Below are 115343 nucleotides of genomic sequence, written 5' to 3' on the forward strand. Positions count from 1 at the left end.
TAATCCCCGAATTACGTGCCTGGCAACAGAGGCCGCTTGATGCCGTATATCCCTTTGTGTGGCTCGATGCCATCCATTACAAGATCAAGGATGAAGGCCGTTATGTCAACAAAGCCGTTTATACCGTACTGGGATTAAATACCGAAGGCCATAAAGAACTGCTGGGTCTTTACCTATCAGAAAGTGAAGGTGCTAATTATTGGCTCAGCGTACTCACAGATTTGCAGAACCGTGGCATACAAGACATTCTGATCGCCTGCGTTGATGGGCTTAAAGGCTTCCCTGAAGCAATTGCTGCGATATTTCCGCAGACAGAAGTGCAGTTATGTATTATTCGCCAAATCCGCAATAGCTTGCGTTATGTGGCCAGTAAGGATCAAAAAGCCTTTATGGCTGATCTGAAGCCTGTTTACCGAGCAGATACCAAGCAGGCAGCTGAAATGGCGCTAGATGAGCTGGAAGCCAAATGGGGGGATAAATACGAGAAAGTCATTCGTTCATGGCGTGAAAAATGGCATTTACTCAGTGCCTATTTCAAATATCCGAAAGCGGTTAGGAAGCCAATTTATACCACCAATGCGGTTGAAGCAGTACATCGCCAATTCAGAAAACTGACCAAAACCAAGGGGGCTTTCCCGAATGAAAATAGCCTGCTGAAATTGCTGTATATTGGCATTCAACAGGCTTCTGAAAAATGGACAATGCCGGTGACAAACTGGGGGCAAACCATCACACAGTTATCGATTTACTTTGAAGGCAGGCTCGATGATATAATTAAACTCTAGCCAATTCGGCTGACACAGAATTTTGAACGCTCTCAGAAAATATGATCAGAGTCAATGGAGTAATGGCCAATGTTGCACCAAATTTCGAAAAACTATCTCTACGCTCTTTTAGTTCTTCTTTTTTTTGCTCATAAAGCTCTTTAAAGCCTTTGTTGAGTAAAATGAAATCATATGTTTCCTTGCTTTTTTTAAGCCTATTTTCTAAATCTAATACAGCTTGTTTTTTTTCATCAAAACTTTCTTCCCATTTTTTGATCATTTCAAAAGTTGTTGTATTGGTTTCTACAAAACTATTGAAATCTGAAAAATCTTTTTCCTCTAAGAAATTTCTTATTTCACTAAGCTTTGAATCACTATAAATTTCCCCACAGATAACGAACGGTAATTCATCTACGAAATCATAATGTGTTTTGAACTCTAAATATCTTTGATTTTTTTCAGTATAAATGAAGTCATAAAAACTTCTTACAATAGGATTGTGTTGTTCATTTTCTTTAATTCCACGTCTAAATTCCCATTCTTTTAAATAAACATAAAAACTCAGAGCACCATATTTTAAATGCAATAAATCATTAGCAATAATTGAGTCAGCTAATTGACTTACATCAAATAAGTTCCACTTCTTTGTCTCATGTAGATTTATGTCAAGATATTCAAGTGTCCTATTAGTAAAGAACTCTTTTAAAGATCTAACTTTATTTGCCCAGTTCTTAGTTTCATCATCTTTAGAATTTAAGTTTTTTTGAGCAGTTTCAAAAAGTCGATCCAATGCATTCTGAAAACTTTCAGAAACAAAAGAAAATCCCATCCCACCCTCTTATTTTTATTTAAATATATAATTTTATTATAAATAAAAAGCCCCTGTTATGGAGCTTTTTTTAATCAAAACAAGAAATACCTTTGCGCCATTGGCAACACTTCCGCAGGCTCACAGGTCAGCAACTGACCATCTGCACGAACTTCATAAATTTCAGGGTCAACTTCCATCACAGGACAGTAAGTATTCAACTTCATATCTTTCTTCTGAATATCCCGTGTGCCTTTACATGGGCTAATCAACTTTTTCAGCCCTAGCTTTTCATGCACACTCGCATCAATCGCCACTTGCGACAAAAACGTAATACAGGTGTTATGCACACCACGGGCATTGGCACCAAACATCGGACGATAATGCACTGGCTGCGGTGTTGGAATTGACGCATTAATATCGCCCATTGGCGCTGCCGCAATCATCCCGCCTTTAATAATCATCGATGGTTTTACACCAAAAAATGCGGGCTTCCACAACACTAAATCGGCCAGTTTACCGACTTCCACCGAGCCAATTTCATGACTTAAACCATGGGTAATCGCAGGGTTAATCGTATATTTGGCGATATAACGCTTCACACGATGATTGTCATGCGTGGCATTGTCACCCTCTAAAGGTCCACGCTGCACTTTCATTTTATGTGCGGTTTGCCATGTGCGTATCACCACTTCTCCAACACGCCCCATCGCTTGCGAATCCGATGACATCATGGCAATTGCGCCTAAGTCTTGCAAAATATCTTCCGCTGCAATGGTTTCACGGCGAATACGACTTTCCGCAAACGCCACATCTTCCGAAATTGCAGGATCTAAATGGTGACAGACCATCAACATATCCAGATGTTCATCAATGGTGTTGATGGTATAAGGACGGGTTGGATTGGTCGACGATGGCAATACATTCGGCTGACCAATGGCTTTTAAAATATCAGGCGCATGTCCACCACCGGCACCTTCGGTATGATAAGTGTGAATGGTACGGTTTTTAAATGCCGCCAACGTTTCTTCCAAGAAACCACTTTCATTTAAAGTGTCGGTATGAATTGCGACTTGCACGTCAAATTCATCTGCCACAGTCAAACAGTTATCAATCGCTGCAGGTGTCGAGCCCCAATCTTCATGCAGTTTTAAACCCACTACACCTGCACGAATTTGCTCGGCAATTGGGTCAGGTTGGCTGAGGTTACCTTTACCCAATAAACCAATATTCATGGGTAAATCGTCAATGGCTTGCAGCATGGTGGAAATATGCCAAGGACCCGGAGTCACCGTCGTTGCCGATGTGCCTGCTGCAGGACCTGTACCACCACCAATCATGGTGGTTACACCAGACATTAGTGCTGTTTCCACTTGTTGCGGGCAAATCCAATGAATGTGGGTATCCACACCACCCGCGGTGAGAATCTGCCCTTCACCCGCAATCACTTCCGTTGCCGCACCCAGGGGAATAGTAATATCAGGTTGAATATCAGGATTACCGGCTTTACCTATCTTCCAAATACGTCCGTTCTTTAAACCTACATCGGCTTTAACAATGCCCCACCAATCTACAATTAAAGCATTGGTAATGACGGTATCGGCAACGTCATCAGCCAAAAGTTGTGACTGCCCCATTCCATCACGAATGACTTTACCACCACCAAATTTAACTTCTTCACCATAAGTGGTGAGGTCTTGTTCCACTTCAATAAACAGTTCGGTATCGGCCAAACGAACCCGATCGCCTACCGTTGGACCAAACATTTCCGCATAGGCACGGCGTGACATTTTCATTTTAATTTTTCCTTAATCCAATGGACCCATGACACGACCGGCAAAGCCATAGACTTCGCGTTTACCGGCTAAAGCCACCAGTTCAATATCCCGGCTTTGACCCGGCTCAAAACGTACCGCTGTGCCTGCGGCAATATTTAAACGAAAACCTCGTGCCGCTTCACGGTCAAACTGCAAGGCATCATTGGCCTCATAAAAATGAAAATGTGAACCGACTTGAATCGGACGATCTCCGATATTACTGACGGTCATTTTTAAGGTCTGACGCCCCACATTCATTTCAATGTCTGAGTCTGGGGTAATCACTTCTCCAGGTATCATGTTTGACTCCTAGACAATCGGTTGATGCACAGTGACGAGTTTTGAGCCATCTGGAAAAGTCGCTTCAACCTGAACTTCGGCAATCATTTCCGGTATACCTTCCATCACATCTTCACGTTTTAATAACGTGGTACCGTAATGCATCAGCTCACTGACGCTCATGCCATCACGCGCGCCTTCTAACAACGCGGCAGAAATATAGGCAATCGCCTCGGGATAGTTCAGTTTTAGCCCACGTGCTTTACGGCGTTCGGCCACCAAGCCCGCAGTAAAAATTAGCATTTTGTCTTTTTCAGTGGGATTGAGTTCCATATCTCGTTCCTAAATTTGTTCTAAAGGGTGTAATGCAAAATGTGTGCTAAAAAATGATGTTCCCTCTCCTTTCAGGAGAGGGTTAGGGAGAGGTAATAAACCCAATGTATTTACCCTCCCTCTAGCTCCCTCCCATTGGGAGGGAGAACTTCATTTTATGTCCGCCAAATCCTCGGAAATTCTTCATCTAAATCAAACCAGTCACGGCGCAGCTTGGCACGTATTGCGGCAAAGGCATCATGACACTGGCGTACGTCATCCCCCAGATAACGTGCTGTCACCACATCATCCAGCAGGGTTAACGTCACCTTAATATCCATGCGCATAATCAGCTCACGGATTTGATCAATCTGCTGATCTAAATAGAATTTTGAGCGGAATTTTTCTGGCGGCACTGCCCAGAAGCTGGCCATGACTGCATGACCGTTCATTCCCAAACAGGAGCTGAGCCAGCGGTCATTGCCACTAAAACTCAAACGGTCAGTGACCAGTAATTTATTGTTCCGGTACAGCTGAAATCGATTTTGATAACTGCCCTCGATAAATGTTTCATGGCGCGCCTGACGGCCCAGTACCAACATATCCCAACCAATAAAACTGGCGGCATCCTCCAAAATAACTCTGGTTTCAGAATTGGCATGTGCACCATTAAAGAGCATGGTTTCTTGTGGTAGCCATTCAAAAATAGAGGCATCTTTAACTGTAATATCAATATGTTGGAAAGCCTGTTTTTGATTGGTCTTGTACCATTTTCCTGCACCCGGCGTGGTCACCAAGGCATGTGCGGCCTGCTCTGCCGACATCTGAAAGGTTAAATGATCACCCCCGGCAATGCCTGCCGGTGGATGCACAATAATGGCGTGGCACACCCCGGTTTTTTCCGGCCACAGCATTTTTTGCACCCGAACAGGACCATGATGCTTACGATGTTCCAATACGGTGCGATTTTCTGCGCCTTTAAAGCCAAGTTCGAGCTGTGCAAACCAATATTGCACCGCAGGCTTCACTTCTGTTGCCACCAGCTGATTCATTTTGCTCAATTTGTATCTTTGTTAAGTCTATGCCCTGGCATTAAGCAATAACTGCACCAATTTCTATCGGCGCAGATTTCGCTTTGGCTGGCTGCCATTTCTTGCTATGGTGCATCTGCATAGGGAATGAGGATGTGAGCAATATGCAAATTCGTGATCAAATTGTTTTAGTGACTGGCGGCGCACGCGGTTTAGGCCTGGCCATTACCCGGACCTTATTGGCGGAAGGGGCGCGTGTAGTGGTAAATTATTTAAACAGTGCCGCTGCTGCCGAGCAGCTGGTGCAACAGTATCCAGAGCAGGTCTTTGCCTATCAGGCCGATGTCACTGACAAAGCCCAGGTGCAGGCTCTCTTTGCCGCAGCCAAGGCGCGTTTTGGTCAGGCCATTCATAGTGTCATCAACAATGCCTTAATCAACTTTGAGTTTAATGGTGATGCCCGTCCCAAAGTTGAAGACCTGACGCCGGCCATCATGCAGCAACAGTTTGATGGTGCAGTTGTGGCTGCCCTCAATACCACCCAAGCAGCGCTTGAGGATATGAAAACTGCGGGATTTGGCCGTATTGTGAATATTGGTACCAACCTCGTGCAGAATCCGGTGGTGCCTTATCATGACTACACCACCGCCAAAGCCGCACTGTTGGCCTTTACCCGTACTGCAGCGCATGATCTGGGCCAATATGGTATTAACGTGAATATGTTGTCTGGCGGTCTGCTCCAAACCACCGATGCCAGCAAAGCCACGCCAGATGCGGTATTTGATTTAATTGCTGCCTCGACGCCACTACGCCGCGTTACCACCCCAGAAGAATTTGCCGCAGCTATTATGATGTTCCTGTCACCGTATTCGCGTGCAGTCACCGGGCAAAACCTGATTGTTGATGGCGGTCTGGTCAAAGGTTAATTGCAGTTTTGTGTGACTTTTATCACAATAAACTAATTTTTAAGCAGTTAAACCGGTTTGTCATGCTAGAGGTGGGCTGAATTCGCTAGACTATGGTCCATCCTCTCTTCACTATTTTGCTAACATGAAACCCCTGTTTGCTTTGGCCTGCTGTACCCTGCTGAGCGCCTGTATGTTCGGTAACTCCCAAGAATTAAAACGCGCTGAACAATTGCTGGCGCAATTTGAATGCCACAATATTGAAACAACGCTGATGACCCATAGTGCTATTAACAGCTATCACGAACATGCACTGGTTGCCGCCCGGCAAAAAGCCAGTCGTTATGTCGAGCAATATCGGGAAGGTGAACAGCAATCCAGCCTGGCGGTGGATGAAATTGTGCAGCAGCAATATCAGCTTTATACCGCAGCCTGCCAATCGTTGGGCGGGATTTTCCCCAAAGCAGAACAGCCTTAAATCAAAATTAGATATTTAGAAGTTTGATCACACAAAACAGCGGATCAATCAGAGAGAAGCTTCAACCTCTCGCATCTTGATGTACTGCTAATTTCGATATTGAAAGCATATAAATAAAAAGACAGGGTCGATGCCCTGTCTTCTGTTTTTTTAACAATGAGTGACTATTCAGCCGGTTCTGCATAGTAACGAGTATCGACACTAAACTGTTCCGGGAATTTGGCGGCAATGCTGGCATAAAACGCCATGATTTCGGCCATGTCTTTTTCCATATCTCCCGATGGATAGACAATTTTACCCACGCCACATTTTTTCTGGGCGTAGTCCATATAGGCCAGTGCAATTGGCACGCCAGCCGTTACCGCCACATGGTAAAAACCGGTTTTCCACTGTTCCTGTTTGGCGCGTGTACCTTCTGGCGTGACCAGCATCACCAGCTTAGGATGCTGCTTGAACAAATCACTCATCAGCTGCACCATGCTCGGACGCTGCTCACCGGCTGCCTTCGGACGACGGTCAATGCCAATTCCGCCCATTGCACGGACAAAAGGCCCAAACGGAAACTTCATATAACTGTCTTTAATGGTCAGGCGAACATTCACGCCCAAGGCTTTAAGCGCCAAACGTGCATATAGTGCATCCCAGTTACTGGTATGCGGCGCGGCAATCATCACACACTGGTCCAAATCCAGCGGCCAGTGATTGTCAATTTCCCAGCCCATCAACCCCAAGCTCTGTTCTGCCAACTTCTCAAACACAAGCACAATCCACACAATAAAAATTGCGCGAAGTTTAACAACTCAACAGATTTAAAAAAGAGCAGATTGCCGAATATTTAATCAATTAATATATAAATGTATACAATTAGCCAAACCGTCAATCGCCATTCCTGCCAATCTTTCGGGTTTTTCTTAAATAAACCGGATGCCGGAAACTGAAAATAAATACTCACAGAAACCCAACAGGGCAATTTTTACAATCAGGCTATGCTGACCCTATCTGTCCTGTCAGGAGATTGATCGGTGAAAATAAAAATTCTGAGCCTTGCCCTCACGGCGCTGTTACTGGCCGCCTGTGATAACAATAAAACCCCTGAAACCGCCCGCGATGCAGAAACCACCTCGCCTGCCGCAGCCACTGACATGAGCGCCAATGATACAGCCGCCACCGCACTGGACTGGCCGGGAGAATATAAAGGGGTCTTGCCGTGTAGCGACTGTCAAGGCATTGAAACCGAGCTTGAGCTAAAAATGGATAAAACTTATGAGCTGAGTGAAGAATTCCTGGGCCGCGCCAATGGTCAGGAGTCCAAAATTACCGGTACATTTGAATTTGACCCGAATGATCCTGCCGTTATTATTCTGGATCAGGCTGCCAATAACCGTAAATTCTTTGTCGGTGAAAACTTTATTGAAGCGCGCGATGTCAACAATGGCGACAATATTGATGCCAGCCAGAATTATCGTCTGCAAAAAGACCTGCAATAAAGCACAAGATCTAGCATCGCTAAAAGTCACCACTTTGGTGGCTTTTCTTGTTTCAAAACGGTTTTTTGCCCGCGATAAAATTTGCTACAAAACAGCGGCTCAATTTAGCCCTCTGCTCTAGGCGAATATGCCCGAAAAGTTTATGTTTAATACCTTATCCAAAGATTGATCTGTTGCCATGTTATCTCGTCCTCTTCTTGCAATTAGCACCTTGTCTTTGTGTTTAAGTGGTTGCGGTGGGCAAGCTGAAAAAAGCAGTACCATGAGCAATGCCCAGGCCCAAACTGAAACCCAACCGCAAGACAGCTTGATGCCTGCTGCTGAAACAGCAGCACCACAGCCGGAGCCGCTGGCCGGTCACTACAAAACCATCCTTGACTGTGATGATTGCCAGCAGCGTATTCTTGAGTTAAAGATTCATCCGGATCAGAGCTACAGCCTGCAAGATACCCGTATCTATGCTCGCCGTCAGCGTAGCCAGAATACACAAGGTCAGGTCAGCTATACCAATGAACAGACTGCCCAATTAATCAGTACCGATCAGCAGATTCAACAATTGCAGCCCACAGCAAACGGGCTGGAACTTGTAGATGCCTCATCCAAACAGCCAGCACTAAAACTGGAACGTGTTGCGACCATTGAAGTCAGCAATGCGCTGAAACATGCCGACATTCAGGCCGAACATATTGATAGCTTAAGCTTTCGCGATATTACCGATACCGTCAAAGCGCATGACTACTATATGCGTATTCATAACCAGTCAGATCAGCCGCTAAAACTGAAAGTCAGCGATATTATTTTGGTCGATCAAAACTATCAGGAATATAACGCGCTGGTTGATGAAAGCTTTTTAGAACCTATTCCGGCCCAGCAAACCCGCTACAATAAAATCAGCTTTAATTATCCGGACAATGCGGTGGCGGACTATATTAAGGTGAAATAGCTTTTCTTTTTTTCTTTCATTTTCCATTCTGCCGTTTCTTTTTATCTTGCTGTACTGATCTTCTTTTTTCTTATTTATTCTTTTCATCCAGGCATAAAAAAACCCTGCATCAGCAGGGTTTTCTTTTAAACCATCAAGCGATTACGCGTTGAATTGGTTCATTGTGTTTTTAGCTTCGTCCGCTGCTTTAAGCGCGTTGTCACCAGAGAAAATTTCTTTGTGATCGTCACCGATGTCAGAACCAGCCATTGCTTGGTGTTTAACACAAGCGATACCACCGCGGATTTCTTTACGTTGTACGCCAGCAACATAAGCCAACATACCTTCAGAACCGAAGTAACCTTGAGCAAGCTCGTGAGTAGAAAGAGCAGCTGTGTGGTAAGTAGGCAGAGTGATCAAGTGGTGGAACACGCCTGCTTCACGAGAAGCGTCTGCTTGGAATGTACGTACTTTTTCGTCAGCTTCAGCAGCCAATTCAGAATCGTCGTACTCAGCGCTCATTAATTTAGCGCGGTCGTATGCAGATACGTCTTTACCTTCAGCAACCCAACGGTCGTACGCTTGTTGACGGAAGTTCAGTGTCCAGTTGAATGATGGAGAGTTGTTGTAAACAAGTTTCGCATTTGGCACAACTTCACGTACACGGTTAACCATGTGAGCGATTTCTTCTACGTTTGGAGTCGCAGTTTCGATCCAAAGAAGGTCAGCACCGTTTTGTAAGCTAGTTACACAGTCAAGTACAACACGGTCAATTTGAGTGCCTTCACGGAACTGGTACAAGCCAGAAGCTAAACGCTTAGGACGGTGTAATTTACCATCACGCTTGATTAGGATTTCGTCTTCTTTCGCTTCAGAGATGTCAATTTCTTGAGTGTCTAAGTAGCTGATGTATTGAGAAGCGATGTCGCCTGGCTCTTTAACTACTGGGATTTTTTGAGTTAAGTCAGCGCCTTCAGAGTCAGTACGTGCAACGATGATACCGTCGTCAAGACCCATTTCTAAGAACGCATAACGTAACGCGTGGATTTTAGCGATGAAGTCTTCGTGTGGAACAGTTACTTTACCAGCTTGGTGACCACATTGTTTCGCGTCAGAAACTTGGTTTTCGATTTGAAGTGCACATGCACCCGCTTCGATCATTTTCTTCGCAAGTAAGTAAGTTGCTTCTTCGTTACCGAAACCAGCGTCGATGTCGGCAATAATTGGCACAACGTGAGTTTCAAAGTTGTCGATTTGAGCAGTGATTTCAGCTGCTTTAGCAGTATCACCTGCGTCTTGTGCTTTTTTCAGTGCACGGAACAAATCGTTTAATTCTTTTGCGTCAGCTTGACGTAAGAAAGTGTAGATTTCTTCGATCAATGCAGGAACAGAAGTTTTTTCGTGCATAGATTGGTCAGGAAGTGGACCGAATTCTGAACGAAGTGCAGCAACCATCCAACCAGACAGGTAGATATAACGCTTAGAGGTTGTACCGAAGTATTTTTTGTTCGCAATCATTTTTTGTTGCGCAACGAAACCGTGCCAGCAACCTAATGATTGAGTATACTTGCTGCTGTCTGCATCGTATTCAGCCATATCACGACGCATAATCGCAGCTGTATATTTAGCAATGTCTAAACCAGTTTTGAAACGGTTTTGCATCTGCATACGCGCAGCATCTTCAGGACTGATGTCTGCCCAAGTGTTACCGAATTTCGCTTTCAATTCGCGGATTGCATCAATCGCTGTTTGGTATGTAGTCATGATATTTTCCTGTATTAATTTTAGGATTTTCTCCAACGAAATGACTAAAATCATACCTCTGGATGTGTTCAGATTTAGAGCACTTCGTCGTGTTGAGTACAGATTAGAGTGAGTTAGAAAATTAATCCAATATCCTCAAAGAATCTTCACTATTTATTTAAAAAATATGTAGATCAAAGTCGTATCCGAAAATTTATATTACAAAACAAATATTTGATTTTTATTAAATAAATTTTATTTTACAATTCAAATAACCGATTAAAAAACACACCTTTTGCTTTTTTTATATTCATTATACTTAAGTCGGGTACGGCTTTTTCCGTACAAAATCAAGGCAATATCCGGCTTATTTTTAGCCTGGTAGAGCCAACCTGACAGTGAATAGAAGAAGACCATGCTTGTGTTGAGTCGCTCAACTCAAGCATTTCTGCAGGTGGATGCGATGAGGTTTGAATCAACCCGACACGCGCTGATTTAAGCCGCTTAACCCCCGCGCGAATTGGGCCGAAAAACCCGGTAAATATGCAGGAATTGATCCGATCAGGGAACAGGCTTTTTCGGTAATTGTTCTACCCAAGCCTTCAGGCTTATGGCATAATCCAAATAATTTCTTGGGTTTATTTTCGGTATTTTTTTTATGAATCTGGAGCGGGTCGATCTCAACCTACTAATTTACCTGGACGTATTACTTCGCGAAAAAAATGTCACTCGAGCAGCTGAACAATTGGGCGTTACCCAACCCGCCATGAGTAACATTTTACGTCGTCTACGTAACTTATTTAATGATCCCCTGCTCATCCGTTCATCTGAAGGGATGACCCCGACCGAACGCGCACTTGAATTACAACCGCGTATTCGTGATGCCCTGTCCGATTTATCCATGATTCTGGAACCCCGTACCGAGTTCCGCCCGTATACCTCTAATCGCGTATTCCGGATTATGACTTCAGACTATGCCGAAGCCACTCTGGTGCCGCGTCTGGTCAAAGCCTTGCGTTCTGAAGCGCCAAATGTGGTGCTCGACTTTCTGACTCCAAGTGATGTCTCCTATCGTGACATGGAACAAGGCAAGGTAGACCTAGCCATCAACCGCTTTAATGAAATTCCGCAAAGTTTCCACCAGGTACTGGTCTGGCGTGACAGTTTTTCCTGTCTACTCAATCAGAAACACCCGGCGGCCGGCAACCTGAACCTAAAAAGCTATTTAGATGCACAGCATATCTGGGTCTCTAAAACCGGTATGGGCGTTGGCTTTGGCGTTAATCCTGAAAAACAGGCCGGATTAGGCTGGATTGATCAGGCACTGGAGCGGATTGGTCAAAAACGCAAGATTTCAGTCTTTACCCGTCATTATCAGATGCCGGCCTTATTGGCATCCAATGTGGATCTGGTGGCCACCTTACCGACCCGAATTGCTCGTTTACAGGCCAAAAGCCAGAATCTGCTGATTAAAGACCCGCCGTTTTATATTCCGGAATTTGAATTGAAGATGGCCTGGTGTCCGTTACTGCATCATCATCCGGCGCATCGCTGGTTACGTCAGCTGATTCTGTATGTGGCCCGTCAAATGATTGAAGAAGAAAACCGTGAGTTTTTAATGAATAACTCACAATTTTCTCAATTTTGACAAAAAACGCTCATAAATCTCTCTTTTTAAAGCTTATACTAAGATGAACATGAGTAGTGCCCGGTGCACTACTCGATGTTTTTGACGTTAAAAATATTCAGAATAAAAATCCGCAGGTGGATTCGTGAGCCTCTTCCAGAACATTGTTATTATTTTCATACTGATTGCAGGAGCAGGTTTTTTATCACTGACCGAGATCGCTCTGGCCGGTGCGCGTAAGGTCAAATTAAAAATTCTGGCTGAAGCCGGAGATGAACGTGCGCAAAAAGTACTGGATTTACAGGAAAACTCGGCAGACTTTTTTGCCGCCTCGCAAATTGGCTTGAATGCGATTGCCATTTTAGGCGGTATTTTAGGTGAAGGTGCTTTTCGCCCGTATTTCTACGATTTTGTCACCCGCTTCTATACCGGACCGTGGGCCGAAACCCTCAGCTTCACGCTGTCTTTTACCTTAGTCACCTCTTTATTTATTCTGTTCGCCGACCTGATGCCGAAACGCCTGGCCATGATTGCACCAGAGAAAATTTCTATTTCCGTGATCAATCCAGTACAGGTATTTATTACCGTCTGCAAACCGCTGGCCTGGTTTATTAATGCCATCGCCAATATGCTGTTCCGGCTGTTTAAGGTCAATACCATCCGCGATGACAATATTACCTTTGATGATATTTCCGCAGTGATGGATGCCGGCGCCCAAGCGGGTGTGTTGCAAAAACAGGAACATCACTTTATTGAAAACGTGTTTGAACTGGAAGAACGTAATGTCCCGTCCAGCATGACCACGCGTGAAAATGTGGTGTACTTTACCCTGAATGAAGCCGAAGACAGCATTCGCCAGAAACTGGCCGAGTTCCCCTATTCCAAATTTCTGGTCTGTAATGAGAATATTGATCAAGTGATTGGCTATGTTGATGCCAAAGATATTCTGGTACGGATTCTAAATAACCAGAAAATTAACCAGCTGAATGAATCAACCATTCGTAATGTACTCACCATTCCCGATACTCTGACCCTATCTGAAGTACTGGACCGCTTCCGTTCGACCAAAGAAAAATTTGCAGTGGTAATTAATGAGTACGCACTGGTGGTCGGCGTCATTACCCTGTCCGATATTATGATTACCGTAATGGGCGACTGGGTAACCCCTATTGAAGAAGAACAGCAGATTATTAAACGTGATAATAATTCATGGCTGATTGATGGCAGTACTCCAATTGAAGACATGAAACATGCGCTTGAAATTGAAGAGATGCCCGATGAAGAAAACTATGAAACTCTGGCCGGTTTTATGATGTATCAACTGCGCAAGATTCCGCGTCCAGCCGATACCGTGTTATATGGCGGTTATAAATTTGAAGTGGTCGATGTCGATCATTTTAAAATTGACCAGCTGTTGGTGACACGTTTACTGGAAAATAACCAGCCGCCGGAACAGGAATAATCCATCTTCCTCCAATTAACAGCCATAAAAAACCTTCTAGACTCTAGAAGGTTTTTTTATGCAGCAGTTCAATTAAAACTGACGCAGCAATTCATCCAGCACCGCCTGATAGTGAATGGCAATATCATCTTCCAGAATTTTATAGGCGCTGTCGAACTGCACCATTGGCCAACCTTCTTTCCAGAACGGGAAAATATTGTGCAGGTCATGGGTCACAATCGCATCTTCACGGACAATGGCTTGTGCAATTTGTGCCAGCACCTGGGCGGTTTCTGCGCCATCAATGGCCAGATAATCAATCTGACGGGCTTTTAAAATACGAATCCGGTCTTTTTTATAGCGGATTTTTTTGGCCTGGGCTTCATTCAGGCTCAATGCCAGCGTCACCGCTTCAACAAATTTTTCTTCAAAAGATTGATGTAATGCCACCAAGGCCTGTTTATGCGCTTCCTGACGTCCCACTTTTCCGCCTTTGCGGATAATCTCTTTGGCTTCGCTATTGAGCACATCATTCTTCATACTCTGAAGGATGTCTATAATTTCAATATCGCTTAAAGATTCAGGAGACTGGTCAATCATGAAATAGCCTTGGGCAAAAAGTAAAACGCTATTTTCGCATAATTTCACTTAAAGCTCGACAGATTCCGTAGCAATTATGGCAGGAATAAGAGGCCAGTCTTAATGGTCATCAAAACTCAAATGCATACCCACAATACGAATTAATGCAGATAATGGCTAAGGCTCTGCTCCAGCTCGGTTTGTAAATGCAGCGGCGCTACAATTTTGACATAGGGAATCCAGTAGCGCACCAGCGGATAAAGCTGAATATGATGGCGAATCTGGCAGGAAATCAGCAGGCTGCCACACGGCTTTTCTTCCAGGATCTGCTGCTTTGGAAACAGCCGGCGCTGTTTAAAATACAGCGCGGCATCTGCCGCAACCGATAAATGTACTTCCTGCTGTTCATGACCAAACCAGATACCTTCTTCATCTTCCAGCTGTTGCAGAATAGCCGGATCATGCTCAAACGGGTCCAGTTCATAGCTGAGTTCAATCTGCTCAATCAGGCTCAGGCGATACACTTTTAAGGTATCCGAATGCACCGCAGCCAGATACCAGTTACCATGATGATGAATCAGGCGATAAGGCTGCACCCGACGGGACTTGTTTTTATAGATAAAGCCAATGTACTGACGCTGCTGAATGGCCTGGGTCAGGGTTTTAAAATGTTCGGCATATTGGCTGCTGTCTTCATAATCATAGCCCTTGGCGGAAAACACCAGATTGGCACGATGATCCATCAGCTCACGCAGGAACGAAATATCCAGCGAGGGATAAAGATCGCTAATGCCCGACAACTGGGCAAAGTTCTGGATATCCTGAAGTTTAAACCGTCCCAAATAGGAAGCATCAAGATAGTATTTTTTGCTGCGTTTGTCCTGCAATAAAGGTAGATAGGCATTCAGCCGATCAAAGTCACGTTCAATGGTGCGGGTGCTGACTTTAAATTCCTGGGCCAGTTCCGGAATACTCAGCTGATGCCCTACATTGAGTTTGGTTAAAATACTGACCAGCCGTTCAGCCAGTCGTTCATGTGTTGAAGTAACACACTTCATGATACCCTCATGGTGCTGTTTTAAGGCACTGTTTTTTCTATCAATTAAACAACCGTAAATTAAAATTTATTAAATAAAAATCATATAAATAATTAGACCAAAACTTTAAATACATTTACGTTAAAAGTAAATCAAAATACGTATCACAAGGCTGCATTCAGCTTAGACTTAAGGCTTATTCTGATCTAGGCGATCAACATAACGCTCTAAATGCAGCATGGCACTATACACTCGGTGGATATCTGCCAGACCTATTTTTTGACGGATAATGGCCCGATGAATGCGCCTTAAAGCACGTATATTCTGGGTGGTGGTATATGCTGTAGATGAAATTCTCATGATTCTGCCCTCTGTCTCTTCATTGAAATATCCAGTTTATTTTTATGATGTCTGTTTTGGATGTGGGCTAATGTACAACACAGTTTCGACAGGTTGTGTCAAATACATCACATATATTTTAATTTTTAGTAAAACTTGTACAGTTTAAGTAATAAACATCAATTTACTAACTTGAGATGAGCATAAAAAAGACCGGCTATGCCGGTCTTTTTTAGATGCCGAATTAAATAATTTCTACCACAACCTTGCCAATATGATCACCGGTATCCATGGCCGCATGCGCTTCCTGGATCTGATCAAATTTAAAGGTTTTAAAAATCATCGGCAGACATTCACCTTTGCTCAATAATGGCCACACTGTGTCTTGCAAGCCTTGGGCAATTTCAGCTTTTTCTGCAGTATTACGCGCACGCATGGTCGAACCGGTAATGGTCAGGCGCTTCATCATAATCGGGCCAAGTTTCACATCTTTGGCTTTGGCACCGCCCAAGAACGCGATATAAACCAGACGACCATCACGGCGTAACAGGTTCAGGTTACGTTCCAGATAAGGTGCACCAACGATATCTAAAATAACATCGACGCCGCCATTGTCAGTCTGCTCATTAATCACCTGCTCAAAATCTTGTGTCTTGTAGTTAATGGCGGTGGTCAGATGGGAAATAGCCGCAACTTTTTCATCTGAACCGACAGTGGCAAAGGTTTTCATGCCCAGCGCATTACATAACATCAGCGCTGTGGTACCAATACCGCTGCTACCCCCATGGACCAGTACTGTTTCGCCAGCCTTGGCTTGCCCCATCTGGAACACGTTGGCCCATACGGTAAAGAAGGTTTCCGGAATAGCCGCAGCTTGTACAAAACTCAAGCCTTCAGGAATGGTCAGGGTCTGGCTTTCCGGAACCACGCAGTATTCTGCATAGCCACCGCCATTGGTCAGGCCACAAACTTTATCGCCGACTTTAAATTTGCTGACCTCTTCGCCTACCGCTACCACTTCACCTGCCACTTCCAGCCCCGGCACAGGCGTCACCCCTTTCGGCATTGGATAAAGGCCTTGGCGCTGCAAGATATCCGGGCGGTTTAAACCAAAGGCATGAACCTTAACCAGCACATCATTGGCTGCCGGTGTCGGAATAGCCACACTTTCATAGGCCAGTTTTTCCGGGCCGCCTGGTTCTGTAATAATGACCTGCTGCATCGTCGCTTGTGACATGGATTTTCCTTAATTGTTCAGTGCAAGTTTTCTGTGCTCTATTTGAACATAGAAAAATGACGGAATGAAGCCAAGCCGGACTTATGTATAATGAGATGTATATTTCGCAGATTGATAACTCAGGTGAGCCATGGCCCAGGTCATCGACTATAACGAAAATAATTACAGTGAATTTGAATGGTTTGATGGCTTTGCCGTGATCCGCTTTTATGCAGACTGGTGTGCACCCTGCGTACAGAATTTTCCGGTGTTCGCTGAACTGGCCGGCTATTATGCCTACCATCAGCCAGAGATTAAATTTGGCAAGATTAATGTCGATCAATCTCCCATTCTCACCCTGCGTTATCATGTCTATGGATTACCTTCGACCCTGATTTTCAAGCAGGGACAGATCATCCACAGAATTGCAGGGGTCAAAAGTCTGACAGAGATGAAATCTATTCTAGCGCAGCTTTTGGATGATTCTTCTCAGCCTGTAGATTTAAGAGAATAAATGCTATTTTCTATTTCACTGAAGTTTAGATTGCCCACCTTAAAATTTAGTGGGTTAAAACCACGTCTGATCGCCCTTGAGCATACGCTCACCCCTCTCCTCCGGATAGTAAAGTGGTGAATAGTCATCCGCCCGATGATCAGCACTATGCTTAGCGCAGCGACTGCTATTTTTTGCACTATGATAAGCAGATTGAAAATTCTCCTGATCACTCTCGATGGATTTTTCAATTATTCGTCATTTAATCGTAACCACACTTTGATTGCTCTGCCTGAACTCTACTGGCACAGCCAAACATAAGCGCAATATAAATAAAATCTTGTGTATCTTCCCGCTCTACACCAGATTGTATAGAGTAAGAATATTCGCGTAGATCATTAAGTTTGAAATAGACACAGCAGTCCCACCAAGAATCTAAAAGCCATAAAAAAACCCACCTTGCGGTAGGTTTTCTTTAACCAGCCCAGTCTTATAGACGAACCAGCTCCACAATTTTCTCAGCCAGTTCTTCAACGGCTTCGGTGCCATAGCTTACGTCAGTGCCTTCAGCAACATCGGTGACCACCACAACACCAGTTTCACGAAGTAATGCCACTTGAGCAGCATTCAGACCCGCTTTTGCAATTGCAACTACACCTTGCTGAATCAACAGACTTTCCAGCGCTTGTGCATTTTCCAGTGCTTGTGCTGTTACAGTCACCGCAGCAGGTTTTTGACCTAAACGGGCAGCACGGTCTTCCGCAGTCACAGGTTCATCATGCGCAGTCCATTCTACCGCTGCTTCCACCATGCCCGCACCAACGGTCACGTTGCTTAAACGGTCAATGAAAATAAACGAGCCGGTATAACGGCTGTCCTGATAACGGTCAAATACCACTGGCGCATCAAACTCGATCTGAACATCAGCAATCGCGTTCAGTTCCAGCTGCTCTACCTGAGTTTTTTCCAGCGTATTCACGTTTACACGATAGTTAATTTCAGCAATTTTGGCTGGAACAGTTTGCGTACCGAGCTTAATGTTGTACAGCTTGCCTTTGACCAGTGGCTGATCATTCATCCACACCACAGTTGCGCGTGCAGAACGTGAAATTTCCGGTTGATCGCCCGCTTTGACCAGCAGGTTACCGCGTGAAATATCAATTTCGTCATTCAGGGTAAGGGTAACCGCCTGACCGACAAAAGCACGTTCCAAATTGCCATCAAAAGTTACAATGTCTTTGACGGTAGAACGTTTGCCTGATGGTAAAGCGACAATTTCATCACCCACACGGATGTCGCCCGAAGCAATGGTGCCGGCAAAACCACGGAAGTCGAGGTTTGGACGGTTGACATATTGCACCGGGAAGCGGAATTCGTTTTTACCTGAAGTCCGGCTAATTTCCACGTTTTCCAGCGTTTCCATCAAAGTTTCGCCGCTGTACCACGGAGTATTGGCCGACTTGTTCACCACGTTATCGCCATTCAGGGCAGAAATTGGCGTGAAAATGATATTGGCCGGTTTACGGTCACCAAGCTGGTTCACGAACTCGTTATATTGCGCCTGAATTTCATTAAAGCGCGCTTCAGAGAATTCCACCAGGTCCATTTTGTTGATGGCAACAATAATGTTCTTAATACCCAGCAGGCTGGCAATAAAGGTATGACGACGGGTTTGGGTCTGCACGCCATAACGTGCATCAATTAAAATAATCGCCAGATCCGCAGTTGATGCACCAGTGGCCATGTTACGGGTATATTGCTCATGTCCCGGGGTATCGGCAATGATGAACTTACGCTTTTCAGTCGAGAAATAGCGATACGCCACATCAATGGTAATACCCTGCTCACGTTCTGCCTGCAAGCCATCGACCAGTAAAGCTAGGTCAGGTGCATCCCCTGTCGTCCCGACTTTTTTCGAGTCACGGGTTACCGCTTGCAACTGATCTTCATAAATCAGTTTTGAATCATAAAGCAGACGACCAATTAAGGTCGATTTACCATCATCGACGTTACCGCAGGTCAGGAAACGCAATAAGTCTTTATTTTCGTGCTGTTTTAAATAGGCCAAAATATCTTGGCTAATGAGTTCTGATTGATGAGACATTGCTCAAACTCCACAAATTCTTTAGAAACCGGTTTAATCTCCCTGTATCCCCCTTTTACCCAGAGGGAATTTCCTCTCTTGTCTAAAGAGAGGTCGGGAGAAATTAGAAGTAGCCCTCTTGCTTCTTCTTCTCCATCGAGCCGGCTTCATCATGGTCAATCATACGACCCTGACGTTCCGAGCTGGTGGCCAGCAACATTTCCTGAATAATTTCAGGCAAGGTATCTGCGCCTGACTCAACTGCACCGGTCAGCGGGTAACAGCCAAGCGTACGGAAACGTACCGATTTCATTTGTGGTACTTCGCCTTCATGTAAACGCATACGCTCATCATCAACCATAATGAGTGTACCACTACGTTCTACCACTGGACGTTCAGCAGCAAAGTACAATGGAACAATTGGAATCTGCTCGAGATAAATGTATTGCCAGATGTCCAGCTCGGTCCAGTTCGACAATGGGAACACACGAATGCTTTCGCCTTTGTTGACCTTACCGTTGTAAAGATTCCACAGTTCTGGACGCTGGTTTTTCGGGTCCCAACGGTGTTTGGAATCACGGAAAGAATAGACACGTTCTTTGGCACGTGATTTTTCTTCGTCACGGCGCGCACCACCAAATGCAGCATCAAAACCGTATTTATCCAGCGCCTGTTTCAGCCCCTGGGTTTTCATGATGTCGGTGTATTTTGAGCTACCATGATCAAATGGATTGATTCCGGCGTCACGGCCTTCCTGGTTCTGATGCACAATCAGATCAAAACCATGTTTTTTGGCCATGTTGTCGCGGAATTCAATCATATCTTTGAATTTCCAGCCTGTATCGACATGTAACAGAGGGAATGGAAGTTTTGCAGGATAGAAGGCTTTCAAGGCAAGATGCAGCATCACCGCAGAATCTTTACCAATCGAGTACAGCATAACCGGATTTTCAAACTCGGCAGCAACTTCACGGATGATATGAATACTCTCAGCTTCAAGCTGTTTCAGATGAGTAAGTCTTTCCTCATTTAATGACATGGACAACACCAGCTTAAATCAACGTGTACTTATTACACTTTATAAAATTTATATTCATTATAGAGATTTAGTTATCTGTACTATTGCTTGTTTTATTATATTAATATGCAAAAACGTCATATACAGGATTACTGATATTGCTATCAAAGTTTACTCATACCCTGCACAGCATCGCTTATTTTTAGCCTAATCACTATTTTCCAGTCGCCGTTTTTATGCTCACTTCTATCTATTGAGTTATTGTTAAAAGCTCTAATAGATCGCTTCATTTTCCAAGTGAAACACCTAAAATAAAACAAATTTTAATTTTTTCTGATTGCTCCCATGCCTTATAGTCATTACGATTTAGCCACCTTAAAAGCCCAGCTGGAACATGCGCAGCTTGCCGGCTTTCTGTATCAGCATCAGCAGCACATGCTGGTGTTGCAAGAAGCGTTTGATGAAGATGGTTCTGCACTAAATACCTTTGTCCAGCACGAGTTCAGTGCCGATCAGATCGGGCTGCAATTTGGTCTACGACTTTCGGACCATAATATCGAGTTTTTGATTGGTCTGACCCACAGTAATCAGGATCGCGGTTATGAAATTGGTGCCGGCAATTTAAAAGGTGACCAGAAAGCCTTTAACCTGATGTATGCCTTTTATAATTATCCAAAGGCCTTTTATCTGGTCAGCATGCCACTGGCCTCCACCTCAAGCCAGCTGGAACAGGCCATTGAACAGCAACTGTTCCAGCGCCCGGAACTGGCCTTCCTCGACACCGCAGTCAAAACCAATCCAATGGGTGAACAGGTGCAGTGGATGAAATCCTTTATTGTGCAGCAAAGCCTGAACATGAAAGTGCGTATTCAGACCAGTTTAATCTAAGCGATTCTTCTGATCTGTGCTTTACGTATAGCTTGATGATACTCAAACAAAAAAATAACCCGCGAGATTCGCGGGTTATTTGATGTAGCAGATTTTAGTTCTTGTGACGCATATGCGGGAACAAAATCACATCACGGATACTTGGTGCATTGGCGAATAACATCACCAGACGGTCAATCCCGATCCCTTCACCTGCTGTAGGTGGCAAGCCATATTCCAGTGCTTCCACGAAGTCTGCATCGTAGTGCATCGCTTCATCATCACCAGCATCTTTCTCAGCCACCTGTGCCTGGAAACGCTCTGCCTGATCAATTGGATCATTTAACTCTGAGAAGCCGTTTGCCAGCTCACGACCACCAATGAAGAATTCAAAACGGTCAGTGATGTGCGGGTTCTCATCATTACGGCGAGCCAGTGGTGAGGTTTCTGCTGGGTATTCAGTAATGAAGGTTGGCTGACGCAGTTGAGTTTCAACCGTTTCTTCAAACACGATGGTTTGCAGCTTGCCTAAACCAAAGCCCGGTTTTACCTGCTCTTTCAGTTCGTTTTGTACGAAGTTGGCCAGAAATTCACGGTCATTGACGTTTTCAGGCGTGAATTGCGGGTTGTGCTCAAGAATCGCATCAAACATCGAGATTTTCTTGAACGGACCTTTGAAGCTATACACTTCATCGCCATACGGCACATCGGTCGAACCCAAGATGTCGATGGCCAGTTTCTCCAGCATCTGCTCGGTCAGTTCCATCAAATCTTTGTAGTCTGCATAAGCCTGATAGAATTCAATCATGGTGAATTCCGGGTTATGACGGGTCGATACACCTTCGTTACGGAAGTTACGGTTAATTTCGAACACGCGTTCAAAACCGCCCACCACCAAACGTTTTAAATAAAGTTCTGGCGCAATACGCAGGAATAATGGCATATCCAGCGCATTGTGATGGGTTTCAAATGGACGCGCCGATGCACCACCTGGAATCACGTGCATCATTGGGGTTTCGACTTCCATGAAACGTTTTTCAGTTAAAAACGCACGGATGCCCGATACCACTTTGGCACGAATTTCAAAAGTCTTACGGGTTTCTTCGTTTACAATCAGGTCCAGATAACGCTTACGATACTTCACTTCAGTATCGGTCAGGCCATGGAACTTGTCTGGTAACGGACGCAGCGATTTGGTCAGCAATTCAAAGTGCTCGATATGCACATATAAATCGCCTTTGCCTGAACGGCCGATATAACCTTTAACGGCAATAATATCGCCCAGGTCCAAACCTTTAATGGTTTCCAAGGTTTCAGGGCTAAGTTCTTTACGGGCCACATACAGCTGGATACGACCGGTCATGTCCTGAATTACGATAAACGAACCACGGTTGAGCATGACACGGCCAGCCACCGACACATACACCTTATCGCCGCCTTCAATTTCTTCTTTAGATTTGTCGGCAAACTGTTCTTGTAAATCTTGCGCGTAATGTTCACGCTTGAAGGTGTTCGGCCATGGGCTGCTGTTGCTTTCCTGAGCCTTTTCTTGGATTTGCTTTAACTTGGCATGACGCTGTGCAATTAAATCGTTTTCGGAAATAGTGGGTTCAGAAGTCGACTGAGCGTTTGGTTGCGTCATCTCTGCCTCGAAAATTACTAAAAAATGAAGTGCAATAGCATAGCAGATTTATTTGGCTTTTCGTATGCTCTGCTGAATCCTAAGCCATTTTTTTCATTTTCTAAACCTCTGCTAAACAGCACCTCGCCTTTTGCTGAACTGTTAGACCAATAGCTAACTTCTTTCTTGCGCCACCACTCTTACAATAAGCAGGAGAAATTAATTGAAAAGGGAACTTTTCAACTATTCAATAGACGCTTGAGTGTGAATGAAAACAATGAATAGATGCACCTCGAAAATCCTATTTCTGCATGGGCTGGATTCCTCACGTGAATCGAGTAAGTTTCATGCCATCTGCGCAGATAAAAAATACTGTATTACCGTAGATTATCGCAATCTGAACTACCAGACGGTGGCCAGTTTCTATAACGATATTATTGTTAAAATCCAGCCTGAAATTATTGTCGGACATAGCCTCGGCGGCTATTGGGCCTTAAAGATGTCGGCGCTGCATGGTATTCCCTGCGTCATTGCCAACCCGAGTTTACAACCCGACTTCCGACCGGACTATCCGCAGATTTCCGAACAGGAACTGGACCATGATATTCCGCAGCTGGCCTATCTGGAACTCGGCGATGAACAGCTGGACATGCACTGGGTACAAACCCAGCTGGAAAATTACATGCCAATTCATGCTTTTAAAGGCGGTCATCATCGGCTGGTGTGTCCTGAAAATATCAATCCTTTAATCTGGCAACTGGAACAGCAATCACTGCACAAATAAAAAAGCCTTGCACTCGGCAAGGCTTTCTATGTTTTACAGGGTAGTGCTCAGACTTAAGCCACTGCTTCCACCGGCTTAGAGCGTTCATCCAGTACCGACCAGATGTTCAGACCTAAATCTGCGTGTAAATCTGGTAAATCCAGGAAAATGCTCGCACCCAGAATTTCATGCTGACATTTTTCCGCCAGTTGTTTCACTGCTTTTAAGGTACCGCCAGTCGCTAAAACATCATCCACAATAATAACTTTCTGACCGGTGACATCTGCCGCCATTTCCAGACGGTCCAGACCGTATTCCAGGCTATAACCCACACCCACTACCGGTGGTGGTAATTTACCGGCTTTACGCACCAGCAATAAGCCCTTGCCAGTACGCTGTGCCAACAGGCTGGCCAGCACAAAACCACGTGCTTCTACCGCAATAAAGCTATCTACTTCAGCCAGTTTTTCTGCAGGAATACTTTCAATTAAAGCATCTGTCAACGGACCAATATTTTTCATGAATAAAGGGGTCAAGTCATAAAAACAAATACCGGCTTTAGGAAAGTTTTGGACAGTACGAATGTGAGACCACAACGTTGTAGACAGCTTGCTCATAAGGAGATCGGAGAGAGATTAAAAAGAATAGGTGAATTTTACAGCGTCTTGACCGCGAAGACCAGCCAAAATCCGCCCTTCAGGTTTAAATAAAACCCGATTAAAATTAGTAAATCATTGTTTTTATTATTGGTATTTTTATACTAAATAACCAATATAGATTATCCTAATTATAGAATAGCCTATTTAAGCAAAAATAGCTGTCCGACTTTAGTCGAAATTTAGATGATCTCTCATATATTTTGAAAAGATTTGCGCTGGTTTTTAGTGTGCATATTGTCCGACACTATGCAATATTTGAGATTTTAAAGATAAATTTTGTCCTTCTTAGCCATTCAGCTTTAGAAATGAAGCATTAGACTCCGATATTTACTTTACTTTAACCTCATAACTGCGTAAAAATTTAAGCGAATATGAAGTGTTAAAATCATATCAACTGAGTCATGCTGGTTAGGGAATTTTTTGCCGGTCAGGTTTATTGAAGATCGGCTTTTGGAGAGTCAAATGAAAAAGTATCAATGCATCGTTTGTGGATGGATTTATGACGAGGCAGAAGGCTGGCCGCAAGATGGCATCGTCGCGGGCACCAAATGGGAAGATATTCCAGATGACTGGACCTGCCCGGACTGTGGCGTATCTAAAGTCGATTTTGAAATGGTCGAAATCTAAGTACGCCTCGAAGACCATAACTGCATGGTCTTTTTTTATGTCTTGAAACTTATGCTCAACCTTTTATGGAGAAAATAATGCATCCGATTGTCATCATTGGTTCTGGTATGGCTGGCTATACAGTCGCCCGTGAATTTCGCAAACTGAACCCTGAACAGGAACTGGTCATGATTTGCGCAGATGATGCAATCAACTATGCAAAACCCACCCTCTCCAATGCTCTGGCCGGCAAAAAAGCACCCGAACAGATTGCGCTGGGGGATGCCGCGAAAATGGGCTCGCAGCTGAATATGCGTATTGAAGCGCATACCTGGGTCAAAGCCATTGATGCCGAGCAGCATCTGCTGACTTTAGAGAAAGATAGCGTCGAAAGCCAGCAAGCCTATGCCAAACTGGTCCTGGCAGTCGGTGCCAACCCGATTCGTCTGGCCATTTCAGGTGATGGCAGTGATGATATTCACGTGGTCAATAATTTAAATGACTATAAAGCCTTCCGTGAACAGCTGGCAGCGCGTCAGGACAAACGTGTGGTGATTTTAGGCGCGGGCCTGATTGGCTGTGAATTTGCCAATGACCTGCAAAACACCGAGCATCAAGTCACGGTGATTGATCTGGCACCTCAACCGCTGGGCCGTTTATTGCCTGAATTTATTGCCACTGCATTTAAACAGAACCTGGAAGAAACTGGGATTCATTTTGTCTTGGGCACCACGGTCGATAAAGTATCGAAACTGGATAAGGGTGATTATCTGGTGACACTGGCCGATGGCCGCAGCCTGAGTGCCGATGTGGTACTGTCCGCCGTCGGTTTACAGCCGAATATTACTTTAGCCAAAGAAGCTGGCATTCATACCAGTCGCGGCGTGCTCACCAATGGCTTACTGGAAACCAACCTGGCTGATATTTATGCAGTGGGCGACTGCGCTGAAGTCAACGGGACTTTATTGCCGTATGTCATGCCAATCATGCAGCAGGCACGTGCCCTGGCCAAAACCTTAAATGGTGAAACCACACAAGTGCACTACCCGGCTATGCCGGTTGCAGTGAAAACCCCGGCGGCACCATTAACCGTGTTACCTGCTCCGGTAGATGTAGAAGTGACCTGGCAAAATGAAGAACTGGACGATGGCATGATTGCCAAAGCCTTTGACAGCACTGCCACCTTACGCGGCTTTGTACTGCTCGGGCCAACAGCCGGCAAACAGCGCCTGGCTTTAAGTAAACTTGTTCCTGACTTGATTCCAGCGGCAGTTTAGCGCTTTAATCCATCAGGGGTGCGCGCTCACCTTGAAGAAAGGAATATAAGAATGAATAGCTTGCGGTTAAATGTTTCACCTTACAGCAGTTTTATGCACGAAACCAAAGTCGACTTGGGCAATGGCATTGAATTGCATGTCGAAATGGGCGGCGAAATTGGCAATCCGACCATTTTACTGGTCATGGGCTTGGGCGCGCAGCTGCTGTATTGGCCGGACTTTTTCTGCAAGTCACTCATTGACCAAGGCTTTCGGGTCATCCGTTTTGATAACCGCGATATTGGCCTGTCCTCCAAAGTACGCCATCAGGGCGAGCGCCTGAATACCCTAAAACTGATGGGCCGTTTTGCCTTGGGTTTAGAAAATCAGGGGGCGCCTTATAACCTGTATGATATGGCCGATGATGTGGCCCTGCTGATTGATAAACTGGAGCTGGAACAGGTTGATGTGATTGGCGCTTCAATGGGCGGCATGATTGCACAGATTCTGGCGGCCCGCTATCCGGACAAGGTCAGAAAACTGGCACTATTGTTTACCAGCAACAACCAGCCTTTCCTACCGCCTCCTTTCCCGAAACAGCTGTTCAGCCTAGTGGGCAAGCCGGCATCCAATGATGAAGAAGGCATTATTAACCACAGCCTGAAACTGTTTAAAGTGATTGGTTCGCCAGGTTATCTGAATGAAATGGAAGCGGTACAGACCGCCCGTAAATTATATCAGCGAAGTTACCATCCAGCGGGTGTACTTCAGCAGTTTTTAGCAATATTATGTACAGGCTCATTGCGCAGTCTGGACAAGCAGATCCAACAGCCCACGCTGGTTGTTCATGGTTCTCGTGACCGCTTACTTCCACCTGCACATGGTAAGGCTGTTGCGAAAGCAATACCTGACGCTAAATTTGAATTAATTGAAGGAATGGGGCATGATATCCCTCCGCATTTCATTCCATATCTTAGCGAATTATTTGCTCATCACTTTAAATTATAAGCATTAGGACACTATGGCTGCATTACCATCCTTAAGACAGCTGTCATACCTCGTTACACTGTCTGAAACGTTGCATTTTACAGAAGCGGCGCGCCGTTCATTCGTGACTCAATCGACATTGTCGGGCGGAATCATGGAGTTAGAGCGCTTATTGGGTGGCGTATTGGTTGAACGCGATCGCCAGAATGTACGTTTGACTCCTCTCGGTGAACAAGTTGTAGCCCGAGCGCGTGTTCTATTGGCCGATGCACAGGACTTGATGCGTCTAAGCCGTGAAATGAGCGAGCCCTTAACCGGCGACCTGCATTTAGGTGTAATTCCAACCATTGCACCGTTCATTTTGTCGCAGCTGTTAGATGAAGTGCATAAGCAACTGCCAAAAATCCAGTTACACCTGCATGAAGCACAAAGTGAAAAAATTGTAGAAAAACTGGAACACGGTAACCTGGATATGGTGTTACTGGCGCTGCCGTTTGATACCCGCAGTCTGAAAGTTGCCGAAATTGCCAAAGAAAATCTGGTACTGGTCCACCATAAATCCGATGCACACTCGGCTCAGGCCAAGTCTTTAGAAGATCTGGACCTGTCCCGCCTGATGCTGCTGGAAGAAGGCCACTGCTTGCGTGATCATGCCTTAAGTGCCTGCCCGATTGGTGAGCGTAAAAATGATCATCGTTTAAAAGCCAGCTCGCTACCAACCCTGGTGGAAATGGTATCAGCCAACCTCGGCTTTACCCTGCTGCCTGAAATTGCCATTCATACCAATATGATTCAGGCCAATTCAGAACTGGTGGTAAAACAGATTGACGCAGCACCTACCCGCACCCTGGCCTTAGTAACGCGTAAGAGTACTCCGCTGCAAAGCGAATTTGATGTGTTATTGCAGATTCTGCAAAAAATATCGCACAGCTAAGTTCTTCAATACCCATAAAAATAAGGAGCATCAGCTCCTTATTTTTTTAGCGGATAAAAGCCTGACATTCTTTAAATATCAGGCTTGCTTCGCTTACTGAATCATCTCGATCAGGGTGCGCTGCGCATTGGAAGCTGGCTCGCCTTCTGCGGCCTGTGCACGAACCCAGGTGCCATCCCCCTGGAGTAGCCACGCCTGCTGGTTATCTTGCAGATAAATTTGCAGACCTTGCTGATAAATGCGTTTTTTCAGTGCCGGATCTTCAATCGGGAAGCAGGCTTCAACCCGGTTAAACAGGTTACGGTCCATCCAGTCAGCACTTGAACAGTAAATACGCGCATCACCATTATTGCTGAAGTAATACACGCGGGTATGTTCCAGGAATCGGCCGACAATGGAACGTACCCGGATATTTTCCGACAGCCCCGGCAAGCCCGGACGCAGGCAGCAAATCGAACGGATAATCAGGTCAATCTGCACGCCAGCCTGGGAAGCTTCATACAGTTTATTAATCAGCTGCATTTCGGTTAAGGCATTCACCTTCACAATAATTTGCGCTGGTTTACCGGCTTTGGCATTGGCAATTTCATCATCAATAAAGTTGATCAGCTGGGTATGCAGGGTAAACGGCGCATGCAGCAGCTTTTTCAGCTTGGCCATTTTGCCCATGCCGGTCAGTTCCTGGAAAATGCGGTGTACATCTTCACAGAGTTCCTTGTCTGTGGTCAGCAAGCCGTAGTCGGTATAAATCCGCGCATTACCGGCATGATAGTTACCGGTACCCAAATGCACATAACGCACCAGCTTGTTATTTTCACGGCGTACCACCAGAATCATTTTGGCATGGGTTTTATAACCGACAATGCCATAGACCACCACCGCGCCGGCTTCTTGCAGCACGTTGGCCACGGCAATATTGGATTCTTCATCAAAACGCGCACGCAGCTCAATGACCGCGGTCACTTCTTTACCATTACGCGCCGCTTCCGCTAAGACTTGTACGATTTCAGAATCGGCACCACTACGGTACAAAGTCTGTTTAATTGCCAGTACCTGCGGGTCACGCGCCGCTTCACGCAGCAGGTTAATCACCGGGGCAAAGGATTCAAACGGATGATGCAGCAAGATATCCTGCTTTTGCATGGCCGAAAAAATATTCTCGGACTTTTTCAACACTTTCGGAATCACTGGCGTATGTGAGTCATAACGTAAATGTGGACGTTTAAAGTTAGACAATAAACGCGCCAGATTCACCGGACCATCCACTTTATAGAGCTGATCTTCATGCAGATCGAACTCATTCAGCAGATATTCATAAATCGGTTGCGGACAGTTCTGGGTGACTTCCAGACGCACCGCGCGGCCAAAACGACGGGAGTTCAGCTCACCTTTCAGCGCTTTGGCCAGATCTTCGACATCTTCGTTTAAGGCCAAATCGGCATTACGGGTCACACGGAACTGATAACAGCCAGTCGCAGTCATGCCCGGGAACAGGTCCGATACATGCTCATGAATAATTGCAGACAGCATCACGTGATGTTCTTTACCACCAGTCAATTCATCTGGCAAACGCACCACACGTGGCAAGGAACGCGGCGCTGGCACCACGGCCAGGTCAATCTGACGGCCGAAGGCATCTTTCCCTTCCAGCGTTACAATAAAGTTCAGGCTTTTATTGACCAGACGCGGGAATGGATGAGCCGGGTCCAGGCTGATTGGCGTTAAAACCGGTGCCACCTGTTCCTGAAAATATTTTTTCACCCAGGCCGATTGGGCTGGCGTTAGTTCACCACGGCGCAAGAAACAGATATCTTCTTCACGCAGTTTAGGCAGAATTTCCTGGTTTAAAATACGGTATTGGCGCTCAATGGCAGCGTGGGCAGTTTGGGAAATCTGCTCCAGTACCTGTTTTGGAGTCAAGCCATCCGGGCTACGGCTTTCATTACCCAGATCCAGCTGCTCCATGACACCTGCAACACGAATTTCAAAAAACTCATCTAAGTTACGTGAAAAGATGAGTAAAAAGTTCATACGTTCCAGCAACGGATGCAAAGGATCGACTGCCTGCTCCAGCACGCGCAAATGGAAATCGAGGATAGAAAGCTCACGATTGATGTATCGATCATTATAGGTATAGTCTATTTGCGCAGGGGTCGCGCTCGCTGCCGTATTCATATGCACCCTATGACTTTTTCTCAAGTATTCACTATTCATAAGTATGCTTCAATTTTGTGACAATTTCATAAAAAAAGCCCACTGCTGTGGGCTTTTTTTCAATTTTACAACTCAAGGAATCTCGCTGTAACGCATGTATTTACGGATCATACGTTTACGCGGCTCCAAACCACGACCGGAACGGTTGTCCTGATAATATTTCGGATTCGGTAAAATCGCAGCCAGAAAAATCGCTTCTTCACGGCTGAGGCTGCGTGAAGACTTGCCAAAATAATGCTGGGTCGCCGCCTCAATACCGTAAATATTGTCGCCAAACTCTACCGAGTTTAAATACACTTCCAGAATCCGCTGCTTGCTCCACATGCGTTCCATCATCCAGGTCGCAATGGCTTCTTGACCTTTACGCAAAAACGAACGCTGGTTAAATAAAAACAGGTTTTTCGCCAGCTGCTGGGAAATGGTCGAACCGCCAGCCACCACCTGACCCTGATCTTTATTACGTTCCAGCGCATGTTGAATGCCTTCCCAGTCAAAACCATGATGCTGCATAAACTTGCCATCTTCGGCAGCGACCACGGCTTTTTTCAGATATTCACTGATCTGGTCATAGTCACGCCATTCATGCCGGATAGGCTGGGAAGTATCTGACCAGTAGTCCAGGCGCATCATCATGGTACTTTGTACCGGCTGGGTTCGCCACCAGGCCAGACTCGAGAAAATCCACAACTGGATCAATAAAAACAGACTGACAAGAATTAATAAGGTACGGACAATAAAAGCTTTCATGTCAGCTTGGGGCTCCTGAGGCGTGAATTTTTCGTGTTAAGCTTATAACGAAATAAATCATCATTGTATAAAAATAGCATGTCTGAATATTCACCGCCGCTGATTCACCGTAAACCCGAAACGCATTTATGGTGGCTGACGGCCCTGTTGATTGCCCTCAATATTGGTGTATTTGCCTGGCAAATCCTGACCGGTGTCGATGCCAGCCAGCCCAGCACCCGAGATGCGATTCTCTGGGGCGCCGACTATGCTCCCCTGACCTTTCTCGAACAGCCGCAGCGTCTGTTCAGCAGCATGTTTTTCCATTTTGGCATGATTCACCTGATGCTGAATATGTGGGCCCTGTATATTTTTGGCAGCGTGGCCGAACAGCTCTTTGGTCGGCTGTATTTTTTAGGTTTATACATATTGGCCGGACTGATGGGCAGCCTGCTCAGTGGCTATTTGCAGATTCAGGATTCCTTACAAATTCTCGCGCATGGCCTGACCAGCCCGGATTTACTGCCAAGTGTGAGCGCTGGTGCATCCGGTGCAGTGATGGGTCTGGGTGCTTCCCTGACGGTTTTATCATTATTGCCACGTCTGCCAAAACAGCGTTTTCTGCTGGATAAGAAAACCCTGTTACTGGTGATGGGCCTGAACCTGTTTATGGGCTTTATGATTAGCGGAATTAACAATGCCGCACATATTGGCGGCATGGTGATGGGCGCGGCCTTGGCTGCTATCTGGTACATCGGCCAGAAGCTGCACAAGTCAGCGCTGTTTTCGCTGCTGGCGCTGGCCGGCGCCGCCATCATCAGCTGGCTGTTTTATCAGTACTGTCTGCAACAGGTACAGATGCTTGCCCCGCTGTGGCAGGAAATTCTCGCGATGATGCGCCAGCAATTGCAGCTGTAACGCATACCCCACCATTTTAATGCAGAGATGAAACTTATTGATTCATCTCTCGCAGGCTTTGCAAAGGCGGAATATCAGATAAATAACTAAGCCGATAACGGCCAATTAAAGCACACAATAAAGTCATTACAACCGGCAAGATTAGCCAGATTTCCCAATGTGGCTGAATTGCCAGTTCCATCCGGTAACTGGCAATCGCACTAATCACCTCGGCAAACAGACAGGCCACCACTCCGGCAATTCCGCCAATCAGGCCAATTTCCAGACTCATCATCCGTTTTAATTTCTGCTTGGAACTACCAAAAGAACGCAGCAAGGCCACCTCACGTTTCCGCTCATCCATCAGCAGGTTTAAACAGGCAATCAGAACCAGAATCCCAGACACGGCCACCAATACTGCCAGAATGGTAATAATCTGTACCAACACATTCACAATCCGTTTAATCTCTTCCAGAATCAGACTGACATCAATAAATACGGTATTGGAAAACTGCTGGATCAGCTGCACCAGTGCCGGCCGGTCCTGCTCTGGCACATAGAAACTGCCCAGATAGCTGCCGGCATTTTCATCCATGGTTTGCGGTGAAAAAATAAAGAAGAAATTCGGACTAAAGCTTTCCCATTCCACGCTGCGCAGATTAATGACTTTGGCCTGCAACAAGCCTTCTGGCAAACTAAAGGTCAGCGTATCGCCAATCTCAATGCCCAGTTCTTGCGCAGTATTGGCTTCAACCGAAACCTGCCCGACCTGACTAAACTGTTCCTGTCCGGCCACAATCAGGTTATCGGCCGGAAAGCGCTCGGCCTGGGTCAGGTTCAGTTCACGTCGGAGCGAATTATTGTGCTGGATTAGCGCTTCTGCAAAGGGCTGATCGTTTTTGGCCACCAGCCGCCCGCGCACATTTGGGTACAGCGGCGTACTGTGCCAGCCCAGCTGTTCAAGCTGAGTCTGAAACTCCGGCATATCAAACGGTGGTAAACCATAAACAAACTGGTTCGGCGTGCCTTCCGGCAATTGCTGCTGCCAGCGATCCAGCAGATCGGTACGTAATACTGCCAGCACGGTAATCAGGCTAAGGCCCAGCGCCAGTGCGGTGATCTGAAACGCAGTCTGATACGGCGTGCGTACATAGGCCGAGATGCCGCTTTTTAAATTGCGGATCAGTTTCAGGAAACTCCAGACTACGGCATAGAGTACGCTACACAGCAGGATGATGGCGCCCATGACCCATAGCGTTAGCACAAGATTTTCAGTCAGCACCACACTAAATAGCATCAGGCTGAGTGTGCCGGTCAGCAGCATCCATAGCATCGACTGGACAGATTTTTCCTGCTGGCGAATCACCCGGATTGGTGGGGTATTGAGCAGCTGCCACAGACTTGGCAGAATAAAGCCCAGCAGTACCACGGCACTGGTCAGCATGGCAATCGGGAGTGGCCCCAGCAGCATCTCGACAGCCGAAAACTGCAATTGCAAATGCGGAATCAGCTGTAACATCAATTGCAACAGCCCATAGCCTAGCGTAATGCCGACCGCACTACCGAGCAGCATCGCCAGTAACAGCACCACCGCCAACAAGGTCAGATAAGCGCCCAGAATCTGTTTCTTGGTCGCGCCAATGCAACGCATTAAAGCAATATGATCCTGATTCTGCTGCACATAACGCTGGCTGGTCAGGGCAATGGCAATGCCACACAGTAAAATGGTGAGAATATTGGCCAGCTGTAAAAAGGTATCCAGATTGGCAATTGGACGCATCAAGCGGGTATTGCCTTCACTGGCATTGCGCAGGCGCAGCCCATCTGGTTCGCTAATATTCTGCCCGTCAATTTCCTGGGTCTTGGGCAAGCTCTCCTGATACTGTTTAAAATCCTGCTCGAACTGGCGGGTATGCTGGGGTGTGCCGGCCATCAGCAAACGATAGTTAATCCGGCTGCCGACCTGAATGGCATTGGTACGCGCCACATCTTGCTGGGCAATGATCACCGTCGGTGAAAAACCGTTAAAACCCAGTTCCTGATTGGAATCATGCTCGATGCTGGCTGTGACCTGAAAGGCACCATCGGCAATATTTAAGGTATCGCCCACCTGAATTTTCAGCAGCTCCATCGCGCGCTGGCTGACCCAGACCTCGCCCGGTTGAATGGCAGCAGCAGGCTGCGGTGCAACCCGTAGTTCGCCGCGTAACGGAAAGGCCTGATCAATGGCTTTGACATTCACCATCACAAATTCATCGCCGGTGTGCGCCATCGAGCTAAATACCGTAACATGCGACTGCTTTAGCGCTAACTCATCGGCCGCCGCTTCCCAGCGCGGTGCAATCGGTTTATTGTCAGACAGCACCAGATCACCGGCCAGCATTTCTGCCGCCTGCAAAGCCACCGCATTTTGAATCTGCTCATTGCTGAATTTCAGCGCGGTTGTGGCACTAATTGCCAGAATTAGCGCAATCAGTAACAGATAAACACCGGTACTTTTAAAACTCTGGGTCAGTAAAGGACGAAATAACGGGTTCATCTCATCCTCCTGCCGGGTGTTCCAGCAATTGTCCCTGACTGAGTTCAAAATGGCGCTGACATTGCTGCGCCAGTTTCGGATCATGCGTCACCAGCACCAAGGTGGTCCCCAGTTCACGGTTCAGTTGAAATAACAGCTGTTCAATTTCTTTGGCGGTTTCGCTGTCTAAATTCCCGGTCGGTTCATCGGCAAAAATGATTTTAGGCTCACTGATTAAAGCCCGGGCAATCGCCACCCGTTGCTGCTCACCACCCGACAGGACTTTCGGGGTCTGCTCTGCCTGCCGTTCCAGTCCGACTTTTTTCAGTAAATTACGCGCCTTGTGTTCGGCCTCGGCAAATTTAAAATTCGGTTGCAAGCGTAGCGGCAGCATGACATTTTCCAGTGCGGTTAAATGCGGCAATAACTGGAACGACTGGAATACAAAACCAATATATTTCAGCCGCACCAGCGCACGCTGTTCTTCATTCAGCTCCTGAATTGATTCACCACAGACCGTTAACTGCCCGGCACTGGCCTGATCCAAGGTCGCCAGAATCCCCAATAAGGTCGATTTGCCTGAACCGGAACGGCCGGTAATTGCCACCTGTTCCCCCGCCCGGATCTCCAGATTTAAATTTTCAAAAATCGTCAGTGTTTTTTGTGCAAGTTGTATCTTTTGTGTCAATTGTTGGGCAGAAATAATGCTTTGTGGCATGATGGCGGTATCTGTAGTGAATTGAGTCATAGTATCCTTAAATGCACATTCGCAATTTCAAAATGAGTTGTTTTGCTTATTTCGCTGTGGCGGGGCTTGCCTTCATGCCCATGCTGGTGTCTGCCAAAACCATCATGATTCTGGGTGACAGCTTAAGCGCCGGTTACGGTTTGCAACCACAACAAGGCTGGGTCCATCTGTTACAAAAACGTTTAGAGCAACAGTATCCGAAACAGCATAAAGTGGTCAATGCAAGTGTGAGTGGCGAAACCACCAGCGGCGCGCTGGCACGTTTGCCCAAATTACTGCAAACGCATAAGCCGCATGTGGTGGTAATTGAACTGGGCGGTAATGATGGCTTGCGTGGTCAGCCACCGCAGCTGATTCAAAATAATCTGGCGCGGCTGATTCAGCACAGTCAACAGGCCAAAGCCAAGGTGATTGTATTTGGCATGAAAATGCCACCCAATTATGGCAGCGCCTACAGCAAGGCGTTTGAAAATAACTACAAAGTGGTGAGCCAGCGTTATCAGGTCAAATTACTGCCCTTCTTCCTAGACGGTGTCGCCGGTAAAAATACCCTGATGCAAAAAGATCTGATCCATCCGACGGCTGCAGCCCAGCCCATTTTGCTGAAAAATGCCTATCCCTTCATTCAGGCAGCATTAAAATAAAGCCGATTCAACGCTGAGATGGTTTTCAAGATCCGGATTTCAGCCATAAAAAAAGCGGGACATCAATGCCCGCTTTTTAATTATTTTTAGAATCAATTAAAAATCAAAGAAAGTTACTTCACCAGTTTCTAATGAATATTCTGCACCTACGACTTTCAGCTGACCTTGCTCAATCAGGTTTTCTAACACTGCTGAACCATGACGTAGCTGATTCACTGAGGCAAACACATTGGAACGAACCGCATGTTTCGACAGCTTGGCCAAATCATTTTTCAGTTCAGTCTGCATCAGCGTTTCTACGGACGGGCGAACACGGTTCACAATTGACATCAGATTGGCAGATGGTGGACAGTCCGGGCACATCAAGGTATCAATGGTGGCCTGAATCGCGCCACAGTGACTATGGCCCAAAACCACAACCACGGCGCAGTCATAACGCTCTGCCGCAAATTCAACACTGCCGACCTGAGATGGCGCAACAATATTCCCTGCCACACGAATCACAAACAGATCGCCGAGTCCCTGATCAAAAACCATTTCTGCAGGTACACGTGAATCAGAACAACCGAGCACAATCGCAAAAGGATTCTGGTCTTCGGCCATCTCTGCACGTTGATGGTGGGTTAGTTGTTTCGGATGATTGGTATTGCCCGAAACAAAACGTTGGTTTCCTTGTTTAAGACGTTCTAAAGCCTCTTGAGCTGTGAGCATTCTTGTTACCACCAGTTTTTGAATTTTCAGCATTTTAATCCTCTGCCGAGGCAAAGTCACTTGCAAAAAAAATAGCTGATCAATTTTTATAAGATAAATTTTTTCAAATTTCCCTAAAGTAATTGCGATTTACATCACACTTCAAAAGCAGCACACCAACCCGGTCAAAAAACAGCTAGGTGACATTTTCTGCAAAGCCCTTACAATAACCAGAAACAGCATTTTCAATTCGACTTAAGGCGAAAATTTACACAATTCAAACAAGCCGAGCCGACGCCTATTTAAAAAATATTCTTGGGGATATCGTCAATGAAGCAGGATTCTTCGCGATTTTTGTCTTGGCCACGACTGGCAGTCCTGGCACTGGCACTGTCTGCGCCTCTGCTCAGCTCTGCCGCCAAACTCTCGCCTGAACAGCAGGTGGTGCAGCATTATTATCAGACTGAACGCCAGGCGGCGGGTCTGGTCTCGAAAAGCTTGAAAATTGGCAATATTACCTGGCGCTATAATGAAGGCGGCGATGTTAATCGGCCAACCATTTTGCTGTTACATGGCTTTGCCGGACACCGCGACAACTGGAACCGGGTGGCCAAATTTCTCACCCCGTCCTATCATGTGATTATCCCCGATTTACCCAATACCGGTGAAACCCAGAGTTCGGGCAATTTTGACCTGTCTGTACCAAGCATGAGCGCACAATTGCGTCAGCTGGTAGAAACCTTGAATATTGCCGACAAGCTGAATATTGCCGGGCACTCATTGGGTGGCTCTGTGGCAACGGTCTATGCAGCCCAATATCCGTTTGATACCCAAAGCCTGTTCCTGCTGAACAGTGCCGGTATTTATAAACACTCCAATACGCCTTATACCAAAGATCCGCTGTTACTGAAAAATCTGGTGGTCACCGTGCCGGGCGATTTAGACCATATTGCGCATCAGCTGATGCAAAACCCGCCGAAAGTACCAGAGCAGTTTAAATCTGCTCAAGAAAAACTGTTAATTTCACGGGCCAGTCAATCCTTAAAATTTATTGATCAGATGGTGACCCTAAACCGGATTTACACCCCGGACAGCTTTGCCCGCCTCACCCGCAATATTGAAGCACCGACCCTGATTCTCTGGGGCAAGCACGATAAAATTATTAATGTTGAAGTCGCCAAAGAATTACAGGGGCTGTTTAAACGCGCGGAAACCCCGGTCATTTTAAATAATGTCGGTCATGTGCCAATGCTGGAAGCTGAACAGCAAGTGGTACAACATTATTTACCCTTCCTGGCCAAAACACAGAACCTAAAAAACCCGCTAGCTGATAAACTGATTCCTTTAAATTAAGTTCCAGAGATTGTATGCAGCAAAACCCGATGCTTGAGCAGTTGATTGAAGCTCATCTTGACTTTTTAGCACATGAGTTTTCTCAGCCTGAAACCGTACAGCAGGAATTTCTGCATTTTTATCACTGGTTCCGCAAGCAGCATCTGAAAGATCTCTGGAGCTGCGAACAGCTGAATGACCTGCTGCAAAAACAGATTCTGGACACACCGGCCAGTGCCTTTCTGATTGAACAGATTGCAGAACACATCCGCTTTGCCCTGGTGCATCCGGTGAATGACAGCGCCAAAATTGCCGATGTCATTCCGGTACTGACCATTGATAAAATTGCCCAGTATGTGGCCAGCAAAAGTGGTCATCGTCAGCGTCTGATTAAAACCGTGGTCAGCAATCCGGCCTTTTCTGCGATGATTAGCCAGTTAATCCAGCACTCGATTCAGGATTATCTGGACAATTCACTGATTGCCAAAAGTGTGCCTGGCGTGTCGCGTTTTATGAAAATGGGCAAATCGGTACTGGAAACAGTGACCGATTCCAGTTTAGACAGTGCAGTCAGCGCCTATTTGCAAAAGAATATCTTAAAGCTTAGCCAGATGAGTGAGTCGGTCCTGAACCAGCATTTTGATGATGACAAGCTCTATCATCTGCAGGCCAATATCTGGCACAAGATTAAAGACCTGCCTTTGTCGGTCCTAAAAAATTATATTGAAGTACAGGACCTGCCACAGACTGTAGCGCTGGGCCATGAAATCTGGGACTTTATGCGCCAGAGCGATTATTTAAAACAGCAGCTACATGATGGGGTACACGCCTGGTATGTACGTAATCAGGAGCGCACTTTTGACCTGTTATTGCGTGATCTGAATATTGATGAAGCCCTGATTCAGCAAGAATTACAGCAGCTGTTAAACCCCGTGATTCAGCAGATGCTGTCGCAGCAGTATTTACGGGAACGTGCGCGGCTCTATCTAGAAAAGTTTTATTATTCCGAGCCGGCACAGAAAATTCTGGACACCCGTACCTAAGCCTCAAAAAAAGCCGCAATTGCGGCTTTTTCTTGCTTGATCATTGAAACGTAGATGTTTAGCAGTTGATGATTAGAACTTGGCCATCAGGTTAATGCCATAACGGCGGCCATCTAGAAGCTGATCACCATCACGGTCTTCAGCTTTTTCATCCAGCAGGTTATACACGCCAAATTTACCACTGATATTTGGGGTAAATTTATAGTTCAGACCCACATCTAAAAACTCATAACCCGGATTTGGCTGGGCAACAGAAGTCCGGCTTAAATAGGCAGATGTTTCTGAACGATAATGCAGGCGTGACCAGATATTCAAGGCATCATTAATTTCATGATCGACCGTAATATTCAGCATATGCTCCGGCATCTGGTTTACAGGCTGGCCTTTGAACTCACCTGTCTTAAATTCGGAATCGGTAAAGGTATAGTTGGCCATGAGCGTGGTGTAATCACTCAGGCTGGCTTCCAGAGTCGCTTCCACACCTTTTAACTCGGCTTCATCGACATTAATCCGTTCACTGATGAAATAAAACGGTGTATCGCCTTCAAAACATTTCCACTCCTGCCAGTTATCCCGGTTGGTCGAGCTGCCATCGGTATCGGTTTCGCAGGCACGCACTTCGGTAATCCGGTCTTTATACTGAGTGACATAAGCGGTTAAGGACGCCTTGACCCTGTCATTTTGCCAGTTCACGCCCAGCTCTGAAGACAGACTCGATTCCGGGTCTAGGTCCGGATTGGCGCGAATAATGCCGCGTCCGGTGGCTAACGGTGAACCACCACCGCCGGTGACACTATAAAAGCCTTCCGTGGCAGCACGAATATCCGGCTGTTTATAACCGGTTGACACCCCACCTTTCACGGTCCATTGGTCATTCAGGCTATACACGCCATATAAGCGCGGCGAAACATGACCACTGTAGTTTTCGTCATGGTCATAGCGCAGCCCGGCGGTTAAATCGAAACGGTCACTCAAATGCCAGGTATCTTCCAGAAAAGCCGCGGCCGACCAGCGGGTTAATTCACTAAACTCCGGCGCATTCGGATTACGGTTGGTGGCCTTATCGGTGAGTTTCTCATCTTTATAATGCGCACCAAAAGACAGTGTATGATTGCCCAGCAACCAGTTCCACTGGTTATTAAAGGTCCAGGTATCCAGTTCAATGCCTTTGGTGCCCAACTGGGTATTACCACGATCGGGGTTTTTAGAATTTTCATACTGCAGATAGGTGGTACTATCAAGCTGATCGCTATAACGGCCATGATGGGTTAAGGCATAAACATGACGATAATTACGTGAACTGGAATCGGCGGCATTGTTGGCCGGTGCAACCGTTTTACCCACCGTGGTTTCCGATTCCTGCTGGACAAAATTGGCTTCCAGTTGCAGATCATGATTGTCATTGAGTATATAACTCAAGCGGCTATTCAGGCTTTCCCGTTCAGTCCCGCGAAAACCGCCAACATAGGCATCTTCTTCACGTTTTTGCTTATTCAGCGACAGCTGTAAACCAAGCTTGTTCTCTAGTAATGGACCCGCCAGATAGACCGAGCCATTTTGAATATCACCGGCATTGCCCTGATCCTGAATGACACTGCCCAGTTCGACACTGCCCGACCAGCGGTCACTGACTTTCTTGGTAATAATATTCACCACCCCGCCCATCGCATCTGTTCCATACAGTGTTGAGGCCGGCCCACGAATAATTTCAATTCGCTCAATCGCGGAGACCGGCGGCAAAATATTTTTCTCAAAACCGGCATCATCGCCATTTGGATTGACATCACGGCCGTATTGACGTTTGCCATCGACCAGAAACAAGGTGTAATTCGAGCTCATACCGCGAATGCTGATGGTTTGTGCCGAGCCAGAACCGGACACCACCACGCCGGGAGTATGTCTAAGTACATCTGTAATATCATTATATTCACGCTTTTCCAGCTCTTCCCGATCAATCACGGTAATGGACGCCGGCGCCTTGGACAGGTCCTGTTCATAGCCGGTAGCGGTTACCACAATGGTATTTAACTGGGTCGCATCTGCAGTGCTATTGTCTGGATTTGCTTGAGCAAGGCTGCTCATCACGGCAAGGACCGCAAAAGATAATGCTGACTGGTTCAGAGTTTTATTCATCAGGTTATCCCAATTTAATTAAGGAGAAATTCTGTGTATTTCGTTGCGCATTGTAACAATCTTTACTGATAATTCAATTAATACCGATAATTATTATCATTAATATATTTATTTAAGACAGTAAAAAGCCTCCACGATGGGAGGCTCATTTGCTGAAGTGAAACTTATTTATTATTTAAAATAAGCACCTTCGGCCTGGCTGTGGTCAGTCTGGTCTACCACACGCATTAATTCAGGCACATGCTGTTTTAATGTGGTTTCTACACCCTGTTTCAGCGTGACATCAATCGCTGAACAGCCCTGACAACCGCCACCGAATTTCAGGATCGCGGTTAAACCGTGTTCCGGATCTTCAACCACTTCCACCAAGGCACAGTTACCGCCGTGACCGGCAAGGCCCGGGTTAATTTCAGACTGTAACACGTAAGTAATACGCTCTTCGATTGAGGCATCCGGACCCACGCGTGGCACTTTCGAGTTAGGCGCACGGAAGGTCAGCTGACCACCAAAACGGTCTTTGTTGTAATCAATAACCGCATCCAGTAAATATGGAATAGACGGGGTGTCGATATAGGCCGGAAAATCCGGATAATCCTGCTTATAATCTGTTGGTACGACTTCTTCTGGCGCACTATAAGCCATACAACACTCAGCACGCGGCGTTCCAGGATTCTCAACAAAAACACGCACACCAATCCCCGGTGTATTTTGCTTTGCCAATAAATCTTTTAAATACTCTTGAGCATTTGGGGTGATCAATAAGTTTGGAATCTCTTCTGCAACTGCAGTGCTGTGGTTCTCAGTCGACATAACAATATTTCCTCATGCTGAAGTTGCCATTTTAACTGAAGATGCGGGGGAATTAAAAAAATTCAACTAAAATTGTCGGAATTATCCTATGAAAGTTCTGTTTCATTTGTTTTTTAATGGCATTATGATCAGGAAACCCGAAAAGAAGAACATCTGTTTATGTTAGATTTACCGTTTAATCATACTGTTACGCTGATTGTGATTACAGCGATTATCTCCTTTATTGCTTTTTCCAAAGAAAAAGTCATGAACCGGCTGATTTTCTGGCCACCGGCGTTGGAACGTGGTCAATATGACCGCTTCATTACCCACGGTTTTGTCCATGCCGATGGTACCCACTTGCTGTTTAACATGATTACCCTGTTTTTCTTCGGCAGTATTATTGAAAGCTTTTACCGTCAGTATCTGTATGATCTGGGCTTTGTACTGTTTTATTTAGGCGGTCTGATTGCCGCAATTTTACCGAGTTATCTGAAACACAAAAATGATCATCGCTGGGCCAGCCTGGGTGCTTCCGGTGCGGTGTCTGCAGTACTGTTTGCCTATATCCTGTTTGAACCATGGAAACTGATTTTCGTGTTCTTTATTCCGGTTCCGGCTATTATTTTTGCGGTGCTGTATGTGGCCTATAGCATCTGGTCGGGTAAACGTGGCAATTCCAATATTAACCACAGCGCGCATTTGTGGGGAGCAGCCTATGGGGTGATTATCACCATCATGATTGAGCCGCGTTTAATTCCACATTTCCTGAATAAACTTAGCCAGCTTCCGTTCTAAATTTGAGCAATCTGAAGCGCCTGCGGTATATTTTGACAACGCATAACTACAAATTAACACAGTATGCCGCAGCGGTTGGCGTCTAAAATTACTCGAATAATAACGAAGATGGAAGATGAGAGATGAAAAAGTTATTTCTGATTGCCGGCTGTTTACTGAGCTTGAGTGCCTGTGCCGTCCATACCCCAGAAGGCCGTTTGGTGATTGATCCTGACTCACGTATTTATGGCCATCCAGGAGATTTCTGCCCACCAGGTCAGGCCAAAAAAGGCCGCTGCTAAGCCCATTTGCCCATTTAGCCTCCAGAACGGAGGCTTTTTACTGCGCCCTCATAAACTGCAATTTCATTGGATAATTCATACAATTTTGGTAGTTAATGCCACCCCATCTCGCAATTTGGCATAGATAATGTATACATCTGTATATTAATTTGCTTTCAAGCTGCGAGTTTTTGCATGTCCACATTAGACGGCCTACAATTTCCACATTTCGAAAACCAGAAACCAAGTACTTCACGCACAGGACGTGCGATTATTGCCGAGGCACTGGCCGGTGTTGCACCGCAACTGTCCCAGCAAACCCTGTCTGAAAAAAACTGGCGCAAACAGTATCCCAAATATTTTAAGGCGCTGGTCGAATACGGCATTCAGACCTGCCAGAACCCGATTCAAATTGCTGAACAGGGCCTGAATAAAGCACATGGCAGTTTCGAGTTTTATCGACATGGTCAAAAACATCTGCTGAAAGATGTGATGAGCCTCGATGCCCAGCCTTTGCACACAGTTAAAATCCAGGGCCAAAGCACGGCGGCGCCGGAATGGTATGTGCCGTATCAGGGACAGAAACTGCAAGGTCAGACACTGCTTGAGCAAATCCAGCGCTGGGAAGATGGCGGGATTATTGAACACAGTCATGCTCAAGCTTTACGTGCAGCAGTCGCTCATCCAGAATGGTTCGATTTATCAGACCGTACCATGGTGCTGTTTGGTGCTGCTTCTGAAGCTGGCCCCCTGACCTGGCTATCGAAATGGAAAGCCAATATTGTCGCGGTCGATTTACCCAATGCCCGGGTCTGGAACAAAATTCTAGAAACCGTGCAACAGGGTAATGCCACCCTGTATGCACCAGCGACTGAAGCGGTAGATGAAAACAGCACGACTGAGCTATTAAAAGAGCAGCTTGGCGCCAATTTACTGACTCAAACTCCTGAAATTGCCCAGTGGCTAACCCAGTTTGAACAGCAGCTGGATTTGGCTGCAATTGCCTATTTAGATGGTGAAAAACACGTGCGTGTGGCCATGGCGATGGATGCAATTATGCAGGCCGTCAGCACGCAAAAAGCCGATACCAGCCTGATGTTTATGTGCACCCCAACCGATGTCTATGCAGTGCCTGCCGATGTGATTCAGGCCTCAAAAGACAAGTATCAGCAGCGCTCGAAAGCCCAGCAACTGCTGACCCGTGGGGTTTCAACGGTCACAGCGCAGCATTTCTTCCAGAAAAACCTGCATGATCTGGTGCATTCAGACAATGGACAGGATTACGGGATTGCCGACTGTCTGGTGGTGGAACAAGGACCGAACTATGCGCTGGCCAAACGTATTCAGCAATGGCGCGCCACCCTCGCCCGTCATCAGGGACAACGCGTCAGCATTAATATTGCACCATCAACCACGACCTATTCGGTGACTAAAAATCCGTTATTAAAAGCGGCATTTAATGGTGCCAGCCTGTTTGATGTAGAAGCTTTTGCGCCAGAAACCACCAATGCGATTATGGCCGCGCTCTGGATTCATGACCTGCGTAATCCACAGTCGGGGGCCAATCCGGAAGTAACCCTGAACCATCCTTTAGAGTTGATGATGGAAGGGGCCAACCATGGCGGTTTATGGCGTGTCGCATATTTGGCTCGTACTGCCCTGCCTTTTGCAGCCTTATATGGTTTTGCTACCGAGAAGCTGCCTAAAGGCTTACTGGCCAAGTTAAAGAAATAAGAGATTTTAATCTCTCTTCGATCGTTCCCTCTCTCTTGTGTAGCGGTGCTACGTATCCAAAACGGAGAGGGAGATTTTTTTAGAGACCTGCTGTCTACCTGAAAGATAAAAGAGTGGATAGGTTCATTAAAGAAAGAGAAGCTTTGATATTGCTTAGGCTATTTCCTTACCCCCAGCCCTCACCCCTTGAGAGAATGCATTGTAGATTTGCTGTCTATCTAAAAAATAAAGGACGTCACGACTTAGCATTTGGATCATCTGTTTCATCTACAGATATAAAAAAACGCTGCCCAGGCAGCGTTTTTTATTGCGGATGAACCGGCTTAGAATACTTTCAGGAATAACCAGAACAGGCCACCCGATAAACAGATGGTTGCAGGCAAGGTGAAAATCCACGCCGACAGAATGGTTTTAACCATCTGGAAATTCAGGCCAGATTTATTCGCCACCATGGTCCCGGCCACCGCACTGTTCAAGACATGCGTGGTCGATACCGGCATACCAAAGCCATCTGCTGCAGCAATGGTCGACATCGCCACCAGCTCGGCTGACATACCCTGACCATAAGTCATGTGCTGTTTACCAATCCGTTCACCCACGGTGACCACAATACGCTTCCAGCCGACCATGGTTCCTAAGCCCAGTGCCAGTGCCACCGCAACTTTAACCCAGGTTGGAATATATTGCAGGAAGGAATCGAGATGGTCACGGTAATCATCGACCACTTTTTCCTGTTCCTTGCTCATGGCAGGTAAAGCTTCCGCTTTATCCAGACGCTTGAATGACGTGGTGCTGAGGTACATATCATTACGCAATGCTGCCACTTCTGCTTCCGGAATATTTTTCAAATCGCCGTATTGACCCACACGCTCACCTAAATGATCAGTCAAACTGGCCAAAGCCGGTACCACTTCTGGGGTGATTTCCTTGGTCTGGATGTACTTGGTGATTACTTCACGGGCCTGCGCATCCGGAATATCGGTATGGTTGGCATAAATTGCAGACGCGGTTTGCGTCGACAATTGCTGGAAAGACTGAATATGCTGGTTGTCCAGTTCCTTATTCAAGGAATAAGCCAATGGCACAATCCCAATCAGGATCAGCATGATTAAGCCCATGCCTTTCTGACCGTCATTAGAACCGTGGGCAAAGCTCACCCCAGTACAGGTAAAGATCAGGATGGCACGGATTAATGGTGGTGGCGGTTTATTGCCTTCAGGCGGCTGGAACAGTTCCAGCTGACGTTTGAAAATCTTTTTCACCAGCAGGAACAGTACGGCAGCAAAGGCAAAACCAATTAATGGCGAGAACAGTAAAGCCTTACCGACTTTCATCACCTGTTCCATATCCACGCCGGATGCACCAGCGCCCGCATTGAGGATGTAGTTCATAATTCCCACACCCAGAATGGAACCAATTAAGGTATGCGAACTTGAAGCCGGAATACCGAGGAACCAGGTGCCTAAATTCCAGAGAATGGCCGCAATCAGCATGGCAAAAACCATGGCAAAACCTGCGCCTGAGCCAACATTCATGATCAGCTCGACCGGTAGCAAGGCAATAATACCGTAGGCCACGGCACCACTGGCGACCATCACCCCAAGGAAGTTACAGAAACCGGCCCACATTACCGCAACCGGTGCAGACAAGGCATTGGTATAAATGACCGTAGCCACCGCGTTGGCGGTGTCATGGAAACCGTTAACAAATTCAAAGCCCAGCGCAATAAATAAAGCGGTGGCCAGCAGAATCACCGAATACAGGCTAAGCGCCGGAACATGCGATAAATCTGCCGATAATTGAAAGCCAATATAAATAAGCGTTGAAATAATAAGCGTTAGAAACACCGGCATAAAGAATTTCGGTGTTGGCACATGAACATTGGTCGACTTTTTCGGAGCCGACTGGTGTGCTGAATCTACGGGAGTTTGATTAGAATTCATGCAAGCAGGAAAAGAGGATACAAAATCCCCTTATTGTTCAGTTAAATTGTGACAATTATATGACAAAAGCAGGTCAAATAAAGTAATTTTTCTACTTTATTTGCCACAATTTCCTGATAATTTTATAGACAAAAAATCAAACTATTTAAAATAAATCAAAATCTTATAAACCACCATCTCATCTTCATCCGGTTTTCTGTCACTGCTGTCATCTTTGATGACCCTGAAATATTACAAGCATAGCAAAACCCGGCCCATTTTTAGACCATCTCATGCTGCCATAGCTATATGACAATTTTATGAATCCTTACAATGATTTATTTATAATGATGTGTATATTTTCAAAATAAACCCATGAAAACGTATACTTTTTCAGCAAAGATGCCACAAAGTTCCGTTCCATCCCATCAATTGCGGAAAAAAGCAGTCGAACTCTGCTAAAATATTGCGCATTTCTGATTCATCAAAACAAGGGTTTTTTATGTCCACACTTGCCACCCTGAAAGAACTTCTTGCCAAAAGAATTTTAATTATCGATGGTGCGATGGGTACCATGATCCAACGCCATAAATTGGAAGAAGCTGATTATCGGGGTGAGCGTTTTGCTGACTGGGCATATGATCTGAAAGGCAATAACGACTTACTTGTGCTGACTCAGCCACAGATTATTCAAGGCATTCACGAAGCATATCTTGAAGCTGGTGCCGATATTATTGAAACCAATACCTTTAACGGTACCCGTGTTTCAATGTCTGATTATCACATGGAAGATCTGGTTCCTGAGATCAACCGTGAAGCAGCACGCCTGGCTAAAGAAGCTTGTGCAAAATACTCAACGCCTGAAAAACCACGTTTTGTGGCAGGTGTAATTGGTCCGACATCACGTACTACGTCGATTTCACCAAATGTAAATGACCCTGCCTTCCGTAATATCACTTTTGACGAATTGAAAGTGAATTACATCGAATCAACCAAGGCCTTGATTGAAGGCGGTGTCGATATCATCCTGATCGAAACCGTATTCGATACTTTAAACGCCAAAGCTGCGATCTTTGCAGTGAAGGAAGTATTTAAAGAACTAGGCACTGAATTGCCAATTATGATTTCTGGTACGATTACCGATGCGTCTGGTCGTACCTTGACTGGTCAAACTGCTGAAGCGTTCTGGAACTCAATGCGTCATGCAGAACCAATTTCGATTGGTTTTAACTGTGCCCTAGGTGCAGATGCCATGCGCCCACACGTAAAAACCGTGTCTGACGTTGCCGACACCTTCGTTTCTGCGCATCCTAACGCAGGCTTACCAAATGCCTTCGGTGGTTATGATGAAACTCCGGAAGAGACCGCAGCATTCATTAAAGAATTTGCGGAAAGTGGTCTGATCAATATTACTGGTGGTTGTTGTGGTACGACACCTGATCATATCCGTGCGATTGCTCAAGCAGTTGAAGGTATTGCGCCGCGTCAGATTCCAGAAATTGAGCCTGCATGTCGTTTAAGTGGTTTAGAACCATTTAACATTACCAAAGATTCATTGTTCGTGAACGTTGGTGAACGTACTAACGTGACCGGTTCAAAAAAATTCCTGCGTCTGATCAAAGAAGAAAACTTTGCAGAAGCTCTCGATGTTGCACGTCAACAGGTTGAAGCCGGTGCACAGATCATCGACATCAACATGGATGAAGGCATGCTCGACTCAGAAGGTGCGATGGTGCACTTCCTGAATCTGGTGACATCTGAACCAGATATTTCACGTGTGCCAATCATGATTGACTCATCTAAATGGGAAATCATTGAAGCTGGTCTGAAATGTGTTCAAGGTAAAGCCGTTGTTAACTCGATTTCCCTGAAAGAAGGTTATGACGAATTTGTAGAACGTGCCCGCCTCTGCCGTCAATACGGTGCAGCCGTGATTGTGATGGCATTTGATGAAAATGGTCAGGCCGATACTGCGGAACGTAAAAAAGAAATCTGTAAACGTTCTTATGACGTATTGGTAAATGAAGTTGGCTTCCCGTCTGAAGACATCATCTTTGACCCGAATGTGTTCGCGGTAGCAACCGGTATCGAAGAACACAACAACTATGCTGTCGATTTCATCGAAGCAACTGGCTGGATTAAACAGAACCTGCCAAATGCGATGATCTCTGGCGGTATCTCGAACGTATCTTTCTCATTCCGTGGTAATGAGCCAGTACGTGAAGCGATCCATGCGGTGTTCCTATACTATGGTATCCAGCAAGGTCTGACTATGGGTATCGTAAATGCCGGTCAGCTGGCGATTTATGATGACATCGACAAAGACCTGAAAGATGCGGTTGAAGATGTGATCCTGAACCGTAATCAGGGTGAAAGCGGTAATGAAGCAACTGAAAAATTGCTGGAAATAGCTGAAAAATACCGTGGTCAAGGTGGTGCACAAAAAGCTGAAGAAAACCTGGAATGGCGTAATGAAAGCGTTGAAAAGCGTCTTGAATATGCGTTGGTTAAAGGTATCACCACTTATATCGATCAAGATACTGAAGAAGCTCGCCTAAAAGCCGTTCGCCCACTCGACGTGATCGAAGGTCCATTGATGGCCGGTATGAATGTGGTCGGTGACCTGTTTGGTGCTGGTAAGATGTTCCTGCCACAGGTGGTGAAATCTGCACGTGTGATGAAGCAAGCTGTGGCCTGGTTAAACCCGTTTATTGAGGCGGAAAAAACCCAAGGCGAAGCCAAAGGTAAAATCTTGCTTGCAACAGTAAAAGGCGATGTCCATGACATCGGTAAAAACATCGTGGGTGTGGTACTTGGCTGTAACGGTTATGACATTGTTGACCTTGGCGTAATGGTGCCATGTGAGAAGATTTTACAAACAGCGATTGACGAGAAAGTCGACATCATCGGTCTATCTGGTTTGATCACACCTAGCTTAGATGAAATGGTCTTTGTTGCCAAAGAAATGCAACGTAAAGGCTTTAACATTCCACTGATGATTGGTGGTGCGACCACATCGAAAGCACATACTGCGGTGAAGATTGCTCCGCAATATCAAAATGATGGTGTGTTCTATACTGCCGATGCATCTCGTGCTGTAGGTGTGACCACACAATTACTTTCTGTTGAAATGAAACCACAATTGATGGCGGACTATGCAGCAGATTATGAAAAAATCCGTACCCGTCTTGCCAACAAGCAGCCAAAAGCAGCAAAACTGTCTTATGCTGAATCAGTTGAAAATGGTTTCAAAATCGACTTCGACAAGAATGCACCAGTAAAACCAAACTTCATTGGTTCTAAAACATTCACTAACTATCCTTTAGAAACCTTGGTGGAATACTTTGACTGGACACCGTTCTTTATTTCATGGAGCCTAGCGGGTAAATTCCCGAGAATCCTGGAAGATGAAGTGGTGGGTGAAGCCGCGCGTGACTTGTATGAACAAGCACAAGCAATGCTCAAAGATATTATTGAGAATAAACGTTTCGATGCTCGTGCGACGTTTAGCATTTATCCTGCAAACCGTGTCGCAGCGGATACCGTTGCGGTGACTGATGAAAATGGCAATGTAACACACAGCTTCGAGCACCTTCGTCAGCAGTCTGACAAAGTAACCGGTAAAGCGAACTACTCTTTGGCTGACTTTATTGCACCAAAAGATGTGGCTCAGGATTACTTGGGTGGCTTTACGGTTTCAATCTTTGGTGCGGAAGAACTTTCGCAAGAATACAAAGCCAAAGGCGATGACTATAACGCAATTATGGTTCAAGCCTTGGGTGACCGTTTTGCTGAAGCTTTTGCCGAGCATTTACATGAACGTATCCGTAAAGAGTTCTGGGGCTATCAGGCCAATGAACAACTGTCGAATGAAGAGCTGATTAAAGAGAAATATGTCGGGATTCGTCCGGCGCCGGGCTACCCTGCTTGTCCTGAACATTCTGAAAAAGCACCACTATTTGACTGGTTAGGTTCAACTGACAAGATTGGTACGCAACTGACCAGCAGTTTTGCGATGTGGCCGCCATCATCAGTCAGTGGTTTTTACTACGCCAACCCTGAAACTGAATACTTTAACGTGGGTAAAATCTCTGGCGATCAGCTTGAAGATTATGCGAAGCGTAAAGGTTGGACCTTGGATGAGGCGAAACGTTGGTTAGCGCCGAATTTGGATGATTCGATTTCTTAAGAATCTCTCTAGTCCTCTTTATTAAAGGGGGAACTAAAAATCCCCCTAAATCCCCCTTTTTCAAAGGGGGACTTTGTCATGTGATTAAATGAATTACGAATCCAAAACCACCATCAAATTCGCGTAAAGTTCCCCCTCTGCCTCTCAGGAGAGGGTCAGGGAGAGGTATTTAAAACAAAGCGCCAGAAAAGTTGAAGGAGAGGCCCTTTCCTCATTCATACTGTTGCAAATAACGCTCTAGCTCTTCCTGAACCAGCACCGCTGCATGCTTCTGAATTTGCATTTGACTTAACAGTCCTTCCGAATCAACCACCACCACACGATGTCCATCTTGCTGCAAACGCTCTACTCCTTCAAACAGCATCCGTGCACCCACATCATGAATTAAGGTGAGGTTGGTCAGATCGAGTACAATCGTCGTATCACCCGGTGGCTCTTCCTGTAAATTGCGCAGCAACATTTCTGACTCGGTAAACTGCAACACTCCGCGCAGTTCATAGACGCGAACATCATCATTTTTGCCAGCCCAATAACAGCTTTGAATAATGGTTTGTGCGGAAGGCGTCCCTTCCATCAGATGCAGGCCCATATCGGCAGATAAGCGCTCGAAAATATCAATCCCGCGGACACTGTTGCCATGTTCATCTACACGCGGTGAAAATACCGCAATACCGACCTGCCCCGGCAGTACGCCAATAATCCCGCCAGACACGCCACTTTTGGCCGGAATCCCCACCGTGGTGAGCCAGTCTCCGGCAGCATCATACATACCACAACTGAGCATCACGCTTAACACCTGCCGCACCACTGCCCGATCCAGCAAACACTCACCCGTTTTCGGATGCAGGCCACCATTGGCCAAGACACGGGCGATGTGCGCCAAATCCTTAACCGTGACCTTAATTGCGCACTGCTGGATATATCCATTTACAATTTCGACCGGGTCAGTGTCCAGTGCACCGACAGTACGCAGCATATAGCCAATCGACAGATTCCGGAATGCAGTCTTCATTTCGGAGGTATAGACCTGCTCATCAAAACTTAATTCCCGTCCGGCCAGTTCACTTAAAAAACGGCGCAGCTGCTCGGCCCGTGAAATGCCAGCCGTAGTTTGAATTAATGAATGGGTGGTAATCGCCCCCGAGTTGATCATCGGGTTTTTCGGAATATTCAGTTCTTTATCTAGGGAAATCTGGTTAAAGGCTTCTCCGGAGGGTTCAACGCCTACTTTTTGCAAAACTTCTTCAATGCCCAACTGCTCCAGCACCAGTGCATAGGCAAAGGGTTTGGACATGGACTGGATGGTAAATTCATGACCATCATCACCGCTGGAATAGATCATGCCATCTGCGGTGGACAGGGCCAGCGCCAGCTTGTTAGGATCAGCCTGTGCCAGTTCCGGAATATAATCGGCCAGCTGCCCGCCCACATTGCGCTGACATTGTGACAAAACATGCTTTAAATAATCTGGAACAGGCGTTTGCATAGGGTGGGTCCTTCTTTGGGCATTATCATTGTTGTAGATGGCAACTTTATTTTATACCGCAAGCCGGCACGTTTTGGCCCGGCAGTTACAGCATCGCTACACGCATCGCTTTTCTAAATCTTCTTGATTCAATTATGCGTTCAAGATTGTGCACTTTTTTAGATCACTGTCTGGGAGAAGCTGCTATGATGGCGCGATTTTTTGACTTACCTGCAATTTGTTCATGTTAGCCGAAAATTTCTCCCTCTACAGTGCGCTAATCCCGCTGTTTATGATGGCCTTTGGCAGCGTCATTCTGCTGCTGCGGCTGTTCCAACCGATTCCCACCTATTTTCTGTGGTATGCCGCATCGACCTTGTGTACGGGTCTGGCCGTACTGATCATTACCGTGGTCTCCGCCCAAATGTTGCCGACCTTTAGCTTTATTCCGTCCACGCTGCTGTTTATCAGCTGTGCGATGTTCACCCATGCCATTCATTTACGGCTGAATGTCACCACGCGCTGGGCATTTCTGCTGGTGCTAATTGCCATTGCCGAGTCAATTTATGTGTATTTTTCGGTGTTTGATGAGCAATATGCACAGCGGATGCTGGTGCTGACCATCACCATTACCCTGATTTTTTCGCATAATTTAAAGGCTTTATATCAGGTCAAGCTCAAGCAGAAACTGGATCGCCTGTTACGCCTGTCACTGTTGCTGTTAAGTGCGGTGATTGCGCTGCGCACCCTGTATCTGTTTGTGGTATTACAGCCGACCAACCAGATTTTAAGTAACAACTTGGTCGCTGCCGGCACCCAGCTGATTATTCTCTGCCTGAGCCTGCTGATGGCCGGGCTGCTGTTTCATAGTGCCTATCAGGATATTTTCCAGCAGCTGCAAAAAGAACGGAATCTTGATCCATTAACCGGCTTGCTGAATCGCCGGGCGCTGGAGGAACGCCTGAAACGCTTAAAACAGCACAGCCGTTCCAAGCAGAATGCGATTATTCTGTGTGATCTGGACTTTTTTAAGCAGATTAATGATCAATATGGCCATAAGGTTGGCGATGTCGCGCTACAGCATGTCACCGAAATTATCAGCAAAGCGGTACGCAAATACGATGAAATCTGCCGGATGGGCGGTGAAGAATTTCTGATTTTACTGCAAGATGCCCCGCCGGATATCGCAATTCAGGTGGCAGAACAGATTCGCAGCAGCATTGAAACCACGCCACTGATTCAGAGTGGTCAGGTCATTTCAATGACCGGCAGTTTCGGCATCAACTTTTTCCAGCACTTTGATGAGTTTTCTCAGGCTGCGCAGCAGGCCGATTTACTGCTGTATCAGGCCAAAAATCTGGGCCGCAACCAGCTGTACTGGCAACAATAATAATCATCGAAACACGCAGACTTTTATAACTATTAGTTTATTTTTCCCAAATAAAGTTTGATTATTCATAGCTATAGCTCTTCTTTAAAATTACGGTTCCTGTTTTTAGTCCAGTCAGAAGATACGCATGGATGCTACTCCCCGTTTAAGCCGCGAAGACAAACGCACACTTGGCCTGTCCTCACTCGGCGGGGCACTCGAATTTTATGACTTTGTCATTTATGTCTTTTACGCCAAAATTATTTCCGATCTGTTTTTTCCAAGCACCCTCAGTCCATTTTGGGCTATGCTGAATACCTACGGGATTTTTGCAGCCGGTTATTTCTTCCGTCCACTCGGCGGTGTAGTGATGGCGCATTTTGGCGATTTAATTGGCCGTAAACGCCTGTTTAGCCTGTCGATTTTATTGATGGCTCTACCCACGCTATTTATTGGCATCATGCCGACCTTTGAAAGCATTGGTTATGCCGCGCCATTATTGTTACTGCTAATGCGCGTGGTACAAGGTATTGCCATTGGTGGTGAAATTCCTGCGGCCTGGACCTTTGTTTCCGAGCATGTGCCAGAAAAAAGAATTGGTTTTGCCAATGGTCTGCTGACCGCCGGCTTATCCTTGGGGATTTTACTCGGTGCGTTAATGTCGCTGTTTATTTCACTGCAATTTACTGCAGCCGAAATTCAGGACTGGGCATGGCGTATTCCGTTTATTGTTGGTGGGATTTTTGGTCTGGTAGCGCTGTATTTACGCAGTTATTTACATGAAACCCCGGTATTTAAAGCCATGCAGGCACGCAAGGAACTGGCCAAGGAATTACCGGTGAAACAGGTGCTGGCGCAGCATCGTAGCGGTGTGGTGATGGGCATGTTCTTTACCTGGTTCCTGACCGCCTGTGTGGTGGTGCTAATTTTGGCCATGCCAAACCTGCTGGTCGGTGCATTTGGTTTTGACCGCGCCGATGCCTTTAAAATGCAAAGTGCCGCCATTGTCATGCAGATGATTGGCTGTATTGTGGCCGGGCTACTGGCCGACCGTTTTGGTGCTGGTCGCGTTATTTTATTTGGTTCCCTGCTGGTCGCTGCAATTGCCTCGCTGTTCTATAACAGCCTGGGTCATGTTGAAGCATCAACAATCTTTATGCTGTATATGCTCTTGGGTCTGGCATCAGGGACAGTTGGCATGGTGTCATATAGCATGGTGAAAATGTTCCCGGCACAAATCCGTTTTTCCGGTATTTCATTTTCTTATAACGTGGCCTATGCCATTGCCGGTGGCATTACCTTACCGCTGGTGCAGTGGCTAAGCCTGTATAGCAATATTGGCGCGCTATATTATATCTGGGTGGTCTGTCTGGTGGCGTTTATGACCGCCTGGTTTTATCAGCAACGCTTTGAGCGTGCCCGCCCTTCGGTTTAATCCACCTCAAAACAAAAAAGCCCGGCTTCATCCGGGCTTTTATCCAAAGATGTTCAGATTTTAGCTTTTTAAATTCTTCTTGAGTTCATCTTCAACAATATTAATCTCTACTTCGCTAAAGCGGCGAATTTCACCTTCTGCATGTTTTTCCAGCATCCCGCCAATTAATGGCACTTTCACTTTTACTGTCCAGTTCAGCTGGATCTGAACCTGCTGATCATTGCCCGTCACCGAACGTGCGCAGCGGGCCTCTAAGGGTAAGTTCGCACCTAAATCAATGGTCGAGGTCAATGCACTCAGATTGGTGACATCGGTGCGCTTTAAACGAAAAGCATCTTTTAGCAGTTTTTTGGCGATGTCTGGAATATTCACATCTAGGTTATAGGCACGGCGCAAGGTGTAAATATCACCTTGGATCTGTGATTCCAGAATCTCCAGATTTTCTCCCGGAATACGTTTGCACACATTTTCATGTAATGCAGTATTTGCAGCCAGCTGTTTGAATTCGCTCAATGAAACACCCTGAATGGTGGCATTGACAGTAAATTGATGCGCCATAGTTGATCCCTGATTTTGTCTTTTTCTTCGGTCTTGTTCTTGGTGGGGAACCTGCTGTTGCAGCCGGTTCATCGCCTGTTTATTTAAAAGAATTCTACACGCGCTGTCATTGGCTGAATGTGGTCGGATTGTTCTGGTGTCGGCCATATTCAATCCGCAGCATCTCACCGGCATCAATCCGGACAAAACAGTCCAGATAATCAATCCAGGCATAAAACTGTTCAGCGCCATCATCCAGTCCGGTCACCGACCAGCGAATGCCGGCCGGAAACTGCTCAAGCCAGCCCGACTGATAAAAATCAGCAACTGAATCAAAATGCAGGCCCTCGGCAGCGGCCTGTTGCAGACGCTGTGCCACCTGTTCAAACCTGGCCTGTTGCTGCTGGCGAAAATCAATCAGCATGGCTTATCTCATCCTGCTTTTATTGCTGTTTATTTCTATCGCTGTTTATTTTAAACCTTCTGGCCGATGAACGCGCCAGTTTTGACACTGCCCCTCCGCAACATTCAAACTAGAGCCAGTCTAAAAATATACGAGTTCAGGATGAACACCACCACCTCTGCTATCCACACATCGCCGCCTGAGATCCGCAGCGTTACTTTCCCGGCCAGCGATGGTTATCTGCTGACCGGCACCTGTTATACCCCGCCGCAGGTTAAGGCGCAGCTGCTGGTGGCCTGTGCAACCGGTGTGCCGCAAGCCTTTTATCGCCGCTTTGCCGAGTACATGAGCCAATATCAGTATCAGGTACTGTGTTTTGATTATCGGGGTGTGACCAAATCGGCACCGAAACGGCTGAAAGGCTTTCAGATGTCTTATCTGGATTGGGGCAAACTGGATCTGGCCGGTGCGATTGCCTATTTTAAACGTGAGCAGATGCCGCTATTTATGGTCGGTCATTCCTATGGCGGACAAGCGCTCGGATTGGCACCGAATCATGCGCAGGTCACGGCACTGTACTGTTTTGGTACCGGCGCCGGCTGGCATGGCTATATGCCACTGAAAGAAAAAATTAAAGTGCAATTTGTCTGGAACCTGATTTTCCCGCCAATGGTGGCCCTGGCCGGTTATTTGCCATGGAGCAAGCTGAATATGGGCGCGGACCTGCCGCTGGGCGTGTATCAGGAATGGCGTAAATGGTGTAAAAATCCGACCTACTTTTTTGGTGATCCGGCACAACAGGCGCTGTTTGAATGTTATGCACAGGTCAAAACCCCAATTTATGCCGCTTCTTCACTGGATGATGACTGGGCCTTACCCAATTCCCGGTATGCCTTTATGCAGCATTATTGCAATGCCTCAGTGAAAATGATCAACCTGAGTCCGCAGCAGTTTGGCTTAAGCCAGATTGGACATATGGGCTATTTCCGCCAAGGCGCAGAACAAATCTGGGATCAGGTGGCGGCCACGTTTGACCTATATCTGCCATCCGATGCAAACACCGAAGCGAGCATTTCACCGTAATCAGGACGGTAAAGACAGGCGCTGCTGGGTTTCACGGCCCTCCCGATCCACATGGGTGATAAAAATACCGTACTGGCTCACGTAGTATTCCAGCGACTGCTCATAGAAGGTCCAGTAAATGGTCCATTCGCCCAGATCGGTATCTGCAATCCGGGTCTGGGTTTTGGCCGGCATTTTACGCAACACCTGTTCCTGCAGCATTGGGCCATCATCTTTATGCTGTACAGCTGGTGCGTCCTGCATAAAGATGCCCGCTACATCATCAAACAGCTGCTGTTCATAGGCAGCGACTTCCTCAATCACCTCTTCGACCGGTCGCGGGCATTTCTGGCTAATCGGGCCTTGTACCATATTGCAATAGGCGGCCTGATGTTTCTGAAAGGTACGATTAATTCTGATTTTGATCATGACTTTCCACAGCGCATAAAAGGCCAGAAAAATCAGGAGGATTGCCAGTATTTTTGCCATAAGCCCGCTTACCTCAATGGTTCGGTTCTCATTTCCCAGCGTTTGGTCTCGTTTCTCTTATCTCAGCGCTGGATCATGCATGAAAATAAGGGTGACTCCATGTGCTCATCAAGATGACCCAATCGCATCTGCGCTGCCAAACTGCTGTCTTTTTATTCATTTTGACACAAAACAGTATCAATCCCCCAATAAAAAATTCTCACAACACCTAAAAAACTGCGTAAATCACAACAAGATTGTCATTTTGTTGAGGGTTTATTTACATTCAAATAGGTGCTTGTTTATGCCTTTACCAACACAATGATTAGATCCGCTCGAATTCAAGATGTCCCGAGCCTTATTCGCGTTTTGCACGACAGTATCCGATCCTGTAGCCTCGATCATCAACATCGTGAAATCAAGATTCAACGCCTGCTCGAAAATAAAAATCAGGAAAATCTGCTGTTACTGATGCACTATAACAACTGCTGGGTGTATGAGCTGCAGCATCAGGTGGTCGGTTTTATTCTGGCCAGCGATCAGGGTGAAGTTTTAATGAATTATGTCGCGCCCGATGTCCAGCAGCGTGGCATTGGCAAACTGCTGCTCAATGAAGTGCTGCATTATTATCAGCAACGCCAAATGAAACGGATTGTGCTGGCCAGTACCCGTACTGCGCTACCCTTTTATCAAAAATATGGCTTTCAGATTCAGCCGCAGGCAATTGAGCCTGTTTTACATATTCCTTTGGTCAAATATCTGGACTAAAGATTTTTCACTGGCTTAATGCCCGGCAATCCTGTACTGATCCCGGCCGGCTTCTTTGGCCAGATACAGCTGCTGATCGGCCGCTTTCATAAATTCCAGTACACTGGCATAGGGCTGCTTGCCAGTCATCCAGGCCACGCCCATACTGACCGTGACATAGTTTTTCGCATCCTGACGGGCAATGTGCTGTATCTGCTCGGCACGAACCGCCTGTAATACCTGCACCATCATCGGCTCTAATAAGGCAATCGGGACATTATGCAGTATCAAGGCAAATTCTTCACCACCATAACGCGCTACATAGGCATTTTTAGGCAAGGCACGATTCAAGATCAGCACCAGCTGCTGCAAAACCAGATCTCCTTTCAGGTGGCCATAATGGTCGTTATATTTTTTAAAATAATCGACATCCAGCATCACAAACGCCAGGGTATGTTCAGGCTGCTGACAGGTCTGCTCAAAACGTAGCAGGATTTCATCATTCAAGGCACGGCGGTTATAGGCGCCAGTCAGCGCATCAATTTTTACCTGCAACTCCAGCTTGGCATTTAACTGGCTTAACTGGGCGGTACGCTCCTTGACTTTAACATCCAGCGAATTATTCAGGCTCAGCAAACGGTTATTCAGTTTTTCAATATAGGCCGTATCACGCGCATAGTTACGTGCCTGCTGCAGCATAATCAGCAAGGCATACAGACTGGTAGAAATAAACGATAAAGGAATTGATTCAATCAGGTTTAAGGCCAGCAGCAGATCATGAATAAAGCTGCCAAACAGCAGCACTACCGCACATACGGTTAATTTGGAATAGCTCAGTTTCTGCCGCAAAGTTTCGGCAAAACCGTAGATAAAATTGATCAGCACCAGCAGGCTGAATAAAGAACTCCATAACGCCAGCTGTTCCAGCACCATCGGCGGTGCCCACAATGCAGCGACCAGATTAATGGCAATAAGCAGCAGCGCAGCACAATATACCCACCGATGCAAATAACGCTGGTTAAACAGGAACATATAGCTCAAGAAAAATAAAATGGCCAGAAAACTGAACAGATATTGCAGCCGCAGTCCCCAGATCCAGTTAATGTCGGTAAAGGCGGTATAGGCATACGGGGCTGCGAACAGGTTGTGCAGCGCCAAAAACACAATAAAAATGCCAAATACAAACATACTTTGTGCATTCGGCGACATCACCCCACGGAAAAAGGAAAAGACCAGGGTAAACAGCCCAATCCCGAGCACCCCGCCGCTGATCATGGCCACACTCATCATCAGGCGCTGGTATTGATAGTTTATGGTGCGGCTGAGTCCGATTTTTATTGAATGTTCCAGCCCGCCCCTGGAGTTCTGGAAACTGGAGGCCTGAATCGCCAGGGTAAAAGATTCACTGTCAGCAATAAAATGAGCAAGACGATGACCATTGCCGTTTTCATGGCGGGCAGCATCAGGACCGGCTTCCCCCACACGTGCCAGCGGCTCACCATTTAAATACACCCGGTAGGCACCTTGCTGGCTGGGCATCCAGATCGCAATGCGGCGACCGACAAATTCTTTTGGCAGCTGAAAATGCCCAATAAATGTGCCATAGCCTTCCATTTGGCCGGTCAGTTGCTGAAAAGAAGCCGGTAGATGTACCCGTTCTGCAGTCAGTACTGCACTGGGCTGTTGAATAAACTGCTGATTGTAAAACAGCCATGAGCCATCCAAATTGGTACTGGAACGTTCACTAAACTGCAGGGTCGTAATCAGCTGCTGCTGATAATAGGAGTCTGGTGAGGAATCATAATGTGCTCGTGCCGAAGCAAGACTGAGTGCACACAGACACAGCCAGGCCATCAACAGGAAAGAAATCCGAAAGTACGCGCGCTGTTCCAATAAAATGATAATCCCTGCAGACATTGGAAAGGAATGATTTTAATGTACTGTGTATTGAAGGGCTTTCAAGTTACTTTTTGCACTATTTTTGCACAAGCCGACCAGAGACATCCTGTTCTCTGGTCAGGGAATGTGGAAGGCTTATTCGTCGCGGGTTTTCACGTCAAATAATTCAATTTCAAAAATCAGGTTGGAATTGGCCGGAATAATATTGCCAATTTTACGCTCGCCATATGCCAGATGAGATGGCACGATCAGCTTGCGCTTACCACCAACTTTCATCCCGAGAATGCCCTGATCCCAACCTTTAATCACACGGCCGGTACCAATCACGGTTTCAAAATAGTTACCGCGGTCAATGGAAGAGTCGAACTTGGTACCATCTTCCAGCCAGCCGGTATAGTGAGTGGTAATTAAAGCGCCTTTGACCGCTTCTTTGCCCTCACCCACTTTTAAATCAATAATTTCTAATTCTTTTGACATGCGCCTGCTCTCTTCAACCAAATCAATTGTGCATGAGTATAAAAGGAATTGATGACAGCTGCATAATTTAGGCCGCTAAATTGCAGCCGTTTATTGACCTGACACCACAGCAGCAACCGGATGGGTTACTGCAACTGTTCCCATTCAATCACAGCCTGGGCCTGATCGCCAATTAAGGTCCATTCGCCATCCATCACATTTAACTGTAGCTGCATGGTACGTTCACACAGTTTCTGAATTGCTTCGGTGGTGGCGGTAGACAGTTTCCAGACCTGAACATTTTTCAGGGTTTTCAGCTTGCTGGAGCGTTTATACCAGTCATCGACATTGCTGCCATAGGCCACCACCGCCACCTGTTGGCAACGGGCGCTGGCTTTTTTGACCTTGTCTTCATCCGGGCAGCCGACTTCAATCCAGTTTATTAGCTGACCTGTGAGATCTTTTTGCCACAGCGCCGGCTCATCGGTTTCAAACAGGTCTTTGGTGAATTCCAGTGCCTCATCGGCATAGCGGGCAAATGCCAGAATACGCACCATCAGGCGCTCGATGGTTTCAGACGGATGCAAGGCCATGGTGAGCTGATAGTCACCATATTGATGCACATCCATATTGGCAATATTTAAATCTGCTTTATAAATTGTTGCTTTAAGCGCCATACACGTGATCCTCAAATTTGGCGCCTAGCATATCGGATTTTGCTGCCCCGTGCTGAACAGATTCTAGGCAGTATTGTCAATGCGACAGGCCAGCAGCTGTTCCTCAAACGCGCTCCAGTCCCGGGCATGACGATAAATCAGCTCGATCCGGTTATCGGTATTTTCGGACGATGACTGATAGTTAAATTGCTGCGGATTGAAATTAAAGGTTTTCCAGCCCTGATTGGTGTGAAAAATTGCTTTAATCCGTAACCAGTCCTGCTGTTCACAGAGCAGATCCAGCAATGCATAAAAGTCAAATTGCCAGCGCCGGGAAAATTTCCAGCCGGCCACCGAATACCCCTGCGCCGTTTCCACATAATGATAGGGCAACTGTTTAATTTCCGGCAGCTCTGCCTGTGCCGGCAGTGTGCGTTGCAGCTGCAATAAAGGCTGGATTTTACGCTGGATGCCGACATGGGCCAGATCAATTTCAGCCAATGGCAGCTGACCGTTTTCAGCAGCTAGCCAGCGCGGTGCATAGGCCTGATATTCCTGTTTTAATTTTTCCAGGCCCTGTTCATCTGCCGGCTGCATCTGATCCGGATGTGAAATCACAATAATCTGGGCGGCTTTTAACTGGTCGGTATACAGGTTTTGCTGGGTCCAGTCGGCATCGTGCAAACGTGAACCATCCACCACCGTGACCAAGGCGCGCATGTCCAGATGGCTGTGCCAGTGCGGTTCGGTCAGCTGTTCCAGCAATTGCAGCGGATGGCCCAATCCGGTGGGTTCAATAAACAGCCGGTCGGGCTTGGCTTCATCCAGTAAGCGTGACAAGGCAATCTGCATTGATAACTGGCTGCTGCAACATAAACAGCCACCGAGCAGTTCCTTAATTTCAAAACCGTCACTTTGCGGCAAAATCTGCTGGTCGATGCCGATCTGGCCAAATTCGTTCATCAACACCGCCCAGACTTCCTGCTCCGGCTTTTGACGCAGCAATTGCTGTAACAGCGTGGTTTTCCCGGCTCCCAGAAAACCGGAAATAATATGGGTTGGAACGGCGCGTGTCGGTGCAATCAGTTTCACAGGTCTACTCTTTGGCTGGGCAACGTTTGCATGCTATGCAAGATTGCCATGTGGTTCAAGCCAGCACTGCAGCTTTCTGGCTGAGATTTTTTCAGCTTGAGCCAGAAAATGCACCTACCTTTGCTATCTTTTAGAAAAATTTAATTACATTTATCTGCCTGCAGTTTTTCTCCGTAACGCTGCAATATCGGCGGCAATGTAATTTTATTTATCCCGGCATGGGGATAACTCTGGCCATCTCCTCTGCAAGTTCGCCAATTTTAGATGCAAAAAACGGTAAATTCTTACCCAATTGCTACATTTTCTTCATTCATGTAGAGCCAATGTTAAGCAGATTTTTTGCTTTGTTGCTTCGATTGCTCAATCTCCCACTGCGGCATAGCATGAAGCCTGTCCTCGATGCAGGTGATGTGCATACGAGGTCAACTCTAAAATGAATATTGAAGGATGCCCAAAATGAAATTAACTCAAATTTTACTTGCGACCACGTTTGCGGCTGCTACCGCAACCACTTTTGCTGCACCGGCAGCACCAGCGAATACCCAAACTGAAGACAAAGTGATTGTCAGCACCCAGGAGCAGCCAGCAGCAGCGGCCAATGCCGGGGCAGCAGATCAGCCTGCGTCTGAAGCCGTATCAAGCGATGAAAAAGAGAAAACTGCACGTTAAGAGTTGCCATACTGTGCGTTGCTATCTTTGATGGCAGCACCGTATTAAATACCATTGTGTGAAGGTGGAACCGCTTTGATGCGGTTTCACTTTTTTATGGAAATGGTCTTTTTACTATAGAAATAAATGATCGTAACATCATCCTGAATGATCGTATTTTTATTATAAATATTCATCTAATCAACAAATTATAAAAATCATCTTATTTACTATCCTCTACAGTCGACCTCTGTTTCCACTATGGCATAACTTGTTGAATCCCAGCCTTTCACCGTTAATGGACGTTAATCTGACGTGATGGATGGACCTCGCGATGAACACAACAAACTATACAACTGAAGTGGCAATTTTGGGTGCCGGTCCGGTCGGCTTAACCATCGCCAATTATTTAAGCAAACAAGGTATTCAGGTGATGGTAGTGGAACAGCTGGATCGCCCGATTGATTACCCACGCGCCATCGGGATTGATGATGAATCGTTGCGGACCATTCAATCTTTAGGTCTGGTCGATCAGGTCTTGCCGCATACCACGCCCAATCATGCCATGCGCTTTCTTACCCCAAAAGGCCGCTGCTTTGCCGATATTCAACCGCTGACCCGCGAATTTGGTTTCTCGCGCCGCAATGCCTTTATCCAGCCGCAGGTCGATCAGGTGCTGTTAAACGGCTTGACCCAATATGAACAGACCCAAGTGCTTTTTTCCCGGGAACTGACCGAGTTTCGTCAAGATGCAAGTGGCGTGACGCTCAAACTGCATACCCGTGAGGGTCAGCAGGAATTGATTCAGGCACAATATCTGATTGCCTGCGATGGCGGCAATTCTCTGGTACGCCGTCGTCTGAATATTGCCTTTGATGGTAAAACAGCTCCGAACCAGTGGATTGTGATTGATATTGATAATGACCCACTGGCCACGCCGCATATTTATCTGTGCTGTGACCCGGTGCGTCCTTATGTGTCCGCCGCCCTGCCGCATGGCATCCGCCGTTTCGAATTTATGGTGATGCCGGGCGAAACCCAAGAAGAACTAAGCAAACCGGAAAATATCGCCAAGTTACTGTCTAAAGTCTTGCCAATCACCGATGGTATCGAGGTCATTCGCCAGCGCGTCTATACCCACAATGCGCGTATTGCCGAAAAATTCCGTGTTGACCGGATTTTACTGGCCGGCGATGCAGCACATATTATGCCGGTGTGGCAGGGTCAGGGCTATAACAGCGGCATGCGTGATGCCTTTAACCTGGCCTGGAAAATGGCGCTGGTGATTCAGGGCAAAGCCGCTGCCGAGCTGCTCGATTCATACCAGATTGAACGTAAAGACCATGCCAAAGCCATGATTGATTTATCGGTGATGGCCGGGCATGTGCTGGCGCCGCCAAAACAATGGCACGGTATTGTCCGTGATGGTATTTCTTATGTGCTGAATTACATCAAGCCAATCAAACAGTATTTGCTGGAAATGCGCTTTAAGCCGATGCCGAAATATCAGGATGGCGCCCTGTTGCCACAAACCGATAAATACTCGCCGGTCGGTAAAATGTTTATTCAGCCGCAGGTACAACTGGCCTCAGGTGAAACGGTGCTGCTGGATGACGTACTGGGCAATGATTTTGCGATTATCGCCTGGGGGGTTGATCCAAAATGGGGACTGTCTGACAGCAGCATGCAGCAATGGCAGAAACTGGGGGTGAAATTTATTCAGGTAATTCCTGCGGTGCAGCTCAAACATCCACAGCCGAAACACTCTGCAGATGTGATTACCATTGGTGATCTGGGCACAGAAATTCGCAGCTGGTTTGGCAAAACCACAGGCTCGGTGGTAATTTTACGCCCTGACCGTTTCGTTGCGGCGCTGGCAATTCCGCAAACCCTGGAAAGTACCAGTCAGCAACTGTTCCAGAAACTGCATGCCTAATAAGATGAACCCTTCAAAAAACCACGCTCAGGCGTGGTTTTTTGCTATTCGCGCTCATGTTCATGCCGCTGTTTCAATGCTGATCTAGCTGCTGAAACCAGATCACCTGACTTAAGGATGGCCGCTGCGCCATCCATTGCAGATACGGCCGGAATTCTTCCAAATAAGGAATGGCCTTCAGAGCAATGGCATAGGCCAGCCAGTACGCCAGATACAAATCTGCGGCACTCATACGCTCACCGAGCAAATAGGGGTTGGCCTGCTGCAGTCCCTGTTTTAAAAACGCCATCAGATCTTCCGGCAATCCCATCCCTAAACCGCGTTTATGCTGTTCGAGCTGGGCCTGACTGATCTGGAAATTGCTCAAGTCAATCCATTCGGTTAATGGGCCATGACAGAAAAATAGCCATTTGAAATAGGCGCCGCGCTGCGGATCATCCAGGGCCGGGGCCAAACCTTGTTCAAAGAAATGATCAGCCAGATAGGCAAAAATTGCCGGGGTTTCACTAATAAAAACCGGGCCATCGACCAGTAGCGGCACTTTGCCCAAAGGATTTATGGCCCGATACTCTGGCTGTTGCAGATCTTCCCAACTGACCTGAATAATCTCGATCTGATCCTGAATCTGCAGCTCCTGTAATAGCGGCATTAGGGTCTGACCACGTGATTGAGGATGCGTATACAGTTGCATGTGGAGTTCCTCGACAGTGCATCAATGCTTATATTTTAATCCTGCTGTCCGGCGAGAAACGCTGTTGATTTGTGTCCATCTTTAACGGCTTCACCAATTTTAAAAAACCGGCTGCGCCGATATGCAGTTAGGCGTAACACACGCTTTAGCCAAAATCCATATAAAACTGCGCTTTTAACACTTTTAAAATCAGCTCAATCGCTTCGCTGCGATGTTGTTTGCGATAGCTGGCATAGAGGCCAATCATCGGCAGTGGTTCCAATGTGTTTTTCACCACAATTTTATCGCCAAGTAGCGGAATCACATAAGCGGGCACCAGACTCCAGCCGACGCCCATCCCGACCAGATTAACGTTCATCAGAATATTGGTGGAATGCTGCACCACATGAATCTCCAGCCTAGACTGCTTTAAAAAGTCCTGAATAATTTTGTACAGCTGCGGTGAGGCGTGCTCATCACTAATCACAAAATCCTGCTGCTGAAAACTTTTGATGCTGATATGTTTTAAGCTGGCCGCCGGAGAATCTTTCGGCACAATCAGGGTCAGTGGTTCATCAAAAATCTGGATTGACTCAAACGCTCCCGATTCATCTGGATAGCGGGTAAAAGCAATATCAATTTCCGCCCGACTTAAGGCCTTAAACTGCTCGGCATCCGGCAGGCTATGAAAATGGATTTTTAAATTGGGAAACTGGGCACGAATATTCGGCATGATATAAGGAAACACTTTCATTTCGGCCACCGGCACAAAGCCGATATTCAACTGTGGTTTTTGCGCCTGTGCCACTTGCCGCGCTTCCTGAATAGCTTTGTCGGCATAGTCCAGACACAAACGCGCCTGCTTTAAAAAGGCCTCGCCTTCTGGAGTCAGTTCTACTTTACGGTTGGAACGCAGCAATAACTGCACCCCGACCTCCTGTTCCAGATCTTTAATTTGCTGGCTTAAAGATGGCTGCACGGTATACATTCTGGCTGCGGCCCGGGTAAAGTTCAGCTCTTCTGCCACCGCAACAAAATAACGTAAATGTCTTAATTCCATGTTGAAGCCTCTTAGGGAGCCTGACGCAAGGTTGGTGTGACCATGGCTTTGTAAAGCAGCAAGGTCAACAGCACCAGCACGGCGCAGAGTAAATAGGTCAGCTGGAAGCCCATCCAGGCAATCAGGATGCCCATCAGCACGGAACCGAGTGCCAGCCCCAGATCAAACAGGGTAAAGAACGTTGAAATCGCATGACCCATGCGCTGTTTATTGACCGTTTGAATGGCCACGGTTTGCAGACACGGAAACAAGGTGCCGTAGCCAATACCAATAAACACCGCCGACAGCCATAAAATCCACGGATTAGATAAAAAGCTGACAATCACCAGTCCCATGGCAAAACACACAAAGGACGGATACATCACCGCACTTGGACCTTTACGATCATAACGCTTGCCGACCCACGGCCGCACCACAATCATGGACACAGCAAAGACCACAAAGAACAGACTGGTATAGGCCAATAACTGCTTGGCTTCACTATAGGCGGTAATAAAACTGATCACACTGGAATAGGCCAAGGCAGTCAGCATCGCCACCAGCCCTACCGGAATGACCCGGGTTTCGACAATATCATGCAGGCTCAGCCGGGGTTTCATGGCAGATGGATCGGGCGGATTGGCCGGTTTGACCCGATCATCCTGTAATTTCAGGCTAAGGCAGAACAGAAAACCCATCGCCATAATCACCGCCAGCACGGCAAACAGCACCCGAAAACTGGTGAACTGGATGGTGGTTAAGGCAATTAAAGGCCCAAAGACTACGCCCAAATTGGTCGACATCACAAAATAGCCAATACCCTCGCCTTTACGCGCTTCTGGAATAAAGTCGTTGGCCACCGGTACCGCCACCGTGGTTAAAATACTGAACCAGATGCCATGTAAAAAACGCACCAGCAGCAGGCTCCACATGCTGTCAATCCAGATATAGCAAAAGGCAAACAGCACAAAGCACAGCTCAGAACCACGAAAAGACAGTTTCTTGCCCAGCTTTTCCACGATTAAACCGGAAAACGGCCGGATGGCAATCGAGGACACCAGAAACAGGGTCAGAGCCAAACCGGCTTCTTTGACCGTGCCGCCCAGATCATTCATGATATAAATTGGTAATACGGCCAGCAGAGCAAAATAATAAACAAACAGAAACAGGTTATTGAAAAGACACAGAATAAATGCACGATTCCATAATGCAGCAGAACTTTGAGCAGACATAGGCTTAGCGCTCCTGCGCATCAATAAGCGGCTGAACCCGGACTGGTGCCAGCACCATCTCAATCAGCTGCTGAATATAGTCGGCATCGGGCATCCGGTTAAAGAAAATAATTTGGTAATGAATCGGTGCATATAGCGTGTCGAGCATCAGTTCAAACGGATACTGCGCCACAATTTCGCCACGCTGAATCGCCAGCTGAATCAGCTTGCGCATCTGTTCACGCCGTGGCAGCAAATATTCACGAAAAAATGCTGCGGCAGTTTCACGCTGCTCGGCCATCACCACCAGTACCGCCCGCCCAACCTGATGGTTCAGCGCCTGACTCAGCTTAAACAATTGCTGGGTCAGGTTAAACTGCAAAGACTGGCTAAAGTCGAGTTCAAAAATCGAGGCGGTTTGCAGCTTAAAGGCATCGAACACCAGTTCGGATTTATGTTTCCACCAGCGGTAGATGGTCGATTTCCCCACACCGGCCCGCGTGGCAATATCCTCAATGGTCAGATGGCTATAGTCATACTCTGCCAGTGCCTCGACCACAGCATTTAAAATACATTGCTGCCGCCGTGATGATTTTTCAATTTCCATACCTAGCCCAAAACGAAACGATACGTATCGTTTTATAATAAGCCAGTTGGTGCCGGCTGGCGAGTGATTCTTTTGTCGTCTGGTATGAAAAAATTTGGCAATAAAAAAAGACCTGAAATTTCAGGTCTTTCTTCAACACAGTGAAAGTCAGACTTAAATCGACTTCTTGTAAATACTGCAAGATGGATGAGTACCTTCCTGTAAACGCGCCACTTTACGCTGTTCTGCCGCTTCAAAACGGCAGCGTTTCCAGTCATTGTCCAGATTTAAGGCCGGCACCTGTTTGGGTTTGCCCTGCTCATCAACTGCGACCATGGTAAAATAGCAACTGTTGGTATGACGCACGGTGCGTTTTTGAATGTTCTGCGCTTCGACGCGAATGCCAATTTCCATGGAAGTACGGCCTACATGGTTCACACTGGCCAGGAAAGTCACCAACTCGCCGACATGAATTGGTTCCTTAAAGTTCACTTTATCTACCGAAAGTGTCACCACATAGCTGCCTGAATAACGGCTGGCACAGGCATAAGCCACCTGATCCAGTAATTTTAGAATTGTTCCCCCATGAACATTACCGGAAAAGTTTGCCATATCTGGCGTCATTAACACCGACATGGTTAATTCAGATTGATCTTCTAAGATGGGTTTAAGCTGATCTAATGGGGACATCTTGTTTTCGGCTCTTATAAAAGACAGGATATGTGAATATTATTATATCGTTTTTAACACAAATTAAATGTTCAATTCGGCAATAAAGTCATCATTATTATTTATGGTGATTGGGGTATTATTTAGAAAAATATATAGTGTTTTGCGCTATTACTTGAATTTTCAATTATTTATCCACATCCCGACACCACTTGAACAGGATTTCAGCAGGCGCGTCAGGAGGTGGATTTTTTCCATTCGGGCCGATGAGCTCAGCCCAAAATTGGACTTTTACTGCCTGAGTTTTTAAGCCGGGTTGATATGACGCAACATTTCCGGCGACACATGACCATAATTTAAAACATTTTGTGCATCGAGCTGGGCTTCAATTTCATAGGAACCATCGGCATTAATTTTTTTAATGGTAAAAATAATTTGTTCCATGCTGGCCAGTTGTACAGATTGTCCAATGTGTAATTGCTTCATGCTCATGCCCTGCTCAGTTTTAGCTTCTAAGATAAATCATTATATTCTAATGCGGCCAGTATAAGAGCTTTATTAACAATAGGTAAACTTAAATAGCTGAATTAAAATACACTTATATATAAACTTTAAATATTAATCGCAACCTTTTGAGCATGAATCGAAATACCTTTATTGAATAACATCAGGCAATTAACACCAAAAGCAAATTGCAATATGAGCATTCTTGCCATTTTTATTCGACTTAAGTTATAGAAAAAAACCGGCAGCATTCTAGCGCCCCGAATGTGTATCAACAGTATTTTGTTGCAGGTTATAGGTTTGAATCCGGTGACCATCGGCATAGCCTTTATGCTGATAGACCTGCGAAATCTGCCCCAGCTTGCCATAGGCGGCGACCACACCGGCCTGCATGGTGGCTTCGCGGCCCTGCACATCAAAAATATGTGCTTTTTCGCGTAAATCTGGCTGAATTACAATATCGGCATGTTTCAGCTCTTCCTGGGCCAGATGCTTCTGCATGATATTAATATTCTGGTTAAATAGTCCCCAGACATGGCTGGTTTCGGTATACATCGGCTGGGCCAGAATATCGACTGCAATCACAATGTCCGCACCCAGTTCGCGGGCGACATTTACCGGTACCGGACTGACCAATCCACCATCGACATATTCGGCATCGGCAATTCGGGTTGGAATAAACATGCTTGGAATTGACACCGACGCCCGTACCGCCTGTCCGGTATTGCCGGCATTAAACACCACTTTCTTGCCCTGTTTTAATTCGGTGGCCACCACATACATCGGAATTGGCAGCTGCTCTAACGGCAACTGGTTGACCTGCGTATTGACATAGTTCTCGACTTTTTTGCCATCGAAGAAGCCTTTCATATCCAGTTTGATGTCACGGACATCATTGGCCTCCATGTTCAGGGCAATCTGACGCAGCTCATGCGCGCTTTTGCCGCTGGCATAAATCGACCCGACTATACTTCCGGCACTGGTCCCGACAATAAAATCTGGGCGGATGCCGTTTTGTTCCAGCACTTCAATTACGCCAATATGGGCATAACCGCGCGCGCCGCCGCTGCCCAGCACCAAAGCAATGACCGGGTCCTGTCCGGTATATTGCGGCAACGTTTTAAAGTTCATGCGTGCGTTCTGCTGGCTGGCCTCTGCCATTGCCGGGGTCGCCAGTAATTGGGAGGACACCCGCTGATGCTGTTCTGGCAGATGCTGACAGGCGCCTAAGGTCAGCATGACTGCCCCCATCATACTGATAAAGCCAAGATTTTTATTCAACATGGATTCCTCGATCTGAACTCGACAGACCTGCTGTAGTCTAAGGAGATTTTCTGCAGTGCATTGTTTAAATTCGTTAAACTGTCATCTGCTCAGTTTAAACTTAAGTCGGGTTTTTTAAAATTCTAGCCAATGTCTTCTTTATCTTATTCACAGATTTTTCTGATTTTCTTTAAGCTGGGATGCTTATCTTTCGGGGGCCCAGCCGCGCATCTGGTGTTTTTTCACCAGACTTTTGTACAGCGTTTGCACTGGCTCAAAGATGAAGACTATGCCCAGGTCGTCGCTTTAGCGCAACTGTTACCCGGCCCGACCAGCAGTCAGGTCGGACTGGCCATTGGCTATTTAAAACGTGGCTATTTAGGCTCGGTGGTGGCCTGGCTGGGCTTTACCTTGCCCTCGGCCTTACTGATGACGCTACTGGCCTTTATCGGTCAGCAGTTATTTCCATGGATCAGTTCGGCTTATTTTCATGCTATTCAACTGATTGTACTGGCGGTGGTGTTCTGGGCCTTCTGGCAAATGCTGCAAAACTTTTGCAAAAGCTGGTGGCAATACCTACTGATGCTCGTGTCCGCACTCATGATCTGGTTCCTGCCACTGTCATATAACCAAATTCTAGTGATTGTGCTGGCTGGTCTGGCCGGCATGTGGATTGCCAAAACACAACCTCAAACTGGTAGTAATACCACGCCGAGTTTTCAGCTGGAACAGCGCAGTTTCGGCTCGACTACACTCTGGCTAATCTTATTTATCTGTCCATTTCTGCTGCTCGGTGCGCTGAACTGGATCAATCCGCATCTGCTGGCTGAAGGCTTTTTAGGCTTTTTAGGCTTTTATCAGTCTGCTGCACTGGTCTTTGGTGGTGGGCATATTATTTTACCGCTGCTGCATCAGGACTTTGTCAGTACCGGCATGATCTCAGCCCAGCAGTTTGATTTAGGCTATGCCTTTGCCCAGCTCATGCCGGGTCCTTTATTCAGCTTTGCCAGCTATGTCGGCTATTTTCTGGATTTAACTGCCTATCCTGTGCTGAACGCGATCATTGCCACCATCGCCATTTTCCTGCCCTCGTTCTTTCTGATTTTTGCTACCCTGCCGCATTGGTCCTGGCTGATGCATCAGGACAAAATCAAACATGCGGTGATTGGTATTAATGCCGCGGTGGTGGGTTTATTGCTCGCGCTCATTGTTGATATGGGACAGGATTATTTAACATCAGTGCTGGATCTGGCCTTTGTCATGTTTGTGCTTGTTTTACTGAAAAGCAAACTGCCAGTGTGGGTCAGCCTGATAGGCAGCTTTGGCGTGTATATGGGTTTGCTGTCTTTGCTGAGCTAACGCATCTAAAAGAATATTCTCTTGATAAAACAACAGCCTCATGATGAGGCTGTTGTTTTTTGCATTACCAGATATCGGAATTAACCCGGTCTTTAAATTTAGGATGATTGTCCAGTTTAAATTCCGGCTCTTTCACGCCACGCTTCAGCTGTGCTTTGAAGTCTTTTAGCAACATCAGCACAAATGGCGTCAGCAGTAAAATGGCAAACAGGTTGATGGTGGCCATCACGCCCATAAACAGATCGGCCATCGACCAGATCAGTGGTACGGTGGCAATCGCGCCGAAATACACCATAAACAGCACCAGCAAACGGAAAATCAGCATGATCTTGCGGTTATTGTTAATAAACTGCACGTTACCTTCGGCATAGGCGTAGTTCCCAATAATCGACGAATAAGCAAACATAAACAGGATAATGGCCAGGAAGTCATCGCCCCAATGGCCAATCTGGCTTTCCAGCGCCATCTGGGTCAGGGTCACCCCTTCAAAACCGGCATTCTGATATAAACCGGAAGACAAAATGATGATTGCGGTACATGAACAGACAATAAAGGTGTCCACGAATACGCCCAGCATCTGTACCAGTCCCTGATTGACCGGATGTTTTACATCCGACACAGCAGCCGCGTTTGGTACAGAACCCATCCCCGCTTCATTGGAGAACAGACCACGCTTGATGCCCATCATCATCGCCATCGACACCATCGCCCCAAAGAAACCACCGGCAGCGGCATCAAACTCAAAGGCCTTGCTGAAAATCAAGCGGAAAATATCCGGAATAATCGGTATATTAATCACTGCGATATATAGCGCCACCACGAGATATAACAGCGCCATAATCGGGACAAATTTCTCTGCCACTTTGGCAATACGTTTAATCCCGCCAAAAATAATCATGGCGGTCATGACGACCAGAACCAGACCCAACCAGGACAGTTCAAAACTGAATGCACCCATTGGAACAGTCAGATTGGCCTGATTCCAGCCCCAGGCATGTGATGTTGCACTGATAATCGAGTTGGCCTGCACCGCGTTAAACACGAAACCGTAAGTTAAAATCAGGGCAACCGCAAATACTACACCCAGCCATTTCTGTTTCAGGCCTTGGGTAATGTAATAGGCCGGACCACCACGGAACTGATGGTTGCTGGTATCACGCACCTTAAATAGCTGCGCCAGTGAAGATTCGACAAAGGCCGAACTCATGCCTAAAAATGCGGTAAACCACATCCAGAACACCGCACCCGGACCACCAATCGCAATCGCAATCGCAACACCGGCAACGTTACCGACCCCGACCCGACTGGCCAAACCGGTCACAAGGGCCTGAAATGGGGTAATCCCATAACTGTCTTCGCCTTTTTTACGGCTCGACTTCATGGCTTTAATACTGTGCCAGAACAGACGAATTTGTACAGCGCCGGTGATCAGGGTATAAAATACCCCGACAAAGACCAGAAAGATCACCAGAAAATCCCACAGCGGGGTATTTAGAAGCGTCACCCAGGACATTAGGGTTTCATTTAATTGTTCATTCATTTTTTCGCACCCTTTGCTGATTGAGTCATCCTAAAAAGAAAAGCCTTTTAACAAGGCTTTTCCACTCAAATTACTTAAACAAAAAACTTAAGAATGACTTGAATGACAGTCGCATTAATCAAGTCGACAAAGAAAGCACCACACAGCGGTACAATCAGGAAGGCTTTATGAGAAGCACCGTACATATTGGTAATGGCCTGCATGTTGGCAACCGCAGTAGGTGTTGCACCCATACCAAAACCACAGTGACCCGCAGCCAGTACAGCAGCATCATAGTTTTTACCCATAACACGGAAGGTAATGAAGGCCGCATACAAGGCCATGGTGATGGTTTGCGCGCCTAGAATGACCATTAGCGGGCCCGCCAGATCTGCCAGTTGCCATAATTTCAATGACAGCAATGCCATCGCCAAATATAAAGACAATGAAGCGTTACCAAATACGTCAATCGCACGGTCAAAAATAGTGACTTTGAAAATACCTTCTAATACGTTACGCAGAATTACCCCACCAGCCAAAGCCCAGACGAAAGTTGGCAACTCAAACAGCGTGCCTTTGGCATAACCGGTCATAAACTCGGCAAAGGCCAGACAGGCTGCAAATAAACCTAAAGTGGTAATGGCATTGTCTGCGGTAATTAAACGCACCTGATGCGGATATTCAAATGGCACAAACTCACCCGGTACCGGTTCAACTGGCGTATTGTCACGCTGTTCAATTTGCGCATCGGTACTTGGTGTAGCCAACTGATAACGGTTGATCAGCAGTTTGGCCAATGGCCCACCAATAATACCACCAATAATCAGACCGAAGGTCGCACTGGCCATCCCCAGGGCCAAAGCCCCCTGAATACCATGTTCAACCTCAAGGATTTCACCCCATGCACCCGCAGTCCCGTGACCACCGGTTAAGGTAATGGAACCGGCAATCATACCAATTAGCGGATCAATGCCCAATACTGTCGCCAGACTAATCCCGACAAAGTTTTGTACAATGATGAATAGTGAAATTGCGATCAGAAAGATCACCAGACCAATACCGCCTTCACGCAGTTTGGCAAAGTTGGCACTTAAACCGATGGAGGCAAAGAAAATCAGCATAAAACTGGTTTGTAGCGCACTACTGGTGGTAATGCTGTAGCCCCAGAAATTGTGCACGATTAAAGACACTACCGCAGCGACCAAACCGCCCGCAACAGGTTCCGGGATGTTGTAACGTCTTAGAAAATCAATATTGTTAACTAAAAAACGTCCTAAAAGGAGAACGATTACAGCCGCAATTAAGGTGTAAAACGCATTAAAAGTAAATTCCATGGCAATATCCATTTAATATGGTCAATGCTTATTGTTTTCCGGTTCTGATTATTTAAACCTGATGATATAAGCACCTTTTATGATAAGGCTGCTCTGTTTAATTTAAATAAACGGGAAAACTCTGCAATATGAATAATGTAAATCAGAAAAAGTTCTGAGTTGGCGAAGAAGCATCTGAGCTGGAGCGCAAGACTCAGCTTCGCTCCTCAAATTCATATTAACCGGCACTGCCTGAAAAAGAGGGAGTGAAAAATAAAATACAGACACTTCAGTGGCAGGGTAATGTCAGGCTGAAATCTCTGAATAGGCTTACTATAGAAAGATAATCTCATATAGGCTCCTAAACATAGAAAATGCATTGCTTCATGTAGCCAACAAATACATCTTAATTCATAGAAAAAGCTGAACAATACAGCTTAAAAAATCGCACATTATGCATCTTTTTCTCTAAAAATCTTTATTTTTTTAACGCTATTCGCTATTAGTCTAACTTATTGCTTTTAACTATAAATTTAAGCAACTGAATTTAAAATTGTTTTTTTAAAAATTGGTAAATAAAAAAAAGAGGTGGCAAGCCACCTCTTTTTTGGTTCAGCACTTAGAAGTTATAACGTGCCATTACACCAATACGATTATCTTTACCTGTTTGGCCATCAGCTGTTTCACGTTCACCGTAAACATATTCAGCACCCAAGGTAATTGGTTGTACCGGGTTATACATGACATTTAACCAGCCTTGCTGTAATTCGTCATTTTCTTTACCTACAGCATCATCAAAGAAGACTGCACCATAACCTAATGTACTACGAAGTTTTGGTGTAATTTTCAAAGTAGCGCCTAAAGTAAATGCATCAAATTCTTTTAAATCGATGTCATTACCATCTACTAAATAACGCTTATTCCCATTGGTGTATAGAATAAACTTGTCATCACCCGTTACATGAGAGTAGTCGGCATTTAAAGTTAAGGTTTCAGTTGGTTTAAAGTTTACACCCGCAGCCAAGCCCCAGCCAAAATCTGTTTCGTCAGCTACATCACGCGCACGAACTTCCTGAACCAGCGCTCGACCTGTCAGCGTACCTGCACCTTCAGCAAATTTATGTGCAACTTTTGCGGTTGCTGCCGGCAGTCTGTTATCGTCATGTCCTTTTTCTAAACCAACAAAATAAGTCGTGTCTGCATTAATTTTGTCGCTATAACGTACTTGTGGTGTACGGTAAGTACCAATACCGAGTGGTGAGTTAAAGTCCAGCATTTCAGGTGTAGTTTCACCGGAAAGGAAGGATGAAGTGGTTTGACCCAATAACCAGTTGTCCATGGTTAAGTAAGCGTGGCGAATACGTACGGTATCATTTTTATCACCGCCACGAAAATCAATCTCAATTTTACCGCCGACATCTTTCCCTGCGACTGGACCTTTAAAGTCTAAACCAAGGCGTGTAGTGGTTGCGGTTGAATCAAAACGGTCTTCAGTTGCTTTATTGTCATCGCCCAAGCTAACGGCGTGGATACGGTTAAACATTCCATTACCACCTTCAATTTGATAGGCAGCATCACCACGCACAAAACCGTACAGATTGACTTCAGCACCGCCCTTCGACTTTAAGGAAAATGGTGAAGCCGATTTTGCTGCAGGTGCCGGTTGCGCCTGAACTTGCTGGATCTGGACTTGTTGCTGTTGCTGAACCTGTTGCTGCTGTTGAATTAAAGCTTTGAGTGCTTGTACTTCCTGGCGTAATTCTTGAATTTGTTGTTGTTCAGTGCTTGCCGCCTGTACCGTAGACGCCATTGCTGCTGTAATTGCGACCGCTAATGTTTTTGTGATAAATGAAGTTTGGATTTTACGATCCATGGGTATCTCCAGAGTAAAAAATAATGCGCATCCGTGCTCTTTTAAGACATTTTAAATACTGACTCAGATGGCAAGCATCCCTGATTTAAATGTCATTTAATCATCACACTTTTGCTATTTATCAAATAATTAAAAGTCTTATCAATAAAGAATTACACAAAACTGTAATCGTTTTATGCTTTCAATCTAACAATTAATTTATTTTATTAAAATCACTTTTAACGTATAAGGATAAAGGACTGATCAATTTTTCTAATTCTCGTTTGTAAAAATATCGAATTATCATAGTTTTATCGAAAAGCAAAAGTTACCCACCCGGTTAAATATTAGACTATTGTATATAGCGACAGTTGATTAGAACATAAACATTTTAAGGGATTTTTCATGGATAAAGGACTAGTACAACTAGTCGATCAGGCCATTAGCTCGCGTCATTCGGTGCGTGCCTTTTTAGATCGGCCGGTCGATCCGCAAATGATTAAAGATATTCTAAGCGTGGCCAGCCGCGCACCTTCTGGCACCAATATTCAGCCGTGGAAGGTGTATGTGGTGACCGGTCAAAAGCGTCAGGAACTCATTGATCGGGTCTGTCAGGCACAAACTGAACTGTATTTGCATCCTGAACGTGCGGCCGATTATCAGGCCACCTTTTCCTATTATCCGGAACAATGGTTCTCGCCTTTTATTGAGCGGCGCCGTGAAAATGGCTGGGGGCTGTATGGCCTGCTCAATATTGAAAAAGGCGAAAAACAGAAGATGGCTGCACAGCATCTACGTAATTTTCAGCTGTTTGATGCACCGGTAGGCCTGTTTTTTACCCTGCACCGCGACCTGGAAATTGGTTCAAAAATGGATCTTTCCATGATGATGCAAAACGTGATGATTGCCGCCAAGGCACGCGGACTGGACACCTGCCCACAAGCCGCCTGGAATAGTTTTCATCGTATTGTGTTAGAGGTCTTAAATGCCCCGGCCGATGAAGAACTGGTCTGTGGTATGGCCTTGGGTTATGCCGATCCAGAGCATATTGTGAATAGCTTTATTACTCCACGGGTACCGGTCGAAGAATTTGCCGTGTTTGTAGAGTAAATTTTAGCTCTGGCCCTCACGCTGCAACAGCTTAAAGAGCGAAGAAGAAACCACCCGGGTTTCTTCTTTTTATTTGTAAAGATGAATCGGGTTTAGGCGGTTTTTAATTTCCGCTCCCGATGCATAATGTACATCGCACTCACCCCAATCAGAATAAACAGCAGCATCACACTGCCCATATTTAATAAAGCATCCCAGATCAGTACATTCAGCATTAAGCCGCCAATTAAACCGCAGCTAAATTGCATACTGCCCATAATCGCGCTGGCTGTACCAGCGCGTGCGCCCTGCTCAGACATCGCCAACGCCATGGCATTGGGGCCAGTAAAACCAATTCCGGCCACAGCTAAAAACAGCCCGGCAAAAACCACAACAATCGGCGCATGGCTCATCAGCCCGGCGATGACCAGAATTAGCGCGCCAGTGCCCTGCACCGTACCGCCTATTTTTAAACGGGTCATTAAAGAGCTGCGGGTTGCCAAATGCTTGTTTAAGGTCGAGGCCAGCATAATACCGACCGCATTGGCACCAAAAGCAATCGAAAACTGCTGCTGGTTCAAGCCATAACCATCCATCAGAACGGCGGCAGAACTGCTGATATAACAGAACATCGCCCCGCCGGTAAAACAGCCAGCGATCATCGGTAAATAAAAACTGCGGTCCTTTAAAATGGCCAGATAGAGGGTCAGTACCTGATAGAAATTCAATTTCAGACGGCGCTCTGGCGGCAGGGTTTCCTGAAAGAAAAAATGAACACACAGCCAGCAGACCAAACTCATCATGGCCAGACAGACAAAAATCGCCTGCCAGTCAAAAAAGCTCAGCACAATCGCACCCAGACCCGGCGCAATAATGGGCGCAATTGCGGTCACAATCATCATGCTGGAAAAAGCCTGCGCGGAGGCCTGCATATCCAGCCGGTCACGAATTGCCGCACGGGCAATTACCACCCCAACACAGCCCCCTAAGGCCTGCAATACCCGCGCCGCAATCAGGCTCCATTCATCCTGGGCATAAATACAGAGCAGACTGGCCAAAAAATACAGTCCCAAACCAAAATATAGTGGGGTTTTACGGCCAATCCGGTCACTCAAAGGGCCATAAATTAACTGTCCAATCGCCAGCCCCAGAAAATAAGCCGGCAGACTGTTGGCCACCATTTGCGTGCTGACGCCAAAATCATCTGCCATTTGAGGCAAGGCCGGCAGATACATATCAATTGATAGCGGACCAAGCGAGGTCAGCAAAGCCAGCAGTAAAATCCAGGAAGATGGATACTGCTGCTGCGGGCTTGCACTGACATGGGAATCGGACATATTCATATTTCTTTTTTAAATGACTGATTTAAAGACAAGGTACACAGTCCATAGTATTATTTCAGGGTACTGAAAGTGAAGTTTCACATAATTGCTGCCCGCTGCATAGCATCTGGCTTCGTTTAAGGAACAGTCTTGAAATCCTGGCTCACACGTCTCAAACACTTTGCCTACAACACGGCCTTTATCTATAACATCCGGATGATGATCGCCTTTGCCGGCACCGCCTTTGTTCCTTATCTGCTCGGCTATCAGCTGGCCACCATTCCGCTAACCTTGGGCGTGGTCGCAGCCGGTTTAAGCGATATTGATGACCGCTTCTCTTTAAGAATCCTGAACCAGACTTATACCTATATCGGCTTTTTTATTACCGCCGCCTCCATTCAGCTGCTGTTTCCACATCCGGTGCTGTTTGCCATTGGCCTGATTATCTCCTGTATTGGCCTGATTCTGCTCGGTTCTCTGGGCCGGCGTTATGCCACCATTGCCTATGGCTGTCTGGTGATTTCGGTTTATGCCATGCTCGGCGTGGACCTGTTTGAAGACTGGTACACCCAGCCAGCCTTGCTGGTGGCCGGTGCAGTCTGGTACGGGCTGATTTCCACCATCAGTTTTTTACTGTTCCCGGTACGGCAGCTACAAGACAAACTTTCGCAAAGCTATGCCTCGTTAGGCGATTTCCTGTTTGCCAAATCCAACCTGTTTGATGTCGATATGACCCCCGGCAGTTATCAGCAAAGCCTGATTGACCTATCGATGGAAAACGGCAAGCTGATTGGCCTGTTTAATGAACTGAAAACCGCGCTACTGACCCGCTTAAAAGGTGACCGCGGCCAGAAAGACACTCGCCGCAGCCTGCAATATTATTTTATTGCCCAGGATATTCATGAACGTGCCGACTCTGCGCATATTGACTATCAGAAACTGGCCAAAATTTTTGAGCACAGCGACATCCTGTTCCGTTTCCAGCGCATTCTGGCGATTCAGGGCAAGGCCTGTAAAGATTTAAGCGAAAGTATCCTGAAGCGTGAACCCTATATTCACAGCAAACGTTTTAAACATGCCTTTGAAAACCTGAAACACTCGCTGCAAAAGCTGCGTAGCGAACAGCAGTATGATCAGGTCTGGGTCAATGCCCTGTTTGCCCTGTATCAGAACCTTAAATCTATTGATGCGCAGTTACGCAACCTGGAAACCGAGCGTTATATCAAGCTGGATAAAACCAAACATATTGAAAACCAGCTTAAAGATGATGACCTGAAAGGCTGGGATGATATGGTCATCCGCATCAAGCAGCATCTAACCCCAGAATCGGTGCTGTTCCGGCATGCCATTCGATTATCGGCGGTGCTGCTGATTGGCTATATTTTTGTCCAGGTCACCAATATTGAATACGGCTACTGGATTTTACTGACCGCGCTGTTTGTGACCCAACCCAACTTTAACGCCACCAAACGCCGCTTACGCCTGCGGATTGTCGGCACCCTGGTCGGGATTCTGGTCGGTTATAGCATCTTATATTTTATTCCATCGGTCGAAGGTCAGCTGTTGCTGCTGGTGGTGAGCGGAATTCTGTTCTTTGAATTACGCAGTAAGCAGTATGCACAAGCCACCGCCTTTATTACCATTCTGGCGCTGATTAACTTTAACCTCGATGGTATGGGTTTTGCCGCCGCCCTGCCGCGTATGATTGATACTTTAATTGGCTGTGCACTGGCCTGGTTTGGCGTCAGCTTTATTTTCCCGGACTGGAGATTCCGCCGCTTGCCGCGCACCATTCGCCGTGCCTTAAATGCGCAGTGTGATTATCTGACTGAAGTGGTCGAGCAATACAAAACTGGGCGCAATAACGGCCTGACCTATCGCGTGGTACGCCGTGCAGCGCATAATACCGATGCCGAACTGGCCTCGCTTATTTCTACCCTGGCCACTGAACCGGATTTTGATGCCTCGCAAAAAGCCCAGGCTTTTGAATTGCTGTGCCTGAATCATACCTTTATCAGCTATATTGCCGCGCTGGGGGCACACCGGGAAAAAATTGAAGATCCGGAGATTTTAACCCTGCTGGATAAAGCGCTGGAAGATATTCGCGGTGCCTTGCTGAACGATGAAGTACCGGATCTGTCTTCGCAAAATATGCTGCATACCATCCGGCAGCGTTTAAGTCAAAATCATCAGGAAGATCAACAGGGATTGATTATTTTGCAGCAGTTATCGCTGATGCTGACCATCCTGCATCAACTGAGTCAGCTAAAGCAGAGTTTAAGCCATGACCGTGATCAGGATGCCACCGAACTGGCCTCGTTATAATTCGGATGATTTTGCAACAATAGACTCCTGAAATGCTGTAATTAATGCTAAACTTTTCTGAGTTTGAAATTTGTTAGTTCCACTATGACCGCGAAAAATTTATACGCTTATACTTTACAGCCTGTGAACTACGACATTAGCGAAGCCGAGCAGCGTCATGCCCAGCTTTTAATTTGGCGTAGCACCAACAAAATTGGCACCAAAGCCTGGGCGATCATGGGCATTATTACGGCCCTGTCTATTCTGGGGATTATCCTGATCAAGAACTATTCCACCATTTTCTGCTGGGTAGCTCTGGTCTGTGTGGTGCTGTACTTCCTGATCCGTAAATTCGGTCTGGAATGGTATGCCAAACACAAAATGAATGAATTTCCGGTACAGGAAATTAAAGGCATCCGTCTAGGCGTACAACCGCACGGCATCATCATGCGTCAGCAAATGGGCCTGCAAGAAGGCATGGGCGCGATTAGCTGGAAAGATATTTATGAATGGTATTCTACCCCGGATTTCATTCTGGTGAACTTTACCGTCAAAGGTCAGCAAGGCGCTTATATCTTGCCAAAACGTCTGGATTCTAAAAACTTTTCTTTTAAAACCATTCGTAAGCACCTGCTTGAATCTGTAGGTGAACCAAAACAGCTTTAAGCCTGTAAGCTCAAAAAAACCTCCACCCTGCTGGAGGTTTTTTTATCCGGTTTGCACCAATCTAAATGATAATGAGAATAAATATTATATTCAAACTCTATTCCATCTCGCTATTCTTCAGTTATAATTTCGCCCATTGTTCTCTTCACACTGCTGCTGTATTGCTATGCTTAAAAAAATATTTTTCCAGCTGCACTGGTTCCTTGGAATTAGTGCGGGCCTGATTCTCGCACTGATGGGTGTTACCGGTGCGATTTATTCCTATGAACAACAAATTCTAAAATGGATGAATCCGGACAGTTATACCGTGCAGGTCGAAAACCGGGCCAAGCTCACCCCGGCGGATATCTATCAGCATTTTCAGCTGACTCAACCTGAAACCAAAATTAATAGCATTACTATCGCCTCCGATCCGGCAGCATCTTCGAGTGTCAATATTGCCAAAGAAGGCGCACGTCGCGGCCAGAATGTGCTGATTAACCCCTACAGCGCAGAAGTGTTACCCGAGATTAAAGGCCGTGAATTTTTCCAGTTTATCCAGCAGTTACACCGTAACCTGACCGTTGGCCCGGTCGGCAAGCAGATTACCGGCGCCTGTGCCTTGATGCTGATTTTCTTTGTCTTGAGTGGTCTGTATCTACGCTGGCCGAAAAAGCATTCGGTAAAACAGTGGTTCTTTGTGAAGCCGAAACTTAAAGGCCGGAACTTCATCTGGGATTTACACGCCGTTGTCGGCACCTGGGTGGTGATTTTCTACCTGATTCTGGCCTGTACCGGTTTGTACTGGTCCTATGACTGGTGGCGTAATGGCATGTTCAAGGTGCTGGGCGTAGAACGTCCACAACCACAAATGCAGGCCAATGCCGCGCCGCAAGGTCAGCGTGGTGCGCCGCAAGGCCGTGAACGTGGCGAAGGTGCTGCGCGTGAAGGTCGTGGTGAGCGTGCGGAAGGACTGGATTCGCTGCAAATGCAGGCTGTATTAAACCAGACCTGGACTGGCGTACAGGCACAACTGGGACGCGACTACTCAACCATGACCCTGAATCTGCCCAAACAGGCCAATGGTGAAGTCAGCCTGAACTTTGTCGATGCAGTACCGCAGCATGAACGTGCCCGCAATAGTGCAACCTATAACTATCAGACGGCCAGCCTCACCGACATCAGCCTGTATGAAGATAAAAAACTCAATGAAAAAATCATGAGCAGCATGTTACCGGTTCACCGTGGCAGCTTCTTTGGTCCGGTGTACCAGTTCTTTGCCATGGTCGCTTCCCTGCTGATGCCGCTGTTCTTTGTGACCGGCTGGATGCTGTATCTGAAACGTCGCAAGCAGAAGAAACTGACCCAGGCAGCACGGAATAGCGCAAGCGCCGTCACGGTTGATCCAAATGCCAAACCGTGGCTGATTGCCTACGCCACCCAAACCGGCGTGGCTGAACAGCTGGCCTGGCGTACTGCGACCAGTTTGCAGGAAGCGCATCAGCCGGTGACCGTGAAACCGGTACAGCAATTGAGTCTGGAAGATCTGCAATCGGTAGAACAGGTGCTGTTTATAGCCAGTACCTATGGTACCGGTGAAGCACCTGATTTAGCCTCCAGCTTTGACAAGAAAATCCTGAGCAGCTCGGCCAATTTACAGCATCTTCGTTATGCGGTACTGGCGCTGGGCTCCAGGGAATATCTGGACAGCTACTGCAGCTTTGGTCATAAAATTGATCAGTGGTTACAACGCAATCAGGCACAGCCTCTGTTTGCCACCATTGAAGTGGACAATGCCAGCAATGAAGATATCCAGCGCTGGAACGCGGCACTGGCTCAAGCCACCCAGCTTGAATTGCAAGGTATGGACATTCACAAGACCTTTGACAGCTGGATTCTGAAACAGCGTGATCTGCTCAATCCGGACAGTCTGGGTGCACCAGCCTATAATATCGAGCTGGCACCGCAACACGAAGCACACTGGGAAGCCGGTGATATTGCCGAAATCCAGCCAGGGAACAGTCCTGAGCGTCTGGCAGCCTTTATGCAACAGCATCAGATTCAGCCGGGTACCCTGCTAGATTCGACCGGTGAACCGATTGAACAGGCGCTCTGGGACAAAGACCTGACCATTGAAATCGAGCCGTTTGCCAATCTGGAGCATTTACTGGAACAGTTACCAACCCTGCCGGCACGTGAATACTCGATTGCCAGCATTCCATCGCAGCAGATTTTGCGTCTGGTGGTCCGTCAGCAATCCGATGCCCAAGGTCAACTGGGCCTTGGTTCAGGCTGGCTCACCCAGCATGCGCCGCTACAGAGCAGTATTGCCCTGCGTATTCGCACCAATGAATCGTTCCACCTGATTGATGACAACCGTCCAATCATCTGTATTGGTAACGGGACTGGTATTGCCGGGCTAATGAGTCTATTACAGGCGCGCATCCGTCATGACTACACCCAGAACTGGCTGATTTTCGGTGAACGTCAGCGCGCACATGACTTTTTCTATGAAAATATTGTGTCTGCATGGCAAAGCACCGGCATGTTGCAGCGTCTGGATGTGGCCTTCTCGCGTGATCAGGAACAGAAAGTCTATGTACACCATAAATTGCGTGAACAGGCCAAAGAACTGCAACGCTGGATTGAGCAAGGTGCCGTGATTTATGTCTGCGGCAGTATTGATGGCATGGCCAGCGATGTTGACCAGACCCTGATTGAACTGCTTGGTGAAGCTACGGTGGATCAGTTACGCAGCGAAGGCCGTTACCGCCGTGATGTCTACTAAGTTTCGCTAACTTGCTGAAAACTAAAATTGAAAAAACCGGACTTGATGTCCGGTTTTTTCATCTTGATCTTTTATAATCTGCAGATACATCACGCTATTTATGATCATTCCGCCATACAGAGTCACAGCCACGCCCCACTGAAACGTCTTCTGAGCCTGATGGCTGCAATTCTACTACTGGCCAATGGTCTGTGGTTGCTCAGTCTGAACAGCTTTCATTTTGGTACCCTGCTGCCGATGCTGTTCGGTGCAGCACTGTTCATTTATGCCTTGGCTTATGTTCTGCTACAGCGCTGGATTCGACAGCGCCCGATCTATCAACAAGGCTGGCGTTTAGTATGGGGTGCTTTCTGGGTCTGGCTACTCAGTGTAGCGCTGTTCTTTGGCTACTTACACTGGCAAAGCCTGCATAGCCAACCCAATCCGAATACGCAGGCGATTCTGATTTTAGGCGGGGGAATCCAGCACAACCAGCCGACGCCGACCTTGGCCAAACGCCTGGATGCCGGGGCCACGTTGGCCAAGCAGCTGCCACAAATTCCCATTATCGTCAGTGGTGGCGCCGCTTTTGGGAATCAGTGGACCGAAGCCAAAGTGATGGCGCACTATTTAACAGAGCAGCATCATCTTCCGAAAACACGGATTCTATTGGAAGCACGCAGCACCAGTACCGCTCTGAATTTCCAAAACTCCAAGGCCTTACTGGCACAACACGATATTCAGCTCAGTGATCCGATTGCCGTGGTGACCAGTGATTTTCATTTACCGCGTGCGCTGGCGATTGCCCGCAAACAGGGCTATCAGCAGCCCTTGCCCTATAGCGCTCCTACACCACTCTATATTCGCTATAACTCCTGGTTACGCGAATATTTTGCTTATGTAAGTGGTTGGCTACTCAATGAATATTAATACCCAATAAAGATTAATTAAGGCGAATGGAACGTGGCGAAGGCAGTTGCAGGTTTTTATAGACTTCAGGTTTTTGCAGATAAATCTGGTAAAGATAGTTTTTAATATCCAGCAGCAGCTTTTCCGGTGCCACCAGTACATTCTGCCCTTCGGGACTAAGATTCATTGACACCAGTGTGCTTTCCTGTCTTAAAAATGGCAGGACTTTTTCAATAAAATCTTTAAAGCTGACTTCCTGAATATCGTAATTTTCCCAGTTGTCTTTGACCAGCAATTTGGCCAGACTTTTATTTTGCCAGACCGCAAAAGCGCGCTGTCCGGTGGGTGTGGCACATAAGGCCCAGCCGTCATGATACAGCGCAAACACTTGTCCCTGGCTGACCATGATTTCAATAAACTGTTTGTAAATATCTTGAACATTATAGCTTGAAGTTTGAGATTTAGACGCGGCCTTGCGTTGATATGGATTGCGCATAGATCATCCAGTCCATTTTATTGTTTTATAATGCTGGGATTCTATGGAATATTTAAGATTTAGGCAAGAAAGATATGGTGGGCGCTGACGGGATCGAACCGCCGACATTCTGCTTGTAAGGCAGACGCTCTACCAACTGAGCTAAGCGCCCTGAAGAGTAAAAAATAATATATTATTTTTTACGACGCAAGACCAACGAAGTGTGTAGTCTTGGTAATTGATCACATTTTTCACATCAGGGCATGAAAAATGGCGCAGCGGACGGGGCTCGAACCCGCGACCCCCGGCGTGACAGGCCGGTATTCTAACCAACTGAACTACCGCTGCAACGGTAATTGCGTAAGCAATTAAGGTCTTTTAAGCTTTACAGCTTGAATATGGTGGGCGCTGACGGGATCGAACCGCCGACATTCTGCTTGTAAGGCAGACGCTCTACCAACTGAGCTAAGCGCCCTGATTAAGATTGTCAATCTTGAGTCCACTATAAGCTCAGGAAACTTATAAGGCTATTCTTTGAGATGGCGCAGCGGACGGGGCTCGAACCCGCGACCCCCGGCGTGACAGGCCGGTATTCTAACCAACTGAACTACCGCTGCATCGCAAAAGAATCATGGTGGGCGCTGACGGGATCGAACCGCCGACATTCTGCTTGTAAGGCAGACGCTCTACCAACTGAGCTAAGCGCCCTCAAAAGCATTTTATGTAAATGGCGCAGCGGACGGGGCTCGAACCCGCGACCCCCGGCGTGACAGGCCGGTATTCTAACCAACTGAACTACCGCTGCACTTACACAAAGTCACTATTGTGGTTCAAACGAATATTAAAGAAGCTTAAGTGGCGCAGCGGACGGGGCTCGAACCCGCGACCCCCGGCGTGACAGGCCGGTATTCTAACCAACTGAACTACCGCTGCACGTAAGAATCTTTAACGTAAAGGCTTGGTGGGCGCTGACGGGATCGAACCGCCGACATTCTGCTTGTAAGGCAGACGCTCTACCAACTGAGCTAAGCGCCCTTAACGTCTTCATCGTTTGTGAGGTGCATTATAGAGAATCTTTACCGCCTGTCAAACGCTTTTCTGCCAGTTTTCACTTTTTTATGACTGAGTGATTAAAAAATAAGTGATTCGCTAGAAAAACAAACAAATTCTGTATGTTATTTGACTTTATTCAAAAAATTTTATTTTTAGCCCACTTGAGAATAGAAGAAATTTCTTGCAATTACCCCCCTGCTCGCCTGCACATTTTTATTTTTTATCTGTAAAAAATGCCAGCAAAATTCAGGCTTAAGTCTTATGGCTGTGGTTCAATGGCCAAGGGGCTAAAATCCAGCCGCTTTTCAGACAAATACACCAATGCCTGTTCTGGAATCAGCTCGAACAGCTCGATAATGTCGCGATTGCGCATCCGGATACAGCCATGTGACTTGGGAATGCCCATCGGTTCGGTATCTGGCGTGCCATGCAAATAAATATAACGTTTAAAGGTGTCACAGCCAGCGCCCTGGTTAAAACCATCCTCCAGCCCTGATAGCCATAAAATACGGGACAAAATCCAGTCACGTTCAGGAAACTGTTCGGCCAGCTCATCATCATAAATTTCACCCGTTGGCTGACGGGCAATAAACACGGTATTTTCCGGCGCATCTGCACCAAACTTGAGGGCCACCTGATGCCAGCCACGTGGGGTTTTGCCACTATTTTCTGCTTCACCAATGCCCTTTTCACCGGTAGACACCACATACAGTTTATTGTGTTTTGGTAGATATAAGGTCTGCTCAGATAAATCAACCAGAATATCCGCAGCATGTAGAGGGTAGATCATTCTTGCTTTACCTTTGGTGGAGTGACAACAACAGGTTCAGGACGTAGCCATAACCAGATTGCCACCACAAACATGGTCAGGTTGGTAAAAATTTTGACGGCCAGCGGAGCCGTGGTAAATAACATGATGCAGGCACTGATCAGCATCATGATGGTGGCAAACCATTTGGCTTTACGCGGTACGGTGCCATTGGCACGCCAGTCTCTTAAGGTCTGGCCATATTTGGGATGGTTCAGCAACCAGGCATCCATTTGCGGCCAGCCTTTGGACGCGGCCCAGGCCGCTAAAATCAGAAAGACTGTTGTTGGCATACCGGGCAACACTGCACCAATGAAGCCGAGGATGACAAAAATCACCACCAAACTTCGCCAAAACAATACTCTCATACCGCAACCCTACCCGTCGAATTGCGCTAGTATAAAGCGTTTTTAAACTTTTCTTCGTTGTAATTCTGCTGTTTAACCATGGATTTACTGATGTCGCCTAACACCTTTACTGATATTTCTGCTGAACCCTGGTTAAATTTCCGCAATCCGTTGGTGCGGCAACTGGCCTTTAGCGTGGCCAGTCCCAACATTTTACAGCAGCTGCCACCAGCACTGGAGCAGCGTTATGGCTTTGATTTTCATCCTACAGATTGCTGGTTGCAGCACTTTGATTATTATCAAAGCCGGCTGAAGCATTTAGACCAGCATCCGGCTGCACTGGAAGATTTTTTAAGCCAGCTCAAAAGTACCCGGCTAGGGCTGCGGTTTGAAATGCTGCTCTGGTTCTGGCTGACCGAGCGTGACTATCATCCTTATGAATTGCTTGGACATAGCATTCAGATAATTGATGGACCACGCACCACGGGCGAACTCGATTTTCTGCTGCTAAACCATGACCACCAGCAAGTTGAACATTGGGAAGTGGCGCTCAAATATTATCTGGCTGAACGTGATTTGAGTCTGCCCTACTGGTATGGGCTGAACCGCAGCGACACCTTATTACGCAAGTTAACCCACTTTACCCAAAAGCAGTTTCAGTTTCAGCAGGCCCAAGGTCATACCATTCAACAGCGCTTTGCCGTGTTAAAAGGCCAGCTGTATCTGCCTGAACATACCACTGCACAGGCTCTTCCCGACTGGGTCAATCCCGAGCGCAGAATTGGCACCTGGAGCCAGCATTTGCCGCACAATCATCAGGATTTTTACCGGCTGCAACGGCACGAATGGATTTGTCCGCATGCCCGCCCAAGCAGTTCAGCCAACACATTCTGGAGCAATGGCTTATATCTGAATCAGGAGCAGTCAGCATTTTATATGTATCGTAACCCGGTGCTGATGGATGCGTGTTATCAGCACTATTGGACTAAAAGCCTATCTTTGAACAACATTTAATTACTCAACCACAATCAAAGCACTATATTTTTTTGGCTGTATATTTCTTACTCTAATTTTCACATCAGAATAATTTATGCTTAATGATACGGAGATGATGATGAAAAAAATTCTAGCGACTTCATTACTAATGATGTTTGTTCTGACTGGTTGTAATACAGTAAAAGGTCTAGGTGAAGATGTCTCTTCAGCAGGTAATGCGGTAAGTAATACGGCTGAAAAAACTCAGGATGAAATCCGTCAATAATCAAATTTCAATGCAAATTCCCGGCAAAAACCTTATCTCCTGATAAGGTTTTTTATATTAAAAACTCCCCTTCTCGGCATGATTCCCCTATTATAGGGGCAAATTTTTTGCATGATTCCAAAGCCATGAACCACTCAGATACGCTCGAGCTCAGCTTACAGTTATTACGTCAACCTTCCGTAACACCTGTTGATCATAACTGCCAAGACATCATGGCGGAACGCTTAAAAAAGATTGGCTTTAATATTGAATCAATGCGTTTTGAAGATGTCGATAATCTTTGGGCGCGTAAAGGCACAGAAGGCCCGGTGTTCTGTTTTGCCGGTCATACCGATGTGGTCCCTACTGGTAGTTTAGATGCCTGGCATTCTGACCCGTTTGCTCCAGAAATTCGTGATGGCAAGCTCTATGGCCGCGGTAGTGCCGATATGAAAACGGCATTGGCAGCCATGGTGGTGGCTTCAGAACGCTTTGTGGCCAAACATCCAGATCATAAAGGCTCAATTGCGTTCTTAATTACCTCAGATGAAGAAGGTCCATCCATTAACGGTACCGTAAAGGTGGTTGAAACCCTGGAAGCACGTAATGAAAAAATGGACTGGTGTCTGGTCGGTGAACCATCAAGCACCCATCGTCTGGGTGATATTGTCAAAAATGGCCGTCGCGGTTCATTAAATGCGGTATTAACCGTGAAAGGCAAACAGGGCCATGTGGCTTATCCACATCTGGCAATTAACCCGATTCATACTGCCTCTAAAGCGCTGGCTGAACTGTGCGAAACTGTTTGGGACAATGGCAACGAATACTTCCCGGCCACCTCTTTCCAGGTGTCGAATATTCAGGCCGGTACCGGTGCAACCAACATGGTACCGGGCACCATGACCGTGACCTTTAACTTCCGTTACTCGACTGAAGTGACTGCTGAGCAGCTCAAAGCCCGGGTACTGGAAATTCTGGACCTTCATCAACTGAACTATGACATTCAATGGACACTGTCCGGTTTACCATTCCTGACCCCAGTCGGTGAACTGGTCAATGCCGCCAAAAATGCGATTCGCAATGTGACTGGTGTTGAGACTGAACTGTCTACTTCGGGGGGTACCTCAGATGGCCGCTTTATCGCGCCAACCGGTGCACAAGTGCTGGAACTCGGTGTGCTGAACGCGACCATTCACCAGATCAATGAACACGTGAATATTGATGATTTAGAGCCACTGGCTGAAATTTATGAGCAGATTCTTGAAGGTTTACTGACTTAATTTCTTGCTGTTGTATAAAAAAGGAACTCCGCGGAGTTCCTTTTTTTGTAGCTGTTGCTGACTGTTAAATTAGCTATTCAAACCCAGACTGGCCTGAATATACACCAGATTCGGGACATGGAATACCCGCTCACCCATACGCACATACTGGAATACCGCCGGATGCTGGCCTTCACGCTCATCATCAACCACTTCCGAAATACGCAGACGGATGGTTTTTGGCATGGCATTGCACATCAGGGCAAAGCGCTGGTCAATTTCATCGCCTTCAATCACCAAGGCAACGCCCTGATTTTGCTCTGGATGGGTAACACGATATACCGGCAGTTTTAGATCATGCCACTCGACATGATCGACTGCGGTAGAACTGTCCAGCGCTGACAGGACAATATTCTGCGGAATCAGCATATCTTCCTGATCATGACATTCCACAATATAGGCATCAATAAAACCGGTCGAAACGGTAATCAGATGTTGCAGTTCCTGCTGGCTAATCTGGTCGATTTTGCTGGTGCTGTTGCTTTGACTCATGCTTTAGCCTCACTGCTATGCAAAATGTTTTCAATATTGGCAAGCAATTCTGCTTCCTGGAACGGTTTACCCATATAGTGCGTTACCCCCAAGCTAAAGGCACGTTCGCGGTGTTTTTCACCGGTACGCGAGGTAATCATGATAATTGGCAAGTCACGATGGATGTCATGGTGGCGTACCAGGTTGGTCACCTCAAAGCCATCCATACGCGGCATTTCAATATCCAGCAGCATCAGATCCGGTTTAACATTTTCCAGCTGCTCAATCGCATCGACACCGTCTTTGGCCGTGACCACATCAAAGCCCTGACGTTCGAGCAGACGTGACGTGACCTTACGTACGGTAACCGAGTCATCCACAATCATCACCAGACGACGGGTATCACGACGCTGTACTTCACGCGGTTCCATCACATGCTTGATGCGCTGGGTTGCCTGAATCTGACGGGCAATATTCTGACCATCCAGAATCAGACAGACCTGACCATCACCGAGAATGGTCGCGCCGGCAATCGAGCCCACGCTGGAGAACTGCTGCCCAATCGGTTTCATCACAATCTGGCCACGCGAACCAATCAGCTGATCGACCAGTAAGGCAATGGTCTGACCAGTATTGCCTTTAATCAGCAGCACCGGCAATGAATGCGCGATATTGCTTAAACGCGGCAATGGCTGATTGGCAACAAACTCGGACAGATAGCGCAACTTATAGTTTTGCTGATCAATCTTGAAGTAGTCATCTTTGCTGCTGAAGTAACTTTCCAGCGCAGAAGGTGAAATTCGTACAATACGGTCAATTTGCGCCAATGGAATTGCGAACTGCTGATCGCCAACTTTTACCATCAAGGCATCGGATACCGCCACTGTGGTCGGTACGCGAATACTGAAAGTAGTGCCCTTACCGAGTTCAGAATCGACCTCGACATGGCCGCCCAGCGCTTTAATTTCGCTTTGCACCACGTCCAGACCGACGCCACGACCCGAAATTTGGGTCACGGCTTGTGCGGTACTAAAGCCCGGATGGAAAATCAGCTGCAGGATTTCTTTCTTGTCCAGCTGCTGCTCTGGCTGAATCAGGCCAAGGCCCAGGGCTTTGGCGTGAATTTTGGTTTCATCAATCCCCTTACCATCATCGGTAAAGCTAATCAGTACATCAGTGCCCTGACGGCCAATGTTCAGCTCAATCTGGCCCACTTCCGGCTTCGCTGCCTGTTTACGTACAGCGGCATCTTCCAGACCATGGTCCACCGCATTACGCAGCATGTGTTCAAATGGTGAAATCAGGCGTTCCAGAATAGTCCGGTCCAGCTCGCCTTCGGTATTGTTTACCACCAGCTCGGCAGGACGGTTTAAGGTCGATGAAGTCTGACGCACAATCCGCTGTAAACGTGGCAACATGCGCGAGAACGGTACCAGACGGGTGCGCATCAGGCTTTCCTGAATTTCTGCCTGAATCCGCGACTGTTGCAGTAACAGACCTTCGGCATCACGAATCTTGTCCGCCAGCGTGGTCTTAAAGTCCACCAAGTCCGACGCCGATTCCGCCAACGATTTCGACAGCTGGTTCAAGGATGAATACTGGTCCATCTCCAGCGGGTCGAAGTCGGTATAGCGTGAATGTTCATCACCATGTTTGGCAATAATCTGGCTTTCCAGCTCGCCTTCCATTCGGCGTAACTGATCGGCCAGACGTTTAATCGCCAGTTCCATTTCATTCAGGGTACCGCCCAGCTGACCCAGCTCCATCTCGATTCGCGAGCGGTTAATCGCGTTTTCACCCGACAGGTCAATCATCTTCTCAACCAGATCAGCCGAAATACGGATCATCTCATTGCTGTTATCCAGCTGTGCGGTTTCGCTCCATTCGCCCTGCATGGATGGCGGCTCGGCACCATCACCCTGCACAAATTCGAAGGTTTTGCTTGGTGCCAGCAGATCGGCGGTATTGAAGCGTTCTGGCAGCTGCGCCGTCGCATTGACGTATTCAATCGACTCCAGGCTGGCTTTCAGGCTATCAAAATTGCTGTAATCGCGCTGGAAGATGGCTTCTTTTAACCAGACCACAGTGGTGTTGAGCAAGGCATCATAAGCATTGGAATTAAACTGATGCACCGCAAACTGTTCAAAGGTATTTTCCAGCTGATAAGCAATCACGGCCACCGGCTCGATTTCAGCCATACGCGCGCCGCCTTTTAGACTGTGCGCAGCACGTTGTAACTGCAGCAAAATACTTCGGTCACTACGATGGTCAAACCACTGCTTTAACAGGCTTTCTGTGGTGTCGAGCAGTTCCTCGGCTTCTTCCAGGAAGGTTTCTTCCACAATCGAATGCAGATTGTCTTCACCGTCATTTTCAGTAGTAGATACCGCATCTGTAGGGATGGTTTGCTCAGCCAGGGTCGGTGCATCTTCCAGTACCGGTTCGCTGCTGGTGTCTGGCTGCTCATCTTCAGGCGCAGTATAGGCTGTTTCTGCAGGTGCTGGCTGTTCCAGTTCAAACTCAAGTGCAGCTGCCCCAAACTGTTGTGCATCTGCGCTAGAGGTTGCTTCAGCCGCCACTGCCAGCGATTCAGCTTCAACCAGTTGACCTTGGGCCAGTTCGCTAATATTTTCCAGAATCGCCAGTGATTCTTGCGCCGGATAATCGACCTGCTGTTCACGGATGGTCTGGATACGGTCCGCAATATTGTCCTGAACCAGACGGATAATCTGAATCAATGCGGTCGATGCGCTCATCTGACGGTTAATGATGCGCTCATAAATGGTTTCTAAATGGTGCGCAATCAGACCGATATGGCTGGCTGCAATCATGTTGGCACCACCTTTTAAGGTGTGCAAATGGCGCATCAGATTGTTCAGCGCAGCAGTATTGCTCGGGTCTTGGCTCCAGCTGTTAACATCCTGGTCAATACCCGTAAGTAACTCTTCGGCCTCTTCCAGGAAAATGTCCAGCAGGTCTGGATCAAAGTCCTTGTTGGCTTCAGCGCTGTCCATGTATTGACGGTCAGCTTCCAGACGCTGTGACAATACGGCCAGATTCAGCCCGGCACCGGCTTCAACCGTTTCGGTTACAGCTTCTGTGGTATCAGTTTCTGAGCTTAGCGCTTCAATATCCTGCTGTACAAAGGCACTCAGGTTATTGATGATCTGCTGGGCATCTTCGCTTAAGCTGACGCGTTGTCCGGCAGCCAGGGTATCAAACAGATGGATAAATTCCTGATGCGCCTGTCCAAATAATTCAAAGGCATAATCGCTATGCAGCAGGCTTGGCTTGTCCAGCAAGGCCGCATAGGCCAGTTGTAATTCCTGGGTAAAATCATGAATACCCTGAGAGGCGCGGTTATCGGTACGCTCTACCAGCAGCTTCGCCTGATGGCTCAGGGTCTGGATATATTCCGGATATTCAGCCTGCGCACGCTGGTCAAATTCGAACTCAGCATCGAGCAACTGATCAATATTCAGTTCAATCAGCTTGGATACCAAACCTTGCGGATTCACTGACTCATCGACATCTTCCAGGCTAAAGCCGTAGTTCTGCCATGCAGTATTGAAGGTCTGATAAATCCGGTCCATGCCGGTACTGTCATTCTGTGGCAACAGATGCAGATAATCCCGCACAAATTCAGCATATTGCAATAACAGTGCGGTTTCTTTGGAGGTCGATTCAATTTCATCCTGCAACAGGGTCTTGAACAGGTTTTCGACCTTGGAGCTGGCATCAAAAATCTGCTCGATGTGTGCCATGGATGAACTGCCGCGCAAGGTATGCAGGGCACGAATCAGGCCATTGTAATCCTGGGTTTTCAGCTCATCGTGTGCCAGGAAGCGGTCCACTGTTAACAGGTGTTCTTCCGCTTCTTCAATAAAGATGGCCAGTGTTTCAGCTGCTAGCGGATCTTCTTCAACACTATCAGCCACAGCTAGCTCGGTGTCTGCAGCACCCTGCTCATCAGTGCTTGCTGTATCAAACTCTAGACCGGTAATACTGTCGCTGGATGTTAAGCTGCTCGCCAGTTGTAACAGCTCTTCTAAAGCCGGTTCAGGACTTAAATTTTGTTGTAATTGTTGTCCTAACAGCACCAATGGACGCAGGTCCAGTGCCATCGGCTGAGCATGTTTAAAGCTTGGATAAAGTTTGTATTCAAAGACGTTCGCCACCGCGGTTGCAAACTGCTGCACCTGCGCTGACAGGGTCAGACTACCGGAAATGACCCGGTTTAAGGTATCTTCAACCGTCCAGGCCAGCTCCCCTGCCGACTTGGCACCAACCATGCGTCCCGAACCTTTTAAAGTATGAAAATGACGGCGAATGGTGGTTAGCGTTTCCTGATCGTTAGGCTGCTTGACCCATTGAGCCAACAGGTCTTTTAGCTCAACGAAGATTTCTTCAATTTCTTCAACAAAAATTTCTAGAATTTCTGCATCTTGATCAAGATAACTATCTTCAGGAAGCGCAGTCGTTTCAACTAAATTTTTTAATATTTCTTTCATAGCTAAGGCTTCTTATGTTTTCAGCGCCCAGCGGCACTCAAACTTAATTGTAACCATCACGTGTAACCTAACCCTGAAGTTAAGCTGATCTTGTCGATGCTTGGCTTGATCTGTTTAAAACAGAGAGCTTCCCGAAAGAAGCTCTCTGTGGCTTCCTTAGTCCGGAAGTTTAAAGTCGGTTACAGATTCACGTAATGATTCTGCCATGCTGGCCAGTTCAGAAACCGAACGTGCCGTATCGAAGGTGGCCGTCGTGGTTTGTGACGTAATTTCCTGTACAACGTTCATCGTGGTCGCAATATGACCCGCCGAAGCCGACTGCAGTTTCGCAGCATCAGAAATGTTGGCAATCAGTTTCGCCAGGTTATTCGATACCGTCTGAATTTCATCCAGTGCCACACCGGCATCTTTGGTCAAGTTCGCACCACGAACAACCTCGGAGGTGGTTTGTTCCATCGAAATTACCGCTTCGTTGGTATCGGTCTGAATGGTTTTAACCAGGGTTTCAATCTGCTTGGTTGCAGATGCTGAACGTTCCGCAAGACGTTGTACTTCGTCGGCTACGACCGCGAAACCACGACCTGCTTCACCAGCCATCGACGCCTGAATTGCTGCGTTTAAGGCCAGAATGTTGGTCTGGTCGGCAATATCGTTAATCAGGGCAACGATGTTACCAATTTCCTGCGAAGATTCACCCAGACGTTTAATACGTTTCGAGGTTTCCTGAATTTGCTCACGAATGATATCCATACCCTGAATTGAACGGTTTACGACTTCCGCACCATTCGATGCAATTTGTACTGAACGTTCCGCAACCGCTGCAGACTCTTCAGCGTTGGCAGATACCTGGTCAATCGACATCGCCATTTCGTTAATCGCGGCAGATGCACCGGCAATTTCCTGTGCCTGGTGTTCAGATGCTTCGGCCAGCTGGTTGGTAATTTCCTGAGTATTGGCGGTATAACGCGCTACTTCGTGAGAAGTTTCATGAATACGCGATACCAGGTCACGTAACTGGTCAATTGCGAAGTTAATCGAGTCGGCAATCGCACCGGTAAAGTCTTCCGATACGGTCGCGTATGAACGTAAGTCACCATCCGCCAGGTCGGCAATTTCATCCAGTAAACGTAAAATCGCGTTCTGGTTACGGTCATATTCGTCTTGCAGACGGGTTACACGTTGTTTATCGGATTGACTACGTAAAGTCAGTAATTTGAATACCAGTACCAGGAAGACCAATAAGCTGGCAATTAACAGTACGGCCGGAATAATGACTGCCGGGCCTGCACCGCTGGATAATTTGTTTAACTGGTTTAACAGCTCATCTGACTGACTGAAAATGTCCGATGCAGCCTGACGTACACGTACAATCTGCGCCGAGTTATTTAATACCGTTGCCGATGCAGATTTTAAAACGTCATCATATTCAAACTGGATGCCTTCTAAAGCTTCACGTAGGCCTGGGTCCGCAATACGCTGTACACCGAGCTCTGCACTACCGTTCAGCTGGGCATTTAAGTAAGCACCGAATGTCTCGGTATCGGCACTGAAGTCATCGGCAGATTCACGCGAGTTTTCTGAACCGGTTAATACCGAGCTGATTGAACGCAGGATACGTTCTGCAATGAACACCTGGTTCTTGGCAATAACCACCTGGCTACTTGGCATGTCCTGACGTGCCATCTGGTCAACCATCAGGTTATATTCAGCCTGAATCCCCGGAATGGTTTCACTGATCGCGATGTTGGTGTCATACAGTTTGCTAATAATGGCCTGTTGCGAGCTGATCGTATCAATATTCTGAGAAACTTTGGCCCAGTCGGCTTCGACTTTTTCCAGCTCGGCCGAGTTACTGCTAATATCTTTTACCGTTTCCAGGTTATCTTTAAAGCTTTGTTGTGACTGGGTCAGCTTCTGGATCGATTCTTTGGTGCCTGAAGCAGTGGCTTCAGTGGCCTGACGTGAAATGGTCTGCGATAACAAACGCAATTCACCCAGACTCTGGGTTAACTGGTTAGTACGCGGTACGCTATAGAATAAAGACAAAAGACTGATAATCGAGACCAACAGCGCAACTGCGGCAATGAAAATAAGTGGCTTTGATTTATTGGTATCACCGAATACACCCGCAAACTGGTCAATTTGCGTCTGTAATTTTGCGACTGATGCCGAACCGCTTTTGCGGTTGGTTCCATCGCCTGAGTTTTTCTTTTTAAGTTTAAAGCCCATGCAGCTTCTCCCCGATTTTCGCCTTTATATATGCGTACGCGATAGTTAATTTATAAATTTTATAGATGCGTTCATAAATTTTGGGTTTTGCAATAAACGACTAAATAAGAAAATATGCCATTGCTGGTTATGCTGGTGGAAATATCCCTGACAATATTCTTGTAAATTACTATCTAAATCATTGTGTTTAGAAAAGAAACTTTTCTTATTAAAGTGTTGGATCCCCAAAACTTGATCTACAACCAAACCGACATAATGGTCTTGATGACTAATACACATTACTTTTTGAGTCGGTGAATAAGCACTGCTATGTCCAGAAACATAATGTGCCAAGTCTGAAACTGAGAGTAATCGGCCCCGGATATTGGCCAGTCCCATGACCCAGTTCTGGGTGTTAGGTACCGGCGTATATTTTGGCGGATAGATAACTTCAGTGACTTCCCCCAACGGGGCAACGAAATATTGCCCCATCATCTCAAACGCAATGCCAGACCATCGGTTTACTTCATTTTCAGTTGTAACGTAGTTTTTATTTCCCCGTTTAGACAACCGAAGTAATTCGATAAATCCATTTGCGGCCATAAGTTATCCTGCATTCAGGTGTTGATTAATAACGTCTATTAATTGTTGTTCATCTACAGGTTTGGTCAGATAATCGCTGGCACCCTGACGTTTCCCCCAAACGCGGTCAGTGGCTTGGTCTTTGGTACTCACGATCACAATTGGAATATGCTTGGTGGTATCCCCGCGGGCAATTTGACGGGTCGCCTGGAAACCGTTTACACCCGGCATCACCACATCCATCAGCACCAAGTCAGGAACCTCGGCCTGCGCCATGGTCACCCCGTCTGCACCATTGGCTGCTTCAAGCACTTCAAAACCATGCTTGGTCAGAATTTCTTTGAAGCGGAATGTTTCTGTTGGAGAATCATCTACAATTAAAATACGTGCCATCTTTATATTCCCCGAGTTATGCGCTTACGTGATTACGAATCGCGTTTAAAAGCTCATCTTTACTAAAAGGTTTGGTTAAATATTCATCTGAACCCACCACGCGGCCTTTGGCCTGATCGAACAGACCATCTTTACTGGACAGCATGATGACTGGAATATTCTGGTAGTTTTGCGAGTTTTTAATTAATGCGCAGGTTTGATAGCCATCTAGACGTGGCATCATGATGTCAACAAAAACGATATCCGGATTTGCATCGGCAATTTTAGACAATGCTTCAAAACCGTCGACGGCAGTGACCACTTCATACCCTTCACGCTGTAATAAAGTTTCAGCTGTACGACGAATGGTTTTTGAATCATCAATCACCATGACTTTTAGATTTTGGAGTTTATCGTCCATTTAATGACCCTTCCCATTTTGTTTGTACAAGCAATTCGGTGTAGTAGAATTTTATTTACATAATTATGGTTATTTTTAACATATCTTTACTTTAGGTTTCAATGAACAGTTTTTGCCCAAACCTACACTTTATAGAAACTTTGTATAACTGCTTCACACTTTTCCATGACCATTGATTTTTTTTTGTCTATTGTATTTTTTAAATTTCTGATTCTGGTCTAATATAACAGTTTAAAGACTTAAAAATAAGTAAATTAGTCAACTTTATCTCGGGGAAGCTTGTGCGTACTTTTTTTCAAAAAGCTCTCACAAAAAGGGCGCATACATCATTGTTCAGTCAATCGTTGCTGGGCTTGCTGCTGGCTTTACAGATAGGACAGCTGTCTGCCAATACCGATAACAAGCCGGCCTGGTATCGCTACTACGATAAAAACGGCGTGGCCAATATCAGCAGCAATGTTACGCCAAACCATATCCGCTATGGCTATGAGGCACTGGACCGCAACATGCAGGTGATTCAGCGTGCGCGTCCCTATAATAGCGAAACCGATGCCCGTCAGGCGCCACAACGTGCCGCGCAGGCCCGTCAGCGCGAGCAGGATTTAAAACTAAAACAGGCCTATACCAACAGTCATATTGCTACCCAGCAACGTGACAATGCGCTGGCACATATTAAAAAGCAGATTGCCTTTCAGCAGGAACAGTTAAAACAATTACAGAATGACCGGATTGTGTTTAAACGTCAGGAAATGGAATATCTGCGCAAAGTCAAACCGGTCCCGGAACAGCTGAAAAATAATTTAAACAACAACCTGACTAACTTAAATCAGAAAAGACAGCAGATTCAATCGTTACAAACGAGCTATCGAAAAACACAGGCAGAATACGACAGAATTATTACTCGCTTAAAAGCACTTGAATAAAGTGAAGTTTTTAATTGAATTGTCATGTGACAAGAAAAATAAGGATAAATATGCATGCGACCAGCACCGCGTATATCACATACTTCTACCCGTTTTCGCACGCCCCTGCTGAGCCTCAGTACACTTTGCCTGTGTCTGCTGCTGACCGCCTGCCAGAACTCAGAACCGGAACAGGCCCGTAGCGAACCAGAAACCATTGAACTGATTCAGGATGATGTGGTGGCCGTGCAAACCGGCGACTCGGTGTCCAAAACTGCCTTTACCGGCACCATTCGCGCCGTACAACACAGCAGCATTCAGGCACAGGTCACTGCCACCGCCAGTGCAGTCAATGCGCAAGTCGGTCAGCGGGTTAGCAAAGGTCAGGTGCTGGTCCGTTTAAACAATCAGGATAATGCCGCACGTCTGGCGCAAGCACGCGCCAACCTTGCCTCCACGCAGGCACAAGCCAATCAGGCCCGGGTGATGATGGAGCGTAAACGTCGCCTGCTGAATCAGGGCTTTATTTCCAAAGTTGAATATGAACAAAGTCAGGTCGATTATCGTGCCCAGCTGGAAAATGTCCGTGCCCAGCAGGCCAACGTCGATATTGCAGAAAAAGCCGACCGTGATGGCACTATTCTCAGCCCGATTAACGGCGTGATTACCCAGCGTCAGGTTGAACCTGGCCAGACGGTTTCTGCCGGCCAGACCCTGTTTGAAATAGTCAATCCGGACCGGCTGGAAATTCAGGCCAAACTGCCAAGTGACCAGCAGTCTGCACTCAAGGTCGGCCAAAAGATTGAATATAAAATTCAGGGCAATCCGGCCCAGCTGACCGCCACCTTAAGCCGGATATCTCCAATTGCCGATCTGGCCAGCCGTCAGATCGAGTTTTTTGCCACACCCAATGAATCCATCAACTCGCTCAGCATCGGTGCCTTTGTTGAAGGCAATATTGTTTCATCCAACTCGATTTCTGGTCAGCTGATTCCTTTAGACACCATTCAGGATATACAAAACAAACCTTATGTCTGGGCCATTCGCCAGAACAAGATTGTCCGGGTTGATATTCACGTGCTCGAGCAGCGCTATAGTGACAATACCGCCATTGTAAGCGGATTGCAGGCCGGCGATTTAGTGAGTCGGGTCAAGTTTAGTCCGCAGAATGAACAGCAACCGGTCAGCATCAGCCAGACCGCCGAAAACGCCTCAGGATAGAAAACTATGTGGTTTACCCGAATTAGTGTCAAATATCCCGTTTTTACGGTCATGATGATGCTGTGTCTGATGGTGCTGGGTCTGGCTTCCTGGCAGCGTATGGGCGTTGAAGAATTTCCGGATGTCGATTTTCCGTTTGTGGTGGTCTATACCAACTATCCGGGCGCCTCGCCGGAAACGGTTGAATCTGAAATTACCAAGAAAATGGAAGATCAGATCAATACCATTTCCGGTCTCAAACAGGTAATTTCCCAGTCCAGTGAGGGCCTTTCCACCATTATTGCCGAGTTCAATCTGGATGTATCTTCTGCCGTAGCAGCGCAGGATGTACGCGATAAAATTGCCAGCGTCACCGCCGAATTCCGCGATGAAATCCAGGACCCGGTGGTGGAGCGGTACGACCCGACGGCCAACGCGATTATGTCGATTGTGTTTGAATCCGAGCAGATGTCGCTGCGTGATTTAAGTGCTTATCTGGACCAGCGTATTGTGCCGCAACTGCGCACCGTACCGGGGGTGGGAACGGTCAATTTACTCGGTGATGCGCAGCGCCAGATCCGGATTGAAGTACAGCCGGAAAAACTGCAAAGTTTCGGGATTGGTGTAGATCAGGTCATCAACACCTTAAAAGCAGAAAATATTGAAGTGCCGGGTGGCACCCTGAAACAGGCCAACAGCGAGCTGGTGGTTGAAATTAACTCCAAGGTTATCCATCCGCTGGCCTTTGGGGACCTGATTATTGCCAATAAAAATGGTGCACCGATTTATCTGAAACAGGTCGCTGACATTCAGGATAGCCAGGCCGAGCTAGAGTCCAGTGCCTTTTTAGATGGCAAAACTGCGGTTGCGGTGGATATTCTGCGCAGTTCAGATTCTAATGTCATTGAGGTGGTCGATAACACCTATAAAGTGCTGGATGACCTTCAGCAACAATTGCCTGAGGGCACCACAGCCAAAGTGGTGGTCGACAGTTCCAAAGGCATTCGCGGCAGTATCCGTGATGTGGCCCGCACCATTATTGAAGGTGCAGCACTGGCAGTACTGATCGTCCTGCTGTTTTTAGGCTCGTTCCGCTCCACCGCCATTACCGGCCTGACCCTGCCAATTGCCCTGCTCGGCACATTGACCTTTATCTGGGCCTTTGGTTTTACCATCAACATGATGACCTTGCTGGCCCTGTCTTTAAGTATTGGTCTGCTAATTGATGACGCGATTGTGGTGCGGGAAAATATTGTCCGTCATGCCGACATGGGCAAAGACCACGTTACCGCAGCACTGGATGGCACCAAAGAAATTGGGCTGGCGGTTCTGGCCACCACCCTGACCATTGTCGCAGTATTCCTGCCGGTGGCCTTTATGGGCGGGATTATTGGCCGTTTCTTCTATCAGTTTGGGGTCACGGTCAGTACCGCAGTTCTGATTTCCATGTTTGTTAGCTTTACCCTGGACCCGATGCTGTCGGCACACTGGGCCGAGCGTAAGAACCCCAACAAACAGCCAGGCCGGGTGAAACGTTTTCTGAACTGGATTTCCACCAAACTGGACAATCTTAGTCATATCTATGAAAAGCTGCTGAAACTGGCTTTACGGTTCCGTCTGATTACCCTGCTGATTGCGGTGGCCTCGTTATTTGGCGCACTCGGTTTATCCAAACTGATTGGTACCGAATTTGTACCGGTACCGGACAAAGGTGAAATCCGGATTAAATTTGAAACTCCGGTGGATGCCTCGCTGGAATATTCACAAGCCAAACTGAAACAGGTCGATCAGATTATTCGCCAGCATCCACAGGTTATTTCTACCTATGGTTCGGTTAACAGTCTGACTGACCGCGGTAAAAACCATGTCAATTTACGCGTACGTGTTACGCCGCGCAATGAGCGTGAACAAACCCTGACTGACCTGAATAATGAATTCCGTGAACGCCTGCAAACCGTGGCTGGCATTCGTGTCACCTCGGTGGCCTCGGCAGATGAAACCGTATCGGGCGGGCAAAAACCGGTGATGATTTCGATTAAAGGGCCGGATTTAAACCAGCTACAACAGATTTCCGACCGCTTTATGCTGGAAATTGCCAAAGTAGACGGTATTGTCGACCTGGAAAGCTCCCTGAAAGAACCGAAACCAACACTGGAAGTGCAGATCAACCGGGTACTGGCCAGTGATTTAGGCCTGTCTGTGAACCAGATTGCCAACGTAATTCGTCCGCTAATTGCCGGCGATGACGTCACCACCTGGCAAGATGAAAACGGCGAAACCTATGATGTAAATGTCCGTCTGACTGAAGACCGCCGCAGCCTGCCGAGTGATGTCCAGCAAATGTCGCTGACCTCACAAAAAACCGATGCCAATGGTCAAGCCATTCTGGTGCCGTTGGCCAGTGTGGCCAGCTTTGAAGAAAATCTTGGTGCCTCACAAATTAACCGTCGTGATCTGGCTCGTGAGGTTCTGGTTGAAGCCAATACCGCAGGTCGCCCAGCTGGTGATATTGGCCGGGACATTGAAGCCATTCAAAATAACTTTGAATTGCCGCCGGGTTACAGCTTCGATACCCAAGGTTCCAATGCCGATATGGCTGAATCTGCGGGTTATGCACTGACCGCCATCACCCTGTCGATTGTGTTTATTTACATTGTGCTGGGCTCGCAATTTAACAGCTTTATTCACCCAGCTGCGATTATGGCCTCGTTGCCACTGTCGCTGATTGGGGTGTTTTTGGCGCTGTTCCTGCTGAACTCCACCATGAACCTGTTCTCGATTATCGGGATTATCATGCTGATGGGACTGGTCACCAAGAATGCCATCTTGCTGATCGACTTTATTAAAAAGGCCATGGACAGAGGTGAGCCGCGTTATGAGGCGATTATTCAGGCCGGTAAAACCCGTTTACGCCCGATTCTAATGACCACGTCTGCCATGGTAATGGGCATGGTCCCGCTGGCACTCGGTCTGGGTGAAGGCGGCGAACAGAGTGCCCCCATGGCCCATGCGGTAATTGGCGGGGTGATTACCTCGACCCTGCTCACGCTGGTGGTGGTGCCCGTCATCTTCACCTATCTGGATGATTTCAAGAATTTCATGCTGCGCCAAAGCCGCAAACTGATGTCTTGAGCCAGAAGAAAACACAATGAGGTGACATTCCGAATGTTCACCTCATTTTTTTATCGTATAATCTCTGCTTTCACGATTAATTATCAGGACAGTTTCCATGCGCGCGAGTCGCTTTTTGTTTGCTACGTTAAGAGAAACCCCAAATGATGCTGAAGTGATTTCACATCAGCTCATGTTACGTGCGGGGATGATCCGTAAATTGGCTTCAGGTCTGTATACCTGGTTGCCGATGGGGGTACGCGTATTAAATAAAGTCGAAGCGATTGTCCGTGAAGAAATGAACCGCGCCGGCGCTTTAGAAACCTTTATGCCAGTGACCCAGCCTGCATCGTTATGGGAAGAATCAGGCCGTTATGTGCAATATGGTCCGGAATTACTGCGTTTTACCGACCGTCACAACAACCCGTTTGTGCTGGGCCCAACCCATGAAGAAGTGATTACCGATCTGGCACGCACTGAGCTGAAAAGTTACAAACAGCTGCCAATGAACTTCTATCAGATTCAGACCAAATTCCGTGACGAAATCCGTCCACGTTTCGGGGTGATGCGTTCACGTGAATTCATCATGAAAGATGCCTATTCTTTCCACGTTGATCAGGCTTCTTTGCAAGAAACGTATGATGTCATGTATGACACCTACTGCCGGATCTTTAGCCGTCTTGGTCTGGATTTCCGTCCGGTACAGGCCGATACCGGCTCAATTGGTGGTTCAGGTTCCCATGAATTCCACGTTCTGGCAGACAGCGGTGAAGATGATATCGCCTTCTCGACTGAATCAGATTACGCAGCCAATATTGAAATGGCGGAAGCGATTCTGGTCGGTGAGCGTGCAGCGCCAAGCCAAGCCTTAACTGTTGTAGATACTCCAAATCAAAAGACCATCGCGGATGTATCAAGCTTCCTCGGTACTGATCCTGCGCATTCTGTTAAAGCTTTACTGGTACAAGGCATTGCCGATGAAAATGGCACTGTTCCGGTGATTGCCCTGTTCCTGCGCGGTGACCATGAACTGAATGAAATTAAAGCTGAAAAACATCCTTTAATTGCAGCGCCATTAACCTTCGCCACTGAAGAGCAAATTGCTGCGCTTGGTCTGACCGCTGGTTTTGTAGGTCCACAAGGCTTGGTTGAAAAAGGCATGACCGTGATTGTCGATCGTGCTGCTTCTGTCTTGTCTGATTTTGTTGCAGGTGCCAACGCCGCAGATCAACACGCAACAGGTGTGAACTGGGAACGTGATGCACAGTTTACTGAAGTCTATGACCTACGTAATGTGGTGGAAGGCGATCCATCTCCAGATGGTAAAGGTGTACTTCAAATTAAACGCGGAATTGAAGTGGGCCATATTTTCCAGCTGGGTCAAAAATATTCTGAAGCACTGAACTGTAAAGTGTTAGGCGAAGATGGCAAACCATTTGTAGTAACCATGGGCTGTTATGGTATTGGTGTGACCCGTGTCGTGGCTTCTGCAATTGAACAGAATTATGATGAGAAAGGGATTATCTGGCCAGCTGCCATTGCTCCGTTTGAAGTCACAATTGTACCAATGAATGCACATAAGTCACCGCGTACATTAGAAGCTGCGGAAGCCTTATATGCAGAATTAAGTGCTGCCGGTTATGATGTACTACTGGATGACCGTAATGAACGCCCAGGAGTGAAATTCTCTGATCTGGAGTTAACCGGTATTCCACACCGTATTGTGATTGGTGAAAAAGGCTTAGATGCGGGTACTTTTGAATATAAAGGTCGCCGTGATGCTGAATCAACCAACTTAAGCAAAGATGAGTTATTGGCGAAGCTCGCAAAATAATAAGTCTTTGTATATAAAAAATCCCGCTTCAGCGGGATTTTTTAGTTTTAAGGCTTAGCAGAATTTCATACTGCCATAGCAATTACGGTATGGTTGCTCAAGCATTGTAATATTCCCTTGAGCAGCCAAACCGGTTTGTACAATATTGGACATTAAGGTAGTTAAAGGCTGATTAATATTAATCGTAAAAGCATCTTCTAAATACATTGACCATCCCTTGGTTGCTTTTGCATCCTCAGCAAAACCAGGGAAACGAATACCATTCCCTAAAGAAGTTAAGGCAATACCAAACAAGTTAGAGTCAACATCAATTTGATGTACATTGCCTAAATTATAAGGCAAGACATAGGCATTTAATAAATTAGTGAGTTTAGTACTATAAGCACCATCCAGCTCCAAAGTACCTTGCTCAGGAACAGGAAGATTTAAACCTTTTAATGTTTCCTGTTTCATATAAATTTGAATTCCTGTACGTAATAAAGGCAATAACGTATTTCCAATCGTTTCTGTACCAATAGCACTACACTTGCCAGGATCATGACCGGTACACATTTGGTTAATTGTCAGATTTTGTACAACTTCATCGACCAAGCTTCCTAATTGCAAACCATGGATTTGTACTTGGGTCATACGATTTCCGTTTGCGACAATACCTAAGTTTTCCCGTTGAGCTGCTGCTGTATTAATCGTCTGGTCACGATATTCCACAGTTACAGCACCAAAAATATTAAGGATTTCAGCATTTTTAACCCCTAAATATGCACTTGCTTCATATTGTTGCTTTTTCCCACCAGCAAGAAGACCATAATCACCAACGAAATCTTGAGAATACTTTGAAGCATCTGCATCGGAACAGTTTGCTGTTCCCTGCTTACAGGTAACCGCCACATTGGTTTGTGCCTGAATATATAAATTATTGATTCCAGTTAAATAACCACTAAAATTATTCATAGCACCAATGCTCATCGGGCCTTGGGCTTTATCCGCACCCACTCTTACCCCGACCACTTCACGAGTTGCAGCTTGGTCGCCTCCTTTGATCGCAAATTGGAAAAAGGGATTCGTTAAGACAAAATCTCTTAACTCTTTTTGATTACTTAAACTGTTATCAAAATCTTGACCTTTGGGCTGTCCTGCAATATTGGTAGGTAAGGTAATACAATTTCCACTCGCACCCACCACACAGCCCAATGACAGTGCAGAGATATCAATATCACAAGCACCCGCACCATTTTCACCGCCACAGCCAAGTTGCAAGGATTTAATATTGGCATTTAGTGATAACTCAGCATCAATTCCCAGTTTAAAAAAATCTAAACCTTGACTAGCATCTGTCTCTTTCACGACAGAAAATAGAGCCTGTCCTGTCACATCCGATAATTCAGCATCTTCAAGCACAGATAAGGCATGACTTGTGTTCGTCATGGATAAAGCTGAACCTATAAGAGCCCACATTATTGTTTTTTTCATACTCAAATCCTTAAGCTAATTTCATCTACTTAGCGTGGTGTGATCCCTAAAGTGCTACGCATATTGCCACCAGGAATGGCAAAATCAGCAATTTTTTGCATCGTTCCAGATGGAGACATCGCCATTTCTGCTTTAAAAGCTTGTCCCAATCCAGGCTGCATTGTCGCTTTATAATTAAAGTTCACCTGATTATCTAAGACCACCGTATCTTGTTTCACTAGAACACGGGCATCTAAACCGACATGACCTTGCATTTTGTTTAAATTTACACTAGAGGTTTTAGTCCCGACGCCATTCCAGTCTTCATTAATCAGGCTGATATAACTGCCCAAAACACTTGGATCATCTTTATCTGTCTCTGCAATCGGATTAAATTCAAAATTTGCTTTTAAAGATAAAAAATTAGTATCGGGTGTGGCATTCGTGGACTCAAGACCAGGAATAATCATAAGTTCACCTTTACCATCAAGCTTGAAGGCTAAAGAAGCCAAGATGTCATCTTTTCTGACAAAGTTATCGATAGGAACTACCCGGTTCTGGCACTCCACTTCAGCACAGTTATATAAAGAGCCAGGCAACTGACCAATTGCAATTTCAGCTTTTGCAGCCAGCAGCAAGTTATCTGCCTTGACATAAATGCCATCTTCTTCAAAACCAATCACCCCATCCGATTTCAGGTACGCATCTATATTTCTTAGGCCCGCATAATAGTTGACTTCTTCACCACTGTATTTACCGGTCGCACCATCAATAATCAGAATAGAGGTTGTACTTGGTGCGCCTGTTTTCTGGTCAATACCATAGCCTTCCGTCGAAAGTGCCAGGTTATAGCCTAAACCAGAACGGTCAATGCCATTACGACTATAATTTTTTGCATACAAAGCCAGGTTGGTATTTAAGTTAAAGATTGGAATACCAATCCCCCACTCGCCAGAAGTTGCGGTAATGGCATTAATCGAGTTATCTGAAATGAATCTGGCCTTACGCGCGATGGCCTGAAAGTCCATGCCTCGCACCGCAATAAGCGCTAAATTCTGTGCATTCTGATCAGGGCTAATGTTATAAATCAATTCTAGAGTATTACTGCCCAGCACCTTTTGCATATTCTCATTGATAATAAAGTTTAAAGATTTGGCCTGAACGGTATTAATAAAAATATCACCAAAATCAATATAGGCGTTGCGTTTAGTCAAGTCATCAACATTATTACTATCACGTACTGCAAGTGGCGATAAGTTAGAAAATTCAATTGCATAGCTGCCTGTACCTGTATGCCCAATCTCGAGTGTAGTCGGAGCCCTGCCATTGAGTAGCGGGTTGCCTTCTCGGGTAAATTCGGCAGACATACCCAGATGTAAACCACCCGGACCTGCTATATCATAACCACCGGCTTGCCGTGTTGTTTCAGTCAAATCGCCTGAATTACGACTAACCGTATTAAACTTCCCAATTCCAGCCTGGTTGGCATTAATAAAGAGCTTACCATTGGTCACTGCTCCAGAAGCTCCCATACGAATCAGGTTATTCTGGCTTCCCTCTGGACCATAACGTAAATCGATATTCACCCCTGGATTGGTTGCTCCTGACCGGTTATCGGATACATTGGTCAGATCTTCTACCCGTCCTAAATTTACAATATGGTCTTGGCCAGTAGGACTGTTTTTAGTTGCCAGCACAATCCCTTCATCCTGATCCAAATACATATACCCATCTGCAGACAGGTTAAAGTTAAAATCTTTTAAGGTCAGGTTCTGGCCATTTAGACCATAAGAAATACTGGCATTTTTAAGCTCAAAATCTAAATGAGCCAGATCATTTCGGTTAAATAATCCATTACTGGTAATTAAGTTAAAACGTAGTGGTGAAATAGTATGAAAGCTTAAAGACCCCAGGTTCTGATCCGTTTGGTTATCACCACAGTTCGGCTCACAAATGAGCATGATGTTCTGAACCGTAGATTTAAATGGTGAAATACTCGCCTGGATATGCATACCGACACCATTTGCTGTGGTACCAACGTCAACATCAAGGGTACTTTTAATATTCTGCCCCCCCGAGCTGAGCACTTCAATATCATGCATCCCCAGTTTCATACTTCCGGTATTGTGATAGTCCACCCAGTTCAATTGATCAATTGTCACCTTCGAAACTTCATGGGTAATAGAAATACCATCCTGCCCTGTCACCTGACTGAGACTACGATCAGAAATAGGCTGTAGTGCGTATGCCTGCTGAGCTAAACAGATAGATAAGGCAAGTACATTTAATTTTATTGTTTTATTCATTTCAATGTCCTTTTGAAATCCCAACGCTTAACAGCGGCTGGTTGCAGCTCCTGAGCAGTTATAACTGAAAATTTTGATATCTCCTGACAGATGCAAGTTGCCATGAACATTCAGTCCCATAAATCCCTGTTCCTGTCCCTGATCAAATGAAGGAACCTGAGAACCATTGTTATAGGTGGTATATCGGGTATTGTTTAAATAACCTTCATTACCTGACTCAACCGCCAGACTCGCAAAACCTAGATTCCTGATTTTCAGAGGATGCTGATCATAAAATTTAAGCAGCATCGCTGTTTGTGGATTTTTATCCTTATTAATAATGGTGGTGCCTTCCAAGGAGAATTTATCAATCTGAATCGTGCCTTGAATCTGTTTAAACACCAGCCACTTCTGACCATTTTCATCACGATGATTATTGGGAGAAAAAGCAAAACGGCATAACACATCATTGCTACATTCATACTGATAATTTGCCGTAGTGACCTCACCATTACTGAGTTCGGAAATATTCTTGAGACTCATGTCATTGGCATATTTATGGTTTAAAGAAAGCGTCCAGCTTAAATCGGCACCGCCCTGCCCGACCGTATTTAACAGTTCATCTTGATTTAAACTGACCAGTTGAGCAGAACTGAATGTACTGACACAAAGGGTCAGTGGAAAACAGATTTTTTTCAGCATCTCAAGTTCCCTCTTATAGTCCCGTGGTCTTAAACTTCAAGTGCTGGATCAGCACACCATCAATTGCCACCGAGCCCAAGTTTACAGGTGCTGTAGTTGCATGCGGACTTCTAAATACCACACCGGTAGAATTACTCGCAGTGTTGGCTTTTAACAGATTCGTGGTCGGATCACGTGTCACACTACCAATTGAAATACTGCTATGTGTTGCATTGGTTCCCTGATAGTTGGTGGTTCCTGCCCCTGAAAGTACTTGGGAAATATTAGAGCCACAATAAGCAACATTACAGGTTGAGCCTTTATAGTCAGCAGGGTTGATCTCGGTGTTATCACCATCAATATCGGCATAATAGGTATAAATCTGTTTATAAATTTCAGGGACATTCGGAATGCGGGTCACTTCTAAAATAATATTCTGACCTTCCGAGCCCAAAATAAACGGTTGGTGCATATTGCCGAGCACTAAATTGATGTTAGGGCTATACAAATACAAACCCTCTTCAGCATGGAAAATTGGGGCTAAAGAACGGTCGAGTGCAGGCGTAACCGCGGTACCATCATTGAGGGTTGCTGTACTTATACGCAAACCTCTGGCATTGAGCAGTTCTTTATTAGCCTGGGTATTTTCATAAATTAGAGCTTCAGGATTATCATTGGTATTCAGACGGATAAGACTGGCCATACCTAAAGTCTGACTTTCTACCGCATTGGTAGAAGGCATGGTTTGAAACAGTCGAACCTGTGAACCACTTAGGCTTAGACCATTGGCCACCAATTGCAAACGAATTCGCTGATTTTTTAATAAGTCAGGATCATTGACCGCATCGGTCGTGACAGGTGCCCCCGTAATTGGGTCCACCTTGTTACTTGAGTTCCAGCTGCGTGAAAAAGCATCTAACCAAAGCCCAAGTTTAATATTATTGTCCTGATCATCAGCATCCACTTTGGCCAAAGGAGCTTCTAAAGAAATATAACTGATATCGGCCGCTGCATTCGTACTGTCAAATTGACGGATATTTTCGGCTGTACCAGCGCGAAATAACCAGGGATTCGCAGCACTGCCCCAATCAAACCCCTGATTACTATAGCGCTGGTTCATATTGTTATTGGTTTCAGAGAGCGCCAGACCATAAATAAAAATATCCGCTTTGGTTCTCTGATTGGCAGCATCAGTCTGACTGAGGGTTAAATTATCGTAATTTTCACCTACCGGAATGATGCGAATAAAACCGGTGTCATATTGTTCCGGATTATCGAGATTACGGGTATAACTTGATGCCGCAGACACATCATTCGGGCGCTGAAATACCATTTTGAAATTTTCAGGAAGCAAGGCAATCCCTTCACCTGTGGTATTTGCCAGATGTTCATCGGATAGATTCTGTAAAGCATATGCAGGAGAACTTAGCAACATCCCGACCAAGGCAGCTAAGCAACTTTTTCTAAAATTTAGGCCAATTCCATATTCAGTCATCTCGACCATCCTATTCCCAGATGCTCCGCATCATTCTTTTATTTATCCAGAACTTGGCTATTTATTTATGTGTTTTTATCCTTAAAAACATGCGATTACCAAGTCATAATTGTTGTTCATTATGCGTAATAATTTATCAATTGCAAAAAAATACAGGCCAAAAAGCCCGTATTTCCGATGAATGAATTGGAGAAAAAATAAGCGAGCACAACGGCTCGCTTGTTTTTATTTTAAGTTTCCACTATCAGGCTTTCGGTAAGGTCACCCCAGTTTGGCCCTGATATTTACCGCCACGATCTTTATAGGAGGTTTCACACACTTCGTCTGATTCAAAGAACAGCATCTGTGCAACGCCTTCACCTGCGTAAATACGTGCAGGCAAGTTGGTGGTATTAGAGAATTCCAAGGTCACATGCCCTTCCCACTCTGGTTCGAGCGGCGTGACATTGACAATAATACCGCAGCGCGCATAGGTCGATTTGCCCAGACATACGGTTAAAACATTACGTGGGATACGAAAATATTCAACTGTACGCGCCAAGGCAAACGAGTTTGGTGGAATAATGCAGACATCCGATTCAATATCAATAAAGCTTTTTTCATCAAAGTTTTTTGGATCAACAATGGCAGAATGAACATTGGTGAATACTTTAAATTCACGTGCACAACGGACGTCATAACCATAACTTGAAACGCCATAGGAAATCAGTTTGTTGCCATTTTCATCAAATCGAACCTGATTATGTGCATACGGTTCAATCATGCCGTGTTTTTCGCTCATTTCGCGAATCCAACGATCAGACTTAATTGCCATTTATTTCTATCCAAAAGCGAATGTTTTACTGCGCTGTACTTTAACTGAAATCGGCACCAATGGAAATAAGCAGGCATGACGTCGACTTTTCTGCCTGCTGTAGATGGGTCATTTAAAGCCTTAAAAGCGCCGAATAACTTAACGGAATTGAAAAGCTGAACAGCAGCAAGGATGCTGTTTTTTGCAGATTGGCCGGATTAAGCCAGCGGATTTTATTGCTGGCCAAAAAGGAACCAATCAGGGTCCAGAAAAATGCAATGGGAATAATCAGGATCAGAAACATCAGAATATGTGCCACATAATGTGCGGCGCTGGTCCGGGCGATGGCCGGAAAAATTGCAGAAGCAAACAGCAAGGCCTTCGGATTTAGTAAAGTGGCCACAAACAGTTCACGTGCACGAATGGTCGGCTGCTGAAACTGCTGTTCGACATTGGCAGTACGCCACAACTTGATGGCCAGATAAATGATATAAACCGCACTAAACAGTTTTAGTACAGTAGGCAATAACGGTAACTGGCTCGACACCTGCCCGATTAGTATGCCCCACAGGGTAATGGAAATCAGATAACCAAAGGCTTCAGCGGGAATTAAATGAAAAGATTTACGGATGCCGACCTGAATTCCGGAAGAGGCCAGCAAGGTGTTGGTTGGACCAGGTGTCAACAAGATGGTGATCACCAAACCAATAAAAAACCATGAAATCATAGCCAGCCTCATGCGCGAATGCTGCAAATGTAATGGAGTTGCAAGGCATAGACAAAAAATAAATTGTAACTGGCCTCATTGTGCAGCAAAACAGATAAATTCCTCAACTAAAAACACAGTCAATTACAATATATTTATCATTAATTATCATAAGCTTAAAAACATATTAAAGAATATATAACAGTCATCAAAACTGGGCCGTTCATCTCTAATGTATCAAGGGTTTTTAGTCCATTTTTACTCTCCCCCAATTGTATAAATGCGTAAAAAAACTGTTCAAGTTCAAATTATTCAGTTAATTTTTAACTCAACAAGCTGCCTTAACCAGAATAACCAGAATCAGCTTTAAGTTTGAAATCTTTCAATATTTCAACAATGGATGACGATAATAATCACAGGAGAAGTCAATGAAAAAATGGACGCAACTGACCTTACTGACGCTGGCCTTAGCTAGTGTAAGTGCTTGTTCCAATGATCCGGGCCAGAATAACACCCAGGCCGATCCACAAAGCAGTACCGCTGCTGCCGACAAACTGCAAACCCGTTTTGTCAGTATTGCCACGGGTGGTGCCTCCGGTCCCTATAACGTGATCGGGACCAGTCTGGCCGAACTGTATAACAAAACCTACGGCGTTAATTCCAAAACCCAGACCACCGGCGCTTCGGTTGAAAACCTGAATCTGCTAAAACAGAATAAAGTCGAAATGGCTTTTGTGATGAGTGACAGTCTGACCGAAGCCATTCAGGGCACAGGCAGCTTTAAAGATAAAATTGGCAATGTGCAGCAAATTGCGGCTTTATATCCTAACTACGTGCAGATTGTGGCTTCAAAAAAATCCGGGATTCGCTCTATTGAAGATTTAAAAGGCAAACGTATTGCCGTGGGCGCACAAAACTCCGGGGTGGAAGTTAATGCGCGTACCCTGCTGAATGGTTTTGGGATTAGCTATGACGATGTCAAAGTCGATTACTTGGGCTATGCCGAAGCCGCCGATGCCTTAAAAGGTGGCAAACTGGATGCGGCCTTCCTGACCAGTGGTATTCCAAATTCATCATTGATGGAACTACAGCAGAGTTTTGATCTGCAACTGGTGAGTATTAATGCAGACAAAGTCAAACAGATTGCCCAGAACCAGTCTTACTTCCTGCCAATGGC

The 115343-nt window shown here is 46.4% G+C and carries 99 protein-coding genes and 8 tRNA genes (1 of these 107 running past the window's edge); 42 read left to right on the forward strand and 65 right to left on the reverse strand.

Annotated features, from left to right (window positions below; genetic code table 11):
- Nucleotides 1–785: IS256 family transposase (locus VF685_RS04040; protein ID WP_440203560.1), on the forward strand; the 785-nt coding region annotated here is incomplete at its 5' end.
- Here VF685_RS04040 and VF685_RS04045 read toward each other — a convergent pair.
- The 5 genes from VF685_RS04045 to VF685_RS04065 all read right to left on the reverse strand — a co-directional run bounded on the left by VF685_RS04045 (nt 775) and on the right by VF685_RS04065 (nt 5032).
- Nucleotides 775–1593: a hypothetical protein gene (locus VF685_RS04045; protein WP_127800934.1), complete on the reverse strand. Its 819-nt coding sequence runs from the start codon at nt 1591–1593 to the stop codon at nt 775–777. The two genes, VF685_RS04040 and VF685_RS04045, sit on opposite strands and share 11 nt — an antisense overlap.
- 74 nt (nt 1594–1667) lie before the next feature.
- The gene (gene ureC / locus VF685_RS04050; RefSeq protein ID WP_127800930.1) at nt 1668–3368 is read right to left on the reverse strand and encodes an urease subunit alpha; all 1701 of its coding nucleotides are present in this window, start codon (nt 3366–3368) and stop codon (nt 1668–1670) included.
- 12 nt (nt 3369–3380) lie between these two features.
- Nucleotides 3381–3689: an urease subunit beta gene (locus tag VF685_RS04055; RefSeq protein ID WP_160241121.1), complete on the reverse strand. Its 309-nt coding sequence runs from the start codon at nt 3687–3689 to the stop codon at nt 3381–3383.
- A 9-nt stretch (nt 3690–3698) separates the two neighbouring features.
- A complete protein-coding gene (gene ureA, locus VF685_RS04060) occupies nt 3699–4001 on the reverse strand; it encodes an urease subunit gamma (protein ID WP_005179314.1) in 303 nt (100 codons plus the stop codon).
- 155 nt (nt 4002–4156) lie between these two features.
- Nucleotides 4157–5032: an urease accessory protein UreD gene (locus VF685_RS04065; RefSeq protein ID WP_016659274.1), complete on the reverse strand. Its 876-nt coding sequence runs from the start codon at nt 5030–5032 to the stop codon at nt 4157–4159.
- Nucleotides 5033–5175: 143 nt separating this feature from the next.
- Between VF685_RS04065 and VF685_RS04070 the strand changes: the two genes are divergently transcribed.
- Both VF685_RS04070 and VF685_RS04075 read left to right on the forward strand, forming a co-directional pair.
- Entirely contained in the window at nt 5176–5937 is a 762-nt protein-coding gene (locus VF685_RS04070; protein WP_016659275.1) for a 3-oxoacyl-ACP reductase, read from the forward strand.
- 124 nt (nt 5938–6061) lie between these two features.
- The gene (locus VF685_RS04075) at nt 6062–6394 is read left to right on the forward strand and encodes a hypothetical protein (protein ID WP_045796073.1); all 333 of its coding nucleotides are present in this window, start codon (nt 6062–6064) and stop codon (nt 6392–6394) included.
- Nucleotides 6395–6558: 164 nt separating this feature from the next.
- Here the strand turns inward: VF685_RS04075 and VF685_RS04080 are convergent, their stop codons facing one another.
- Nucleotides 6559–7152, reverse strand: a complete 594-nt coding sequence (locus tag VF685_RS04080) for a 1-acyl-sn-glycerol-3-phosphate acyltransferase (protein ID WP_127800579.1) — start codon at nt 7150–7152, stop codon at nt 6559–6561.
- A gap of 264 nt (nt 7153–7416) precedes the next feature.
- Here VF685_RS04080 and VF685_RS04085 point away from each other — a divergent pair, with 264 nt between their 5' ends.
- Together VF685_RS04085 and VF685_RS04090 are read left to right on the forward strand one after the other, a co-directional pair.
- On the forward strand, nt 7417–7881 hold the full coding sequence (locus VF685_RS04085; RefSeq protein ID WP_005179322.1) for a copper resistance protein NlpE: 465 nt from the start codon (nt 7417–7419) through the stop codon (nt 7879–7881).
- 178 nt (nt 7882–8059) lie between these two features.
- Complete coding sequence (locus VF685_RS04090; protein WP_005179324.1) at nt 8060–8824, forward strand: copper resistance protein NlpE N-terminal domain-containing protein; 765 nt, start codon at nt 8060–8062, stop codon at nt 8822–8824.
- Between the two features lie 141 nt (nt 8825–8965).
- On the opposite strand, the gene VF685_RS04095 is transcribed toward VF685_RS04090, so the two are convergent.
- The gene (locus tag VF685_RS04095; protein ID WP_168383180.1) at nt 8966–10567 is read right to left on the reverse strand and encodes an isocitrate lyase; all 1602 of its coding nucleotides are present in this window, start codon (nt 10565–10567) and stop codon (nt 8966–8968) included.
- A gap of 637 nt (nt 10568–11204) precedes the next feature.
- Here VF685_RS04095 and VF685_RS04100 point away from each other — a divergent pair.
- Both VF685_RS04100 and VF685_RS04105 read left to right on the forward strand, forming a co-directional pair.
- Nucleotides 11205–12194, forward strand: coding sequence for a LysR family transcriptional regulator (locus VF685_RS04100; protein ID WP_005179328.1), 990 nt, complete (start codon nt 11205–11207; stop codon nt 12192–12194).
- Nucleotides 12195–12318: 124 nt separating this feature from the next.
- Nucleotides 12319–13635: a hemolysin family protein gene (locus VF685_RS04105; RefSeq protein ID WP_163170295.1), complete on the forward strand. Its 1317-nt coding sequence runs from the start codon at nt 12319–12321 to the stop codon at nt 13633–13635.
- 72 nt (nt 13636–13707) lie between these two features.
- Here VF685_RS04105 and VF685_RS04110 read toward each other — a convergent pair whose 3' ends face one another.
- From VF685_RS04110 to VF685_RS04125, 4 genes are all read right to left on the reverse strand, one after another.
- A complete protein-coding gene (locus tag VF685_RS04110) occupies nt 13708–14214 on the reverse strand; it encodes a hypothetical protein (protein WP_016659280.1) in 507 nt (168 codons plus the stop codon).
- 140 nt (nt 14215–14354) lie between these two features.
- Nucleotides 14355–15251, reverse strand: a complete 897-nt coding sequence (locus VF685_RS04115; RefSeq protein ID WP_127800573.1) for a helix-turn-helix transcriptional regulator — start codon at nt 15249–15251, stop codon at nt 14355–14357.
- 168 nt (nt 15252–15419) lie between these two features.
- Nucleotides 15420–15590 carry a hypothetical protein gene (locus VF685_RS04120; protein WP_005179332.1) on the reverse strand — a complete coding sequence of 57 codons (171 nt, stop codon included), beginning with the start codon at nt 15588–15590 and terminating at the stop codon, nt 15420–15422.
- Nucleotides 15591–15813: 223 nt separating this feature from the next.
- Nucleotides 15814–16806 carry an NAD(P)H-quinone oxidoreductase gene (locus VF685_RS04125; RefSeq protein ID WP_163145581.1) on the reverse strand — a complete coding sequence of 331 codons (993 nt, stop codon included), beginning with the start codon at nt 16804–16806 and terminating at the stop codon, nt 15814–15816.
- Between the two features lie 130 nt (nt 16807–16936).
- Between VF685_RS04125 and VF685_RS04130 the strand changes: the two genes are divergently transcribed.
- The gene (locus VF685_RS04130) at nt 16937–17299 is read left to right on the forward strand and encodes a thioredoxin family protein (RefSeq protein WP_286384856.1); all 363 of its coding nucleotides are present in this window, start codon (nt 16937–16939) and stop codon (nt 17297–17299) included.
- A 469-nt stretch (nt 17300–17768) separates the two neighbouring features.
- Here the strand turns inward: VF685_RS04130 and cysN are convergent, their stop codons facing one another.
- Both cysN and cysD read right to left on the reverse strand, forming a co-directional pair.
- Nucleotides 17769–19382, reverse strand: coding sequence for a sulfate adenylyltransferase subunit CysN (gene cysN / locus VF685_RS04135; protein ID WP_127800567.1), 1614 nt, complete (start codon nt 19380–19382; stop codon nt 17769–17771).
- Nucleotides 19383–19485: 103 nt separating this feature from the next.
- On the reverse strand, nt 19486–20400 hold the full coding sequence (cysD, locus tag VF685_RS04140) for a sulfate adenylyltransferase subunit CysD (RefSeq protein WP_005179347.1): 915 nt from the start codon (nt 20398–20400) through the stop codon (nt 19486–19488).
- Between the two features lie 324 nt (nt 20401–20724).
- Between cysD and VF685_RS04145 the strand changes: the two genes are divergently transcribed.
- Nucleotides 20725–21267, forward strand: a complete 543-nt coding sequence (locus tag VF685_RS04145; protein ID WP_127800565.1) for a hypothetical protein — start codon at nt 20725–20727, stop codon at nt 21265–21267.
- A gap of 94 nt (nt 21268–21361) precedes the next feature.
- Here VF685_RS04145 and lysS read toward each other — a convergent pair whose 3' ends face one another.
- Entirely contained in the window at nt 21362–22888 is a 1527-nt protein-coding gene (lysS, locus tag VF685_RS04150; protein ID WP_005179355.1) for a lysine--tRNA ligase, read from the reverse strand.
- A gap of 256 nt (nt 22889–23144) precedes the next feature.
- Between lysS and VF685_RS04155 the strand changes: the two genes are divergently transcribed.
- Nucleotides 23145–23651, forward strand: coding sequence for a YqiA/YcfP family alpha/beta fold hydrolase (locus VF685_RS04155; RefSeq protein WP_034598188.1), 507 nt, complete (start codon nt 23145–23147; stop codon nt 23649–23651).
- Nucleotides 23652–23704: 53 nt separating this feature from the next.
- Here the strand turns inward: VF685_RS04155 and VF685_RS04160 are convergent, their stop codons facing one another.
- Nucleotides 23705–24247: an adenine phosphoribosyltransferase gene (locus tag VF685_RS04160; protein WP_005179368.1), complete on the reverse strand. Its 543-nt coding sequence runs from the start codon at nt 24245–24247 to the stop codon at nt 23705–23707.
- Between the two features lie 504 nt (nt 24248–24751).
- Here VF685_RS04160 and rubA point away from each other — a divergent pair.
- The 4 genes from rubA (at nt 24752) to oxyR (ending at nt 28072) form a co-directional block, all read left to right on the forward strand.
- The gene (gene rubA / locus VF685_RS04165) at nt 24752–24916 is read left to right on the forward strand and encodes a rubredoxin RubA (RefSeq protein WP_005179369.1); all 165 of its coding nucleotides are present in this window, start codon (nt 24752–24754) and stop codon (nt 24914–24916) included.
- Nucleotides 24917–24993: 77 nt separating this feature from the next.
- Nucleotides 24994–26172: an NAD(P)/FAD-dependent oxidoreductase gene (locus tag VF685_RS04170; RefSeq protein WP_127800563.1), complete on the forward strand. Its 1179-nt coding sequence runs from the start codon at nt 24994–24996 to the stop codon at nt 26170–26172.
- Between the two features lie 51 nt (nt 26173–26223).
- Entirely contained in the window at nt 26224–27159 is a 936-nt protein-coding gene (locus VF685_RS04175; protein ID WP_045796061.1) for an alpha/beta fold hydrolase, read from the forward strand.
- Nucleotides 27160–27172: 13 nt separating this feature from the next.
- The gene (gene oxyR / locus VF685_RS04180) at nt 27173–28072 is read left to right on the forward strand and encodes a LysR family transcriptional regulator OxyR (protein ID WP_005179377.1); all 900 of its coding nucleotides are present in this window, start codon (nt 27173–27175) and stop codon (nt 28070–28072) included.
- 93 nt (nt 28073–28165) lie between these two features.
- Here the strand turns inward: oxyR and ppk1 are convergent, their stop codons facing one another.
- Together ppk1 and mtgA are read right to left on the reverse strand one after the other, a co-directional pair.
- On the reverse strand, nt 28166–30247 hold the full coding sequence (gene ppk1 / locus VF685_RS04185) for a polyphosphate kinase 1 (RefSeq protein WP_104487327.1): 2082 nt from the start codon (nt 30245–30247) through the stop codon (nt 28166–28168).
- A 111-nt stretch (nt 30248–30358) separates the two neighbouring features.
- Entirely contained in the window at nt 30359–31033 is a 675-nt protein-coding gene (gene mtgA / locus VF685_RS04190; protein WP_045796058.1) for a monofunctional biosynthetic peptidoglycan transglycosylase, read from the reverse strand.
- Nucleotides 31034–31111: 78 nt separating this feature from the next.
- On the opposite strand from mtgA, the gene VF685_RS04195 reads away from it, so the two are divergent.
- Nucleotides 31112–31930, forward strand: coding sequence for a rhomboid family intramembrane serine protease (locus VF685_RS04195; protein WP_163145574.1), 819 nt, complete (start codon nt 31112–31114; stop codon nt 31928–31930).
- 34 nt (nt 31931–31964) lie between these two features.
- On the opposite strand, the gene VF685_RS04200 is transcribed toward VF685_RS04195, so the two are convergent.
- Entirely contained in the window at nt 31965–34448 is a 2484-nt protein-coding gene (locus VF685_RS04200) for an ABC transporter permease (protein ID WP_180087693.1), read from the reverse strand.
- Nucleotide 34449: 1 nt separating this feature from the next.
- Nucleotides 34450–35175 carry an ABC transporter ATP-binding protein gene (locus VF685_RS04205; RefSeq protein WP_168383173.1) on the reverse strand — a complete coding sequence of 242 codons (726 nt, stop codon included), beginning with the start codon at nt 35173–35175 and terminating at the stop codon, nt 34450–34452.
- A 32-nt stretch (nt 35176–35207) separates the two neighbouring features.
- Between VF685_RS04205 and VF685_RS04210 the strand changes: the two genes are divergently transcribed.
- On the forward strand, nt 35208–35819 hold the full coding sequence (locus VF685_RS04210) for an arylesterase (protein ID WP_005179403.1): 612 nt from the start codon (nt 35208–35210) through the stop codon (nt 35817–35819).
- A 96-nt stretch (nt 35820–35915) separates the two neighbouring features.
- Here the strand turns inward: VF685_RS04210 and VF685_RS04215 are convergent, their stop codons facing one another.
- Entirely contained in the window at nt 35916–36530 is a 615-nt protein-coding gene (locus VF685_RS04215) for a carbonic anhydrase (RefSeq protein WP_034598190.1), read from the reverse strand.
- A gap of 309 nt (nt 36531–36839) precedes the next feature.
- Between VF685_RS04215 and VF685_RS04220 the strand changes: the two genes are divergently transcribed.
- A complete protein-coding gene (locus tag VF685_RS04220) occupies nt 36840–37862 on the forward strand; it encodes an alpha/beta fold hydrolase (protein ID WP_286384855.1) in 1023 nt (340 codons plus the stop codon).
- A gap of 14 nt (nt 37863–37876) precedes the next feature.
- A complete protein-coding gene (locus VF685_RS04225) occupies nt 37877–38884 on the forward strand; it encodes a hypothetical protein (RefSeq protein ID WP_104513534.1) in 1008 nt (335 codons plus the stop codon).
- 72 nt (nt 38885–38956) lie between these two features.
- Here the strand turns inward: VF685_RS04225 and VF685_RS04230 are convergent, their stop codons facing one another.
- A complete protein-coding gene (locus VF685_RS04230) occupies nt 38957–41017 on the reverse strand; it encodes a TonB-dependent receptor domain-containing protein (RefSeq protein ID WP_163145572.1) in 2061 nt (686 codons plus the stop codon).
- Nucleotides 41018–41188: 171 nt separating this feature from the next.
- A complete protein-coding gene (nfuA, locus tag VF685_RS04235) occupies nt 41189–41827 on the reverse strand; it encodes a Fe-S biogenesis protein NfuA (protein ID WP_005179419.1) in 639 nt (212 codons plus the stop codon).
- 159 nt (nt 41828–41986) lie between these two features.
- Here nfuA and VF685_RS04240 point away from each other — a divergent pair, with 159 nt between their 5' ends.
- From VF685_RS04240 to VF685_RS04250, 3 genes are all read left to right on the forward strand, one after another.
- Entirely contained in the window at nt 41987–42604 is a 618-nt protein-coding gene (locus VF685_RS04240) for a rhomboid family intramembrane serine protease (RefSeq protein WP_005179422.1), read from the forward strand.
- Between the two features lie 122 nt (nt 42605–42726).
- Nucleotides 42727–42885, forward strand: a complete 159-nt coding sequence (locus tag VF685_RS04245; protein WP_005179424.1) for a hypothetical protein — start codon at nt 42727–42729, stop codon at nt 42883–42885.
- A gap of 174 nt (nt 42886–43059) precedes the next feature.
- Entirely contained in the window at nt 43060–44598 is a 1539-nt protein-coding gene (locus VF685_RS04250; protein WP_104487316.1) for a hypothetical protein, read from the forward strand.
- Between the two features lie 323 nt (nt 44599–44921).
- On the opposite strand, the gene VF685_RS04255 is transcribed toward VF685_RS04250, so the two are convergent.
- Complete coding sequence (locus VF685_RS04255) at nt 44922–46541, reverse strand: inorganic phosphate transporter (RefSeq protein ID WP_005179429.1); 1620 nt, start codon at nt 46539–46541, stop codon at nt 44922–44924.
- 481 nt (nt 46542–47022) lie between these two features.
- Here VF685_RS04255 and metH point away from each other — a divergent pair, with 481 nt between their 5' ends.
- Entirely contained in the window at nt 47023–50709 is a 3687-nt protein-coding gene (metH, locus tag VF685_RS04260; RefSeq protein ID WP_127799473.1) for a methionine synthase, read from the forward strand.
- Nucleotides 50710–50920: 211 nt separating this feature from the next.
- Here metH and VF685_RS04265 read toward each other — a convergent pair whose 3' ends face one another.
- Entirely contained in the window at nt 50921–52195 is a 1275-nt protein-coding gene (locus VF685_RS04265) for a glutaminase (protein ID WP_127799475.1), read from the reverse strand.
- Between the two features lie 223 nt (nt 52196–52418).
- On the opposite strand from VF685_RS04265, the gene VF685_RS04270 reads away from it, so the two are divergent.
- Nucleotides 52419–53564 carry a GGDEF domain-containing protein gene (locus VF685_RS04270; protein ID WP_286384854.1) on the forward strand — a complete coding sequence of 382 codons (1146 nt, stop codon included), beginning with the start codon at nt 52419–52421 and terminating at the stop codon, nt 53562–53564.
- Between the two features lie 127 nt (nt 53565–53691).
- Nucleotides 53692–54978 (forward strand): MFS transporter, encoded by a 1287-nt coding sequence (locus tag VF685_RS04275; RefSeq protein ID WP_104471176.1) that lies wholly within the window; start codon nt 53692–53694, stop codon nt 54976–54978.
- Between the two features lie 60 nt (nt 54979–55038).
- Here VF685_RS04275 and VF685_RS04280 read toward each other — a convergent pair whose 3' ends face one another.
- Together VF685_RS04280 and VF685_RS04285 are read right to left on the reverse strand one after the other, a co-directional pair.
- Nucleotides 55039–55536 carry a DUF2505 family protein gene (locus tag VF685_RS04280; protein WP_016659309.1) on the reverse strand — a complete coding sequence of 166 codons (498 nt, stop codon included), beginning with the start codon at nt 55534–55536 and terminating at the stop codon, nt 55039–55041.
- A 106-nt stretch (nt 55537–55642) separates the two neighbouring features.
- On the reverse strand, nt 55643–55939 hold the full coding sequence (locus tag VF685_RS04285; protein WP_127799479.1) for a hypothetical protein: 297 nt from the start codon (nt 55937–55939) through the stop codon (nt 55643–55645).
- 141 nt (nt 55940–56080) lie between these two features.
- Here VF685_RS04285 and VF685_RS04290 point away from each other — a divergent pair, with 141 nt between their 5' ends.
- Nucleotides 56081–57001, forward strand: coding sequence for an alpha/beta hydrolase family protein (locus VF685_RS04290; protein ID WP_286384853.1), 921 nt, complete (start codon nt 56081–56083; stop codon nt 56999–57001).
- Here the strand turns inward: VF685_RS04290 and VF685_RS04295 are convergent, their stop codons facing one another.
- Nucleotides 57002–57469: a hypothetical protein gene (locus tag VF685_RS04295; protein ID WP_163141482.1), complete on the reverse strand. Its 468-nt coding sequence runs from the start codon at nt 57467–57469 to the stop codon at nt 57002–57004. It abuts the gene before it with no gap.
- Nucleotides 57470–57769: 300 nt separating this feature from the next.
- Between VF685_RS04295 and VF685_RS04300 the strand changes: the two genes are divergently transcribed.
- The gene (locus VF685_RS04300; RefSeq protein WP_045796254.1) at nt 57770–58216 is read left to right on the forward strand and encodes a GNAT family N-acetyltransferase; all 447 of its coding nucleotides are present in this window, start codon (nt 57770–57772) and stop codon (nt 58214–58216) included.
- 15 nt (nt 58217–58231) lie between these two features.
- Here the strand turns inward: VF685_RS04300 and VF685_RS04305 are convergent, their stop codons facing one another.
- The 4 genes from VF685_RS04305 to VF685_RS04320 form a co-directional block, all read right to left on the reverse strand.
- Nucleotides 58232–60112, reverse strand: coding sequence for a sensor domain-containing diguanylate cyclase (locus VF685_RS04305; RefSeq protein ID WP_163170309.1), 1881 nt, complete (start codon nt 60110–60112; stop codon nt 58232–58234).
- Between the two features lie 117 nt (nt 60113–60229).
- On the reverse strand, nt 60230–60571 hold the full coding sequence (locus VF685_RS04310; protein ID WP_005179461.1) for an FKBP-type peptidyl-prolyl cis-trans isomerase: 342 nt from the start codon (nt 60569–60571) through the stop codon (nt 60230–60232).
- 125 nt (nt 60572–60696) lie between these two features.
- Nucleotides 60697–61227: a YaeQ family protein gene (locus tag VF685_RS04315; protein ID WP_163170310.1), complete on the reverse strand. Its 531-nt coding sequence runs from the start codon at nt 61225–61227 to the stop codon at nt 60697–60699.
- A gap of 63 nt (nt 61228–61290) precedes the next feature.
- The gene (locus VF685_RS04320) at nt 61291–62298 is read right to left on the reverse strand and encodes a CobW family GTP-binding protein (protein WP_440203561.1); all 1008 of its coding nucleotides are present in this window, start codon (nt 62296–62298) and stop codon (nt 61291–61293) included.
- 456 nt (nt 62299–62754) lie between these two features.
- Between VF685_RS04320 and VF685_RS04325 the strand changes: the two genes are divergently transcribed.
- Nucleotides 62755–62967, forward strand: a complete 213-nt coding sequence (locus VF685_RS04325) for a hypothetical protein (protein WP_104488708.1) — start codon at nt 62755–62757, stop codon at nt 62965–62967.
- A 313-nt stretch (nt 62968–63280) separates the two neighbouring features.
- Entirely contained in the window at nt 63281–64882 is a 1602-nt protein-coding gene (locus VF685_RS04330) for a bifunctional 3-(3-hydroxy-phenyl)propionate/3-hydroxycinnamic acid hydroxylase (RefSeq protein WP_286384852.1), read from the forward strand.
- A 73-nt stretch (nt 64883–64955) separates the two neighbouring features.
- Here VF685_RS04330 and VF685_RS04335 read toward each other — a convergent pair whose 3' ends face one another.
- The 7 genes from VF685_RS04335 to VF685_RS04365 all read right to left on the reverse strand — a co-directional run bounded on the left by VF685_RS04335 (nt 64956) and on the right by VF685_RS04365 (nt 70845).
- Nucleotides 64956–65573 (reverse strand): glutathione S-transferase family protein, encoded by a 618-nt coding sequence (locus VF685_RS04335; protein WP_163141473.1) that lies wholly within the window; start codon nt 65571–65573, stop codon nt 64956–64958.
- Between the two features lie 145 nt (nt 65574–65718).
- Nucleotides 65719–66612 carry a LysR substrate-binding domain-containing protein gene (locus tag VF685_RS04340; RefSeq protein ID WP_127798574.1) on the reverse strand — a complete coding sequence of 298 codons (894 nt, stop codon included), beginning with the start codon at nt 66610–66612 and terminating at the stop codon, nt 65719–65721.
- An 11-nt stretch (nt 66613–66623) separates the two neighbouring features.
- Nucleotides 66624–67823, reverse strand: a complete 1200-nt coding sequence (locus VF685_RS04345; protein WP_163145563.1) for an MFS transporter — start codon at nt 67821–67823, stop codon at nt 66624–66626.
- A 4-nt stretch (nt 67824–67827) separates the two neighbouring features.
- Nucleotides 67828–68409 (reverse strand): TetR/AcrR family transcriptional regulator, encoded by a 582-nt coding sequence (locus tag VF685_RS04350; protein WP_286384851.1) that lies wholly within the window; start codon nt 68407–68409, stop codon nt 67828–67830.
- A 153-nt stretch (nt 68410–68562) separates the two neighbouring features.
- Complete coding sequence (locus VF685_RS04355) at nt 68563–69078, reverse strand: acyl-CoA thioesterase (protein ID WP_005179490.1); 516 nt, start codon at nt 69076–69078, stop codon at nt 68563–68565.
- Between the two features lie 285 nt (nt 69079–69363).
- On the reverse strand, nt 69364–69543 hold the full coding sequence (locus tag VF685_RS04360) for a hypothetical protein (RefSeq protein ID WP_227543056.1): 180 nt from the start codon (nt 69541–69543) through the stop codon (nt 69364–69366).
- A 270-nt stretch (nt 69544–69813) separates the two neighbouring features.
- On the reverse strand, nt 69814–70845 hold the full coding sequence (locus tag VF685_RS04365) for a patatin-like phospholipase family protein (RefSeq protein WP_163170312.1): 1032 nt from the start codon (nt 70843–70845) through the stop codon (nt 69814–69816).
- Nucleotides 70846–70974: 129 nt separating this feature from the next.
- Here VF685_RS04365 and chrA point away from each other — a divergent pair, with 129 nt between their 5' ends.
- On the forward strand, nt 70975–72183 hold the full coding sequence (gene chrA, locus VF685_RS04370) for a chromate efflux transporter (protein ID WP_163170313.1): 1209 nt from the start codon (nt 70975–70977) through the stop codon (nt 72181–72183).
- Between the two features lie 64 nt (nt 72184–72247).
- Here chrA and VF685_RS04375 read toward each other — a convergent pair whose 3' ends face one another.
- The 3 genes from VF685_RS04375 to VF685_RS04385 form a co-directional block, all read right to left on the reverse strand.
- Nucleotides 72248–73723: an alanine/glycine:cation symporter family protein gene (locus tag VF685_RS04375; protein ID WP_440203562.1), complete on the reverse strand. Its 1476-nt coding sequence runs from the start codon at nt 73721–73723 to the stop codon at nt 72248–72250.
- A gap of 74 nt (nt 73724–73797) precedes the next feature.
- Nucleotides 73798–75036 carry a sodium/glutamate symporter gene (gene gltS / locus VF685_RS04380; protein WP_016659325.1) on the reverse strand — a complete coding sequence of 413 codons (1239 nt, stop codon included), beginning with the start codon at nt 75034–75036 and terminating at the stop codon, nt 73798–73800.
- Between the two features lie 598 nt (nt 75037–75634).
- Nucleotides 75635–76888, reverse strand: coding sequence for a DcaP family trimeric outer membrane transporter (locus VF685_RS04385; protein WP_440203563.1), 1254 nt, complete (start codon nt 76886–76888; stop codon nt 75635–75637).
- 384 nt (nt 76889–77272) lie between these two features.
- On the opposite strand from VF685_RS04385, the gene VF685_RS04390 reads away from it, so the two are divergent.
- Nucleotides 77273–77977, forward strand: coding sequence for a nitroreductase (locus VF685_RS04390; protein WP_005179503.1), 705 nt, complete (start codon nt 77273–77275; stop codon nt 77975–77977).
- 92 nt (nt 77978–78069) lie between these two features.
- On the opposite strand, the gene VF685_RS04395 is transcribed toward VF685_RS04390, so the two are convergent.
- The gene (locus VF685_RS04395; protein WP_440203564.1) at nt 78070–79293 is read right to left on the reverse strand and encodes a multidrug effflux MFS transporter; all 1224 of its coding nucleotides are present in this window, start codon (nt 79291–79293) and stop codon (nt 78070–78072) included.
- Between the two features lie 135 nt (nt 79294–79428).
- Here VF685_RS04395 and yccS point away from each other — a divergent pair, with 135 nt between their 5' ends.
- The 4 genes from yccS (at nt 79429) to VF685_RS04415 (ending at nt 85924) form a co-directional block, all read left to right on the forward strand.
- Nucleotides 79429–81603 carry a YccS family putative transporter gene (gene yccS / locus VF685_RS04400; RefSeq protein WP_180191999.1) on the forward strand — a complete coding sequence of 725 codons (2175 nt, stop codon included), beginning with the start codon at nt 79429–79431 and terminating at the stop codon, nt 81601–81603.
- 84 nt (nt 81604–81687) lie between these two features.
- A complete protein-coding gene (locus VF685_RS04405; RefSeq protein ID WP_440203565.1) occupies nt 81688–82248 on the forward strand; it encodes a YcxB family protein in 561 nt (186 codons plus the stop codon).
- 166 nt (nt 82249–82414) lie between these two features.
- Entirely contained in the window at nt 82415–85015 is a 2601-nt protein-coding gene (locus VF685_RS04410; RefSeq protein WP_440203566.1) for a PepSY domain-containing protein, read from the forward strand.
- 159 nt (nt 85016–85174) lie between these two features.
- On the forward strand, nt 85175–85924 hold the full coding sequence (locus VF685_RS04415) for a YdcF family protein (RefSeq protein ID WP_286384846.1): 750 nt from the start codon (nt 85175–85177) through the stop codon (nt 85922–85924).
- Between the two features lie 13 nt (nt 85925–85937).
- Here VF685_RS04415 and VF685_RS04420 read toward each other — a convergent pair whose 3' ends face one another.
- The 11 genes from VF685_RS04420 to VF685_RS04470 form a co-directional block, all read right to left on the reverse strand.
- Nucleotides 85938–86399, reverse strand: coding sequence for a DUF2750 domain-containing protein (locus tag VF685_RS04420; RefSeq protein ID WP_005179520.1), 462 nt, complete (start codon nt 86397–86399; stop codon nt 85938–85940).
- Between the two features lie 75 nt (nt 86400–86474).
- Nucleotides 86475–86550 (reverse strand) — tRNA-Val (locus VF685_RS04425).
- Nucleotides 86551–86649: 99 nt separating this feature from the next.
- Nucleotides 86650–86726, reverse strand: a tRNA-Asp gene (locus VF685_RS04430).
- A gap of 51 nt (nt 86727–86777) precedes the next feature.
- Nucleotides 86778–86853, reverse strand: a tRNA-Val gene (locus VF685_RS04435).
- Nucleotides 86854–86918: 65 nt separating this feature from the next.
- Nucleotides 86919–86995, reverse strand: a tRNA-Asp gene (locus tag VF685_RS04440).
- A 15-nt stretch (nt 86996–87010) separates the two neighbouring features.
- Nucleotides 87011–87086, reverse strand: a tRNA-Val gene (locus VF685_RS04445).
- A gap of 20 nt (nt 87087–87106) precedes the next feature.
- Nucleotides 87107–87183: transfer RNA gene (locus VF685_RS04450), tRNA-Asp, on the reverse strand.
- Between the two features lie 51 nt (nt 87184–87234).
- Nucleotides 87235–87311, reverse strand: a tRNA-Asp gene (locus VF685_RS04455).
- A 26-nt stretch (nt 87312–87337) separates the two neighbouring features.
- Nucleotides 87338–87413, reverse strand: a tRNA-Val gene (locus tag VF685_RS04460).
- Between the two features lie 277 nt (nt 87414–87690).
- The gene (elsL, locus tag VF685_RS04465) at nt 87691–88221 is read right to left on the reverse strand and encodes a cell wall-recycling L,D-carboxypeptidase ElsL (protein WP_104488696.1); all 531 of its coding nucleotides are present in this window, start codon (nt 88219–88221) and stop codon (nt 87691–87693) included.
- A complete protein-coding gene (locus VF685_RS04470; protein ID WP_075167111.1) occupies nt 88218–88607 on the reverse strand; it encodes a YbaN family protein in 390 nt (129 codons plus the stop codon). Before VF685_RS04470 ends, elsL begins: the two co-directional genes overlap by 4 nt.
- 90 nt (nt 88608–88697) lie before the next feature.
- Here VF685_RS04470 and VF685_RS04475 point away from each other — a divergent pair, with 90 nt between their 5' ends.
- From VF685_RS04475 to dapE, 3 genes are all read left to right on the forward strand, one after another.
- Nucleotides 88698–89600: a DUF1853 family protein gene (locus tag VF685_RS04475; protein WP_286384845.1), complete on the forward strand. Its 903-nt coding sequence runs from the start codon at nt 88698–88700 to the stop codon at nt 89598–89600.
- Between the two features lie 100 nt (nt 89601–89700).
- Nucleotides 89701–89847, forward strand: coding sequence for an entericidin A/B family lipoprotein (locus VF685_RS04480; protein WP_005179532.1), 147 nt, complete (start codon nt 89701–89703; stop codon nt 89845–89847).
- Nucleotides 89848–89972: 125 nt separating this feature from the next.
- Nucleotides 89973–91106 carry a succinyl-diaminopimelate desuccinylase gene (gene dapE, locus VF685_RS04485; RefSeq protein WP_286384844.1) on the forward strand — a complete coding sequence of 378 codons (1134 nt, stop codon included), beginning with the start codon at nt 89973–89975 and terminating at the stop codon, nt 91104–91106.
- 69 nt (nt 91107–91175) lie between these two features.
- Here the strand turns inward: dapE and VF685_RS04490 are convergent, their stop codons facing one another.
- From VF685_RS04490 to pilG, 6 genes are all read right to left on the reverse strand, one after another.
- Nucleotides 91176–91637, reverse strand: a complete 462-nt coding sequence (locus VF685_RS04490; RefSeq protein ID WP_180046361.1) for a hypothetical protein — start codon at nt 91635–91637, stop codon at nt 91176–91178.
- Nucleotides 91634–96127: a hybrid sensor histidine kinase/response regulator gene (locus VF685_RS04495; RefSeq protein WP_286384842.1), complete on the reverse strand. Its 4494-nt coding sequence runs from the start codon at nt 96125–96127 to the stop codon at nt 91634–91636. The genes VF685_RS04490 and VF685_RS04495 overlap by 4 nt, the downstream gene beginning before the upstream one ends.
- 156 nt (nt 96128–96283) lie before the next feature.
- Entirely contained in the window at nt 96284–98356 is a 2073-nt protein-coding gene (locus tag VF685_RS04500; RefSeq protein ID WP_180103337.1) for a methyl-accepting chemotaxis protein, read from the reverse strand.
- A 45-nt stretch (nt 98357–98401) separates the two neighbouring features.
- Nucleotides 98402–98938: a chemotaxis protein CheW gene (locus VF685_RS04505; protein ID WP_005179538.1), complete on the reverse strand. Its 537-nt coding sequence runs from the start codon at nt 98936–98938 to the stop codon at nt 98402–98404.
- A 3-nt stretch (nt 98939–98941) separates the two neighbouring features.
- Nucleotides 98942–99310, reverse strand: coding sequence for a response regulator (locus VF685_RS04510; protein ID WP_286384841.1), 369 nt, complete (start codon nt 99308–99310; stop codon nt 98942–98944).
- A gap of 16 nt (nt 99311–99326) precedes the next feature.
- Nucleotides 99327–99710: a twitching motility response regulator PilG gene (pilG, locus tag VF685_RS04515; protein ID WP_005179541.1), complete on the reverse strand. Its 384-nt coding sequence runs from the start codon at nt 99708–99710 to the stop codon at nt 99327–99329.
- Nucleotides 99711–99991: 281 nt separating this feature from the next.
- Here pilG and VF685_RS04520 point away from each other — a divergent pair, with 281 nt between their 5' ends.
- From VF685_RS04520 to VF685_RS04535, 4 genes are all read left to right on the forward strand, one after another.
- Nucleotides 99992–100633 carry a hypothetical protein gene (locus tag VF685_RS04520; protein WP_075167117.1) on the forward strand — a complete coding sequence of 214 codons (642 nt, stop codon included), beginning with the start codon at nt 99992–99994 and terminating at the stop codon, nt 100631–100633.
- Between the two features lie 54 nt (nt 100634–100687).
- Nucleotides 100688–101833, forward strand: a complete 1146-nt coding sequence (locus VF685_RS04525; protein WP_286384840.1) for an efflux RND transporter periplasmic adaptor subunit — start codon at nt 100688–100690, stop codon at nt 101831–101833.
- A 6-nt stretch (nt 101834–101839) separates the two neighbouring features.
- Nucleotides 101840–104944: an efflux RND transporter permease subunit gene (locus VF685_RS04530; protein WP_127801594.1), complete on the forward strand. Its 3105-nt coding sequence runs from the start codon at nt 101840–101842 to the stop codon at nt 104942–104944.
- A gap of 97 nt (nt 104945–105041) precedes the next feature.
- Nucleotides 105042–106757: a proline--tRNA ligase gene (locus VF685_RS04535; RefSeq protein ID WP_286384837.1), complete on the forward strand. Its 1716-nt coding sequence runs from the start codon at nt 105042–105044 to the stop codon at nt 106755–106757.
- Nucleotides 106758–106811: 54 nt separating this feature from the next.
- Here VF685_RS04535 and VF685_RS04540 read toward each other — a convergent pair whose 3' ends face one another.
- From VF685_RS04540 to VF685_RS04565, 6 genes are all read right to left on the reverse strand, one after another.
- On the reverse strand, nt 106812–108227 hold the full coding sequence (locus VF685_RS04540; protein WP_163170321.1) for a hypothetical protein: 1416 nt from the start codon (nt 108225–108227) through the stop codon (nt 106812–106814).
- A gap of 29 nt (nt 108228–108256) precedes the next feature.
- Entirely contained in the window at nt 108257–110512 is a 2256-nt protein-coding gene (locus tag VF685_RS04545) for a DUF6160 family protein (RefSeq protein ID WP_440203567.1), read from the reverse strand.
- A gap of 27 nt (nt 110513–110539) precedes the next feature.
- Entirely contained in the window at nt 110540–111193 is a 654-nt protein-coding gene (locus VF685_RS04550) for a hypothetical protein (protein ID WP_016659341.1), read from the reverse strand.
- A gap of 13 nt (nt 111194–111206) precedes the next feature.
- Nucleotides 111207–112667 carry a hypothetical protein gene (locus VF685_RS04555; protein WP_104487475.1) on the reverse strand — a complete coding sequence of 487 codons (1461 nt, stop codon included), beginning with the start codon at nt 112665–112667 and terminating at the stop codon, nt 111207–111209.
- A gap of 244 nt (nt 112668–112911) precedes the next feature.
- Nucleotides 112912–113481, reverse strand: a complete 570-nt coding sequence (gene dcd / locus VF685_RS04560) for a dCTP deaminase (protein ID WP_005179553.1) — start codon at nt 113479–113481, stop codon at nt 112912–112914.
- 112 nt (nt 113482–113593) lie between these two features.
- Nucleotides 113594–114187, reverse strand: a complete 594-nt coding sequence (locus VF685_RS04565; RefSeq protein ID WP_286384833.1) for a LysE family translocator — start codon at nt 114185–114187, stop codon at nt 113594–113596.
- Between the two features lie 407 nt (nt 114188–114594).
- On the opposite strand from VF685_RS04565, the gene VF685_RS04570 reads away from it, so the two are divergent.
- Nucleotides 114595–115343: the 5' portion of a TAXI family TRAP transporter solute-binding subunit gene (locus tag VF685_RS04570; protein WP_127798616.1), read on the forward strand. 253 nt of this gene lie beyond the right edge of the window; only the first 749 of its 1002 coding nucleotides appear in the window; it begins with the start codon at nt 114595–114597; its stop codon lies off the right edge, out of view.

The sequence above is a fragment of the Acinetobacter sp. Brlt_5 genome, assembly GCF_051949055.1.
Lineage (GTDB): Bacteria > Pseudomonadota > Gammaproteobacteria > Pseudomonadales > Moraxellaceae > Acinetobacter > Acinetobacter indicus.

Excerpts from the sequence above, each read along its gene's own strand:
- VF685_RS04285 (WP_127799479.1), bottom strand. The coding sequence starts at position 55,939 with ATGCTGATTGATTTTCGCCAGCAGCAACAGGCCAGGTTTGAACAGGTG.
- VF685_RS04155 (WP_034598188.1), top strand. The coding sequence starts at position 23,145 with ATGAATAGATGCACCTCGAAAATCCTATTTCTGCATGGGCTGGATTCC.
- VF685_RS04120 (WP_005179332.1), bottom strand. The coding sequence starts at position 15,590 with ATGAGAATTTCATCTACAGCATATACCACCACCCAGAATATACGTGCT.
- VF685_RS04375 (WP_440203562.1), bottom strand. The coding sequence starts at position 73,723 with ATGAATGAACAATTAAATGAAACCCTAATGTCCTGGGTGACGCTTCTA.
- VF685_RS04195 (WP_163145574.1), top strand. The coding sequence starts at position 31,112 with ATGTCTGAATATTCACCGCCGCTGATTCACCGTAAACCCGAAACGCAT.
- VF685_RS04545 (WP_440203567.1), bottom strand. The coding sequence starts at position 110,512 with ATGAATAAAACAATAAAATTAAATGTACTTGCCTTATCTATCTGTTTA.
- gltS (WP_016659325.1), bottom strand. The coding sequence starts at position 75,036 with ATGGAATTTACTTTTAATGCGTTTTACACCTTAATTGCGGCTGTAATC.
- VF685_RS04095 (WP_168383180.1), bottom strand. The coding sequence starts at position 10,567 with ATGACTACATACCAAACAGCGATTGATGCAATCCGCGAATTGAAAGCG.
- VF685_RS04265 (WP_127799475.1), bottom strand. The coding sequence starts at position 52,195 with ATGCAAACGCCTGTTCCAGATTATTTAAAGCATGTTTTGTCACAATGT.
- VF685_RS04065 (WP_016659274.1), bottom strand. The coding sequence starts at position 5,032 with ATGAATCAGCTGGTGGCAACAGAAGTGAAGCCTGCGGTGCAATATTGG.
- VF685_RS04250 (WP_104487316.1), top strand. The coding sequence starts at position 43,060 with ATGTCCACATTAGACGGCCTACAATTTCCACATTTCGAAAACCAGAAA.
- VF685_RS04525 (WP_286384840.1), top strand. The coding sequence starts at position 100,688 with ATGCGACCAGCACCGCGTATATCACATACTTCTACCCGTTTTCGCACG.
- chrA (WP_163170313.1), top strand. The coding sequence starts at position 70,975 with ATGTCTTCTTTATCTTATTCACAGATTTTTCTGATTTTCTTTAAGCTG.
- VF685_RS04305 (WP_163170309.1), bottom strand. The coding sequence starts at position 60,112 with ATGTCTGCAGGGATTATCATTTTATTGGAACAGCGCGCGTACTTTCGG.
- elsL (WP_104488696.1), bottom strand. The coding sequence starts at position 88,221 with ATGATCTACCCTCTACATGCTGCGGATATTCTGGTTGATTTATCTGAG.
- cysD (WP_005179347.1), bottom strand. The coding sequence starts at position 20,400 with ATGTCATTAAATGAGGAAAGACTTACTCATCTGAAACAGCTTGAAGCT.
- VF685_RS04565 (WP_286384833.1), bottom strand. The coding sequence starts at position 114,187 with ATGATTTCATGGTTTTTTATTGGTTTGGTGATCACCATCTTGTTGACA.
- VF685_RS04125 (WP_163145581.1), bottom strand. The coding sequence starts at position 16,806 with ATGTCACAAGCGACGATGCAGCAGGTCATTATTACAGAACCAGGCGGC.
- VF685_RS04230 (WP_163145572.1), bottom strand. The coding sequence starts at position 41,017 with ATGAATAAAACTCTGAACCAGTCAGCATTATCTTTTGCGGTCCTTGCC.
- VF685_RS04255 (WP_005179429.1), bottom strand. The coding sequence starts at position 46,541 with ATGAATTCTAATCAAACTCCCGTAGATTCAGCACACCAGTCGGCTCCG.
- VF685_RS04280 (WP_016659309.1), bottom strand. The coding sequence starts at position 55,536 with ATGGCGCATCAATTTACTGTCAATGCCACCATTCAGGGTGTTTCATTG.
- VF685_RS04115 (WP_127800573.1), bottom strand. The coding sequence starts at position 15,251 with ATGAAGTGTGTTACTTCAACACATGAACGACTGGCTGAACGGCTGGTC.
- nfuA (WP_005179419.1), bottom strand. The coding sequence starts at position 41,827 with ATGTCGACTGAGAACCACAGCACTGCAGTTGCAGAAGAGATTCCAAAC.
- VF685_RS04160 (WP_005179368.1), bottom strand. The coding sequence starts at position 24,247 with ATGAGCAAGCTGTCTACAACGTTGTGGTCTCACATTCGTACTGTCCAA.
- VF685_RS04170 (WP_127800563.1), top strand. The coding sequence starts at position 24,994 with ATGCATCCGATTGTCATCATTGGTTCTGGTATGGCTGGCTATACAGTC.
- VF685_RS04355 (WP_005179490.1), bottom strand. The coding sequence starts at position 69,078 with ATGTCCCCATTAGATCAGCTTAAACCCATCTTAGAAGATCAATCTGAA.
- VF685_RS04330 (WP_286384852.1), top strand. The coding sequence starts at position 63,281 with ATGAACACAACAAACTATACAACTGAAGTGGCAATTTTGGGTGCCGGT.
- rubA (WP_005179369.1), top strand. The coding sequence starts at position 24,752 with ATGAAAAAGTATCAATGCATCGTTTGTGGATGGATTTATGACGAGGCA.
- VF685_RS04555 (WP_104487475.1), bottom strand. The coding sequence starts at position 112,667 with ATGACTGAATATGGAATTGGCCTAAATTTTAGAAAAAGTTGCTTAGCT.
- VF685_RS04540 (WP_163170321.1), bottom strand. The coding sequence starts at position 108,227 with ATGAAAAAAACAATAATGTGGGCTCTTATAGGTTCAGCTTTATCCATG.
- VF685_RS04225 (WP_104513534.1), top strand. The coding sequence starts at position 37,877 with ATGCAGCAAAACCCGATGCTTGAGCAGTTGATTGAAGCTCATCTTGAC.
- VF685_RS04390 (WP_005179503.1), top strand. The coding sequence starts at position 77,273 with ATGGATAAAGGACTAGTACAACTAGTCGATCAGGCCATTAGCTCGCGT.
- VF685_RS04335 (WP_163141473.1), bottom strand. The coding sequence starts at position 65,573 with ATGCAACTGTATACGCATCCTCAATCACGTGGTCAGACCCTAATGCCG.
- VF685_RS04345 (WP_163145563.1), bottom strand. The coding sequence starts at position 67,823 with ATGTCTGCTCAAAGTTCTGCTGCATTATGGAATCGTGCATTTATTCTG.
- VF685_RS04500 (WP_180103337.1), bottom strand. The coding sequence starts at position 98,356 with ATGGGCTTTAAACTTAAAAAGAAAAACTCAGGCGATGGAACCAACCGC.
- VF685_RS04220 (WP_286384855.1), top strand. The coding sequence starts at position 36,840 with ATGAAGCAGGATTCTTCGCGATTTTTGTCTTGGCCACGACTGGCAGTC.
- VF685_RS04245 (WP_005179424.1), top strand. The coding sequence starts at position 42,727 with ATGAAAAAGTTATTTCTGATTGCCGGCTGTTTACTGAGCTTGAGTGCC.
- VF685_RS04055 (WP_160241121.1), bottom strand. The coding sequence starts at position 3,689 with ATGATACCTGGAGAAGTGATTACCCCAGACTCAGACATTGAAATGAAT.
- dcd (WP_005179553.1), bottom strand. The coding sequence starts at position 113,481 with ATGGCAATTAAGTCTGATCGTTGGATTCGCGAAATGAGCGAAAAACAC.
- VF685_RS04075 (WP_045796073.1), top strand. The coding sequence starts at position 6,062 with ATGAAACCCCTGTTTGCTTTGGCCTGCTGTACCCTGCTGAGCGCCTGT.
- VF685_RS04300 (WP_045796254.1), top strand. The coding sequence starts at position 57,770 with ATGATTAGATCCGCTCGAATTCAAGATGTCCCGAGCCTTATTCGCGTT.
- metH (WP_127799473.1), top strand. The coding sequence starts at position 47,023 with ATGTCCACACTTGCCACCCTGAAAGAACTTCTTGCCAAAAGAATTTTA.
- VF685_RS04145 (WP_127800565.1), top strand. The coding sequence starts at position 20,725 with ATGCCTTATAGTCATTACGATTTAGCCACCTTAAAAGCCCAGCTGGAA.
- VF685_RS04175 (WP_045796061.1), top strand. The coding sequence starts at position 26,224 with ATGAATAGCTTGCGGTTAAATGTTTCACCTTACAGCAGTTTTATGCAC.
- VF685_RS04215 (WP_034598190.1), bottom strand. The coding sequence starts at position 36,530 with ATGCTCACAGCTCAAGAGGCTTTAGAACGTCTTAAACAAGGAAACCAA.
- VF685_RS04295 (WP_163141482.1), bottom strand. The coding sequence starts at position 57,469 with ATGGCAAAAATACTGGCAATCCTCCTGATTTTTCTGGCCTTTTATGCG.
- dapE (WP_286384844.1), top strand. The coding sequence starts at position 89,973 with ATGAACCACTCAGATACGCTCGAGCTCAGCTTACAGTTATTACGTCAA.
- VF685_RS04550 (WP_016659341.1), bottom strand. The coding sequence starts at position 111,193 with ATGCTGAAAAAAATCTGTTTTCCACTGACCCTTTGTGTCAGTACATTC.
- VF685_RS04270 (WP_286384854.1), top strand. The coding sequence starts at position 52,419 with ATGTTAGCCGAAAATTTCTCCCTCTACAGTGCGCTAATCCCGCTGTTT.
- VF685_RS04130 (WP_286384856.1), top strand. The coding sequence starts at position 16,937 with ATGGCCCAGGTCATCGACTATAACGAAAATAATTACAGTGAATTTGAA.
- VF685_RS04385 (WP_440203563.1), bottom strand. The coding sequence starts at position 76,888 with ATGGATCGTAAAATCCAAACTTCATTTATCACAAAAACATTAGCGGTC.
- VF685_RS04100 (WP_005179328.1), top strand. The coding sequence starts at position 11,205 with ATGAATCTGGAGCGGGTCGATCTCAACCTACTAATTTACCTGGACGTA.
- VF685_RS04240 (WP_005179422.1), top strand. The coding sequence starts at position 41,987 with ATGTTAGATTTACCGTTTAATCATACTGTTACGCTGATTGTGATTACA.
- VF685_RS04530 (WP_127801594.1), top strand. The coding sequence starts at position 101,840 with ATGTGGTTTACCCGAATTAGTGTCAAATATCCCGTTTTTACGGTCATG.
- VF685_RS04315 (WP_163170310.1), bottom strand. The coding sequence starts at position 61,227 with ATGGCGCTTAAAGCAACAATTTATAAAGCAGATTTAAATATTGCCAAT.
- VF685_RS04490 (WP_180046361.1), bottom strand. The coding sequence starts at position 91,637 with ATGAGTCAAAGCAACAGCACCAGCAAAATCGACCAGATTAGCCAGCAG.
- VF685_RS04290 (WP_286384853.1), top strand. The coding sequence starts at position 56,081 with ATGAACACCACCACCTCTGCTATCCACACATCGCCGCCTGAGATCCGC.
- VF685_RS04350 (WP_286384851.1), bottom strand. The coding sequence starts at position 68,409 with ATGGAAATTGAAAAATCATCACGGCGGCAGCAATGTATTTTAAATGCT.
- VF685_RS04365 (WP_163170312.1), bottom strand. The coding sequence starts at position 70,845 with ATGTTGAATAAAAATCTTGGCTTTATCAGTATGATGGGGGCAGTCATG.
- VF685_RS04395 (WP_440203564.1), bottom strand. The coding sequence starts at position 79,293 with ATGTCCGATTCCCATGTCAGTGCAAGCCCGCAGCAGCAGTATCCATCT.
- VF685_RS04470 (WP_075167111.1), bottom strand. The coding sequence starts at position 88,607 with ATGAGAGTATTGTTTTGGCGAAGTTTGGTGGTGATTTTTGTCATCCTC.
- VF685_RS04045 (WP_127800934.1), bottom strand. The coding sequence starts at position 1,593 with ATGGGATTTTCTTTTGTTTCTGAAAGTTTTCAGAATGCATTGGATCGA.
- VF685_RS04070 (WP_016659275.1), top strand. The coding sequence starts at position 5,176 with ATGCAAATTCGTGATCAAATTGTTTTAGTGACTGGCGGCGCACGCGGT.
- VF685_RS04205 (WP_168383173.1), bottom strand. The coding sequence starts at position 35,175 with ATGACTCAATTCACTACAGATACCGCCATCATGCCACAAAGCATTATT.
- VF685_RS04410 (WP_440203566.1), top strand. The coding sequence starts at position 82,415 with ATGCTTAAAAAAATATTTTTCCAGCTGCACTGGTTCCTTGGAATTAGT.
- VF685_RS04110 (WP_016659280.1), bottom strand. The coding sequence starts at position 14,214 with ATGATTGACCAGTCTCCTGAATCTTTAAGCGATATTGAAATTATAGAC.
- VF685_RS04200 (WP_180087693.1), bottom strand. The coding sequence starts at position 34,448 with ATGAACCCGTTATTTCGTCCTTTACTGACCCAGAGTTTTAAAAGTACC.
- VF685_RS04090 (WP_005179324.1), top strand. The coding sequence starts at position 8,060 with ATGTTATCTCGTCCTCTTCTTGCAATTAGCACCTTGTCTTTGTGTTTA.
- VF685_RS04535 (WP_286384837.1), top strand. The coding sequence starts at position 105,042 with ATGCGCGCGAGTCGCTTTTTGTTTGCTACGTTAAGAGAAACCCCAAAT.
- VF685_RS04360 (WP_227543056.1), bottom strand. The coding sequence starts at position 69,543 with ATGAAGCAATTACACATTGGACAATCTGTACAACTGGCCAGCATGGAA.
- ureA (WP_005179314.1), bottom strand. The coding sequence starts at position 4,001 with ATGGAACTCAATCCCACTGAAAAAGACAAAATGCTAATTTTTACTGCG.
- VF685_RS04340 (WP_127798574.1), bottom strand. The coding sequence starts at position 66,612 with ATGGAATTAAGACATTTACGTTATTTTGTTGCGGTGGCAGAAGAGCTG.
- VF685_RS04475 (WP_286384845.1), top strand. The coding sequence starts at position 88,698 with ATGTCGCCTAACACCTTTACTGATATTTCTGCTGAACCCTGGTTAAAT.
- pilG (WP_005179541.1), bottom strand. The coding sequence starts at position 99,710 with ATGGACGATAAACTCCAAAATCTAAAAGTCATGGTGATTGATGATTCA.
- lysS (WP_005179355.1), bottom strand. The coding sequence starts at position 22,888 with ATGACGCAACCAAACGCTCAGTCGACTTCTGAACCCACTATTTCCGAA.
- VF685_RS04275 (WP_104471176.1), top strand. The coding sequence starts at position 53,692 with ATGGATGCTACTCCCCGTTTAAGCCGCGAAGACAAACGCACACTTGGC.
- ureC (WP_127800930.1), bottom strand. The coding sequence starts at position 3,368 with ATGAAAATGTCACGCCGTGCCTATGCGGAAATGTTTGGTCCAACGGTA.
- VF685_RS04510 (WP_286384841.1), bottom strand. The coding sequence starts at position 99,310 with ATGGCACGTATTTTAATTGTAGATGATTCTCCAACAGAAACATTCCGC.
- oxyR (WP_005179377.1), top strand. The coding sequence starts at position 27,173 with ATGGCTGCATTACCATCCTTAAGACAGCTGTCATACCTCGTTACACTG.
- VF685_RS04480 (WP_005179532.1), top strand. The coding sequence starts at position 89,701 with ATGAAAAAAATTCTAGCGACTTCATTACTAATGATGTTTGTTCTGACT.
- VF685_RS04495 (WP_286384842.1), bottom strand. The coding sequence starts at position 96,127 with ATGAAAGAAATATTAAAAAATTTAGTTGAAACGACTGCGCTTCCTGAA.
- VF685_RS04415 (WP_286384846.1), top strand. The coding sequence starts at position 85,175 with ATGGCTGCAATTCTACTACTGGCCAATGGTCTGTGGTTGCTCAGTCTG.
- VF685_RS04325 (WP_104488708.1), top strand. The coding sequence starts at position 62,755 with ATGAAATTAACTCAAATTTTACTTGCGACCACGTTTGCGGCTGCTACC.
- ppk1 (WP_104487327.1), bottom strand. The coding sequence starts at position 30,247 with ATGAATACGGCAGCGAGCGCGACCCCTGCGCAAATAGACTATACCTAT.
- VF685_RS04505 (WP_005179538.1), bottom strand. The coding sequence starts at position 98,938 with ATGGCCGCAAATGGATTTATCGAATTACTTCGGTTGTCTAAACGGGGA.
- VF685_RS04310 (WP_005179461.1), bottom strand. The coding sequence starts at position 60,571 with ATGTCAAAAGAATTAGAAATTATTGATTTAAAAGTGGGTGAGGGCAAA.
- VF685_RS04210 (WP_005179403.1), top strand. The coding sequence starts at position 35,208 with ATGAGTTGTTTTGCTTATTTCGCTGTGGCGGGGCTTGCCTTCATGCCC.
- cysN (WP_127800567.1), bottom strand. The coding sequence starts at position 19,382 with ATGTCTCATCAATCAGAACTCATTAGCCAAGATATTTTGGCCTATTTA.
- VF685_RS04405 (WP_440203565.1), top strand. The coding sequence starts at position 81,688 with ATGACCGCGAAAAATTTATACGCTTATACTTTACAGCCTGTGAACTAC.
- mtgA (WP_045796058.1), bottom strand. The coding sequence starts at position 31,033 with ATGAAAGCTTTTATTGTCCGTACCTTATTAATTCTTGTCAGTCTGTTT.
- VF685_RS04420 (WP_005179520.1), bottom strand. The coding sequence starts at position 86,399 with ATGCGCAATCCATATCAACGCAAGGCCGCGTCTAAATCTCAAACTTCA.